Raw genomic sequence first — 115,021 nt, forward strand, 5'->3', positions numbered from 1 at the left:
GTATCAGCAGTGCACGCAGCGCGGCCAGCGCGGCGGTCAGCGGGGCACCCTGGATCCGGGCACGCAGGGTGCGGTGGATGACGAAGTTGGCACCTTCGCCATGGCCGATCTCCTCGGTCAGCACCCGGGCAACGATCGCGGCGTACTCGTCGTCGCTGATGTCGAAGGCGACGTCGGCGGTGCGTACCGAGGTGGTTGGCAGGGCCTCCAGCGTATCGGCCAGCGGTAGCCGGTGGTGGCCGTCGATGCGGAGGCATTCCAGTGGTGTGCCGTCGTCGATGCAGGCGAAGCCGCGCTCGGTGACCTGCCGGTACGGCACCAGGGCCAGGGTCGCTGGACCGGTGGGTGCGGCGGGCAGGGGGACGTCGGCGAGCCGGTCCGCTGTCGTGACGGTGCCGGTGAACAGGTCGACATGTTCGGCGCCGTCCTGGCGTAACAGGACGAACGGCCCGGGGTCGAGGCCGGCGGTGAGCGTGTCGAGCAGGTCGGTGAGCTGGTGCATCGGTCTCCTCGGGCCGGGTGACCGCCGTCGGGGGCGGCCCGGGCACCGGGTGACCGTCGGCCGCCTGTACGGGCGGCCGCGTGGGATGAAGCTACGCGCGGAGGTGGGCCGCCGGGTCGGCGGGCCACCAGCAGGTCAGACGCGCGAGCATGCGAACACTCTACGCGTCGGTCGGTCGGTTCGGAAGCTGATCGGCGTAGCGGGTGCGCGCGAGTCGAACGGCGTACCCGGTGCGCGGCAGCGTGGTGGCGGGGCGATCACCGGGTACGTTGACCCGCGATGAAGACTCTCGCTCTGGATCTGGGCACCTCGTCGGTGCGTGGGCTCGTACTGGACGACGCCCTGGCGTTGCCGGTGGCTCTGGCCCGCCGCCGTATCGAGGTCACCGCCGACGACGAGGGAGCCGGCACCCTCGATGCCCGCCACTACCTGGCCTGCCTGATCGAGTGCCTGGACGAGTTGCACGGGCAGGGTCGACTGGACGGTGTCGAACTGGTGGCAGTCAGCGGCCAGTGGCACTCGGTGGTGGCACTGGGTGCCGACGACGAGCCGCTCGGACCGGTGCTCACCTGGCTGGACACCCGGCCCGAGCCTTCGGCCGCAACGGTCGGACCGGCGGACCCGGCGGCCTTCCACCAGCGCACCGGCACCTGGTGGCACCGCTGCTACTGGTCGGTGCGACTGCCCTGGCTGCGGGCCCGTGCCGGCGGCCGGGTGTCCCGGTTCACCGGACTTGTCGAGTATGTGCTCGGTCAACTGCTCGCCGAAGTGCCGATGTCGATGTCGCAGGCGTCCGGTACGGGCCTGCTGGACCTGCACACCCTGCACTGGGATCCGGAAGCCATCGCCCTGGCCGGCAGCGACGGCACCGACCTGCCCGAACTCGCCCCGCGCGACTGGCACGGCGGACTACGCGTCGAGTACGGCAGGCGGTGGCCTGCCCTGGCCGGGGCCCGGTGGGCGCCACCGCTGGGCGACGGTGCCGCCTCCAACGTCGGCTCCGGCTGTGTCGATCCGACCCGGGCGGCGGTGACCGTGGGTACGTCCTCGGCGGTGCGGCTGATGCAGCGGATGTCGACGCCCGCCGAGTCGACGGTCCTGCCGCACCGGCTGTGGCGCTACCGCGTCGACCACGACCACGTGGTGACCGGGGTCGCGTACTCCTCCGGGGGAAACCTCTTCGCCTGGGCCAACCGGGAGTTGCGGTTGCCGACCGGCCGGGCGTTGGAGGAGGCGCTGGCGCTGCTGCCGCCCGACGGCGGCCGGCCCGCCGGAGTGCGTTTCGGCGGTGACCGGCCACCGGGAGTTCGCCCAGCTGGCCTTGGTGAGCTGCGAGGACTGGGCTTCGGCACCACCGCGGTGGAGATGCTCGCCGGACTCATGTACGGAGTGTGCGAGCAGATCGTCGACGACCTGGTGGTGCTGGAGTCCACCGTGGGCAGGCCGGTGGAGGTGGTCCTCGGTGGCGGTGCGACAGCGGCCTCGACCTGGTGGCGGCAGGCGTTCGCGGCGGTGCTGGCCCCCCGACCGGTCCGCTTCGCGCGACACCCGGAGATCGGTGCCACGGGCGCGGCGCTGGTGGCCACCGGTCGGATCGCCGATGCCGCGGCGGTGGCCGACATCGGCCGGACGGATGATCAAGACCAGGCGACTTCGGCATAGGCTGGCGGCCAGCGGTACCCTTCCTGAACCCTTCATCAGGGCAGGGCGTTGACACTGCTCTCGGGCCTGGTTGGATGGACGGCGCTCCCCGGGACCACGGCGGACGCGTGGGGGAGGAGGAGCGGTGGGTGTAGGACCGGAGCAGGCGCACGGGGTGTCGCAGCACCGCCGGCGTCGGTTCGACGTCCGGGTGGTACCCCACCGGCGACGCTCTGCCCTGCGCCTGCAGGACTGGCGGATGCGGACCAAACTGGCCACGGTTCTCGTCATCCCGTCGGTCGCGTTCCTGGTGCTGGCGGGGGTGCAGACGCAGAGTCTGGTGAGCCGGGCAAGCGTCCTGGGTGACTTCGCCGCCCAGGTCGGCATCGGACGCGAGATCACCGCGCTGACCCACCGGCTGCAGGTGGAGCGCGACCGTACGGCCGGTGAACTGCCCGCGCTGCGGGACGCCGCCGACGAGGAGGCCAGTGAGAAGCAGCTGGCCGTGTTGCAGCCCTACCGTGACGCCGCCGACCAGGCGGCGGCGCAGCTACGCGTGGCGGCCGAGCCGTTGGCTGAGGCGGACGCCTCGTGGCGTGACGTCTACGTGGTGGCCTCCCAGGCATACCAGCAGGTCGGCTACATTCGGGACACGATGACCACGGTGCTGCTCAGCGACGACACCATCATCGGCAATTACCACCGGGCGATCGACGCGTTGCTGAATCTGCTCGCCCAACCGACGCCGGGCGCCGACCGGCCGGAGCTGGCCGACGCAGTGCTGCGGTACGTGCAGTTCGCCAGGGCCAAGGAACTCTCGTCGCGGGTCCGGGCGGAGCTGTACGCGGCGGCCCGGGCCGGCAGCTACGACTCTGAGGACTCTGCCCAGGTGCCCGACCTGCGGGCGCGGCAGTTGACCGCCCTCGGTGCGTTCCGGATCGCGGCGACGAACGTCCAGGTGAGCCGCTACGACGAGATGAGCCTGGACCCGGCCTTCGTCACCGCTTCCCGCCTGGAGGAGCAGGCCCTGTCGCAGGGCACGTCCGGTTCGGCGGTGCTTGACGCGGAGCAGTGGTGGGCGGCCAGTGAGGCCCGCCACGAGCTGTTGCAGCGCTTCGAGGCGGAGGTGCTGTCGGCGTCGGCACAGCAGGCCGACGACGCGAGCGGCACGCAGTTGCGACAGACGCTGCTCGTCGTCGGTGTGATCATCACGGTCCTGTTGGTGGCTGTGCTGATCTCGGTGCTGATCGGCCGGTCGTTGGCCCGGTCGATCCGGCTGCTGCGTTCCCAGGCGTTGCGGATCGCCCAGATCGAGTTGCCCGAGGCCCTTGCCCGGTTGCGGTCGGTTTCCGGTGGCGTGCCGCCGATCGATGTCTCGCCGGCGGTCGTACGGTCGCTCGACGAGATCGGCGAGCTGGCCGAGGCGTTCGTCGCGGTGCACCGCAGCGCGGTCGGGGTGGCGGTCGAGCAGGCGAACATGCGCCGCAACGTCAACGCGATGTTCGTCAACCTTGCCCGACGCAGCCAGGTACTCGTGGAGCGGCAGCTGGAGCTGCTCGACGACCTGGAACGCGAGGAGGGCGACCCCGAGCAGTTGGAGAATCTGTTCAAGCTCGATCACCTCGCCGCCCGGATGCGTCGTAACGACGAGAGCCTGCTCGTGTTGGCCGGTACCGAGTCGACCCGCCGGTGGAACCGGCCGATCAGGCTCAGTGCGGTGCTGCTGGCGGCCAGCGCCGAGATCGAGCAGTACCAGCGGGTGCGGCACGAGGCGGTGGCCGACCTGCACGTGGTCGGGCACGCGGTGGGTGAGCTGGTGCACCTGCTGGCCGAGTTGCTGGAGAACGCGACCGCCTTCTCCCGTCCGGACACCATCGTGCAGGTGATGGCCCGGATGGAGGGGCCCGGGGCGGTCGTCGAGATCGCCGACCAGGGTCTCGGGATGAGTGCGACGGCGCTGTCCGAAGCCAACGCGGTACTGGCCACGCCACCGGCGGCGGACGTGGCGACGGTCGAGCGGATGGGTCTCTTCGTGGTCGGCCACCTCGCCGCCCGGCACGGCATCGAGGTGCGGCTCCACGGCGGTGCCGGTGGACTGGTGGCCCGGGTACGGCTGCCGCGTCCGCTGCTCGCCGCGGCACCGCCACCGAGCCTGGACCCGGTGCCATCGCCGCGCGGGCTGCCCGTCGCGACGCCTGGCCCCGTCGACCCGGGGCCGGCGGAACTGCCGGTGGCCGGCCGGCGTCCGACCACCGTGCCCCGCCAGGCACACACGGTGCCGGTACGGGCCGAGGACGTACTCGCCTCCGCGGTGCCGAAGGCGAGTGGCGGTGGTGGTTGGTGGTCGAGGGAGGGCCCCTCGTCGGTGGTGTCTGCCGCCGGTGCCGGCGCACCGGCACCGCCGGCCGTCCCGGTGACCGCCGGTACGAACGAACGGGGCCTGCCGATGCGGGTGCCGATGGCGCAGCTCAACGCGGTGCGTCAGCCGGCCCGTCCGGAGCAGCAGCCGGCGACCCGCGACGATCCGGACCCGGACGCCGTCGGCGGGATGTTGTCCAAGTTGTACAGCGGTGTACGGCGGGCGGAGGCTGAGGAGACCACCGAGTTTCCCGTGCCACCGCTCGGGGCGTGGAGCGAAGGAGGACGGAAGTGACGACGTTGTCGCAGGAGGCTCGCGACCTGAGCTGGCTGGTCAGCGGGTTCGCGGAGCGGGTGCCCGGGGTGGCGCACGCGGTGGTGGTCTCCTCCGACGGGCTGTTGGTCGCGATATCCGACCATCTGCCGAGGGACCACGCCGACAAGCTCGCCGCGGTGACGTCGGGGCTGATGAGCATCACCGCCGGTGCCGCCCAGATGTTCGACGGGGACGTCGTCAAGCAGACCGTGGTGGAGATGGGCCGGGGCTACTTCCTGGTGATGCAGGTACGCGACGGCTCGATCCTGGCCACTCTGGCGGCGGCCGACGCCGACATCGGCGTGGTGGGCTACGAGATGGCCCGGCTGGCCAAACAGGCCGGCGAGATGCTGACCCCGGCCCTGCGCGCCGAACTTCAGCAGGCGCTGCCCCGCTGAGGTGCCTTGCCGGCCGAACCGCCGGTCCTCACCGTGGGGTGCGCGACGCGTTCACTCGGGCGTAGGGCGTCACCGGATACCAGCCGGCGCGGACCGGCGTCCTGGTGATGCCGCCCTGCGTGAAGGCGGCCCGGGAACGCAGCGCGATGAGCGCCCGGTCGAGCGGGGCAAACCGGAAGTCGTAGAGCATGAGCTGGCCGCCGGGACGGAGCACCCGGGCCAGCTCGGTGGCGGCTGCGTCAAGGTCGGGCCAGTGATGCAGGCTCAGCGTCGAGACGACCACGTCGACGCTGCCGTCGGGATGGGGCAGGTCTGCCACGTCGGCGATCTGGAACCGTACGCGGTGGCCCAGCGAGCGGCACGATGCCGCCTGCTCGGCTACCTCGATCATGTACGGGGACGGATCGACGCCGGTCAGGGCGAGGTCGGGGCGGCGGTCGGCGAGTTCGTGCAGCAGCCGCCCCGGGCCGGTGCCGACGTCCAGGACCGTCGCCGACTCCGGTGCGATCGCCGCGACATCGGCGGCGACCTTCCGGTAGAGGCTGCGTAGCACCCGGCGTGACATCCGGTCGTAGGAGACGCTGCGGCGCCGGTCGAAGCCGGCGTGGTGGGAGGGGTGAACGACGGCGTGCAGCCGTTTGGCGATCGACATGATTTTCTCCTGCGGCACGTTCGACCCGGACACTTGACAACACGGGCAACGGTGCACGTTCATGTCGACATGAAGTCAAGCCGGGGAATGGTCATCGGTGAGGTGGCGGCGATGTACGGACTGGCCCCGCACGTGTTGCGGCACTGGGAGCAGATGGGGCTGCTGACGCCGGCCAGGGCCGCTGGTGGCCGGCGGGTGTACGGTCCGGCCGACGTGACCCGGATCGCACTGGTCCTGCTCGCCAAGGATGCGGGGCTGACCCTGGACCAGGCCCGCCACCTGTTTGCCGAGGTGGCCGACAAGCGGGCGAGGTCGGCCCTGTACCGGCGACACGGTCACCTGCTGCGCAGCCGGATCGCCGCAGCACAGGAGTCGTTGGCCATCGTCGAGCACGCGGCAGCGTGCGACGCCGAGGACATCACTGTCTGTCCCCGGTTGCGGGAGAAGGTGGCCGCCCGCCTGCCGGCTGGGCTGCGACACGACGCTGCGGCGTGGCCGACGCTCTAGCGTAGGCCGAGCGCGGTCCCGGGGCCGGTGGGGCGGGAGGCGACCCACCAGGCGATGGTGGCGGCCACGGCGACGACGCCGCTGAACAGGAACGGCGCCTCGATGCCGGCTCCGGCGGCCAGGGCCCCGCCGGCCAGCGCGCCGAGTGCGGTGCAGCTGTAGGTGACCACGCGGGAGGCGGCGATGACCCGACCGAGTAGCCCGCCCGGCACCAACCGTTGGCGTACCGACAGCGCGGCGACGTTGAGCACGGCGAACGCGGCGCTGGTGGTGACCACCACGACCACCGCGACGGCGCGGTGCCCGACGACGGCCAGCAGGACCGGCACGCCGGCGGTGACGGCCATGGACCAGGTCAACACGGACCGGTGCTGGAAGCGGTCGACGAGACGGTCGGCGGCGAACGAGCCGATCAGTCCACCGGCGGCGCCGGTGGCCAGCAGCAGACCGAAGCCGAACGCGCCGAGGCCGAGGGCATCGCGGGCGTAGAGCACGAAGATCGCGAACCAGGCGGTGTCCGCGGCGGCCACGGCAGCGGTGACGAGCACCAGGGTGCGCAGCATCGGCTGGCGGACGAGCCAGCGCAGACCGGCCAGGGCCCCGTCGCCGTCGGCGCTCGGCGGGGCATCGCCGGCAGCTGCGGTGGCCCGTTGCGCCAGGGGCAGCGGCAGCGAGAGCACGAGCATCACCGCCAGAGCCAGGGTGGCCCCGTTGACGGCGAACGGGATGGCGGCACCCAGCACGAACAGCAGGGCGCCCACCGGTGGGCCGACGAACTCGTTGCCGACGATCTCCCCGGCGACCAGCCGCCCGTTGGCCTTCTCCAGCTGCGCGTCGGAGACGAGCCTGGGTACGGCGGTCTGTGCGGCGGTGTCCCGGATGGTCTCGCCGACGCCGAGCAGGAACGCGGCGGCGACGACGAGCGAGATGGTGGCCCAGCCCAGGGCGACCGTGGTGGCCAGCGCGGCCAGCACCACGACGCGGCCGGTGTCGGCGGCGGCGAGCAGCGTACGGGTGGCTCGGCGGTCGGCGAGGGCTCCGGCGAGCATTCCGGAGACGAGCCACGGCAGGAACTGCGCGGCGGCAACCGCACCGACGGCCAGCGGGTCGTCGGTGAGTGCGGCGGCCAGCAGCGGGAAGGCGGCCACCCGGATGCCGTCGCCGAGATTGGCCAGCGCGGCGGCGCTCCAGAAGGTCCAGAACGGCCGGCCCAGACGGTTGTGCTCAGGCATGTCGGGATCGTACGTGCCGCGGCGGCGGCCCCGGGCCGGGCCGCCGCCGCGCTGACGTGTCAGACCGCGTTGTCCGCGATGACCTGGCGGTACCAGTGGGCGCTGCGCTTGAACACCCGACGTTGGGTGGGATAGTCGACGTAGATCAATCCCCAGCGTTGCTCGTAGCCTTCGGCCCATTCGAAGTTGTCGAGCAGCGACCAGACGTGGAAGCTTTCCAGCGGCACGCCTTCGGCGATGGCCCGGTGCGCGGCCCTCAGGTGATCACGCAGGTAGGTGACGCGGCCGTCGTCCGCGACGGTGCCGTCGGCGCCGAGCACGTCGGGCGTGGGCAGGCCGTTTTCGGTGACGGTGAGGGGGATGGGCCCGTAGTCGCGGGTGACGCGGGTCAGGGTGTCGTACATCCCGTCGGGGTAGATCTGCTGCCAATCCGCCTCGGAGGTGGGCCAACGGTGTGCCGTGCCGCCGGACGCGGTGACGTAGATCGGGGTGTAGTACTGCACGGCGAGCAGGTCGATCGGGCTGGATATGATGTCGAGGTCGTCGTCGCGGATGCCCCTGACCATCCGGCTGTCGGATCCGAGGTCGGCCAGCACGTCGGCCGGATAGTTGCCGGTCAACGCGGAGTCGAGGTAGAGGCGGTTTTCGTACCCGTCATACAGACGGGCGGCCGCGGCGGCGGCGGCGGTGTCGTCGCCGGGATAGCACGGATGCAGGTTGAAGGCGGGTCCGATCCGGCTGGTCCCGCCGGTGGCGCGCAGTGCGCGGACGGCGAGGCCGTGGGCGAGCTGTAGGTGGTGGGCGACCAGGTACGCCGCGTCGGGGTCCTGCCGGCCAGGTGCGTGGTGGCCGGACAGGTAGCCGTTCTGCACCACCGTCTTCGGTTCGTTGATGGTCAACCAGACCGGTACCCGGTCGCCGAGGGCGTCGAAGACGATGGTGGCGTAGTCGGCGAAGCGTTGGGCGACGTCGCGGTTCTCCCAGCCGCCGGTGTCCTGCAGGCTCTGCGGCAGGTCCCAGTGGAACAGCGTGGCCATCGGGGCGATCCCGCGTTCGTGTAGGCCGTCGACGAGGCGTCGGTAGAAGTCGAGGCCGCGTCGGTTGGCGGCGCCGGTTCCGTCGGGCTGGATGCGCGGCCAGGAGATGGAGAACCGGTAGCTGCGCAGCCCCAGGTCACGCATCAGATCGAGGTCTTCGGCATAACGTTGGTAGTGGTCGGCCGCGACGTCGCCGGTGTCGCCGTTGCGGATACGTCCGGGGGTGTGGCTGAACGTGTCCCAGATCGACTCGCCGCGGCCGTCCTCTTTGGCGGCGCCCTCGATCTGGTAGGCGGAGGTTGCGGCACCCCAGCCGAAGTCGGGTGGGAAGGAGCGTCGGGTGGCCGGATCAGATGCCGTCGCCGTGTCGTCGGCCTGATCAGTGGGTTGGCAGCCGCCGAGCCCGGTGGCGGTGGTGGCTAGGGCGGTGGTGCCGAGCACCGCACCGACCGGGGTGGCGGCGGCTGAGAGCGCCGCGCGGCGCAGCAGGTGCCGCCTGGTGAGTATCGACATGGGTTCTCCTCGTGGATGGTGACGACCGCCTGAGCCTCGGGAGCGCTCCCAAAGGGGAAGGGGTTAGGCGGTTGCGAGTCGTCGCGGAGGGTGTGTCGGCGGACTGCCTCGGTGACGGTTTCCTGGGGTGGGAAGGGCGCTGTGCCGGTCGGGCGGTCGGTGCGGCGGGACCGGGTGCGCCGATTACCGCAGCGGACCGGCGGTGCGCGCCCGGGCGGTCGGCGGGGCGTCGCGGGTGGCGGTCGGCGGACGGGTCGACTGCGGTGCGGGGCGCGCTGGTGGTGCGCGTCTGACCCGTCGGCCTCTTTTCCCATCGTGTACGGGGGTTTAGTGTGGGGACGGGGGAGGGCAACCCCCGTCCCCACCGTGTTGCGGTACACGCACGTTCCGGATTGGCGTCCCAGTTGTGCGTGTCGCGCGGGAGCCGGGCCACGCGAGTGGCTGAGGATCCACCTCCCTCCACTGTGGTGGGGTGACGGCTGACGGCGGTGTCCGGGCTGGTCCGCCGTCGGCCCGTGGTCTGTTCCCCGGAACCGTGGGCGCGGTGCCGGGCGTTAATCCGGGTGTAACCCTGTCGATGGAAGCGCTCCCATCGACGTTGCTGCGACTGTAACGCTCGTCACGGCTTTGTGAAACCCCCAAAACGAGATCGAAACAACTCAGCGTTTTCCGGAAGCCCTGGCCTTGGTTTTGGGAGCGCTTCCATGGCACACTGTCGATCGACCGCGCGGAGCCAAGGTACGCGTGAGCGCGGGTCGCCGAGGGCTTCCGGCTCGTCCGGTACGGCGTCCTGCCAGCAGCGGGAGCGGCTGCCGTTCACACGGCGCCCCGCCGCGCCGGCCCAACCGGGCCGCAGCGACCACCATCCACGGCACCTCGGCGGACCCGTCCTTGCCGGGGTGTCACCGCCGGGGCGTCACCGCTTCCGGCCTGGTCCGAGGAGACACCGCGTAGATGAAAACTCAGACTAGACGTCGGCGCCTGGCGTGGCTCGCAGCCGCGGCGCTGGCAATCAGTGGGGCCACCGTCCCCGCCGCCGCCGCGCAGGCCGCGCCGGCCTGCGACGTGGTCTACACGACGAACGACTGGAGCACCGGCTTCACCGCCAACGTGACCATCAAGAACACCGGCGACGCGATCAACGGATGGACGCTGCGGTTCGCCTTCCCCGGCAACCAGCGCGTCACCCAGGGCTGGTCGGCCCGGTGGAGTCAGAGCGGTAACCAGGTCACCGCCGTCAACGAGTCCTACAACGGCAACATCGCCGCCGGCGGCAGCACCAGCATCGGCTTCAACGGCTCGTACTCCGGCACCAACGCGAAACCGACCTCCTTCTCGGTGAACGGAGTCACCTGCGGTGGTGCGGCACAGCAGCCACCGACGGTCAGCCTGTCGGTGCCCGCCGGACCGTTCACGGCACCGGCGACCGTGCCGCTGACCGCCACCGCCAGCGACCCCGACGGCACCATCGCCCGGGTGGAGTTCTACCGCAACGGACTACTCGTCAACACCGACACCACGGCACCGTACGCGTACACCCTGGAGGGCCTGCCGGCCGGTGACTACACCGTGCAGGCCCGGGCGTTCGACAACAGTGGCCTGTCGGCGGTCGCCGAGCGGTCGTTCACCGTCGCCGGCTCCACCTCGCCGGCGCTCGTCGCCACGCCGACCGCACTGACCGTGCCCGAGGGTGGCAGCTCGACGTTCAACCTCAAGCTGAACCGGGCACCCACCTCGAACGTGGCGGTGGGCCTGGCCCGCACCGGCGACCCGGACGTCACCGTCACCCCGACCTCGGCGACGCTGACCACGTCGAACTGGAACACCGGTGTCAACGTGACCGTCCGGGCGGCTGAGGACTCCGACACCGTCGGTGGCACCGCCACCGTCACCGCCTCGGCCACCGGCCACACCCCGGCGACGGTCACCGTCACCGAGATCGACAACGATGTGCCCGGTGGCGACGGCGAGTACGTGCAGCGCTTCCTCACCCAGTACAACAAGATCAAGAACTCGGGCTACTTCAGCCCGGAGGGCGTGCCGTACCACTCGATCGAGACGCTCATCGTCGAGGCACCCGACCACGGCCACGAAACCACCTCCGAGGCGTTCAGCTTCTGGCTGTGGCTGGAGGCCTACTACGGCCGGGTGACCCAGAACTGGGCACCGTTCAACAGCGCCTGGACGGTGATGGAGAAGTACATCATCCCCTCCTCGGCCGACCAGCCGACCGCCGGCGCCGCAGGCGACGCCCAGTACGCCGCCGAGCACGACCTGCCCAACCAGTACCCGTCGCAGCTGCAACCATCGGTACCGGTGGGCGCCGACCCGCTGCGCTCCGAACTGCGCTCCACCTACGGCACCGGTGACATCTACGGCATGCACTGGCTGCTCGACGTCGACAACGTCTACGGCTACGGCCGCTGCGGCGACGGCACCACCCGCCCGGCGTACATCAACACCTTCCAGCGGGGCACCCAGGAGTCGGTGTGGGAGACCGTGCCGCAGCCGTCCTGCGACACCTTCGCCCACGGTGGCCAGTACGGCTACCTCGACCTGTTCATCAAGGAGTCGGGTACCCCGGCCAAGCAGTGGAAGTACACCAACGCCCCGGACGCCGACGCCCGCGCCGTGCAGGCCGCGTACTGGGCACTGACCTGGGCCAAGGAGCAGAACAAGGCGGCCGACGTGTCGGCCACCGTGGCCAAGGCCGCCAAGATGGGTGACTACCTGCGGTACGCCCTGTTCGACAAGTACTTCAAGCGGGTCGGCAACTGTGTCGGGGCCAGCACCTGCCCGGCCGGCACCGGCCGCGAGGCCGCCCACTACCTGCTGTCCTGGTACTACGCCTGGGGCGGGGCGTACGAGACCAGCCAGAACTGGTCCTGGCGGATCGGCTCCAGCCACAGCCACTTCGGCTACCAGAACCCGTTCGCGGCCTGGGCGTTGACGAACGTCAACGAGCTCAAGCCGCGCTCGGCAACCGCTGCGGCCGACTGGACCAACAGCCTCAACCGGCAGCTGGAATTCTACACCTGGCTCCAGTCGGCCGAGGGCGGCATAGCCGGTGGCGCGACCAACAGCTGGGGCGGGCACTACGGCACGCCACCGGCCGGCACGGCGACCTTCTACGGCATGTTCTACGACGAGGACCCGGTCTACAACGACCCGCCGTCGAACCAGTGGTTCGGGATGCAGGCGTGGTCCATGCAGCGCATCGCCGAGCTGTACCTGGTCAGCGGAAACGCAAAGGCCAAGGCGCTGCTCGACAAGTGGGTGCCGTGGGCGATCGCCAACACCACGCTGGGCGCCGACTGGTCCATCCCGTCGGACATGAAGTGGACCGGCCAGCCCAACAACTGGAACCCGAGCAACCCGCAGCCGAACACCAACCTGCACGTCGAGGTGACGGTCAAGGGCCAGGACGTCGGCGTCGCCGCCGCCTACGCTCGCACCCTCATCGCGTACGCGGCCAAGTCGGGCAACACGGCGGCGAAGACCACCGCCAAGGGCCTGCTCGACGCCCTGCACGCCGCCAGCGACGCCCAGGGTGTCTCGACGGTGGAGAAGCGTGGCGACTACCGGCGCTTCGACGACGTCTACAACGCCTCCACCGGGCAGGGCCTCTACATCCCGCCAGGCTGGACCGGTCGGATGCCCAACGGCGACCAGATCGCCCCGGGCAAGAGCTTCGTCGACATCCGGTCGTTCTACAAGAACGACCCGGCGTGGCCGAAGGTGCAGGCGTACCTCGACGGTGGGCCAGAGCCCGAGTTCCGCTACCACCGTTTCTGGGCCCAGGCGGACGTCGCCATGGCCTACGCCGACTACGGAAAGTTGTTCCCCAACGGCTGAACGAACTCCTCCGGACGGGCGGTCACCCGCCCGGAGGCACCGGCCGAGCCTCGGGGTAGAGGTCAGGTCCGGTTGACGGCCTGACACCCACGGTCAGGCCGGGGTGGGTCGACCCTCTGGCCGACGCAGCGGAGTGGCCGACCCACCCCACCCGACCCCGACCACCGGGCACGACGCGCACATGGCGCAAAAAAGTGACTGCCCCCGGATCACAAGCCGGCTCGGGACGGAGTAACGTACATCACCGGAGAGGCCGCTCCCCCCGTGGCGGCCTCTCCCTTATCGTGTCGGCCCCGACGCCTCGGACCCGCCGTCGTCGCATGCTCTCTCGGCCGGATCGGCCTGCGCTGGCACCGGGTGTCGCAGCCCTGGGTGACCGGCCGGCAACGACTTCCGCAGCACAGCCCAACTGACCGCCAACGCGGCCGCCACCAGCGGCCAGGTGAGCCCCACCCGGGCCGCCGTCAGGGCGAGCACGTGACCGCCGAGATACAGCGGCACGAACACCGCCAACCGCAACAGGTAGGTCGCCGTCCACACCCAGCTCGCCCGGCCGTACCCGCGCAGCAGCGCCGGGTCACGACGCCACCTCCCACGCTGCCCCAACACCGTGCCGACGACCACACCGAGCAGCGGCCAACCCACCACGATGCTGACCGCCCACACCAGCGCGCTGGCGGCGTTGGCCAGCACCTGCAGGAGAAAGAAATCCTCGGCCCGCCCGGTCCGTACCGCCACCAACGCGGCCACGCAGACCGCCAGCAGCCCGACAAGCACCGACCGGGGCCGGTCACCCCGACGCAACCGCCAACCGGCCACCACCGTCCCAGCGACCAGAGCCGCCGCCACCCCGACCCCCACCGACCGGCCGGCCACCAGCCAACCCAGAGTGAACGCGACAGGCGGTACGGTGGCGTCCACGGCTCCCCGACGCCCACCGAGCAGATCGGCCAGCGACTCCGGCCGCCCGACCGTGGTGGCGTCCCGCTCCGACGAACCGGTCACGTCCCCTCCTTCACCTGCGGCCCAACCTATCGCCACCCGGTGGGCGGGCCACCGGCCGGACGCCTGTGATGTGCCGCTAAGTTGTGCGGGTGCCTGTGACGCCCCGGGGTGGTACCGCGGTCTGGTTGGTTGTGCTGGCCCTGGCCCAGACAGCGGCCTTCGTCGCTGTCTGGCAGTTCGCCCTGCACACGGAGGTCGGTCAATGGATCGACACCGTGGCCCTCACCGGCAACCAGATCGGCCGTGACCACATCGAAGGACCGGTCGACCGGATCCTCAACGCGATGTCCGTGGTGTCGTTGCTGGCGGCGACCCTGACGATCGGGTTCATCGCCCTGATCCGGGGACGGGTCGCGCTCGCCGTCGCGGCCACCCTGCTGATCGCCGGCGCCAACGTCACCACCCAACTGCTCAAGTACGGGCTCAACCGCCCCGACTACGGCATCGACCTGGAACGGGTGTACGTCGGTAACAGCCTGCCCAGCGGGCACACCACGGTCGCCGGATCGGTGGCAGTGGCCCTGGTGCTCGTACTGCCGCCGAAGGTCCGGGCGATCGCCGCCGTCATCGGAGCCGGCTACGCCGCGACCGCCGGAGTGGCGACCCTGTCGGCGGGTTGGCACCGCCCCAGCGACGCGGTCGCCGCGTTCCTGGTGGTCGGGGTCTGGGCGGCGCTGGCCGGCCTACTGCTGCTGATCACCCAACGGGAACGGGCGGAAGTTGCATCCGGCGACGCGCACCGGCTCACCGTCCTGCTGCTGGGGGTGGGCGGGGCGCTGGTGCTCGCCTGCTGCGCGCTGGCACTGTGGTGGCTGGTGGGCCTGCGGTTCACCCCCGTGGCGGATCTGTCCCGCCGTCCGCTGTTCCTCGGCTACGCCGGTAGCGCCGCCGGCATCGCCGGTTCCATGGCGGTGGTGATGGCCCTGGCACTCACCGCCGTGCACCGGCTCGTCCCGCGCCACCAGGGCTGACCGGATGGGCGCCGCACGATCAGCGTTCCACGACGAGTGCGAACAGCTCGGCACCGTGTTACGCACGCTGCACCGGTCGGACCTGGACCGCCCCACCCGATGCCCACCGTGGACGGTGGCCGACCTGCTGGCCCACGTACGCATCGGAGCCGGCCGACTGGCCGACATGCTCACCGCCGTGGTCCCCGGTCCCGCCCAGGTAGACGCCGCTGGCTATTTCGGGGCGGCGAAGTTCGTGCCGGAGGTGGATGCCGCCCGTATCGAGTACGCCCGCTCGGCGGCGCACCGACACCACGCCGACACGCCGACGGACCAGACCGCAATAGCGGTCGCTATGGCTTTCGACCGGACGTGGCGAGCTACCCTCGCTGCGGTAGACGCCCACCCAGCCGACCAGGTGGTGCGTACCCGACACGGCGACGCGATGACGGTGACGGATTTCCTGCGCACCCGAGTGGTGGAGGTCGGCGTGCATGGACTCGATCTTGCCGAGGCGCTGGACCGGTCACCGTGGCTGACCCCGACCGCAGCACAGGTGATTGCCGACCTGCTCACCGACGGACAGTTGCTCCCCGCGGACCTTCACTGGGACCGGCTGACGTTGATCCGCAAGGCCACCGGGCGCAGCCCGCGTACCCGGGCCGAACAGGAAGCCCTCGACGCCGCTGACATCCGACTGCTCGCCTTCGGTAGCTGACCCGCTGATCAGGCGGCGGTGCGGGGCGCCGGGACATGTGGGACCGCCGTGCGCAGGTGGGCCAGAACGACCGGATCGATCCGGCCGGGCGCCAGCCGCTCCTCCAGATTCTCCAGCCCGGCCCAGGCCACCAGCGCATCCTCCGGCCCGGCCGGGTCGGCCGGATAGCCGAGGGCGGTCAACAGGCCGGCGACCTCGGCGGCCAGCCCGCCGGAGAGGTCCAGCAGGGTGGCCGGATCAGGTCGGCTGAACAGCATCGTGTGCACGGACAACAGCCTGCCGAGCTCGCTGACCGGATCGGGATGGTCGTCAACCCGCAGGTCGATCATGACGTCGCCGGTGCCGCCGTACCCACCGCCGCGACGCACCACCAGGAGGCCGGCGCTCTGCCGGCCACGCCGGTCACCGCCCGCGGCCTCGCCGGCCCGCAGCGCCGCGAGTAACCGCTGCCCGAACGGCAGATCGGTGCCGGCCAGCCAGGCGTCGCGTAGGTCGTCGACGACCTGCGGGCCGGTGAGGATGTTGCCCTGCGCAGCCCAACCGTCGCCGGCCTGACCGCCGGCCCAGCCCCGGCAGCGCGCCCCGGTCCACGTCGCACCGGGACCGGTGGCCGCGACCACGGCGAGCTGCCGATGATCACGTTCCGGGTCGGCGGCGACCAGACCGGCCACGACCCCGGCGGCGGACACGCCGGTCCGCAGCAGCGCCAGCCCCTGCGGCCGGTAGGCCAGGTTGACGTGCGCCTGTGTGGCGATCGCGCCGACGTCGGCTGCGGCACCCGGCACGAGGGCCCCAGCGGCCAGGAAACGGCTGGCCACGACGACGCCGTGCAGCCGGCCGTCGTCGGAGCGGGCCACGAGCGAGAAGGTCACGCAGGGAAGATTAGCGCTGGTGACGGTCCTGGTCCGCCGAGGTCAACGGGGCCGACGCGTTCACCCCACTGGCGCTGGCTGCCGCCTGGCAGCCCAGGCTGCGGCTGGGCACCGCGATCACACCGGTGCTCACCCGGGGACCGGCCTGCTGGCGATGAGCGCCGCCGCGCTCGCCGACACCGCCCCTGGCCGGTTCGCCCTCGGCATCGACGCCTTCGCCGTCCGCCGGTTCGCCCTGGACGGCCACCAGCCGCCGAGTACGCCCGGAACCTCGGCCGGCGGATGATCGCCAGCTACCTCAACGTGCCCCGTACGCGGAGTTCCACCGCCGGCTCGGCCGGCAGGAGGTGCTTGCCGACATGTGGGCGGGTACTGGCGTTGCTGCCCACCCCGGAAGTCACCGCCACCGACCCGGTGGCCGTCGCCAGACTCGGCCACGACGCGAAGGAGGCGGCGTGAACCTCACCGACCGGGTGGCGGTGATCACCGGCGGCGCCGCTGGGATCGGCGCGGCGTCGGCCCGGCGGTTCGCCGCCGAAGGAGCCGCCGCGCTGGTCCTGGCCGACCTGGAGGACGCCGCCACCGAGGCGGTCGCCGCCGCCGTCGGCCCGTCGGCCCGAGGTGTGACGGTCGACGTCAGCGCGCCGTGCCCGCAGGGAGCCGACACCCCGATGCTCGCCGACGGACTGCCCGCCGGGCACCTCGGTGCCCGGGTCATCGCGGCCTACGGCGCGATAATCAGCCCGGACGAGGTAGCCGCGGCTGCGGTGGCCGGGATGGCTAACCCCTGACAGCCCCCGCAGCCCATCGCGGCGGAGGGCGGACGAGTCAGCGGGGCCAGCGGAGGGGGCCGGGGTGCACCGACCAGAGTAGGCGACGCCAGTAGGGGCGGGCGGCGCGCAGCGTCGCGCTGTAGGTCGTGGCGGCCCTGGCGGCGTACTCGGCCTGTTCGACGGTGGCCGTGCCCGGTGCGAAGCCGACCTGGTTGATCAGGGCGGCCAGGTGATCGACAGCGAGGTGTGTCTCCGTCGGCCCCCGACGGTCGTCGAAGGCGGCGCCGACGGCAACACCTCCGGCGGCAGAGGTGACCTCGGTGGCGGAGACGTCGCCACGGACCGTCCCGGTCAGCGCATCCCGGGCCACCGCAGCCACCTCGGTGGCGGACAGATCAGCGGCGACCGGCCGGCCAGCCAGCCGCAACGTGTCGGTCAGCTCCCGCCAGGCGCCGGCGATGCGGTGACCGGGGTCACCCCGGTGCAACCGAGCCCGGCTCTGGGCCCGACGAAGGCCGGCTAGGGTGACAAGCAACGCCACGACGACGAACAGCAGACCAGAACCGGTGCCACCGACGAGCACCGGTGTGGGGATGCCGCCGGTGTCGGTGGGGCCGCCGGGACCGGCCTGTGCCGGTGGTGAGGCGGTCGGTTCCAGGGCGGACTCCGGTTGCTCCGACGGTGGCGGATCCTCCGACCGGGGACGGAAATCCTCCTCCACCGGACGAGGTTCCTCCTCCGGTCGGGGCAGCGGGTCGAACGCCACCCAGCCGAGGCCGTCGAAGAGCACCTCCGGCCAGGCGTACGCGTCGGCGGCCCGCACCGGACCCGACCGCGGAGCGGCGAACCCGACCACCACCCGGGTCGGTAGCCCGGCGAGCCGACCCAGCACCGCGAACGCCGCCGAGAACTGCTCGGACGTGCCGCGTTGCCCACCGCCGTTACGCGGCCCGAACAGGAAGAACGCCAGATTCGGGTAGGCGTGACCACTCGGCGCGTCGGCGACCAGCCGGTAGTGATCGGCCAGCCACTGCTCGATCGCCGCCGCCCGCGCGTATGATGCGCCGTTCTCCTCGGCCAGCTGAGCGGCCAGCCGCCGCAACTGCTCGGGCACCCCGTCCGGGACGTGCAACACCCGGGCCACCTCGTCGCCGGCCGGCGTCTCAGCGATGGCCAGCAGATTCAGGTCGGGACGTTCCCGGGCCGAGGTCACCGTGTAGCGCACCCCGGGGGTGAGTCCGTCGGGATGGATCAGCGTGCCGGTGCCCGGGTCGTAGGCGACCCGGGCACCGCTGACCTCACGAGGAGCCGGCACCGCCGGCATGAGCCGCCCACTCAGGCCGACCACCGTGATCTCCTGGCGCACGATGTCGACGGTGGCGTGCGGGGCAGGTTCCGTGGCCGGCAGGACCCGGCCGGCGTTGCGGTAGGTCGCCCCCACCTGCCAGGTGACGCCGTCGTAGTCGTTGAGCACGGCCAGCCGGATGCGCGTCCCAGCACCGTCGGCCGCCGGAACCTGCGGTGCACCGGCCGGGTCCGTCGATGCGGGTCCGGCACCGCTGTCGGTCACCACCTGAAAAAGTTCCTGCTCCGGATGCAATGCCCAACCCGAAATCCGGATCAGCGGGTTCTCGTCGAGCGTCTCCACCTGCGGCGGCTGCACATACCGCCGCGGATCCACCGGTCGGGTGTCGACCAGAGCGGCCACCGCCGGGCCGAGCAGCGCCGCCAACGCCACCACCACCGCCGTGCCGGCGACCGAAGCCACCACCGCCGTCCCGGCGGGCGAAGCCACCAGCCCGGATCGCACCGTCGGGGAGAGCCCGTCAACCATGCCACCGTGCGACGATCGTGACGACACCGCCAACCCGAGGGCGACGGTCACCACCGACGCCACTGTCGCACCGATCGCCGGCTCCGCGTTCGGTCCGACCACGTAAACGGCACCGGCCTGCAGCAGCACCGGCGGCAGACAGCCCAGCAGCACCCGCCCGGCCCGCAACGCCACCTCCGCACCAGCCAACCCGGCCAGCCAGGCGGCCACCACCGGCAGCAGGATCGTGTCCGGCGCGGCCTCCACCGGAATCATCGCCGTCAGCAACCGGGGAACGGCGTTGCCGGCGGCGTCGCTGGCCACCTCGGCGAACCCGCCCGGCACCTGCGCCTCGACCGCGGCCACCCGAAGGCAGACCACCGTCCACCCGAACATGGCCAGCACCGACAACGGCGCCACCAGCCACGACCGAAGCCGCCGGGTCAGCACGCTGACAAGTACCGACCCGACCGCCGACCCGGCTACCAGCAGCGTCAGCAAGGACCCCGCGTACACCCGGTCGAGCACCACACCGGCCAACGAGACAAGCACGACAAGCGCCACCGGCACCACCGCCGCCCGTAGCAGCCTCACCACCGGCGTACCCCGTCCCACTCGGCGGCGAAGGCCGCCCCGTCCACCACGTCGACGACGACCAGTCCCGCCGTGCCCGGCGGCGTCGGCTCCGTCGCCCCGAAAACTGCCACGAGCACCGCCGGGTACGCACCGCGCAGCGCGCCGATGTGCCCGATATCGCCGGTCGCACCCGGCCCGGTGAGGACGATCAGGGTGTCGCCGAGCCGGTCGCGGCGCAGTCGCTCCGCCACAGCATCGAGCGAGCCCTCGCCGGCCAACGCCACCGCCGCCAGCCGGTCCAACGGCCCCATTCGACCGGTACCCGACTCGCTGCCGACCCCAGCCGCCCGACCGCCACCCGTCACCGCCCCGCCCGGCCCGCCACCATCCGGCATCACGCCGCCCGGCCAGCTGCCACCAGGCATCTCGCTGCCCTCGCCGCTACCAGCCGGCGCACCGGCTGCCGGACCGGCAGTCGACGAGCCTGTCAACGTGTCCTCGGCGACGACGAACAGCAGCACCACCGGCAGGTCCTCGCGCAACGCCGCAGTGACCACCGACGCCGCCGCCTCGCAAGCAGACTCGAACGACTCCACCACCCCGCCGGCCTTGTCCGGATGCGCCGCGACCCGGTTGTCTAACAGCACCACGATCCGGGGCAGGGCGGTGTCCATGTTCTCTCGCACCATCAGCTCACCCACGCGGGCGCTGGTGCGCCAGTGCACCCGACGCAACTCGTCGCCGACGACATACTCCCGCAGCGAATCGAAGGTGATCGAACCGTGTGGCACCGCGTCGACCCGCCCGTCGAGACTTCGCCCCGCACCGGTAGGCACCGCCCGCAGCGGATGGACGCGCGGGTGCACCCACACCGGTACGACACCACCGTAGAAGCGGGCCAGCACCACCAGACCGAGCGGGTCGCGGCGGGTCACCCGCAGCGGCCCGACCGGCACCACCCCGCGCCGGCCCGTCGGCACCGGGTAACTGACCGTCGTGTCCGCGCCGCGACGCAGCCGAAGGACCGGCACCGGCACCACCCGGTCACCGCAGCGGTCGGTGGCCAGCATGATCGCCGCCCGCAACCTTCCCACGTTGCGTATGGTCAACGTCATCGCCGCGGACTCACCCCGGGCCACCCGATCCGGGTCCGCCAGCCGGGACACCAGCAGCCGGGGCCGCCAGGCCGCAGAAACCAAGGCGACCACCAGGGCGGTGGCAGCCGCCGCGCCGAGCAGCGTCAACTCCGGGTAGCCGAAAAGGAACCCGGCAGCCAGCAGCAGCACAGCCGCGACGAGCAGACCGGTGCCCCGGGCGGTGATCCCCACGCCACACCTCGCCGGTCAGTGGTGCGTCGGGGCCGGCTGGCCCGACGGCAACGGCACCGGCACCGAGGCGACCGCCTGCCGCAGTACGTCCGCGGCGGTCACCCCGCGCACCTGAGCATCGGGAGTGAGCAGCAGCCGATGCGCAAAAACCGGTTCGGTGAGTGTCTTCAGATCCTCCGGCATGATCCAACCCCGGCCGTCGATCAACGCGTACGCGCATGCCGCCCGGGTCAACGCGATCACCCCGCGCGGACTCACCCCGACCCGGACCTGCGGATGAGTCCGGGTGGCCGCCGCCAGCCGCACCGCGTACGCGTACAGCGGCTCGGCGATGTGCACCCGCCGAGCCATCCGGACCATCTCGCCGACGGTGGCGGTGTCAGTCACCGCCGCGAGTGCCTCGGGGGAACGGATCGTCGCCCCGCGCAGCACCTCCACCTCCACCGACTCGTCCGGATAACCCACCGACAACTTCACCAGGAACCGGTCCAGCTGCGCCTCGGGCAGCCGGTACGTGCCATCCATCTCCACCGGATTCTGCGTGGCCACCACCAGGAACGGCTGCGGCACCGGATGCCGCACCCCGTCCACGGTGACCGTCCGCTCCTCCATCACCTCCAGCAGCGCCGACTGCGTCTTCGGCGACGCCCGGTTGATCTCATCGGCGATGACGATGTTGGCGAAGACCGGTCCGGGGTGGAACTCGAAGCCCCGGGTGGCCTGGTTGAAAATCGTCACCCCGGAAACGTCCGACGGCAGCAGGTCCGGCGTGAACTGGATCCGCCGCCACTGCCCCTGCACCGTGGCGGCCACCGCCCGCGCCAGTGTCGTCTTACCCACCCCGGGTACGTCCTCCAGCAGCACGTGCCCCTGGGCGAACAACGCGGTCAACGCCAGCCGCACCACCTGCGGTTTGCCGAGCACCACCGTGTTGACGTTCTCCGCCAGCCGGGCAGCCAGGGCGGCGAAGCCCTGCACCTCCTGCTGGGTGAGCGGTTCCTGGCTGTTCACGGTGGTGCTCCTCGCCTGGGTGGATCAGCAGGTAGGCAGGACGTCGATGTCGTCCCCGCCCTCCAGGTTGAGCCAGGCCCAGGGGATGTAGTTGCGCCCGCTGTACTTGACCTGCACCCACCAGGTGCTCTGCTTGTTGTCGTTGTAGATCCAGGAGTCGATGTTCGTGCCCCGCACCCTGCAGTACGCCTCCAACCGGGTGCCCGGCTTCGCCCAGCCGACCTGCCGGTCGTCGTCCTGCCGGGGCACCGAGAAGATCTCGTTGCCGTTGCGGCCGCCACGGTCCTGGTCGCAGTAGGTACGCTGATCGCCGTCCGGACCGTTCTCGCAGGTGGCAACGCCAAACAGGGCGTCAGTCCGCTGAGCTCTGGTGCCGGTGCCGCTTCCGGCGGCGTTGGTCGCCGTCACCGTGAACGAGTAACTCGTGTCAGGAGCCAACCCGCCCATCGTGATAATCGAACACGGGCCACTCTTCGCCGCTTGACCCGACCGGGACAGCGTACAGCTGGCCTGACCGCCACCAGCGTCCACGGTGAACCTCACCGTCACCGCCGTCGCCGTCGCCGACGACCCGGTCACCGTCACCCGGGGAGCAGCCACCGTACGCGCCGTCGTCGAAGCCGGCACGCCCTCACCGGCCTCGTTCACCGCCCGGACCCGCACCGTCACGTGTTGCCCGTCACCGAGCCCGTCAACGGTCGCCCGAGTGTCGGTGACCTCACTGCGTCTGTCACCCACCTCGACCACATAGCCGGTCACCGGCCGGCCGTTGGCCACCGCGGGTGCCCACAGCACCGCCACCGTCCCCGGTGCGTCGGCCACCGTGCTCGCCCGCAACTCGACCGGCTCACCGGGAACCGCGAACGGCACCACCGTGTTGCTCACCGGCGAGGCATCCGATGCCGCACCCTTGTCGTCGACCGAGACGACCGTGAACGCGTACTGCGTGCCGTACTCCAGTTCACCGGCCTTCACCACCAACTCGGTACCGGTCGCTTCACCGACCGGGGCGTTCGCCCCCGCCGAGGTCGCCGACACCGCGTACCGGGCGATCGTATTGCCCTGACCGTTAGCCGCCGGCCAACTCACCACCACCGTCCCGTCCGGCCGCGCCGCGGCGGTCACCTCGTCCGGCGCGTCCGGCACCTCCGCAGTCGGCGTCACCGGGTTGCTGGTCCGTGCTGGACCCGCGCCCTTCGCGTTCACCGCGTGCACCGAAAACCGGTACGTCTCACCATTGGTCAGCGCCTCGACCTCCACTGACCGCTGGTTCGCGCCGACCTCCAACCGCTGCCCGGCGCCCTCCACCACGTACCTGACGATGTCGGCACCATTGGCTGCCGCCGGACGCCAACTCACCCTCGCCTGTGCGTCACCGGCCGCCGCGTTGACGTTGCGCGGAGCACCCGGCTCACCCACCTGAGGTTTCTTCGGCGGCGGAGGCGGCGGCGGAGGCTCCGACGGCGGATCACCACCAAGTACGTCGTTGGCGTACTTGTCGACCTCCCGCACCCGGTGCGAATCGTCGACCACCCGCGCGGCAGCCGCCTGCGGCGCATTGATGAACAGATGACTCTCCCGAACCTCCAACTCCAGCGGGCCACCCCACCTTCCCCGGATCGTGTCGGTCAGCTGCCCGGCCGCGTCGAACGCGAACACCGCCCCCGCCGCCTCGTCCGCGCAGTAGAACCGCCCGGCCCAGGCCACCGCCGGACCGAGCCGGTCACCGTCACCCGGCACCGCGAACGACCGCACCTCACCGCTGCCGCCGACGGCGTGCACCCGCCGCTGCCCGGGCACCGTCACCGGCACCACCGAGCCACTGGTACGCACCGGCAGGATGCCCGGACCGGTCAACGTCGACGTCAACGCCGTGCGTCGGGTCGTACCATCCACGACAGTCACCAAGACCCCGGCGGTACGGTCGAGGACCGCCACCCCGTCATCCAACGTGGAAACCACCAACTCGTGGCTCGCCTCCGCCACCTCGTACGTCCGCACCCGCGGCGACCCCACCGGCGTGTGCGCCGACCCCGACGGCAGCATCGCCGGAATGATCGCCGAAACCGTGCCCTCGGCCGGCACCGCCACCCACAGCCGGCCCTGGCCGTCGAACGCGCCCCCGGTGATACCCGGCGGAAAACGCACCGGCTCGCCCACCGGAGCCAACGACCGCGGATCCAACTGCCGCACCACACCCTGGACCGTGTCCACCACGAACGCCGTCTCATCGTGCAACGCCACACTCACCCCGAGCCCGGGAGCGGTCGGCAAGGTAGCGGTGATCTGCAACGTCGCCAGGTCCAGTGCGCTGATCTGACCCGTACTCAGGTCCCGCAGCACCAGCAGCCGGTCCGTCTGCGTAACCTGCATCGGATGCCGCTGCGCTGCCGGCACCTCCACCCGGGTGTCCACCCGGGCGGTGATCCCGTTGACGCGCGCCAGCTCGCTACGCGCGGCGCTCCACAACCACGAACTCGCGTCGAAGTTGGCCACCGCGTTGTCCGCCGAACCCAGCCCGAGCACGGTGAGCCCCATGGCCGCCAGCAGCGCCACCACCGTACCCACGGTGACCAGTCCGCCGCGGACCCGGGACCGGGAACGTGGGGTGCGTGTCGGACCAGCCTCGTCGATGCTCGCCACAGCAGGCCTCCCGTGTCGTCTCCGCAGGCGACGCCCCCCACGGCGACCCTCCCCTGAGCCGGGAGCCATCATATGGTCACGCTGGGCACCCCGGGAACCCGCACCGTCGGCCGGTGGACACCCAGCGTGGCGTGTCGTCGGCGTGTCCCGCCAGGACTGTTCGGCAGGGACCGGCCGCAGCACCGGTTGGACGCTCCGTGCCGCCTACCGTGACGTGCACACCTGGTCGGAGGCCGCGAACTGGTCGGTGTCGTGGACGGCGAGCACCGCGAAACAATAGTTCACCCGGGGGCTCAGTCCGTTGACCGTGTAGCTGGTCTGGCCTGCGTCCACCGTGGCCATCACGCCCAGCGTCTGGCCGGTGCGTCCACCGGCCACCAGGAACGGCACCAGCCCGTCCGACGGATCCGCCCAGGTCAACGTGATCGTTGTTGTGTCATCGCGCATCGTCAGATCACCAGGTGGCCGGACGTCGCGACCCTGCGTCGGCGGTGACGGCTGCGCCGGAGGTGCAGCCTGTCGGTCCAAGAGCAACAGACCGACGCCAGCCATCGAGGCCAACGCCACCAGGACCGCCACCACCGCCACCACGAGCGCCACCCGGTGACGATTCGGCGCCGGGTCAGCCGTCGGTGACCTTGACGGTCCCTGATCCGGAGGGGCGTCTGACGACAGCGGAAGACCGGGCCGCCCCCGGTGAGGCGCCGCAGCCGGCAGCCCGGGTACGGCAGCAGCCGCAACCGGCGGGATCCCCGACGCCGTCGGTGCCGCAGCCGAACGGGCCCGGTCGACCGGTGGCACTTCCGGGCGATCCAAATGATCATGAGAGGCGGCCCGTGCCGGTGACGACAACGGTAGTGCAGGCTCCGACCCGGCCGACCCCGCAGATGAGTCACGCGTCCCAAAAACGGTAGCCGCTCCAGGACCGCCGGATACCAGCTCACCAGCGTTCCGCGTGGAGGGCGAACCTGACGCCTCCGTAGACGCGTCGGCAAGCGTGGACGGTGTCACCAGGGAACCCGTCGGATCGTCCAAGGCGCCCCGGTTCCGCTGGCCCGCCAAGCCTGAACGGAGCGTGTCAAGGACGGGAAGCTGACGTGCGTGCGCGGCGTCGCCGAGATACTGGCGTGCGGTTCGTACCGCCGGATGGTCGGCGCCGAGCACGGCGGGGCCGACAGCGGCCACCCGCGCGAAATTACGGCGTGCCTCATGGCGATTGCCCAGTTCGTCCGCGACAGACCCCAATTCGAAGGCCAACGCCAGCATCAGCGGATCGCCAGACGGCCGACTGCGTTCCCCGGCGGTGATCGCCCCCTCCAACACCCGCCTCGCCGCGCTCGGATCATCCGCCTCCCGGTGCAGCCTGGCCAGCAAATGAGCAGCACCGAGCGCATCCGGATGATCTGCACTCAACGGAGGTCGAGCGAACTCGACCGCATTCATCAGCAACTCTCGGGCGGCGACGAGATCACCCGCACCATGCAACGCGAGCGCCCGTTGCTGCGCGACGGCCAGGGAAGAAGCATGGAGCACGAAACCCATGCTGCCGGGTACCGGCACCACCACGCCACCCGGCGCACACACGCCGAGAGCCATGAGCACGGCCGGACGAGGCCCTGGTACCGATGTGCATGATCCAACTTCGGCGTGTACAGTAACTCCCCGTGCAGCCCACCGGGCGGCCCACGGGTTTGTAAGTCACCGAGGCTGACACGGTAGGCTGGCGAAGTAGGTCCGGGTGGCGGAATGGCAGACGCGCTAGCTTGAGGTGCTAGTGCCCGTATAGGGCGTGGGGGTTCAAGTCCCCCCTCGGACACAATCTTGGAACCCACGGTAGAAGGCCGTTGACCTGGCAGAACACAGGTCAGCGGCCTTGATCGTTTCTCGGGCTGTTGCCGCCGTGGGATCACCGTGGGATCACCGGCTACGAGTCGAGCCGTCCGCAGCAGCGGGCGGCGCGATCTTGCCTCAGCGCACCAACGCGGTTACGGTCCCATTGCTGCGCATACAAGCGCGGTCGGCGGCAGAGCCCGCGACACCGGGTCGAGGCCGCCCGCTCACGTGGAGGAACGGTGGCGACGATCGAGAAGAGGACAACGAAAGACGGCAAGAACGCCCGGTGGCGGGTGAAGTGGCGCAACGGCGGCCGCCGCGACGGCGAGTGGGACGGCGAGACGTTCGACTACCAGGCCGACGCGAAGCGCTTCAAGGCGCTCGTCGACGCCAACGGCAACCACCGGCCGTCGCCGGAGCAGCTGGTCGAGCACGGCTTCGGGCACCTGGCGCCCGCCCCGCCTGCGGCGCCCGTCGACGAGCCGACAGCGATGACGTTCCGGCAGTACGCCCTGACGTGGCTGGACACCCTGACGAAGCCGAGCGCCGAGACGAAGCGGAAGTACCTGGAGCGACTGGAGAAGCACGTCTTCCCTACGCTGGGCGACGTGCCGATCGCCAGCATCACCCGGCGGATGATGCGCGAGTGGCAGACCCAGATGATGGCCTCGGGCCTGTCCCGCAAGACGATCGCCAACATTCGAGGCGAGTCGCTGTTCCCGATTTTCCGCGCCTCGTGCCTGCCCGGCGAGGACGAGGAGCCGCCGCTGCGGACGTACAACCCGCTGGAAGGGCTGGCCCTGCCCGAAGGCCCCCGCTTCGAGCGGGACTTCCTGGAGACGCCCGAGCAGGCGTCGATCCTGCTCACCGCGGCGTACGAGGTGGACCCGGAGGCCGCCGACCTGCTCCTGACGAAGCTGGCCGGCGGACTGCGCTGGGGTGAGGTGGCCGCCCTCCCGCCCGAAGCCGTCCGCAAGCACCTCGGCACCATCGAGATCCGGCAGGTCCTCCGCAAGGTCGAACGGCGCTGGGTGGTCGAGCCGAAACCGAAGACGAAGAACGGCTACCGGCAGGTGCCCCTGCATCCGCTGGTGATGCACGTCGTCAACCAGCGCGTCGAGAAAGCCGGCAAGTTCCTGTTCTGGGCGCCCCGGGGGAACCACTGGCGGTACGAGGACTTCTACGACTGGCGGTGGGTGAAGATCCGGCACTTGGCCGAGTCGCGCGGGCTGCGCGGGCACATGACGATGCACGGGCTGCGGCACTCGCTGCTGACGCTCCTCGCGACCGAGGGCCTGGACCTGCCGGGCCTCAAGGGCGTCGCCGGGCACGCCCAGGTGTCCACCACGATGGACGTGTATGTGCACCACACGACGGCGCACCACGAGCCGGTCCGGCGGATCGTCGGAGGCTTCCTGGAGGCCGGCATCCAGGCCGGCGAGCAGCAGCGCGCCGCCGGAGTTATGCGCGCCGCCGAGATCCGGGGCCGGGTTCACCGAGCGACCCGCCAGGTGCGACCCACGGGTGCACGCCCGTAGGTGGGGGAACAAGTCGGAGGTCACTTGGCTCGGAGCGGGCGGCGAGCGACCGTTCGTCACCCGCTCCGCTACTCGCCGGCCTTTACGCTGACTGGATGACCGGCTCCCCGAAGCACCCCATGGCCGACTTCATTGCCGCGTTCGGTGCTGCACGTCACCTGCTTCAGCAAGCGCACGAGAACGGAAGCCTTATCGAGGGGATGGTCCTGTATGTCTCGCTGATCGACGGGTTTCTGCGTACGGCGATCATCCTCGACAAGCAACTTGCGGGGCAGAGCGACGACCTCGACAAGTACGTGCAGCAGGTGCCGGGGGGAGCCCGTTTCACCGAGAAGGCGATCTACGACGAGGCTTTGCGGCGAGGGCTGATCGACGCCAAGTTGAAGGCGGAGGTTGTTGAGCTGTACGAGCACCGAAACGCGATCGTGCACCGATTCTTCCTCACCGGCCTGCGGTACACGGACCTAGAGCCCTATCTGGGCCGGTACGAGTTCGTGTATGCCCAGGTTTACAGAGTGGTCCGAGAGCTGGAAGACCGGCAGATCCGCGAGGGTAAGGGCATGACGGTTCGAGGCGACGATGATGACTCCGAGGAGGTTGCCTCGTCGCTGGCCGACGTCGCGCGAAAGCTCGGATTTCCGGTTGGCCCTTCGTAGGAGTCACGACACCGAGAGCAGTCAGATAGCAACGCGTGTCTCGACTGATCCCGCCGCCAAGACGCCCGGGACTACAGGACGAGGGTCTTTAGGCATACCGTATGCAGCATGTCCGACGCGGAGCCCGACGAGATTCCCGGCGGCTGGGACGGCCTTCCGTCCACAGTCCGGATTGCGCTGTTGAAGGCGTGGGAGCGAGATGTTCCCGGCCTGGCTAGTGCCGTCCACGGCCGGTGGTGGCAACTGGAAACCTGGCTACGATCTCTCTGCTACGTCGAGCTACGCGCAGCCTATGGGGCGGAGTGGACAGACGTCATCGGTAGGGCCGCGAGCAGGGCCGACGCTGAGCTGCGGTACGCGCACATGCCAAGCACCGACACAAACCTGGTGCTCGCACACCTCGACGTAACGCCGTTGCTGCAGATGCTCGACGATGATTGGCAACTCTTCGGCCCTTCCCTCATTGACCGGGAAATCTGGAAGGGGCGCGTTCGCGAGCTCAAGCAGGTTCGACACCGGATGGCACACTGCCGGCGGCCGCATGCCGACGACCTATCGCGGATCGAACAGATGCTGCGTGACCTGGAGAGGGGTGCGTTCCAGGCCGTTGCCAGCTACAACAAGCTCCATGATCCCGCAGTAACCTGGATGGATCCAGTTGTCGATGGCTGGCTTCGCGGCAAACACCCAAAGAGCTACATCATGGAGCACGCCGAGCGGAAGTACGACGTCCAGACGCGCATCTCATACAGTCGACGGCCTTGGGCGGACGACTTACCTACTGGCGATTTGGTGACGGGCACTCCCGGTTACTTGTGGCACGTCGACCTTTACATGAACGAAAGGGGAGTCCTTCCAGACCAAGTGTGGAACGACTCATATGTTCGTGGCGAGAGGTTGCCCGATCGCGTCGTATATGTCTCCCAGAACAGTCCGGCGCACGTCAGCTTCTCATTTCCTGCCGTCAACGACCCGGCCAGAATCTGTGACGACATCAATCTGTGTATTCACGCCGTGCTTTCCGCCAGCCGCCCGTTTCGTGACACAACTGAGTATGACCGGATGGTTGCTCGAATGCGGCGGGACGTGGATCCGCGTGTTCAAGTATGCACGATTTGGTCTCTCCTGGATGACTCGACGGTGCCCGTCAGCATCTTCGGTGGCTAGCGGTAGGGGTAAGTGGTGACCCGAAGCGGCAGTGAGCACAAGTACCTTCGACCGGTGGTCTCGTTGTCGGAGCACGACGCGCTGGCTCAACTTCAGGCCCTATTCGAGCGCAGAGGTCGGGCTGTATGGCCTAATCAGAAGCTGAGTCAGATTATCGGTAAGCGTCCCAGCGGCATCTCTGATCAGGAGTGGAGCTACGCGACTCGGGCTCAACTCGACTTCATCGTGTGTGACCTCGCAACGCGCATGCCCGACTTTGCGGTGGAGCTTGACGATCCCACCCACCGTACGCCCGATGCACGTAGGCGTGACGGCATGAAGGACGCCATCTGCAGGGCTGCTGGCCTTGAGCTGCTGCGCATAGAGTCCACAGCTCTACGTCAGGGCGCCCATGGCCGCAAGATCATCGAATACCTGATTGATGCCCGAGATTTCATGAACGAAGTCTCGGCGCAACAAGAAGTAGGGGCTCTACCACTCGACGAGCCGTTCGATTACCGAAGTATTTTCGGCAGGTTGCCGAACGGTCGAGGCGGCTTCGTGAACGACCTCGGCGCGACGGCCCGGGTGGAGGCCGAAGAGATGTGGAAAGGGGGTTTGATTCACTCGCCTGTGATTAAAGGAATTTGCTTCCAGCGGCAGGACGGATGGGTTGAGGGGTGGGCCTGGATACGGGTTCGGGGCGACTTTTTCTGTTTCGAGCAGGTGCAACTCCGACAATACCAGTTCTACTGTGGAATAGGGTCTCGTGAACTGGCCGAAGACCTGGCGGCTGCTGCTATCGGCAAGCATCTGCATGAGTTGAAGGTGGATGCCCCTGTTCTTGTCAGGTGGCGCCAAATCTGTGAGGCGTTCGACGCGGCGAAGACAGATCCTGGCCGATTGTCTGAGGCCGAGGCTGCCTTATTCTCCCACATCTCGTTCAGATGACCCTCGGCATCGGCCGTAGGTCTGCGACGTTAGATCCCCTGCGGCCCCGTCATATCTAAGGGACATTCCGTAGCTAAATGATGCCGTTTTCTCTCCGCCGCGGAACGGCCGGTGCACCGTCGAGGATGCAATGGGCTCGATCTGCTCTTCGGCGCGCTAGTGACGGCCGATCCTGATGGGCAAAGTGCCGTACGGCTACGACTCGTCTGTGGCCATCAGCCACCAGCCAGCGCCGGCCATGACGAAAACGCCTGCCGTACCCACCAAGCCCCACGGATGTTCGGCGTAGGCCAAGACGAACGCGCCCACGAACAGGCCACCTCGCAGCAGTAGCCGGAGTGCTGGGTGCATCCGTGGCTCGATAAGCAGCGGCCGTCCTGTCGCCCACCACCAGGCCCCAGCGAAGAGCCCAACGACGACCATGAAGGCGATGGCGATGAAGTTGGCCCCACTTTTCGACGCCTCGACGACATCACCGCGGGTCACCCAGTTGACCATCCGTACTCCCAACACCAGGCCCAAATGGCGAGTGTGGAGCAGGCGTGGCTTGAATGGACAGGCTTCATCCATGTCGCTTAGCCGACAGTTTGGGCGTGGTAGCAGATCTGCCTAGGATGCCTTAGGAGCTGTGCGGCAGAGCGCTTTGTCCAGGTGTCGGTGTCCGACCGGCAGTAGCGGTGCGCGACGTGCCTGGGACCCTCACGTCAGCGGCGCCCCGCTAGCGCCGGGCAGCTCTTGTACGCGGCGGCCAGGTCCTCGTCGGTGAAGCGCACCAGGCGGCCGAGGCGCTGGCACGGCACGCGGCCCTTCGACACCCAGCGCCGCAGAGTCGTCTCCGCGATGCGGAGCTTCGCCGCGGCTTCCGCGTAGGTGTAGTCCTGGCTCACCTGCCTGCCCTCCCGATCTCGTCGCCCTTCGCGGGGTCACAATATGCCATTGCGGCCGGTTGGGTCTACCGTGGACTACGCCGAGCCACGAAGCGAGCGGTACTGTGTCGCCCGCTCGCCTACCGGCCGGGTGCACGGCTACTATCGAGCATTGCGCGTGCATGGCATGCGCAGCGCGCTGGAAGTGCTGTTGGTGGCACGCCGCCCTACCGGGGCGGAGGCCCAGGTTCGAGTCCTGGCCGGCGCTCTCGACGCCCGGCCACAGGGGAAGGTGGTGAGAGGCGCGTGTTCCACGGCAGCATCCCGGCCGACCTGCGTTCGATCATCTACGAGCACGCCGAGTCGTGGCCCGACACCGACCTGTACGTCGGGTGTAGCGGCAACTTTACGATCGAGCGGACGCTCCACAGCAGACCCGGCGAGCGGCGGGCCATCCACGGCAACGACGTCCAGTCGTACTCGAGCGCCCTCGGCTGGTGGCTCGCCGGCCGGCCCCTGGACTACCGGCTCAAGGACGAGCACCGCGACGTGCTCGGCTGGCTGGAGCCGTACCTGACGACCCCGACGGACACGCTGGCGTCGCTGATGCTCGGCACCCGGTTCCTCCAGTACGTCGGCCGACGCGGCGTCTACTACGAGCGGATGGTCCGCGCCACGGTCGGCCAGTTCCCGACGATGCACGCCAAGACGGTGGCGAAGCTGAACGCGCTGACGCTGCGCCTCGCCTCCTACTACTGCGGCGACGTGCGCGAGTACCTGGAGACGGTGGTGCCGGCCGGCGCGCCGGTGGCGATGTTCCCGCCGTTCTACGCGGGCGACTACGAGGCGCAGTTCGCCGGCATCGACGAGTTCTTCGACTGGCCGGCGCCGGACTACCCGATGCTCGACGAGGATGGCAAGGAGCAGATCATCGGCGCGGTCCTCGACCGCCCCCACTGGATCCTCGGCCTGCACATCCCGCGAGACGAGCTGCGGCCGTGGCTGCGCGGCGTCGTGCAGACCTCCAACCGCGGCATGCCGATCTACGTGTACGCCTCGTCGGGAGCCCGGCGGGTCGTCGCCCCCGCCCAGGACGTCGCGCCGATCCTCGCGCCGAAGATCGGCCCCGCCGAGCAGCTCGGCGACCGCATGGCCATCCACGTTCTGACCGGCGGCCAGTTCGCCGCCATCCGGTCGCAGTTCATGAGTAAGACGATCCTGCCCGGGTCGCCGCTGCTCGCCTGTGGCGTCAGCGTCGACGGCAAGCTGATCGGTGCGTTCGCGTACCTGCCGCCGAAGTTCGACCCGGCATGCGCCTACCTGATGTCGGACTTCCCGGTGTCATGGAGCCGGTACCGGCGGCTGGCGAAGCTGATCGTGATGGCGGCCGCCAGCCGCGAAGCGCAGCTGCTGTTGCAGCGGTCGCTGTCGAAGCGGCTCACCTCGTGGTCGACCACGGCGTTCACGGACCGGCCGAACTCGGCGAAGTACGGCCGGGGCATCCCCGGCGTGAAGTTGCAGAAACGCAGCGAGCCGGCCGCCGACGGCATCCACCGGTACCAGCTCCAGTACGGCGGCCCGCTGGGTGTCTGGACGCTGCGAGAGGCGCTGGCGGAGTGGAAGCGCCGCCACGGGAAGGACATGCGATGAGGAGCCCTATGTCAAGCCGCCCGGTTTTGGGTGAGGACGCGTTGGAGTGCGCGGTGGGCTTCGGGGTCGTAGGCAGTGCCGTCTTGCCAGCAGTGCCAGATGATGTGGAGCCAGGCTCGGGCGAGGATGCGGACGGCGTGGGCGTGGTCGTGTCCGCGGGCTTTGGCGCGGTTGTAGAGGTCGGCGGCCCAGGGGTTGGCTCGGCGGGAGTCGCCGGCGAAGTCGACCACGGCGTCGCGCAGTTGTTTGTCGCAGGCCCAACGGAATCCGACGGTGCGCAGGCGGCCGGACTGACGGGTCGATGGGGCGGCGCCGGCCAGGCAGGTCAGCGATTCTGGTGTGGGGAACTTCGCTCGGCAGTCGCCGATTTCGGCGAGCAGGCGTGCGGCTCGGACTCGGCCGGATCTGGGCAGGCTGGTGAAGATGTGCGCGTCGACGTGGGCGTCCAGTTGGGTGTTGATTTGGGTGCTGAGTTCTTTGATCTGGGCCAGCAGGGTGCGCAGCAGTGCGACGTAGCCGGCGGTGATCGGGGTCTGGCTGGTGCCATGGGCGCCGGTGGCGCCGCGTGGCGCGTCGAGGATGCGCTGGTGCAGGATCGCGGGGTCGACCTTGCCGGAGTAGCCCTGTTTGGCCAGCCAGTCGGCCAGGCGTTTGACGGTGAGCCGGTCGATTTTGTCCTGGGTGTCGAACCTGGTCAGGAAGGTCAGGGCGATCGGGGAGTCGATCGCGGCGAACAGGCCGACCACGCACGGCAGGACGTTGCGCAGGTGCGCCCGAAGTTGGTTCGCGACCGCGACACGGTGGGCCACGAGGTCTTTGCGGGCGCGGCAGGTCCGGCGCAACGCGACGGTCGCCTCGGTGTCGGGGACCAGGGGCCGCAAGCGGGCTCGGTCGGTGCGCAGGGTGTCGGCCAGAACGTAGGCGTCGAACCTGTCGTCCTTGTTGCCGGCCGAGCCGTAGCGGCTGCGCAGGTTCTTGACCTGGTTCGGGGAGATCACCACGACGGTGATCCCCGCTGCGAGCAGGGTCTCGACGACGGGGCCGTCGGGGCGTTCGATAGCGACCTCACAGACTCCGTGACGGCCCAGGACCGCCACCAGGTCGCGCAAGCCGCTGCTGGTGTGTTCGACCATCGTGGTTGCGACCTTGCGGCCACGGCCGTCGACGATGCACGCGGCGTGGTCATCACGAGCCCAGTCGATCCCGGCGGTGACATCGTTAGGGGCGTACTCGGGCAGCAGTGTGCTGTTCGCGGTGTTGCTGGCAGACTTCATGTCAGCCTCCTCGCTGCTAGTCCCAGTGGGGAGGCACCCTCATCTTCAGTTGATGGTTCGGGTGACCTTGGTGCCGGGACGTGTCTGCCGGTTCGCTCACTGATCGGCGCTCGCGGCCAGTCACGGCGTTGGCGCTCAGCCCTATCGACGGTCCACACGTCCCGGGCAACCACCAGACCCTGCGGATCTCATCGTGGACGTCGTTCACGTCAAGCGAGCAGGGCAGTGGCCTGGCGGCACCCGGGGTGCATCAGCGCCCTATCGGAGAACGCCGACCTGAGGATGGTGGACCAGTGAGCAACGACCACCGCAGCGGCCAGGTGGCCGCCGCCGACGTCGACCTGGCGGTGCGGGCAGCCGCCCGGGCGGCCTACCTGCGGTCGTATCCGGCCGACACCACCCGCGCCGATGAGTACGCCGAGCGGATGGTCAGCGACGGGCCCTACCGGGCCGACATGACCGCCGTCCTGGCGGCCCTCGCCGCCGTCGGCCGGCTGATGCCCGTTGACGAGGAGACAACCCACCTGGTCCAGCTGCGGGAGGACGGCTGGACCCTCCAGCACCCGCTGTCGTGCCGGCCGACGCTGTTCACCTGCGAGGTGAACCAGGCGGCCACCCTCGCCCTCACCGAGCCACCCGCCACGTTGGGGGTCTTCGAGTGCGGCACCGACGGCGGCCGGTTCGTGATCGGAGCGGCCCGGTGAGCGGCGTCGACGAGCAGCCGGAGGCGGCCGACGACGGCCCGCTGAACCTGCGGCCCGCCCGCGTCGACCCGGCCGCCCTCACCCTGCTGGAGGTCAACGCCCGGTACATGCGGAAGGAGACGTACGACCGCCTGGTCGCCAACGTCCGCCGCGACGGCGCGCTGACCAGCACGCCGCTGGTGTGGAACGACCAGGCCGGCGGGCGGATGGTGGTGCTGTCCGGCAACCACCGGATCATGGCGGCCCGCGACGTCGGCCTGGAGCTGGTCGACGTCATCGTGGTCGACCAGCCGCTGACCCGCGCCCGGCAGGTCGCGTTGCAGCTGTCCCACAACGCCATCGAGGGCGAAGACGACCCGGCCACGTTGAAACAGCTGTACGAGGAGTTGGACGACGTGGACTGGCGGGCCTACTCGGGCCTGGACGACAAGCAGCTCGACCTGCTCGCCCAGGTCAACCTCGAAGGACTCAGCGAGGCGGCGCTGGACTTCGCCACCGTCCAGCTGGTGTTCCTGCCGCACGAGCTGGAAGCCGCCCGCACCTCCCTCGACGAGGCCCGCAAGCTCGTCCAAGCCGATGCCCGCTGGCTCGCCGGGTACGGCGACTACGAAACCACCCTGGACGCCCTCGCGACGGCCCACGGCGCCCACAACGTCGGCAACGTGGCCACCGCCCTCGGCCTGATCCTGGAGGTGTTCGAGCGGCACCTCGGCGAGCTGCGCGACGGCGTGTGGTTCGACCCCGACACCGAGGAAACCATCGGACCGGCAAGCCGGCTCGTCCCCATCGAGACGGTGCTGGAGACACGCTCCATGCCCGCCGACGCCGCCGCCGTGCTGACCCGCGCCGTCAACAAGCTCGTCGCGGCCGGCGAGATCCCCGCCGACCAGCGGTGGCGCGCCCTGGAACTGCTGGCCGCCGACTACCTCGCCGGCTGACCGCAGGAAGCCCTCGGGCCGGCCGGCCCGCAGCCATCCGGCCACAATCGAGCACTGTGGCCGCCCACCCGAGAGGACACACATGGCACCCGACACGACCAGCCACGACGACGACCCGTACGCCGGCCTAGACGAGCGGCAGCGGTACGAACTGGACCGGCGCTGCGACCACCACCCGCCGAAGGACCTCGCCACCGCCGAAGCGCACGGCCGCTGGCGTGCCGCCATCAAGGTGACCATGGCCGAGGCGATGCGCAGCCTCCCGTCCTGCCGCGAAACGTCGATGGTCCTCACCGCCCTGGACGACGCCCTCCTGTACGGCAACGCGGCGATCGCCCGCCCGCCGATGGTCAACGGCCGCCGGCCAGGCCACTGATCGGGTGGCCCGGCCGGCACTTCCCCGCCGGCCGGGCCACCCCCCGAGCACCACAAGGAGGTGACCTTGAGCGAGCCGGAGAACCTGCCCTGGGACCGGCAGCAACGCGAGCCCGAGAAGGCGTACGGCTACTTCGTGCTGTACCGGGACCTCGGCCGCACCCGCACCGTCGCGAAGGTCGCCACCGAGGTCAACAAGAGCCGGGATTACCTCCACAAGCTGGCCACCGCGTGGAAGTGGGTGCAGCGGGCGCAGGCGTGGGACCGCGAAGAGGACCGGCTGTACGTCGAGGGCCTGGCCGAGCAGCGCCGCGACATGGCGAAGCGGCACGCCCGGATCTCCAGCGCGCTGCAAGCCAAGATCGTGGCCCGGTTGCAGTCCCTCGATGCGTCGAAGTTGAGCCCCGGCGACATCGCCCGGTGGCTGGAGGTGGCGACCCGCGTCGAGCGGCTGGCCCTCGGCCTGCCGGACTCGACGACGGCGCACACCGGCCCGGACGGCGGCCCGATCCGCGCCGAGGTCGAGCAGATGAGCGAAGAGCAGCGTGCCGACTTCTTCCGGGCGCTGATGGCCGAGGCGGCGGCCCGCGCCGGCCAGGCCAACCCGACCGCCGGCCCCGACGACCCGGCCGGCGACCACGACGAGCACGAGGAGGGTGCGGGTGGAGCGTCGACGGAGGAGTAGCGAGGACGCGCGGATCGTGGTCGACGTGCGGGTGCCCCGGTGGGCGGCCTGGTCGGCGGCGTTCGGAGTGCTGACGCTCGGCGCGGCGAACGTGGCCGCCGTGGTGGTGCTGACGGTGGCGCGGTGAGCCGTGGCCCCCGCTCGGTGCGGCTGCTGACCGGCCACCGCCGGCCGGCAGCCACCCGGCCCGCGTACCGGCCCGGTGGCCCGGTCGACGGGGTCGGCCCGCAGACGTGGGCGGCGTGGAACGTCCAGGGCCGGGCGGTCGGCCGCGCCCGGGTGGTGACGCTGCCGCCGGCCCCGCGACGCGCGTTCCGGCGGCGGGTGTGGGCGTGGCGGCTGCTCCTCGCCGGCTGGACCGGGCTCACCGGCCTCGCCAGCTGGGCGGCGCTGCGGTGGATCGGCCCGGCCGGGCTCGTCTGCCCGGCGCCGATGCTGGCGGCGCTGGTGCTGCTGGGCTGGTGCTCGTCGTCGGACCTGCGACAGCAGGAAGCCGCCCTGTGGCAGGGGCGCTGAGGATGCTGCTGTCGTACCCGGACCCGGCGATGATGACCGACGCCGAGCTGGCCGCGTACCTGCGCGAGGTGTCCGAGGTACAGGGCATGGCCCGCTACGACTGGCGGCGGCACGCCCGGCCCGAGCAGGTGGAGCCGGCGTACTACCGGATCTGGATACTGCTGGCTGGTCGTGGTTTCGGTAAGACCAGGACGGGCGCGGAGACGGTCCGCGGCTGGGCCGGCGCACGGCCGGGCGGGCACTACGCGGTGATCGCGAAGACGCACCGCGAGGTGTACAACGTGTGCTTCACCGCCCGGCGGGCCGGGCTGCTGGCGGTGATCCCGCCGAAGCAGGTGCGGACGTTCAACAAGAGCGAGCCGTACCTGGAGCTCACGAACGGTGCGATCATCCGTGGGTTCGGCGCGCAGGACCCGGACACGCTGCGCGGCTACGACTTCGACGGCTGCTGGCTCGACGAGTACGCGGCCTGGCCGGTGCAGACGGCGCAGGGCGTGTTCGACATGCTGTGGTTCTGCATGCGTGAGGCGCCCGACCCGCGCATGGTGATCTCGACGACGCCGAAGCCGCTGCCGCACGTCAAGAAGCTGCTGACTCGGGCGAAGAAGCAGCTGCTGCGCAGCCGCCGCCCCCGGGTGGTCATCACGCGCGGCAAGACGCTTGACAACGCCGCGAACCTGTCGCCGGAGGCGCTGGAGGAGCTGCTGGAGCAGTACGGCGGCACGCGGCTGGGCCGGCAGGAGTTGGACGCCGAACTGCTGTCCGACGTCGACGGCGCACTGTGGAAGTCGGCGTGGATCGAGGCCGGCCGTGTCGACAAGGACGACGTGCCGCCGCTGGTCCGTACGGTCGTCAGCGTCGACCCGGCGGACACGGTGTCGGAGACGAGCGACGAGACGGGCATCGTCGCGGTCGGCCGGGGCGAGGACGGCGACCACTACGTGTTGGCCGACCGGAGCATGAAGATCGCCGGCATGGCGGCGGCGCGCCGGATCTGGCAGTGCTACCTGGACGTCGACGCGGACGTGGTGGTGTACGAGGGCTCGTCGGCGTGGCTGCGGGACATCCTCGTTGACGCCTGGGTGGCGATGCAGAACGAGGGCCTGATCGCTGGGGGTGACCCGCCGCTGGACGTGGTGCAGGCCCGAGCCAGCAAGCGGGTGCGCGCCGAGCCGGTCGCGGCCCGGTACGAGGTGGACCCGCCTCGGGTGCATCACGCCGGCACGTTCCCGGCGCTGGAGGACCAGCTGACGACGTGGACGCCGGAGTCGGGGGACTCTCCGGACCGGCTGGACGCTCTGGTGCACGGGGTGACGTACCTGCGGTCGAAGGAGTCCCGCAGGGCGGTGGTGGCGTCGCCGTTGCGGCGCAAAGTGCCTGGTCAGGGAGGTTCCTGATTGGACGGTGCAAGATCATAAATGATACAATGATTATGTACGGCACGGGCCGTACGTAGCTCACGTGGAGTAGGAAGGACTACCAGTGACAGCAGCCACCAAGCGGCGCACCAAGACGAAAGCGCCGTACCTCGCGGACCTCGACCCGCGCGACCTGCTGGCCAACCCGCGCAACGTCCGCACCCAGGACAGCGGCCTGACCGAACTGCGCGCCTCCATCGCCGCCAGCGGCGTCCTCCAGGCCCTCCTCGTCGTCCCCGACGGCGACGGTCACCTGATCGTCGCCGGTCACCGACGCGCCAAGGCCGCCGCCGAGGCGCTCGCCGCCGGGGAATGGCCCGACGGCCTGCCGCCGACCGTGCCGTGCCTCGTGCGCCCCGACCTGGCCGGCGTGCCCGCCGACCAGGTCGTGTCCATGCTGATCGAGAACGACCAGCGCGCCGACCTCACGCCCACCGAACGGGCCGTCGCGTACGCGCAGCTGGAGCTGTTCGGCCTCGACCCGAGCCAGATCGCCAAGCGCACCGGACGCAGCTACAAGCACGTCCACGACTCGCTGCGGCTCGTCGGCCTCGGCGAGAAAGTCACCGCGGCCGCCGACGCCGGCCGTCTGACCCTCGACGACGTGGCCGAGCTGCAGGAGTTCGAGGACGACCCGCAGACGCTGGAGAAGATCCTCAAGGACGTCGACAGCAGCTGGGGCATCAAGCACAAGGTCGGCGAGGAACGCCGCAAGCGGACGGTCAAGGAAGCCGTCGCGGCGCTCAGAGCCGAACTCGAAGCAGCCGGCGTCGCCATCGTGAAGAAGCCCAAGGACGGGTGGCCGTACAACTGCCAGATGGCGCGGCTCGACCAACTCGCCACCGCAGACGGCGAGAGCATCGACCCGGAGACCGTGAAGGCACTCGACGGCTACGGCGCACTGGTCGAGAAACGGTGGGACACCGCCGAGGCGGTCATCGTCTGCCTCGACCCGGAGGCCCACGGCTACAAGCGGACCGGGCACAGCTACTGGAAGAGCCCCGCCGAGATCGCCGCAAAGGAGGCCGCCGAGCAGGCGAGGGAGGAGCGCCGCGAGCGGCTGAAGGAAGCCGCCACGGTGCGCCGCAAGTTCCTGGTCGAGAAGTACGGCAGCGCGAAGGGCGCCAAGACGCTGCTCGTCGACGCGATGCGGCTCGCCGTGGTGTCGCCTGGCTTCCTCGCGCACCACGTCGCCGAGGACCTGATCCGCGACGTGGCCGGCGGCGAGCTGGACGACGGCCTGACCGCCGGACAGGACCGCCTCAACCGGCTGCTCGTGGCCCGCATGATCGGCGCTCAGGAGTACAACGCCGGTGAGGCTGCCCTCGGCCGCTGGGTGAAACGGCAAGACCTGATCGCCCCCTGGCTGACCCGCCTGGAGGCGGACGGCTACGAGCTGTCCGACGCCGAAGCCACGTGGCGGACCGAGCTCATCGCCGAAGAGGAGGAACGGCAGCGCGAGGAAGCCGAGGAGGAAGCCGAACGCCTGCGGCGCGAGGCCGGGGAAGAGGACGACGAGGACGGCGCGGCGGATGTTGTCGACGTGCACCTGCCGGAGCGCGACATCGAGCCGGACGACGACGAGGCCGACCCGTGCGCGGATGCCGACCTGAACGCGGGTGAGTCCGAGGCCAGCGAGTGAGTGTGACCCCTTCGGGTCAGCCGGCGGCGCGCACCAGCTCGGTGCGCGCCGTCGGCGCCGGCCCGACCGACAGCAAGGAGAAGCCGGTGGGTGAGGAGTTGCTGCGCGGCACCTGCCCGGCCTGCCTCGCGGTGATCGGTGAGACGCACGCCGGCGACTGCGACGTAACCGAGTGTCTGGCCACCGGCCGCAAGCGCATGTGGTGCCGGGCCCACGCCGACAGCGCGGGCCATGACTGCGGGCAGGCTGACTGGACCGGCCGGTGGCCGGGCCACCGGGAGTGCCGCGAGTTCGACTGGCACGTCGAGTGGGACCGGGAGGCCCGCACCTGGTCGCGGTGCTCCCCGGATGTGCCCGGGTCGGGGCCGGACCTGACCCGGCTGTACGCGCAGGCCCGCTGGAACGCCGACCAGCGGCAGTGGGAACGGCGGCGGGCGGTGGTGTTCACCGGGATGCTGCGCGGCGGCCGGGCCGCTGCCGAGGTGCTGGCGAAGGTGGCGCTGCGCTGGTCGGTGCGGGAGGGCCTGGACGTGGTGTGCGAGCACGTCGGCTCCCGTGCCTGGCGGTCCGTGGTCGCGGACGTGGCCGACGGACGCGCCGAGGTGGTGGTGGTGCCGTCGGCGGCGGCGCTGGGCCACGGCCGGCAGCTGTTCGACCGGATCGCGGCGGTGCGCGGCGCGGGCGGGGCCGTCACCGGCCCGGGCCTGGTGATCGACGAGGACGGGCGGGTCGTCGAGACGATGCTGCCCGGAAGGGACGTTCACGATGGAGGACGGTAAGCGCGGCGCGTTCGAGGTTGCGCGGGAAGCCCTGCTGGGGCGCTACGGCACGCTCGACCCGACGCGGATGCGGGCACTCGGCGCGGATGACGTCGAGGTTGGCGCGGCGCTGAACATCGCCCGGCGCGACGAGGGCGGCTTGGCGCGGGACAAGCGGATGATCCTGGCGTGCCCGCCGACGAACATGAACGAGCTGCTGGAGGGCGTTCCTGGCGTGCCTCGGTACGTGCCGACGGTCGACCACTCGCTGACGCGGTGCGCCGACTGCGGTACGGACATGTGGATCGGGCCGAGGCAGCAGCAGACGGCGGTGCGGGCACCGGGCGCGTTCCTGCTGTTGTGCATGGTGTGCGCGGTCCAGGAGACGGAGAGACGCGGGGCGGTGCCGGTGATCGGGGACCTCGGTGGCAACGACGGGAGGCCACGACACGCGGGCTAGTCCGATTGGCGGACCAGCGATCTGAGCTAGTCCGCTGTGCGGACCAACCGGGGCGGGCCACGGCGAGGCCATGGCCCGCCCCATCGCGTTCTGTCGGCCGGGCGGCTCTAGATCACCGCTGACGGGTCCCATCGGCCGCGACCTCTGCTCGCCTGGCTTGCGCGGGTTGACCACATAGGAATCCTGCTTTTGTCGGCGGCCCTTGGCCATCTGGCCACCATGCCCGCGGCTCATCGCGGTTGACATCCAACATGGACGTAGACCACGGTGGGCGGTGCGGATTTCGGCGGAAACGGGAGTATCTGCCAGTCGGCGAGCGCACGCTGACGGCCGCCATTCAGGTGCTGCGGGCGTAGCCGGCCAGACCGCGCCGCACGTGATGACGGGAGGCCAGTGGCGGGGTGTGCACGTGAGCGCTATACCTGAACCTGGCACCCAGTTGACCGTCGATGGCCAGCTTGTCACGTTGCTGGCGGCGACGCCGAACCTGTCCGGGGCCGATCTCGTCTTCCGTCGCGGTGATGGCAGCCTAGCTGAGGCGTCGTTCGATGCCGACGACCTGCGTCGAGCTCTTGTGCCGGTCAATGATGCTGGTGGAGACGCGGAGCGTGCGTTGACCGGCCTGTGGGGCCGCTGGATGCAGTATGCGGTGCCGCGTATCCGTTCCGCAGTGCTGGCTACCAGGCCGCTGCGACCGTATGCGCATCAGGATGAGGCTGTCTTCACCCACATGCTCGCCCAGCCGCGCCTGCGCTTCCTGCTGGCTGATGAGCCGGGAACTGGCAAGACCATCATGGCCGGCATGTATATCGCCGAGGGGACGCGGCGCGGGTTGATTCCCGGCCGCACGGTCATCGTCGTCCCGGCTCACCTGGTGGAGAAGTGGCGGCGGGACCTGCGTCGGTACTTCGCTATCGAGGCCGATCGGCTGACCCCGGAGCTTGCCCGCGACCCCAAGGATCTCGACCCGCGCGTTAGCGTATGGGTTGTATCGATCGATCTCTATACCTACAACCGTGACGTGCGGCGCAAGGTTGCGGGCTTTCGTGCCTCCTGGTCGCTCGCGGTCTTCGACGAGGCACACAGGCTGACTCCTACGTCGCAGTACCTGACGGCGGCCCGGGAACTGGCGGCACGCACCCACCACCTGTTGCTGCTTACCGCCACGCCGCATCGGGGCAAGGAGCACTTCTTTCGTGGACTGCTCAACCTCCTCGACCCCACCCTCTACCCATGGGATCCCCGGCAGACCGAGTACGAAACGGCGCTGCGACCGAGCACGCTGTCATTCCTACGCCGGATGAAGGAGGAGCTGAAGGACCTGGAGGGGCGCCCGCTGTTTCCGCCGCGGTACGCCGAGACCGTCCCGATCGACCTAACCGGCGCGGAGGAGACGGCCTACACCGCTGTCATGGACTACGTCGACAACTTCTACGGCGAGAACGCCACCCTGGCGCGGTCGATCTACGGGAAGCGGGCCGCGTCATCTGTGGTGGCGGCCGCAGCGACCATCCGCCGCCGCGAGGAAGCCCTGCGCGGTCCGGCGAGCGCCCGTTCCGACGCGCCGGTACCGGAGGAATTCGTCGGCGACGGGCTCGATCTGCAGCTTGAGGTCGCCGACGACGAGGCGTGGCAGCGCGCCGAGGACGCGGTGGTCACCGCCCGCAGCAAGGCGAAGGGCAAGGAACTCGAACGGATCGAAGCTGTCCTGGTGGCGCTGCGGCTGGCGACCGTCACCGGCATGCCGACCAAGTGGCTACGGGCGCGCGAGTTGATGGAGCGCCACGGGATCCGGCCGGGCGACGGCCAGGTGCTCGTGTTTACCGAGTTCGCCGACACCGCGCGCTGGCTGGTGGGCATGTTCACCGACGTCGGCTTCACCGTCGAAACGCTCGAAGGTGCCGTGGGCCATCGAGAGCGAGACAAGCTGCAGCAGCGCTTTCTCGACGGTGACTTTCAGGTGTTGGTCAGCACCGACGCCGGTGGCGAAGGCATCGACTTGCAGAGCGCGAATGTCATGATCGACTGGGATATTCCCTGGTCGCTGGTCCGCCTCGAACAGCGCATGGGCCGGCTGCACCGAATCGGTCAGACCCGGTCGGTGCACATCTATCACCTGGTGTCACCAGCCACCCGCGAAGGCCGGGTCCAAGAGGTCATGCTGCAGAACCTCGCCAGTGCCGGCGACGCGCTCGGCGGCCGGATTTTCGACCTGCTGGACGCGACGGCCGCGCGCGCCGGGTTCGACTACGGCCGTGCTCTCGTTGAGGCGCAGAAGTCCGGTGTCGCCGCGCACATTCCGATGCCCGGTGCCCAAGAGCTGCTCGCCGCAGCTCGTGAACTTGTAACCGACGAGGACCGACTGCACACGCCGGCGAACACAGCGGCCGCGGTGGCCCGGTTCCGCGCCGACCGGCTGGAGGCCATCAACCCGGTCATCGTGGATGCCTTCCTCGACCAGCTTGCCTGCTCCCATGGCTGGCAACTCGGACCGGGGCCGGCGAAGGGAATCCGCGAGGTCACGTCGCGAGCCCTACTACCGGCTGCCCTCGGCGGTGCCACCAGCCGGCTCGTCGCCGCCGACGGCGCATCAGTGAGGCAGGCGATTAACGACGGTGCACAGGGTCTGGAAGACGTCGTCGTTCTTGGCCCGACCGAGGAACCGTTCGCCGAACTTGTCGACCTTGCGCTGCGCGATGGTGAAGCCGAGTTGGTCCGTGGCACCCACCTGGTCGACACTGCCGCCCTGACCAGCTACACGTTGCTCTTGTACGACTCTGAGGTCGAAATCCACGACGGTCTCCGGCGGCTACGCCGCAAGGCACCGCTGCTCATCCGGTTCTCCGGTGCCGGAGCCTTCGAGGTCGCCTGGGAGTCGCTGATGACTCTGCGGGCCTCTAGGCCGGCCGCCACCGGCGGCACGCTAACGCCAGCCATGCGTACCGATGGGTTGGCACAAGCGCAGGCAGCGCTGGTGCGGGAGGCTGACCGGCAACGTGCCGAGCGGACGGCGTGGGTGGAAAAGGCGCGTGAACAGCTCGACCAAGTCGAGTACCGGTACCTTGACGAGCTCGATGAACTCCCTGCCGAAGTGCGGCGTGAGCGGCGGGAGCAGTTCGCTGCCCTGAAGGCCGAGCGCGTCCGACAGCTTGAGGACATCGGCAAGGTCACCGGCACCGCTCCCCGCCTCGTCGGCTGGGCGCACGTCGTCGCGGGCGCCCGCACGGCCGAGCTGGGCTACGACCCCGACAGCGAGCGCGTCGCTGTGGCGAGCGTTCTTGACGAGCTCGAGCGCCTCGACTACATCGTCGACGACCGGCAGACCGCTGGCGTCGGCTACGACTTGTTCGCCCGCCATCGGCACACAGGCGAGCAGCGCCTGGTCGAGGTCAAGGGCTTGGAGGGTGCGCTCAAGTCGATATGGCTCGAGCAGCACGAGTGGGCGCAAGCCCAGCAACGCGGCCAGGACTACTGGCTGTACGTCGTCATCAACTGCGCGTCCTTCCCCAAGGTCGTCATTCGAGCGCAGGATCCCGCCGGGCAGCTGTCGAGCGGGCCACGACGCATCGAACGATTCCAGATCAAGATCACCGACCTGAAGCGGCTAATGAAGGGCGAACAGTGAGCATCGACGAGGCCAACCGGGTGACTTGCATGCCGGCCGACCCCAATAAGTCCGGCGACATGCGCGAACGCCTGATCGACCACTGGTTCCCCTGCACCACCGTTGATGCGGCCGTCGGTACACCTGTTGGCTCGGGTCGCAGCGAAAAGGCGATTTTCCCGTGGTTCGCGTCCCGTCCCATCGCTCAGGCACGCGCCGCCGTCCTCACGACTCTGCTGCCCAACGACGATGGACTCCGGGAGTTCGTCGAGGCCGCCGTACGCACCGGATCCTCGGAGGCGTTCGATCGGCTGGCGGATCGAATTGCCGACAACTACCCAGGCCGTACCCCCGTAGTCATCGACATCTTTTCCGGCCGAGGCATCATCCCGCTCGAGGCGGCGCGTGTCGGTGTGACCGCTGTCGGCACTGATCTGAGTCCGGTGGCCACCCTCGCTGGACGTCTCCTCGCAGACTGGGCGATTCGTGACTGGTCTACCGAGCCCGCCCTGCCGTTCACAAGTAGCCAGCCCGCGACGTTCGATCTCTCCAGCGTCGACCGACTTGTAGCCGACGCGCGGCTGTTGCACGAGGAGATTGGCCGGCGGACCCGGGCCATCCTGAGCGCCCAGTACCCGGCCGATGCGAGCGGGCGGCAGCCCTGGGGCTACCTGTGGACCGTCTCCATGCCCTGCGACCAATGCCGTCGGCGGTTCCCGCTCATTGGCAGCTTTGTGCTCCGGCGCCCCTACCGTCGCACGCAGGACGAGGGTCAATCGATGAGGCTCGTTCTCGACGGTGACACGTGGCGAGTCGAGGTGATCGCCGGTCCCACCGACGCCCAGCCCACGTACTCCTCGGCGGGCAAGAAAGGCAAGAGCGCCCGCTGCCCGTTCTGCAACCACGTGCACACACTGGAAACCGTGAAGGCGAAGGGCTTCGCCGAGCAGTACCTCGACGAGCCGCTGGTCGCCGCCGACTTCGCCACCGATGACGGCGACACGAAGAAGATCTTTCGGGTACTGCGGCAGGACGAGCGTGACGCCGCTGTATCGGCCCGACCGGAGCTACTGCCGAAGGCCGGGCAGTTGTCCGCTGTACCCGACGAGGCCATCCCGCCTGGCAACGTTCACACAGTCCAAGCCAGCGGCTATGGGTACACCAACTACGGCGACCTCATGTGCTCGCGGCAGACCCTGCTGTTCGGCACCCTGGCCCAGCAGATCCGTACCTGCCACCAGGAGTTGCTAGATTCGAGCGTCTCAACGGACTACGCCCACGCTTTGGCTGCATTTGCGGCTGCAACGCTAATGCGGATGCTTAAGCACGCCACTCGCGGCGCAAAGTTACGGGCGCACGGGAAGCCCGACGGGTCCGGGCAGAACCGGGTCCAAGTCGACCACATCTTCTCGAACGAGGCCAGCCTAGCTTTTCAGTTCGACTTCTTCGAGGCTGGCATTGGCGAGGGTCCGGGTACATGGGCCGGACTGACCGAGACAGGAATGACTCCGTTGGCCGCCCACGTCCGAGGCAAGAGGGGCAGGCCAGCCCGGCTGAGGCGTGCCAACGCCATGGCGCTGCCGTTCAGAGACGGAACAGTCGACGCGATCGTCACGGATCCGCCCTACTACGACATGATCGAGTACTCCGACGCTTCGGACTTCTTCTACGTCTGGCTGCGCCGAGCGCTTGTTGATGCCCAGCCTGACCTGTTTGCGGAAACCATCGGCACCGAGATCGCCCCTGACCTTCAGAATAAGGACGACGAGATCATCGTCCGCCGGGTGTTCAACGGCGGTGTTCGGCACGACCGCGAGTTCTACGAGCGGTCCCTCTCCCGTGCATTCCACGAAGCGCGACGGGTGCTTCGTTCTGACGGGCACCTGGTCGTCGTCTTCGGTCACTCCGACCCGGACGCTTGGCTCCGCTTGCTTGGCGCACTGCATGACGCGGGGTTCGTCGTGACCAGCGCTTGGCCGTCCCGAACAGAGACATCGAATACTGGCGTTGCAAGCATCAAGGTGACGGTCACGATCGGATGCCGCGTTGCGACCTCGCAGCGGCCCGTCGCTACGGCTGCGCAGGTTGATCGTGAGGTCGCGACGGCGGTCAAGGCTGCAGTCAAGCAGTGGGATGCCGACGGGCTGGCGCTCACCGATCAGCTCATGGCCGCATACGGGCCGGCGATGGAGGTGTATGGCCGATATAGCTCCGTACTGCTTCCGAATGGGGAACAGGCCAGTCTCGACCGCTACCTCACGCTGGCGCGGAGCTCCGTGCGGGACGCGACCGCGCTCAAGCTCGACCAGTTGCCGCTGGAAACGTTCGACGCTCCGACTCGGTTCGCCGTCTTCTGGCAGCGGCTTTACGGCCGCACCGATGTTCCGAAGGGAGAAGCCCGGTTCCTCGCACAGGCCGACAACCTGCGGCTGGAGGACATGCGAGGCGCACTGCTAACCGAAAGCAGGAGCGGTTTCAAGCTGCGCTTGGACCCACCAGGCTCCTTCAGCGACCGTTCATCGACCTTCGAGATTGCCCGGGTCGTGGCGAAGGCGTGGGAAGAGGGCGGCACCGAGGCGGTGGCCGCAGTGCTGGCGAAGGCAGACAGGCAGGCCAACGACGCACACCTGTGGGCAGTCGTCGCCGAGATCGTGCGGCAGTTGCCAGCGAGTGACCCGGTCGCAAAGGCACTAACGGCGGTGCAACGCAATGCCGGAACCATCGGCACGATGATCCAGTACGCCGCGGTGGCCGCTGAGAAGGAGGCCGACGCGCAAGCCCAGATGGTGCTGCCCTTCGAGGAGGAATTGTCGTGACCGTAACCGCCGCGCATACTCCCCATTGGGCAGACTTCCTCAAGCTGCGCCCGGAGGTACGCACTTCCGACGGGTCTATTGGCGAGCTGCAGATGAGCCTGCACAAGGCCGTCTACCAGACCGTCGATGTGCCCTACCGCAAGGTCGAATACTACGGTGACATTACCGAGCCCACGCCGAACCTCGTCGGATTCTTCTCCCGCGTCGCTCGCCGACTCGGCACCGAAGCCGACGCTCCAGCCTTGTTCCACCTAGACCAGGGGATGGGAGGCGGCAAGAGCCACGCGCTGGTCGGTTTGTACCACATGGCCAACAGCCCAGCGGACTTCTTCGCCACCGAACTCGGTCAGCGGGTGTACCAGGAGACTGGACACGGGGCGGCAGCCGTGGACCTTGAGGGCGCGACCGTGGTCACGCTGACTGCTGACTACTTCAGCCCAGGAAGCACGAGCGAGGTGTTCGGTCCGGCGACCAACCTGTTCGAACGGTTTGTCTGGGCACTCGTTGGCAGCGACATGGATCGCTATAAGCGCCATGTGGCCGCCGGTCCGAACAAGGGCACGCTCCAGCAGGCGTTGACCGAGAGCGGTCGGCCGGTGCTCATCCTGCTCGATGAGCTCATGGACTATGTCCTGGCGCTCTCCGATGTGGCGCACATCGACACGATGCCAGGCGAGAAGGCGTTCCTGAACGCGTTGATGGACGCCTGCGATGATGTGCCCCGGGTGGCGTTCGTCGTTGTCATGATCCGTTCCGAACTCGATGAGCGGGGCTACCCGCCGCAGGCGCTCGACTTCCGCGACTACGTGGCTGCCCGGCTGGTCCGTAACGGCCAGACTGTCCCTGTCACCGAAGCGCAGGACTTCTCCGCCATCATTCGCCGACGGCTGTTCGAGCTTCCGGACGGCGAACTGCCCATCCGCGACCTGGCTCGTCGGTATGTGGCTGCGGCCGAGCAGGCCTGGCGCGACAAGGTGTTCGAAAAGCTCGGACCCAACCGTGGCCTGTCCGGCTTCGAGGACAGAACGTCGGCCAGTTACCCGTTCCATCCCGAGCTGATGCGACTGGTCCGCGAGGAGTGGGCGCAGGTCTCCGGATTCCAGCGAGTCCGTTCCACCGTCGCGATCTTCGCCCGCACCGCGATGCATTGGGTCACCGAGCACAAGGCCGGGCGGTGGGCGCCGCTACTTATCGGCGTTGGTGACATTCCACTTACCGTTGCCCTTGAGCAGTTGCTGTCGTCCGGACTGCTACTCGGCAATGACCGGGCCATCCAGGGCTACCGGGCGGTCGCCAGTACCGACATCACCAGCACGGACGGCGGCACGGGCCGCGCGGTCGTCGTCGACGCAGCCCTCCGTAATGACGGCGTGACCGTCGCGCAGCCCGCGCCAGCCGTCCGGATGGCCACCGCCCTGCTGTGTTACTCGATCGTCGGCAGACCGCAAGGCCGGCGCGGTGCGACGAAGGCCGAACTGTTGGCCGCCATCTACGGGCCGGCTGGTGTTGGGGTGCCCTTCCCTGCTGCCGACGAAGTGTTCAACAAGCTCACTGGCGACGAGGGGCTCGGCGCGCTGGAGGTCACTACGCCGACGAATGCACCAGCACGCTGGCACCTGTCAATCAAGCAGACGCTGCGGATGTACTTCACCGCTGCGATGGCGTTGGTGCCACTCGATGCCCGGGGTGAGCTGGTGTGGCGGGAGGCGCGACGGCTCGCGTCGAAGGGCACCTTCGACGAACTCGTGCTTGTCGACAGGCCAGCTGACGATCGGGCTCCGCTGGACAAGGTGTTCGAGGGGGTGGACAGTGCCGAGAACCGCCTCGTGCTGCTGGACCCGCGTCGATGGACACTGCTCAACGGCAAGGACTCGGTCAGCCGTGACGACATAACTGCACTGCTCGGGCTCGGGGACCAACCGCTGCGCGTCGACAACGCCGCCAGCTGCGTGGTCGCCTGTGTGAACACCCAGCGGCGTGATATCGCGTTGAAACGGGCCGCGGAGGTTCTCGCCTGGCGTGAGGTGATCAAGCAGCTCACCGACGATACCGAGGATGAGCTGCGGGACGCCCGCAGTAAGCACGACGATGCGGTGGGGAAGTTGCGCCGCGACATCGAACGCGCCTACCAGCACTACGCCTACCTGGTCCGTGCCGGGGATCTATACGTCGAGTTCAAGCGGTTCGACGAGGACAGCCGGACCGCGCTCAATGGCGGGCACCTATGGACCGCGCTCGTAGAGGCGGGGCGCGCGACGCTGCCTGCGGCGCTGTCCGCCGGCTACCTGGCCGCGCTCCTGGAGGGCTTCGATCGTGCGCTGACGCCACGCGAGGTCGTGCAGGCGTTCTACAAGAACCCCTCGTTCCCCTTGGTCACCTCCACGGACGAGATCCGTCGCGTCCTGTTCGAGCTGCTGACCACCGGCTGGGAACTCGTCGACGCGGATGGAAACTCGCTGTCGATCACCGGCCCCGGACAAATCTCAATCAACTCGATCAGTCAGTCCCTGCGTCGTCGGATCGAGAAGCCAAGCCCCACCCCAAAGCCGGGCGCACAACCTGCTCGCCCGATGGCGTCCGGCCCGGATGGGCTCGGGGGAGATGGGGATGGTGCCACGCTCTTCGGAGGCGACGAGTACCGTGCCGATCCTGCACCGCCCGACCCCACGCCGCCGCAGCCCTCTCGGCCGAAGGTGTACAAGCGTTACAGGGTCGAGTTGGCCAATCGCAGCATCACAGGTGCGGACACGCGCGACCAGGCATGGCAGCTACTCAAGGAACTAGCAAAGGTCATCGACAGCGCCAATCCCGCTGACCATCAACTGCTCAGCCTTAACCTGACCCTGGTGACCGCCGAAGGGGAGCAGGGGCAGATTGAGGGCAAGGCTCAGGCGCTCGGCGCGCAGGTGCGCGTTGAAGATGACGACTTCTAAAGGCTGATGTCCACCAGTTCTGACGTGTGAAAGGCGGGTTGCTCGCCTGCATCAACCAGGGGCCGTGACCGTCAAGCGAGTCACGGTTTCGAAGGGTAAGGCATGGTAGGGGCCCTCCCTTCGATCGGATCTATGCGGTCGCAATGCTGATGCGTATGCTCACATCCGTGACGGAGCTGATCGAGGCCGCGGTGGTACTGCTCTTCGTTGCCCGGGTGACCCGGTTGGTTGTTGCCGACGAGATCACCCGCTCGTCACGGGAAGCGATCGTCCGCCGGCTCCCTGAGGACAGCCCTCTGGTGTACCTGTTGTTCTGCCGGTGGTGCCTGTCGGTGTGGACCGCCCTGGCGGGTGCCGCAGTCTGGTGGCTGCTGTCCGATGTCCCTCGGTGGTCCGGTCTGTGGTGGGCCGACGTGCCGACGGTCGCGCTGGCCCTGTCCCACACAACCGGCTTGCTAGTTCGCGCCGAGCCTGAGGAGTAACCGCATGGCCTGGTGGGGCACGAAGCCCAACACCGACAGCGAGGTTGGCAGGGCAACTGCGGTCGTCGCCTCGGCGGCGAAGATGCGCTACGACTCCGGTGGCAGCCTGCGCAGGGTCAGTAAGCAGCAGTGGCAGGAGGAGGCATGGCGGCACTACGAGGAATGCGGCGAGCTGGCCTACCTGGTGAACACGATCGCGAAGGCGATGGGCCGGGCCCGGCTGTACATCACACAGGTCAATGATGAGGGGCGGCCCGTCGAAACGCCGGACCAGGCGCCGGCCGGCGTCAACGAGACGTTTCTCGGCGGCCCAGGCAAACAGGCTGAGCTGCTGTCCGATGCCGGAGTCCAACTCGGTGTGCCCGGCGAGTGCTACCTAATTGGTGAGCCAGAACGCGATGAGGACGGCAACGCCACCGACCGGGAGACGTGGATCATCGCGTCGACGGATGAGCTGTCTGAGCGGGCCGGGAAGTACATCCTCGACCAGGGCGCGGGCGCCAGGGAACTGGAGCCCGACGAGACGGTCATCGTGCGGATCTGGTCGCCGAGCCCCCGCAAGCACGCCCTGCCGTCATCGCAGGTGCAGTCCAACCGGCGGGTGCTGCGGCTGATCGAGCGGCTGACGCAGTACGTGCAATCGCAGATCGACTCTCGATTGGCGGGTGCGGGTGTGCTGCTGCTGCCGAACGAGCTGAGCTTCGTCGCTCCCGAGCAGGAGGAGAACCCGGAGGACGGGGTGTCGTCGTTCTTGGCGACGCTGACCGAGGCGATGACCACCGCGGTGAAGGACCGTGACTCGGTTGCCGCGTTGGTGCCGATCGTTGTGCAGGGGCCGGCGGAGCACTTGGAGAAGGCCCGGCTGCTCAGCTTCGCCACGGAGCTGTCGTCGGCGGTGCCGTCGATGCTGGACGGCGCGATCCGGCGGCTGGCACTCGGCCTGGACGCCCCTCCCGAGATGCTGCTGGGGATGACCCAGGCGAACCATTGGGGCGCCTGGATGACCGACGAGGCGACGATTAAGTACCACGTCGAGAGCAAGCTGGAGTTGGTGTGCGCTGCGCTGACCCAGCAGATGCTGTGGCCGGCGCTCGAAGGTGCGGCCGGCGTCGCCGATGCGAAGCGGTGGATCGTCTGGTACGACACCAGCGAGCTGACGCAGAGCCCGGACAAGGGCGCCGATGCGAAAGACCTCTACGGACTCGGTGAGCTGTCCGGTGACGCGCTGCGTCGGGAGACGGGCTTCGGTGAGGAGGACAAGCCCACGGATGATGAGCGGGAGCTGCGCAGGCTGCTGGAGATCATTCGGACGGTGCCGGCGGCCGGGCCGCTGCTCGTGCGGCGGCTGCTGGAGGTCGCCCAGGTGGGCGTGCAGGTCGACCCGGCGGAGTTGAAGTCGCCCGCGCCGGCTGAACTTCCCGCCGGCGAACCGCCGGCCGCCGACGCCCCCGCGCCGGCCACGGCGCCGCCGCCCGACGGAGATACCGAACGCCGTGGTCCGCCCGAGAAAGCGGCGCTCGCCGCCGCAGCGGAACCGTTGACCGGACCGTTTGTTGGCGCGTGCGAGGCCCTGGCGTTGCGGGCGCTGGAAGTCGCCGGGAAACGGGTCATCGGCCGTGAGCGGTACCGGCACACTGACCTGTCCGTTTGGGAGTACCACACGGTGCGGCAGGCCACCCCGACGTCGGTGCCCCGCCTGCTCCAGGGCGCGTTCACCGCGGTCCCGGCCGTGGCGGGCCGGCTTGGCGTCGACGCGGAGAAGCTGACGGCGGCCCTCAGCGGCTACGTCAGTGGGCTGCTGGTCGCCGGGCGGCGGCACGACGTCGACGAGTTGCGCGAGCACCTGGCGCGCACCGTCGCCGGGGAGTTGGTGCCGGCTTGACCGCCCTTGTTTCTGATCTGGTGTTGGCGCACGGGCACGCCTGCCAGCGGTCCGGACGCGGCAAGGGCTGCCAGGTCATCCGCTGGTCGCAGTGCCGGACCTGTGGCTGGTGGGGAGAGCTGTGGGACGGTGACCAGCCGCCCCTGAGCGACGCGGAGCACGCTTGTGACCCGGAGGATGCGGCCCGCTACCAGCAGACCTGGAGGAGCGGTGGCTGATCCGCAGAGCGTGACCCTGAGCGACCTGCGCGCTGCTCTCGCGCAGGTCGGCATCGTCGTCGACGAGGACTTCGTGAGCCTTGAGCTGCGGGAGAACGGGCTCACGGTGCACCGGCTGGTGCGTACCGAGTCGAGGATGCCGGCCTGCCTGCCCAACGGCGGTGTGCAGTGCGTCGGGCACACGATCACGGTGCTCGCCGAGACACCGCCCAACCAGGAGGAGTGAGCGTGGCCGACCGGGACCGTTGGCTGCCGCTGCGGCTCACGCACGAGGCGCGGGTGATCGCTGCCGAGAAGCGCGTGTCGCAGGCGGCCCGTGCCGCCTTGCGGGCCTGGCTACGGTCGGCCCGGACGGTGACCCTGCCAACGGTCACCGCGGCGGCGCTGCCGCCCGACCCGAACGCGCTCGCCGGGGCAGGGCAGGCGTGGTTCGAGGCAATGACCGTCCACTTGGTGCCCGCCGTCGACGAGACGTTCCTCGAGGGCGTCGCGGACGCGAGCGGCGATGTAGACGTGCTGCGGGTCGAGCAGCTGAAGGACGAGTACCTGACGCAGTTGCCGAACCGGCTCAAGGGTGTGCCGGACAGCGCGTGGACCCAAGTCACCGCAGCGGTCACCGAGCTGACCAGCGAGGGCGCGAGCATCCCGCGAATCCGGGACGCCATCGAGCTGATCCTCGGGGACCTGGCGTGGGAGGACCGGGCCGTGACGATCGCCCGGACGGAGACGATCGGCGCATACAACGCGGGCACCCTGACCGCCTGGTTGACGTCCGCGCAGGCGTTGGACGAGAAGGTGGACAAGGTGTGGGTGGCCACCCACGACTACCGCACAAGGCACGACCACCGGGACGCAGACGGGCAGCGCGTCGCCCTGGACGGCGTGTTCATGGTCGGCGGGGTGCCGCTGCGTTTCCCGGGCGACCCGGCAGCGTCGCCCGGCCAGGTCGTGAACTGCCGCTGCACGATGATCGAGGTGCCGGCCGACGAGCCGCTGCCTGCGATCCCGAAGCACCCGTGGCCCCGGCGGGCTACCGGGTTGGACATTACGGTGACGGCGGCGGCAGCCGCGAAGGGTGGCGAAGCAATGGCGAGGTGGAAGGGAACGCTGGCGCCGCTGGGCGTCGTGTCGGGCGACCGGCGGATCTTCGCGAAGGGCGGCGAGTGGTCGTTCCGCGACCTGCCGCTGCCGCTGAGGTGGGCGCGGGAAGACGCGCCCGGGCACGAGGGCGCGGTGACGATCGGCCGGATCACGGCCGGCGAGGTGCAGGCGACGCAGCTGGCCGGCGAGGGCGACTTCATCGACGCCGTGCCGGAACTGGCCGAGGCCCTGGAGCTGTGGCGGGCCGGCGTGCTGTTCCCGAGCGTGGACCTGGACGACTTCGAGTTTGTGTACACCGACGGCGACGGCATGCCCATCGCGGACATGAGCGACGAGGAGTGGGAAGCGTTCATCGAGTCCGGCGAGGAGCCGTACATCACGGTGACGAAGGGCCGGGTCATGGCGGTGACCATGCTTGGCACGCAGGCGTTTATGGAGGCACGCCTGGACCTGGTCGACGACGAGCCTGCCGGCGACGTCGACGAGGAGACGCCCTCGGACGAAGCTGAGGACGAGGAAGCCGCCGTCACCGCGGGCGGCACGCCGGAGCAGGTCGCGCCGCTGTACCCGCCTCGGGCATGGTTCGACGACCCGGGCCTGTCCGAGCTGACGCCCATCCAGGTGACCGCAGACGGGCGGGTGTTCGGGCACCTCGCGGACAACGACTGCCACCTGTCGTTCCTGACCGGCGGGCAGTGCGTCCTGCCGCCAGCGGAGGGCGGGTTCGACTGGTTCCACCGACCGGAGATCCAGACCGCCGAAGGAGAACTGGTCGCGGTCGGGCACATCACGGCGGCGACCGGGCATGCCGACCTGGCCGCCAGCGCGGCCAGCGCGGTGGCGCACTACGACGACACCGGCACGCAGGTAGCGGTGATCCGGGCCGGCCGCGACGCGCACGGCACCTGGGTCGCCGGATCGCTGGTGCCGGAAGCTACCGAGGAGCAGGTGCAGATGCTGCGCCGCTCGCCGCTGTCCGGGGACTGGCGGTGGATCGGCGGCGCCCGGCAGCTAGTCGCCGCGCTGTGTGTCAACGTCGGCGGGTTCCCCGTCGTGCGGGGGCGGTCCTCGGGCGGGCGGGCGTACGCGATGGTCGCCTCCGGCTGGGCCGGCTGGAAGGCGACTGGCCCGATCGCCGGCCGGCGCGAAGGGGCCGCGCTGTCCCCGGCCGTCCTGGACGCGGCGGTGCGGCGGGCGGTCGCGGCCGGGTTCGCCGCCGAGCGGCAGCGGCTCGCGAACGCGGCGGTCGCCGACCGGATCGCCGCGACGATCGGCCGGGATCGCCGGACGCTCGTGGCGGCGCTGGCCGCCGAAGTGCACGGCAAGTAGGGGAGGAAGCTGGTGGGCTGCAATTGTGGCAGTAAGGCACGACGCGCCGTGTGGGTGCTGTCCTACGAGGACGGCCGTGCCGGTGGCGAGTACGACTCGAAGACAGCGGCGGAGGTCGCCGACGTCCAGAAGGGCGGCGGGGGCGCGATCCGTCAGGTGCGGAGGTAGCCAGAGAGCCTGCGAACCTTGTTCCGCAACCGTTCCTGCCACGCGGATGGCTTCGTGGGTATGTCCGTGCTCGTGTCGGAGGTGATCCAGGAAGCGCCGTTGCCGTCTGCGGGCAGTGATTGTCCCGGGCCTTCGTGTGTCGGTCACCCTGTCGGATCCCTTGTGTTCCTGCGGTTCGCGCTGTTCGTTATGGCTCTGCGGGGTCGCCTGGGGTGGTGGTCAGCTTGCGGGGGTTGAGGTCGACGGTCACGGGTAGGTGGTCGCTGGTGGCGCGGGTGACGGGGGTGTCGATGACCGTGAGGGATCTGACTGCGGGAAGGACGGGTCTGGTGGCGTGGATGGTGTCGATGCGGCGGGCGATGCCTCGGGTGCTGTAGGGGCAGGTGGGCCAGTGCCCGGTGGTGGCTTTCCACGGGCTGCGGGAGGCGGCGGCGACGTCGTGGAGTCCGCCGGCTTCCCAGACCTGTGCGGGTCGGCGGTCGGCGCGGTGGCGTTGGCTGGGGTGCGTGGGTTCGTGGCATTGGTGGACGAGGTCGGGCCACCAGGGCCGGCCGGTGTAGGGGTCGGGGTCGTAGTCGGCGCCGTTGGTGCGGGCGGCGCCGATGGAGTTGAAGTCGGAACCGATCAGGGCCAGGTCGTGGGGGCGGGTGACGGCGGCGAGGACAGCTTCGGCCTGGTCGATGCGGCGGTGCCGGCCGTACGCGGGGGCGTGGTAGGAGGCGAACGTGATCGGGCGGCCGTCGATGTGGAAGGCGAGTCGGACCATGGAGCCGTAGCCGATGCCGCGCCATCCGCCGTCGTGGTGGACGGCCGGGCTGTAGGTGCGGAACGTGTGCGGTAGTGGGGTGAGGCTGGGCCGCCAGAGCAGCGCGGTGTGCACGGTGTTGTCGCCCACGGCCACGGCGTGGACCGTGCGGGCGCTTCCGTTGGTGGGGACGGTGCAGGTGAGGCCGGCGCGCTCGGCCAACTCGGCGGCGAGGCGGGCGGCGCTGGCGGGTGGGCTTTTGAGTTCCTGGACGGCGATGACGTCTGGTTCGAGGCTGCGGATGATGTCGATGACCCGTCGTTGCCGGTTGGCTTCGTGGATGCTGTTGGGGCTGAGGGTCAGGTCGAGCATGTTGTAGGTGACGAAACGCATTCGGGCGACCTCGTGGGTGTCAGTGATCGGTGTACCGATGGCTCGCGGCAGTCGTCAGCACGTCGTCGACGGTGGCGGGCCAGGGAGTCGTGGCGACGGCATCCACCGGAGGGGGGTCGGGGCGGGCTCGGGCGGTACGCCATCGGCGTCGGTGTGATCCCGCTGAAGGATGAGGACGGACGAGAACAGGCCCGGACGAGGTCCGGCGACGCGTTCCTGCGCGGCAAGCAGCTCGCCCGTGGCCGGGTCGATGACCAGCGTGGTGATCGAACCGTCGGCGACCACCCGGAAGCCGAGTCCAATCCGCCCGGCGAGGTCGGGGGTCTGCCCGCCATATTCGATGCCGGGCACTGCCGCCAGGACGTGCAGGGCCGTCGACCGCTCGTTATGGTCGAGGTATTGGCTGGTGGTCAGATTGACGACGCCCCAGGTGAGCAGCCGAGGGTAGGCGGATTCGGCGGCCAACTCGGGCGGTCCCAGAAGGTCCGCCAGGGCGGCCGGGTCGGCGGGCAACGGTTTGGGTAGGTACGGGTGCAGGTCGCCCTGGTAGCGGGTCGTGGTGGGCGCGGCCTGCGCGAACAGGGTCCGGTCTTTGGGGCTGGGTTGGTGGTCGATGCTCCGCACGTCGGGTGCGCGGCGAAAGACTTCGCGGCCGGAGCCGTCCGGATGCCGCCAGCGTCGCAGATCCTCGCGGCGGATCGCGCCGCTGGTGCGGGTCCACCTTTGAAGGTGCAGGTATTCATAGGAAAGGTCGGTGGTGCCATCGGCAGGGACCATGCCGATGGCGGTGGCGATGGTGGTGAGGCGTTGCTGTGGGGTGGGGCCGGGCGCGGTCGCCGCCGTGGTGGTCGTGGCGGCGGGCGGTTTCCCGCCGGGCGCCGATGAGTGCGGTGCGTTCGCGGGAATGGCGGGCACGGCTTGGCAACCGGTAAGTAGAACGCTGCCGAGAGCGGCGGTCACGCGGCGAGCCGGTGCGGTCAAGCGGAGCATGGGTGTGGGGCTTCCTAGCTGTGGTTGGTGTGGCCCGAGGGCTGCCGCGCCGTTGAGGCAGCCCGCCGGGACCGGGTGTCGAGGTAGCGGCTGAGTCAGCCGACGTCGTGAACGGAACTGATCGGCCGGCGAACGTAGGGGCAAAGAGGTGAGCCGTGACGAGGCGCAGCGGTGTGCCTGCGTGGTAGCCGTGCCTGGTCAGGTAGTTCCGGACCGTTGTGGTGGCGACGGCATCGGTGAACAGCGCGGCAATGGTGGCCAAGTCGCAGCCTGCGCGGGCCGGATGGGTGGCCTGGTCACGGCGGGGGCGGTCACAGTTGCCCCGGCGTGGCACGGTGTGTCCGCTAGGTGGAAGCTGGTCACCGACTCCGCACCGGGAACAGGGTCCGGCCGCTGCTGGTGGGGGCGCCGCGCCACATCCGCCAGATGATCGGCCCGCCGGTGGGTAGCACGATGGTCGGGCCGGCGGTGTAGCCGAGGCGGAGGTAAAGCCGGCGGTTGCGCATGTTGGTGGCTTCCAGGTACGCCGGCAGGCCGAGATCGTCGAGACGGCGGTGATAGTCGGCGAGTAACGCGGCACCGATGCCGCGGTTCTGCTGTGCCGGCTCGACGGCGAGGTAGGCGAGGTAGTGGTGCGGGTCGTCGGGGTGGAAGGCGTCGAGCATCTCCTCCAGCAGCACGAACTTCGGCGCATACGCCCCCGCGATGCGTTCCAGTGCCTCCAGCCGCGCCCGGGTGTCAGTGGGAGTGGGTTCGAGACGGGGGTACCAGATGGCCACGGCCGTCAGGTCGGAGGTGGTGTAGACCTGCCCGTGCTCCAGCCCCTGGTGCAAGGCGTCGGTGAAGTAGCGGTAGTAGACGGTGCGGCGTTCGGTCGGGTCGGGGATGAGCCAGTCGGCGACGGATCCTTCGTGGAACGCCTCGGCGAGGATGGCGATCAGTGGTCCGGCGTCAGCTTCGGTGGCTTGGCGGATGAGCAGGTTCTTGTTGGTGACGGCCACGGCTTCTCCTTGGTCAGGCGGGTTGGCGGGCCAGGTCGGGGGCGCGCAGGGGTCCGGTGTCGCTGTCCGCGCCCAAGCCGATCGCCGCGTACACGTCGGGATTGGTGGTGCGCAGGATCAGCGCCCACGCGATGCCGAGCAGTGCGGCGGCGGCGTAGGCGGCGGGGAACGCCCAGCGCAGCGGCGAGTCCGGGGCCACGCCGAGCAGCGTGTCGAACTCCCGCAGGGTGACAGTGAGGATCCCGCCGAGGGCGAGCGTGGCGATTCCCGGTGCCATCACCGACCGCCACGGTCCTTCGCCGTGGGTGGTGCGGGTGAAGAAGCCGATGACGGCGGCGGACGTGGCGGTCATCAGGGTCAGCACGCCGAGGCCGCCGGTGACGGTGATCCAGAAGAACAGGTGCACGATCGGGTCCGCCCCCGCGAGGGCGTAGCCGACCAGCACGGCCAAGGCGAGCCCACTCTGCACGAGCGAGCCGACCTTGGGTGCGCCGGTGCGGCGGCTGGTGCGACCGAACACGCCCGGGAGAACTCGTTCGCGGCCGAGGGCGAACAGGTACCGGGCCACGGTGTGATGGAAGGACAGCAGGGCGGCGAACAGCGACGTGATGAACAGGACCCGGGCGACGGTGATGACGCTTTCGGCCAGGTAGGGCGACACCAGGTTGAAGATCAGGTCGGTGCCGTCAGTGCGAGCCGCCTCCACGATGCGGTCGGGGCCGGTGGCCACGGACATCGCCCACGCGGACAGCCCGTACAGCAGGCCGGTCACGGCCACGGCGATGTAGGTCGCGCGGGCGATCGTACGGCGCGGATCCTTCGTCTCCTCCGAAAACACCACCGTGCCCTCGAAGCCCACGAAACCGGTGATCGCGGTAACCAGGGCGGCACCGATGCCGGCGGCGACCACGTGGTAGGGGGCGAGGGTGCCGAAGCTGACGGTCCCGTCGGCGGGATGGGTGACCATGATGGCGTCGAAGGTCAACGCGACGACGATTTCGGCGACGAGGACGACGGCGAGGACACGGCCGTTGAGGTCGATCCGCGCGACGCCGAGCACCGCGACGACCGCCCACACCACGAGGGCGCAGCTCCACCAGGTCAGGTTGACGCCGTACCGATCGTTGAGGAACTGCGCGGTGACCGCGCCAGCTCCGCCGTACAACCCGATCTGCATCGCGTTGTAAGCGAGCAGCGCGACCATCGCCGCGCCGACACCCGCTGGGCGGCCGAGACCGCGGGTGACGTAGGTGTAGAAGGCGCCCGCGTTGACGATCCGACGGGACATGGCCACATAGCCGACCGCGAACAACGCCAACACGGCCGCCACTAGAAGGTAGGCCACGGGGATGCCGGTGACGCCGGTGACCGCGTACCCGGTGGTCGCACCGCCCGCGATCACGGTGAGGGGTGCGGCGGCGGCGATGACGAAGAACACCACCGACGGGATACCGAGCCGCCCCCGCGCGAGGACGGCGGACACGGTGTCGGGTTTCGAGTGCAACATCAGTTCTCTCTCAGGCAAGAGGGATGGGATAGGGATGGCCGCACTCAGGAGGTGCGGTGGCTCAGCACGGCGTTGCCGACGACGGCACCGAGATCGGCGAGGAGATTGCGTAGCGGGGGCGGGGCCTGGTCGACCTGGTGGCGTAGGAACGCGCGGACCGCGAGGGGTGTGCCGTCGAGCAGGATCGGGTCGAGCTGGGTGTGCAGCGCCAGGCCCGCGAGGGCTACGTCGAAGGCGTTGAGCGGCTGGTAGTTGCGCAGTTGGTAGGACAGCCGTGCCCACGACCAGGCGGCGGTGTTCACGTCGGTGGGGACGTAGATGCGCTTGCGCCGCAGCCGACCGACCTGCTGCTGTTGGAGGAGTCCGAGTTGCCACATGCGGGTGGCTACTTGGTCGTAGGCGGTGGTGGCGAGGAACGCCAACCACGTCCGGGTTGCCGCGTGACGTGGCTCGGCCACCAAGCGGTCGAGGACGAGATGTTGCAGCCAGTCCTTCGGCGGGACCGTGTTGATAACCCGCACATGGCGGCCCTCAAAGGTGACCCGACCCTCCCGGTACAGCTCGCCCAACAGCGCAGCGGCCAGGCCATGCGCCGTCGCCGAGTCGAAGAGACGTGAACGGCCGGTCTGGTCGTCGTGGGCCAGGTAAAAAAACTCGTCGGCAAGACGAACGCTGGTCTGCGCGGCGGCGCTGCCGACAGCCCGTACCGGCCGGGCCGGCTCCACTGGTGTCGGATGCTCGTACAGGTGGGGTGGTGCGTGGTCGTTGGATGCGCCGGAGGGTGGGGTGTTCACCGCGGCTGACCTTCCTCGGTCGATTCGTCAGAGGGGATGGGAAGCCCGAGCTGCCGGAGGAGCTTCCGGCCGCCGGGGTGGCGGGCCAGTTCCTCGATCGCCCAGGCGTGTTGCCGGCATCCACCCGTCTGGCAGTGGAAGCAGGTGCCGCCGTCGCGGTGCTGGAGCGTGGTGTTGCGCGCCGCCTCGAAGCGGTCGACGGGGTGGTCGCCGTCGTCGGTGCTGGTCATGAAGCGGGTAGCCGGCGGTGGAGCGCGGCCACGCAGACCCGTACCTCCATGCACGGCGGGTGCCGATCCACATGCGGGTAGTCGCACTCAGGCCGGTGACCGAGGACCCAAACCCACTCGTCGCTGCGGTTCGGGAGATCGCGAACGCCAGCGACGGTGACAGCTACCGCGGTACCGGGGGTGAGGTCACGGCCGTAGGACCAATCGTTGGCATCGAGCCGCAGCAGCGTGCCGGCGGCGACCTCGGGGAGGGGCTGAGGACTCCGGATCATGGCCGCGTCCTTCCCCGCCCAGAGCGCTGCCCCGGGCCGCTGCTCAGCGTCGGCTGTCCTGCGCTCGTCCGACGGGCTTGGCAATGCCTGGCCGGATCAGTTGCCACGGCGGTGCCGTCGCCGCGGCCGTTGAGCGTCGGTTCGCCACAGCCGCCATACCGCGCCGCTCTTCCGCAGCCGAGGCCGAAAGCATTGAACGACTCCTCACCACGGGGGACGAACCACTTGACGCGCACTGCCTTCACCTTCCTGAGTGGTTTGAGGTGCGCGGCCGGGCCCTCCCCGGCACCGCCCGCGCACCTGACCGATGGGACGCAGTCGCCGTCGCCGAATGGGTCGGCGGGCACTGCACCCGGCTCGCTCGTGGCCTCCGACCAGTCCCTGGCCTATCGAGGGGGTCGGGGCCAATGCGGAAGCGGTTTGACCATGGCAAACGGTGCCGGTGGCATGGAACCCGCGCGGCAGGTCAGGCCGCCCGGATTAGCTTGGGCTACGGCGGACGACTAGCGCGACTAGTCGCCTTGACTGGTGCATCGGCGACTGGGGTGGCGGGACGATGACTGCCGGTTATGCTGCTCTCACTTCCCTCCGTCGATGGGGCTGTCGTGAACGTGGACCGCTTTTCGCAGATGACGCACCCTGATCAGTCGTGGTGGGACGAGCCGGCGATGCGAAGTGCCTTGGCACGGCGCGACGTAGGCCAAATCTTCATGCTGTTGAACCGGCGTCACGGCATGACGCAACGCCGTATCGCCGAGCTTGCCGGGTTCGCTGCGTCCGAGGTCTACGAAATCACCCGTGGCCGGCAGGTCATGGCTTACGACGTCCTTGTGCGAATCGCAGAAGGACTGGGTATACCGCGCGCCTTGATGGGCCTCGGATACGGGACAGAACCGGCTCAAGACCATCATCCCGAGCCGCTGCCCTTGGGTGAACCTGAGCAGCGGAAGCAGTTCATTGCCGCCCTGGCCGGCTTCGCCGTTGGCGGCTCACCAGACATCGAGGTGTGGCTCCCTCGGCCCGGTGAGCGGCCCCTCTCAGTGCCGGCGGTCGTGAACCCGGAGGCCATCGCCACCGTACGGGAAATCACTCAACGACATCGAGAGTTGGATGCCGCATACGGCGGTGGCTCATGTCGCGACTCGGCGCGGGGCTACCTGGCATGGGCGAGCTGTCTCACCCGTAGTCGCTGCCAAACTCCCCAACTGTCTGGGAAGCTACATGCCGAGCTGGCGGACTTGCACAATCTTGTCGGGTGGATGTCCCATGACCTGGGTGAACACATGGAGGCGCGTCGCCACCTCGCGCAAGGTCTCGTCTACGCCCAAAAGGCGGGTGATTCGACGCTGATGGCGGACGCCTATTACCGTCTCGGCCGAGTCAGCATCCACCAGGGCAACCCCGCAGAGGCGCTGCACCTATTCCAACTCGGCCAGATCGTTGCCACGAACTCGAACTGCCTGACGTCGGTAGCGATCCTGCACGCAAACATCGCCTGGGCCCACGCCAGAATGGGAAACGCGCCTGCGATGCGTGACTCACTGGCGCGCGCTCGTGACGAAATCGGCAGAGCCGACACCGCGGAAGCACCCCAATGGACACGGTTCTTCTGCGAACCAGGCGACCTGGAAGGAATGTCAGGAGTCGTCCACTCGGCGCTGGCTCGCTATCCGCAGTACCGCGAGCAACACGCCGCCCTCGCGCTGACCCACGCCGGCCGGGCTTTGGAACGGCGAACCGAGACGTCACGCAGTGGCGCATTCGACCACGTGACCATGGCCCTGGGATACGCGCTCCTCGGCGAACAAGACAAAGTCGGACCCCACGCCCATGCAGTCCTGGATGCCGCGCGACATGTGCGATCCCGCCGGCTGCTCGACCGGCTCAGCGACGTCGCAGACGTCATTGAACCACGCCAAGACAAGCAGCTGTCGGAGGTGGTGAAGGCCATCCGGGCACGCGTAGCCGCGTGACCTAATCTGGCGGGTATGTCGACCACCCTGACCGCTGAGGCCGCCGACGAGATCCAGCGGGGACTCGACGCCGTCCGCCAGCAGGCCGGACTCGTCTCCGGCGAGGCGCACCTCATGCGATACACGATCAACGCGGTCTACCGGATCGGCGACAGGGTGCTGCGGCTCTCGCACGGCGAGGTGGCACGAGAGCGGGCACAACGGGTCGTCCGCGCAATGACGCTACTCACGAAGCATGAGGTGCCAACTGTCGAGCTGGACACCAGCGTCGAACAGCCCGTGGTGGTGGACGAGTGGGTCGCCACGATTTGGCACTATATACCTCATCCGACGCGCCGCCCCGATCCGGTCGAACTGGCTGAGCCGCTGGCGAGGCTGCACGCTATCACCGAGACACCGTCATTCCTGCCTCGCTGGTCGCCCGTCGCCACGGCCCGACGCCGGCTGGCCGGGCTTACCCGTCTACCCACCGACGAACTCCTGTTCACGCAGCAGTGGGCGTCCCGAGAAGTCGAGCTATCTCTCGAGGACCTCGTGGCACGACTCCAGGCGCGCTGCGATGACCTGGAGCTCCGCGTGGCGGCTGCCACGTGGGAACTGTCGACCGGCGTCGTGCATGGTGACGCCCACGCGGGCAACGTTCTCGCGGGCCGGTTGTGTGACTTCGACTCACTGGCCATCGGGCCGCGCGAGTGGGACCTTGTGCCATTGGTGCACAGCGCCATCCGCTTTGGTGACCCAACTGAGCCGTACGAAAGGTTCGCCGCATCCTACGGCTTCGACCTTGCAACGTCACCGTCCTGGCCGCTCCTACGGGAGGTACGCGAACTCCAACTCGTGACCAGCGTGATGGACAAGCTCCCCGGCAGGCCAGAGGTGGCGCAGACGCTGGGCCATCGGCTACGTACCTACCTGACTGGTGACCGATCAGCGGTGTGGCAGCGCTACCGATAGCGGGCTCCGCGACGACCAAGCACACGGCGGTTGGTGCCGTCGCCGATGCTGAAGATCCTCAAGGAGAAGGGCGGCGACCACCAGCAACGAAGGCGAAAGTGGTCCCCGATCGGTCGGGACGCAGCCAACTCCGAGTAAGTGGCCTGATGACGCCATCTGTCGGCAACCTAAGCGAGCCTGAGACGGCCGACGTCGACAAGACGTCGGCCGTCTCAGGTGGGCATTGTCCGCTCCCAATTCGCCGAGGCGAATCGCGTCTGCCCACGACGGCTGTCCGTCCTACATCTCCGGCTCCAGTACCTTCTTGCCGCCCATGTACGGGACTAGGGCGGACGGCAGTTCGACCGTCCCGTCCTGCCGCTGCCCGTGCTCAATGACGGCCGCCCACATCCTCGGGGTGGCGAGGGCTGAGCCGTTGAGGTAGTAGGGGGCTCTGGTCTGACCGGACCCTACTCGATACCGGATGTTGCTCCGCCTGGGCTGGAAGTCGGTGAAGTTCCCCACCGACGAGACCTCAAGCCAGCGATCGACGCCGGGCGAGTAGACCTCTAGGTCAAAGATCCGAGACGAGGAGAACGTCAGGTCTCCGGCCGCGAGGTCAACGACGCGGTAGGGCAACTCCAGGAGCTGAAGTGGCTTCTCAGCATCCGCGAGCAGGCCGTCGAACTCGTCCTGGACGGTTTCTGGCGTACAGATGCGGACGAGTTCGACCTTGTGGAACTCGTGGAGCCGCTGGAGGCCCCGGGTGTCCTTGCCTGCGGATCCGGCCTCTCGGCGGAAACAGACCGAGTACGCCATGTAGCGCTTCGGTAGTTCATCCGCCTCGAACAGCTCTCCGCGGTGCATGCCGGTCAGCGGGACCTCACCAGTGGGGACGAGCCACAGGTCGTCGAGGGTCGTGTTGTAGGCATCCTCGGCGAACTTGGGGAGGTGACCCGTACCTTCGAAGACCTCGCTGCGCACCATGTGCGGGACAAGGACCTCCCGATAGGTGTCACGGTTGAGGTCAAGGCCGAACTGGATGAGCGCGCGGATTAGCCGGGCGCCGTCGCCGTAGAGTAGCGAGAAACCGGAGCCGCTCAGCTTTGCGGCGCGCTCGGGGTCGTAGATCCCGAGCGCAGCTGCGATTTCCCAGTGCGGCCGGTAGTCCGCTGGGTTGAATCGGTCCGCCGGGGGGCCTTCGACTCGAAGGATCACATTGCACGACTCATCGAGGCCCTCGGGCGCTTCTGGAGACGGGAGGTTGGGCAGCATCAGCAGGTGCGACCGCGAGTTCTTCTCGGCTTCCCGCAGTTCCGCCTCTTTCTCGGCGATGCGGGACTTAAGGTCCGCGAGCGCCAGCCGCTCCTGTTCCGCGCTGGGATCACCACTTGAGATCAATTTCCCGACCTGCTTGGACCGGCGGTTCATTTCGGCCCGGAGCCCTTCAACCTCGGAGAGGATGCTGCGCCGTTGGATCAGGGCTTGCCGCGCGGAGAGGACGGTCTCCGAGGAGACGCCCTTCCGTGCCAGCGCCGCAACGACAGCATCGGGTTGATCGAGCAGCAGATTCGAGTCGATCACTTCTACCTCCTGTGCCAGCCAGCTTCCAGGCTTGTGCCTTGGACGGCCGGCAACGTCCAGTGTCCGGGTTCAGAGGATACGCCCGGCCGTTGATGATCCCCTGACCGATCCCCTGCCAGGCTCTCGCCCACGGTGAAGGTGCCAGCTACGCGGTCGCCATCGCGAGCTCTTGAAAGACGTCGGTGGCGGTAAGGAGGACGGCTTCGTCGAGATCGAATTGGGGGGTGTGGAGATCCGGATGTTGATCTGACCTACCGCATCCGAGCAGGAACATCGCGCCGTCCGCATGGTCGAGGTACCAGCCGAAGTCCTCGCTGACCCCGACTGGACGATCGGGGTATGCCCTGCACTCCACCCTGAGCGTTCGGCAGGCGGCCTCGAGCCGAGCTACCGATCGGGCTGAATTTTGAACGGGTGGCCGGATGCCGGAGGTCACTGCCACTTCGATCTTCGCTCCGGTCTCGTCCGCCACTGCCAGCGCCGTCGCCTCTATGGCGGCCACAGCGGCATCCTGGTCGGCCCAGGAGAGAGCGCGGAGAGTGCCTTCGAGCTGGCATCTCGTGGCGACTCGGTTAGGCCCATCGCCACCGCGGATAAGGCCGATGCTCAGGGCGGTAGGCGAGGCGTCATGCAGCTGCCTGCCCGTGTCGGGCCGGAGGCGTCCGTACAGCCTGACTGCCGCTGAAACCGCATCCACGCCGCCTGAGTCGGCGGCGGTTCCGCTCGCCCGCCCCTCGTGTCCGTACACGTTGAACGTGAGTCCGGCGACGGACGCCATCATGGTCCCGGCACGGACCCCTACGACCCCCTCCGCCAGCTCGGGCCAGACATGGCAGGCGAAGATCTCAGGTGGGACCAAGCCTTTCGGAAGGCCCTCGATGACCAACGGCGCGCCCGAAGGGTAGGTCTCCTCCGCCTGCTGGAAGATTAGTAAGACGGCGACCGGGGCTGGCTTGATCCTCAGTCGGCGCGCGAGCGCCAGCAAGGCGGCGGTGTGCGCGTCGTGGCCACATGCATGCATGACGCCGGGACGGACAGATGCGTACCCACGCCCGATGGACTCCTGGACGCGGATGGCATCCATGTCCGCGCGAAAGCCGATCGCGGGCCGGGCGGCCTCCGGTCCCACGACTGCCGCGACGCTTGTAGCCGCCGGGCGAAACGGCGCGAGGCCCATGCGGCGAAGCAGCCGCTCGACGTAGTTGGCCGTTCGCCACTCGTGGTGCCCCACCTCGGGATGCCTGTGGATGGCCCGACGCACCCGCCGCACGAACTCCAGCTCCCCGATACGGCTGCTATCCGTATATGGGTCGACCATACTTAACCTCGCACAATTGGTGTGTCATTAGATAAAGAAGCTGTGAGTTGGCGTTGGCAGGACGGCGCGGAGGTCATCGATCCATATCCGCACCTCGTCCATGCGCCCGTCGGCGCGGAGTCGTTCAATTTCTCTGAATAGCCGGTTGAAGAAGAAGCCCCTGCCATTGCTTGGGCAATAAGTCTGATAGCACGCTGTTTCCCGAGCCAGCTGAAGAACTGACTGCCGGCGCTCCCCAGCCCACAAGTCGTCAATGCTCGCCTCAGCTACATTGCCGATGAAATAGTCGGGGTTGCCGTAGCGGTCGGAACAAGCCACCATGTCGCCGTTCGGCGTAACCTCTCCGAACAGGCCGGCCGCAATGCATCCCCGGTCGTCTCGTTCAGCGGGTGGTGCCGGATTAGCCGACTGATCGGGAACAACGACATCGATGCCGGAGTCGACGAGTGCCTGACGTAACGGGGCACCAGGGCCTACGACCGAAAGGAACTTGTCAAGCGTGTCGTTCCGAATGTCGATCTGCGCCGTATAGAACGGAAAGGCTGGGCGGAAGATGGCGTAGTCGATGCCTCCACTGCCCTGCGACTCGCAGAGCTGCGCCAAGTATCGGGCGGTGGGCTCCAAGTCGCCGATGTTACCCTCGTCCACTACGACCGATACGCCGACGAGCGTGCCGGACCGCCGTTCGCTTCGCATCCGGGCTAGTTCCGCCAAGTTCTGGAGAACCCGGCTGCCGAAATTGCGACGAGGATCGTAATCGTGGTATTTGGCGTGCACATCGCCCGTGACGGCGTTGAGGCTTACGCGGATGAATACGAGGTTGGCGTCGAAAAGGGCCGCTGCCCGCTCAGCATTGAGCAGGCTTCCATTGGTGAACAAACACTGGGACAGGCCGAGCCGGTCGGCCTTGACGGCCGCCGGGTAGAGAAGCGGATTCATTGTCGGCTCGCCGCCGACCCACATGATGCCGACCTTGTGCTCCGCCAGGTTCGTCAGCACCCGATCGAGTTTGGTGTCACGTATGACAGTCAGCGGCGTGGCTCTCGGGTGGCTGAAGACGTCGGCGTCAGACCATTCTTCGCGAGCGCTACGGCAGCTACACCAACGACAGGCGAAGTTGCACAGGTACGTCGGTGACAGCTCGACATGAAGGGGCTTCACTTCGTCATACCGTCCGGCGAGCACCAGCTGCACCCGGTCGTGCCAGAAGACCCACTGGCCCGCTTCCTTGCGCGCCCGGTCGAACTCGTCCCGCCTACCATAGCCAGCAACCTTGTCAGGTAGTGGCCAGCGTTCGCGCTCGGTCACCTTCGCTCCTGCCAGGGTTAGACGAAAAAGGAATGGCCCAGCGGATAGGTGACCTCCCGAAGGTCGTCGACCCACTGCCGGACGACATCCATTTGGCCGGCCTTGCGATATGCCTCGATCTGGTGGAATACCCGGTTGTGGTGATGGCCACGGGAGTTGTGCGGGCAGGTGGTCTTGAAGCACTCCCGCGCGTTTACCTGGTCCAGCACCGCGCGACGGCGGTCTGAGCGCCAAATCTCTTCGAGGCTGGTCTCAAAGATGTTGCCGATCGTGTATTCGGGGTTGCCGTATGAGTCCGAGCACAGCTGGATGTCTCCATTGTGCCGGATCTCGCCGTACAGGCCGTAGGAGAGACAGGATCCGTCGGAGTAAGTGTCCGGCTCCGGCGGCGGGTCGAATGAATCCTTGATCAGGACGAGCGGAATACCCAGGTCGTCGATGATTCTCCATGCCTCGCCACCCTCAGTAACGAGATCCAGCGCGCGGCGTGTGGTGTCCTCCTTGAGGCGTGCCCACTGCTGGTCGAAGTGCTGGTAGTTCATTACGGGGCGCGCGATCACATAGTCGATGCCGGGGCCTGCGGCGTCGACAACGTCGCGGATGAGTTCGGCCGCCGCCACAACGTCGTCAAGATTCCGTTCGTCGACGATGAGGGAGATGCCAACGAGCGTCCGGGCGCCCCTTTGGAGTTTCCGGCGCGCAAGGTCTTTCATGTTCTGCTTGGCCCGCTCGAAGTAGTCCCAGCCCTTTGGATATCCGTGGAACTTCCTGTATGCCTCTTCCGTTCCGCAGTTGAGACTGACGCGGACGAGAATGGGGTCCGTGTCCAGGCATTCGTCGGAGTCGAGAAAGACTCCGTTCGTAAGGAAGCTCGACGTGATGCCCTTGCTGCGTGCGTAGCGCATCCCGTCGTACGTGTACGGATTCGCGGTCGGGTCTCCACCGCCCCACACGATGCCCATCTGATCGTCGGCGCGGTGCTCCCCGAGTTGATCGATCACACGGCGTAGGCCATGCGCGTCCATCGTGTTCTTCTTCTCGACCTCGGTGTTGTGTTCCCAGGTGCCGCCTTCGACCCATTTCGTCCGAGTGACCCGCCTGCTGCAGTGTGGGCACATGAAGTTGCAGACGAGCGTGAAGATGCCCTCGAAGTGCGCCGGTGGGACGTCATGGTAACGGCCCTCCAGAATGAGGTCGGTCCGCGTCTTCCAATGCACCCACTGGGCCATGTACTTGGGTGCCTTGACGAATTCCGAGTAGGTGCCGTATCGGCCAACCTGATCGGGCATTGGGTACTGGGTACGTCCCGCGATTCGAGGAAGCCAAGCCCCCGGGGTCGGTTGGAGCAATTCCTCGTTGGAGAACAGCGCCTCATGGTCGCTGACTTGTAGAACCTGCCGACCGGCGATGCTCCCAACGGGTCGGAGCGGTGACGGATCATTGGCTGCGATGATCGGTAGGCGGCGGGTGGGTACACGTTCGGCGCTCTCTGTCATGTCCTCGCTCCAGAAGATTGAAGGGCTAACGCGAAACCCATCCGTGCTTGTCCAGCACCTCGCACACGTCACAGGTGCCTCGCCATAAATCCTGGCTGTCCGGCTGGTCGCGAACGCTGGCACCGCAGTTTTCGCACTTGAGGAAGCGCGGGGGCTGCTGCGCGACGCGCCTCGCGTGTGCGGTAAACATCCAGGTCTCAATGCCCGGCCAATGCCACTGGAGCTGGTCGGCCAGGTAGTAGAGGTAGTTCCGATCGCTTGGGTTGAACTCCCACTGGTTCGGTTCTGTCTGTTTCGGCGCGTGGCCAGTCTTATGGAGGTAGTACAGGTGCAGCTCGCGCTTCGGCACGAATGCCAGAGGAAAAACGTAGTCATATGGCCCAACCGGGCGAGCCGGAATTCCGCTCATATCGAACCCGACAGTATAAGAGTTTAAGAGGCCCGCGAGCAGATCCGTCGTGTGTAAGCCAAGGGCCACTGTGGATGAATTTACTTCGTCGGCATGGACCTCAAGGACGCGGCGGGTTGTGTGGTGGTCGACATACATTGCGGCGTGGGCGTCGTCGGTTTCCATCAGATGCATGAGGATCTGAGCGATTGGACGATTCAAGTTGAAAACGTCTTCGGCATAGCCGGGCTCAAGGACTTTATGCGAGACCTCGTGCCGTTCGGCAAGGCCCCTTGCGAAGTCAAACGTCTCCGACCATTTGCTGTCGAAGTCCTGGAAGGTTGCCGCATGTATTTCCAGCCCGGGGCACGCGGCGTCGCGGTATGCGGCCAACAGCATCAGGAGGGACCCGCTATCGACACCTCCTGAAAGGCCGAGCACAACAGAAGAAGTTGGACGCAGGAGGGAAAATTGATCGATCGTCTCGCGCACTACCGTTGCCACGCGATCGGCGACGCCGGGGACATCCAGCGCGGTGCGCTCCATGCTGAGGCTTCCGTTCGCAGCCAAGGCCAGCCGTCTATGGACGTAGGGTCTGCTGCTGTCGCGGCTTTCGAACAGCTTCCGGATCCCCGCGATGTCGTAACCCTCGATCAGCTTGGCGAGGTAGGAGCGGTTGGGATCCAAGACATGATCGTCCGCGACGATGGACGACTCGTCGCAGAAGGTCAGCACCGAGTTCGGCGGGATGGCGTTGCGCAGAAGAGTGGCTGCCACAGTGTCGCCCGGTCGCTGCACGAGCGTATGCAGACCGCCGCGCCGGTCAAGTAAGGAAAACATGGCAACCCTTCCGTATGGGAGTGAGAACTGGCCTGAGCGTCGGTGGGGCGCCGTGACAACGGCACCCCACCGCCTACTCGTTGCGATAGGGATCAGCTGTCACTTGCTCGCGCGTGGATCCGCGCAGCAGGTGCGGAAGCGGATCAGATCCGCGTCTCGCTTGACGGCCACCTCACGTAGAGCGGCGACCAGGCTGGTCGGCGTGCCTCCCGAGGTCTGCGTTGGTACACGAGTTTCGACGATCACCGACACGTGTTCTCCTTCCATTCGCAGGGAGACGGCCGTTATCGGCCGCCGTCACGGTGCCATCGTCAGGTGGCGCTGCTCACGCGCGATCCGGCCGCTCGTCGGCCGCCCCGACGTTGCGCAACCAGCGGCGGGGGCCGAGCCCGCAGCCACCGACAGGCAGGTCTTCCCGCCAGTTCACAATCGTCGTGTCAGCCAGCCCCTGGTTGGGCCGGCCCAGAAAGCTCCGCATCTCAGTGGGGAGACGGTTCAGCTGATCGGCTTCCGGCTCCGGTACTGGGCTCGTCGGTCGCGCCCAGGCTGGCCGATAGGAGACCGCCATCAACGCTCGACTGGTGTCCGAGATGTTCGGGCCGACGCCATGAAAGATCCGTTGGTTGATGATCACGGCGTCTCCGGCCTCACAGGTGATGACCTGCTCGTCGGCGTCTGATCGGATCCGGCCGTAGGGCATCGCGTCCATGTGCAGGCTCAGGTGAGAGAACGGGACCACCCGCAGAGGCGCTCGCTCTGGTGTCAGGTCATTCAGGTAGTAAAGGAGCCGAACGAGTACGGGCGGTGTTCCGGCGGCACCGAGGATGTTCGAACCGTACGGGTGGCTGTCGGTGTGCAGGGGCATTCCGGCGTAGCCGGGATCGGAACGGGAGTAGCTCACGCCGACGCAGATCAGCTCATCGCCGAACAAGTCAGCGAGGAAAGCCGTCGCGGCGGGGTGGCGAATCAGCTGCCAGACGGCGGAGAGCTCCGACCACTGAACTCCGTGCGCATACCACTGCTTGTCGGTGTAGCTGGACTGCTTCAGCTCGATGTCTTCCACCGCGTCGCGCAGCTCGGTCAGATGGTCGGAATCGAGGAGACCGGGCAGGACCGTGTAACCCTGAAGCTCCAGCTCTTTGACGCGGGTCGGAGCGTGGATCGTCGACACGGCACCCGTCATTGCGTCTCCACCTTCCTCATGACCTTCGTGCGTCGCAGTTCCCTGGTGGACGCCGCGGGATTCCGGATCGGTGTTCGAGCATGCAGGCACCGGCCGTTGTCGATCAGCATCAGATCACCGGCCTGGAGATGGATGCGGACGACGCCCTTGCAGTTTTCGACCAGCTGCTCGAACGCCACCATGTCGTCGAGGCAGCTGGCCGGCAAGGGGGCGAGACCCTCCGCGTGCGAGAGCGCCGCCGTGTACCGAAGCCAACGAATATGAAGCGTCGCCAAGTTGATCGCGGGTTCCCAGTGGATCCCACCGCCCAACTCGTCCGCGATCCGCCAGGGCAGAGCTTGTGCGGCGAGGCGTTTTACCACGCGTCCGTTCGGGCCCGCCGTCGCTTCCTCCAGCAACGTCGCGACGTCCAGCAGCCGGGATTCTCCGTCCTGGCTTTGATCCGGTCGCACGCAGAAGAGGCAGGTGTAGTCGTTGGGCTGGGGCCAGTCGGTGCCATCGGTATGCAGAAACTCGTTGAGGACCTGCCCGGCGACCGCGCGGTCCCTGGAAGGAACAATGTGGCGTACGACCCGGCTCCAGGGCTGTCGGTAGGGCTCGACGAGTAGACCCAGGGTTGCGCTGACCGCGACCAGGAGCGGCGTCGCTCGACTTGCGGGAAGGCCACGGACGATCGTGAACCAGGGCGGGTCGGCAAGCCGCTTGGCTACCTCTTCGACTAGGTCGTCGAACGCGTTGCCTGCCGCTTCTCGAACGGATGCGACGATCGCGTCCTGGTAGGCGGGCTCGGCGAGGGCTTTGTCATCGATCTCAATCGAGGCGAGGGCGCGGCCGAGGTGGGCTGACTGAGCTGATCGGGTGGTGAGAAGAGGTACGCCGCCGACTACGGTCACGCTCGTCCGCCCCTCGCTCAGACCGCTACGTGTCCGAGACCGTACCAAGCGTGACGGTGTCGACACAATCGACGTCTATCGAGTGATCAGCTTCTGAGATCCTGCCGATGAGGAACGACAAGGGTTTCTCTTCAGTTGCGGAGAGGATGGCTCATGTGGACTGTTGCAGGGCTCCCGAAGCCGACGCCCCAGAAGCTCGCTGAGCACCCGCGGCGGCGGAACCCATGAACTCACGGACGCCCCGAAGGCGGGTACGCAGCACGGACCTCGCCCGGTCGATCCGCAGGCGGACGTCCGTGGGCCTCGGTGAGCAAAGGTCTTTGACGGTTCCAGCAGACAGGCGGGCGGAGTCGAGACCGGCGTGGCGCGCGATGAGCACGCCGAGTTCATAGCGGCTGACTGCGTCCGCACCAGCCACGTTGAGGATGCCGGAATACGGTTCTGCGGCGAGTTCAAGCAGCGCGTCCGCCAGGTCGTCAACGTGGATCGGCGCACGCACCTCGTCTGTGAACAAGACGGCATCAGCATCACCGGAGACGAGCCTGTGGACAAGTGCCTCGTGCGCGCTCTGACCGTCCCCCACGATGAGCGAGGTCCGCACGATGGCCGCAGCCGGTGCGACTGCCCGGACTGCGGTCTCCGCTGCAGCCTTGGCAGAACCGTAGTAGTAGACCGGATCGGGGGCTGCGCCTTCGTCGTAGTACACGTCCTTTCCAGAGAACAAGGCGTCGCTGGAGACGTGCACGAGTCGCGCCCCGACGTCAGCAGCGGCCCTCGCAACGTGCGCCGCTCCGTCCGCGACGGCATGCCAGTCCTCCCGCCCGGCCGCGGTATGAACAACGACGTCAGGACAGACGCACCGCACCGTGTCGCGGACCGCCGACAAGTCCCGAATGTCGAGCCGGTGATCAGCTGGACCGGAAGCCGTTGTGTGGTAGGTGCCGATCACCTGCCATCCCGCTGCCGCTGCGCGTACCGCTACTCGCCTGCCAAGGTGCCCGCTCGTGCCCGTGATCAAGATGCGGCTTGTCATGATCGTAGCCCTCCCTGTCGCCGTTGAAACGAGCCCTGTTCCGCGCTGCGTTAGTCTGGGCGCTGTACCGCCGATGCTGGCTGCGGGCCGGTCGGGATGAGATCCCTACCGTGCTGAGGAGCCGACGGTGGAGTTTGAGATCCCTTCGAGCCTGGACGGGCTCGACCTCGATGCGCTGGACCGCTTGGAGACTAATGCGGTCGCGGCGTTCGACGCCCTCCGCGACGCCCCAGACCTGGACGCCTCCGGTCTGGCGCAGCTGCGGGAGCTGGCCACGTTCGTTACGTCGGTACGGGCCCAGCAGGAGCAGATCGAGCAGGACGCGGCGGCCGTCGCGTCGGAACTGGACGACCTGGACGCCGCCGTGCACGGCAACGCAAATGAACCCGAGGGCGACGACGGCGATGGGGATTCGGGTGAAGGCGAGGACGAGCCCGAGGGCAACCCGGTCGAGGAGACGCCTGTCGAGGAGCAACCGGCACCGCAGCCGACGCCGGTCGTAGCGTCGCTGGCGCGGCGGGCGGCCCGCCGGCAGCCGAAGCCGAAGGTGACGCAGGGCGGCCGGTCAGCGATCATCAAGGCGGCGGCGGATGTGCCGAACGTGCCGCACGGGCACGTGTTCTCGTCGGTGAGCGAGGTCGCGGCGGCGTTCGATGACAAGTTCGCGGGGTTCCCACGTGGCGTGGGGTCGCAGGTGCAGACGCGCATCAAGCAAAACGTGGCTCGGGTGGAGCTGCCCGTCGACCAGGCCCTCGTTGCCGGGGGCAGCGGCCTGGTCGACCTGGGACTGATCGACCTGGCCGGCAGCGAGTCGCGCCTGACCGGCGGGAACCTCGTTGCGGCCGGCGGCTGGGGTGCGCCGTCGGAGACGTTGTGGGAGCTGTGCGAGGGGCTGGAGACGACCGAGGGCATCCTCGACCTGCCGGGCATCTCGATTCCACGCGGCGGCGGCATCAAGGTGCCGGCCAACTTGGACTTCGCCACGCTGTACTCGGCGACTGGGTTCGTGCAGACGGAGGCCGACTCGATCGCCGGCACCGACAAGCCGAGCTACCGAGTGCCCACGGTCGACTTCGTGGAGACCCGCTTGGAGATCGACGGGGTGCAGATTGAGCAGGACATCGTGCAGAACGCGGTGTGGCCCGAGTTGACTCGTGACGTGGTGCGACGGGCCATGACTGCCCACGAGCACAAGATCAACGCGCGGATGGTGCAGCGGATGGCCACCGCTCCGTCGCAGTCGACGCAGTTTGCGCTCACCCTCGGCGGCGACATCGGCGGCGATGATACGACCACCGCGGTGCTCGGTGCGCTGTCGCTCGCGGCGACCGACTACCGGTACCGGTACCGGATGAGCCGCCGGGCCTTGCTGGAGTGCGTCGCACCGCTGTGGCTGCTCGACTGGATCCGGGCCGACATGGCGCGCCGAGCGGGGGTGAACTTCTTCGACGTGACGGACGAGCAGATCACCGCATGGTTCACGCGGAGGCACCTGCGTCCGCAGTTCATCTACGACTGGCAGGACGGGTACGTCAACGCGGGCGGTGCCGGATTCGGCGGGGCCACCGCGCCGGGCCAGTGGCCGGCCGCGGTCGACTTCCTGATCTACGCGCCCGGTACCTGGGTGAAGGGCACGAAGCCGATCATCGACCTGTCGGCGGTCTACGACAGCATGAAGCTGAAGGACAACGAGTACATCGCGCTGTTCACGGAGCAGGCGACCTTGTTGGTGAAGCGGTGCTACGTGTCGTACAAGCTGACCGTGCCGCTGTGCCCGGCCGGTGTCACCGGGCAGACCGTCGCGTTCACGTGCGCGGCGTCCGAGGACTGAGCAACCCGCTGACGGGGCCGCGCCCTATCGGGTGCGGCCCCCAGCTTCACAGGGAGGTGGCGGGTGACTCAGCCCTTCGTGTACGTCGACGCCCCTGCGGCGACGCCGTACCGGTACGGCCTATTCTCGGCGGCGGCCGTGGTCGACCCGGCGGACCAGCGCGAGTTCCAGGCCGGTGTGGAGTGGGAGCCGCAGTGCGTCGACGCGCCTGCGCCGACGAACACGGCGGCGGCGTCCGACCTCGACCGCGAGGCGATGGAACTGCCCGACGGGGTTCCGCTGGTGCAGTCCCACGTGATCCGGCTGTACACGGGTCTGACGGGCCGGTCGGCTGCCCGACCGGACCTGCTGGAGCGAGCGCGGCGGGCGATCGGCTTGGTCGAGCAGCAGTCGCTGGAGCACTACGTGTGGACCGGCGAGGCTGATACGACGCCGCACCTGGCAGCGGCCAGCACGCTGGTGCTCGGTGACTCCGATGCCGCGCCTGTCGCTCTGGAATCGGGCGTTGGGCTGCTGGAGTCGCACATCGCTAAGCAGGCGGGGGTGCTGGGTGTGCTGTGGGCTCCGCGGTGGACGGCCGGCTGGCTCGTGTCGAAGTCGCTGACCCGGCTGGAGGGGCCGCGGCTCGTCGCGCCGTTGGGCAACCCGTTCGCGTTCGCGCAGACGACCGGCGTCGGGCCGGGGAACGCGGCGCCGGACGAGGACGAGGCGTGGCTGTACGGGACCGGGCCGGTGATGGTGCGCAGGTCGGCGGTGTTCCTGCCGAGGCTGCCGGAGGCCCTGAACCGCACGAGCAACGAGGTGTTCGCGGTCGCCGAGCGGTTCTACACGGTGGGTTGGAGCTGCACGGTGGCGGCGGTGAAGGTCAAGTTGCCGGGCGTGCCGGCGTAGGAGGAGAGATGGCGCTGATCTACCCGACGGACCGGGATGACGCCGAGCGGCTTGCACGGCAGCTGCTCGACGCGGCTAGTGCGGAGCGGCACGACGAGGTGCGGACAACCACGGACGGAGCGCTCGGCTTGGCGTTCGAGGTGCCGGACGACCTTGCGGACTTGGTGCTCGGCACCGGCGACAGCCGGGTGGTGCAGCCGAGCCTGAGCGCGCCGGTTGAGGTCGGCGGGGAGAGCCTGTCTGCTGTCGCCGGGGTCGACGTGCCCGACATTGCCGGCGGAGAAAGCGTGTCGGCCGACGCCCGGGTCGACGTGCCCGACGTGCCCGACGAGGCCGGCGGGAAGAGCGGGTCGGCTGTAGTTGGAGCCGACGTGCCCGGCGGAGAGAGCGTGTCGGCCGTCGCCGGGGCCGACGTGTCCGAGGTGGACGCCGAGCCGGTGGACCGTTCCTCCCAGCCGCCGGTGAAGGCTGCCCGGTCGCGGTCCTCGCGAAGCCGCTGACCGGCTGACCCCAACGCCTCGGGCTCGCCGCCCCGTCTAGTCCCTTTTCCGTGGGCCGGGCGGGGCGGCGTCTTTCGTGTGACCCGCTCCACAGCCCATCCGTACGAAAAATATGTACGGGCGGAGTGCCTGGCGCATACAATGAGTATGTACACAACGCGCCACCCCATTAGGAGGGACTGAGATGGAGAACCGGATCAACGAGCTGCTCGCGGAGTTCGGCGTCGAGGCTGAGGGTGCCGAGCGGGGCGGCCTGGTCTTCCAGCTGACCGTGCGGCTGGTCGAGGCCGAGCGGGAGCTGGAGCGGCAGGCCGCCGAGCTCACCGAGGCGACCGCGAGCGCCGTGGCGGTCGCGAAGGCGGGCGACCTGCGGACGTCGGTGCGCGGCGACCTGCTGGCCGGCGTGAGCGACAAGGCGGCGGCGGTCGACGCGGCGCTTATGAAGGTGGCCGAGCGGCGGACGGCCCTGGCGTTCGTCGTCGAGAGCGTGAAGGCCAACCGGGCGGCCTGAGTAATCCGACGCGCGCCGGCCGGGGGGAAGCCCCGGCTGGCGCGCGTTCTTTGTGGGCGCCACGCCCCTCGTGCCACGCGGCGCGGGGGCGTCGGTGTTTGTGTGACCCGTTCCACGGCCCCAACGTACAGAAAATATGTACGCCGGCCTGGTGTCCGGATACAATGAATATGTACAGCAAGCCGCCCAACTGCGTGAGGAGTGCCCGATGGCCAAGGAGCTGAGCTACGAGATGCAGCGGACGATCGCCGCCCTGGACACCCTGACGGCGGGCTTCCGGGAGCGCTTGGTGGCCGGCGAGGGTCTGTTCCCGCGCGAGACGGAGGAGCAGGAGCGTGCCCGCCTGGCCTACAACCGGGCGGCGCGCGAGCACAACGCGCGGGTGCTGGCCGAGCGCGAGCGGGCCGAGCGCGAGAAGCAGGCGGCGGCGAACCGGCGCGAGATCGCGGCCGTGCGCAAGCGGCTGTGCGACTCGTGCTTCTGCGAGCTGCCGGCGTCGGGCGTGTGCGGCAACTGCTGACCAGACCGAGAGACGAGAGATAGGAGCCGAAGGTGACCGTGGCCATGCGAGACGAGATGTTCGAGCAGATCCCGACCGCCGACCAGTGGCAGCCGGCGGCGCTGTCCGAGGTGGAGGACGGCGACGTGGTGTCGTTCGACCTGGCGGCGCTGACCGAGCGCCGGCACGAGCGCGCCCCGCGCGTCGACTGGACCGAGGTGTACGCCGAGGCGCACGCCGTGGCGGTGAAGGAGGACCTGGGCGAGAGCGTGCGGTTGTTCTTCTACGACTGGTCGCACCCCACGGTGGTCGGCGTGCCCGACATGCAGGTGCTGCGGCTGCGCTGAGCCGCACCGAGCGCCCCCGTAGCCGCCCTGGCTGCGGGGGCGCTGCCGTTCCCGCCGGCCGGGGAGCCGGCGGGCTGTTCACGTGGAGGAGAGATGACGTCAACAACGGTGGCGCGGCGCGCGAACGCCGTGCCGTCAGACCCGCGAGAGCATGCGCGGGGTATCGCGGAGGCGGTCGACCAGGCATGGCACAGCCGGTATGGCGGCTCCCGGGTCGAGGTGCCGATGTCGGTGGCGGCTGTTCTGGCGATCCTGGCGCGGGAGGCGGAGGACCCCGACCAGCTCGCCCGAGTGGGCGAGATGGCGGAGCGCCTGGACCACGAGGGCTTCTGGCTGCTGACGCAGCGGCTGTGGTGCGAGTTCGCGGCGCTGAGGCCCGACCTGAACCCGCGGACCATGCACCTGTGGAAGTGGACCGAGGACGAGCCGGATGAGACGACGAAGCGGGCCGTGCACGCGGTCGGCCAGGCGGCGCTGCGGCGCGGAGTGCTCGGCCGGTTCGGGCCGGACGGGTGGGGTGACTACGACCTGCTGGGGACCCTGCTCCAGCAGATGAAGAGCCACGGCGGGCGGAAGGGCATCGGTCAGTTCCTGACGCCGGTCGACGTGACGGAGCTGATCGGCCGGATGGCGGGGCCGGAGGAGGGCCAGAGGGTCCTGGAGCCGTGTGCCGGCACGGGCACGATGTTCCTCGGCGCGGCCCGGGCCATGCGGGAGAAGGGTCTCGACCCGGCGACGTGCGAGTGGTGGGCGAACGACCTGGACCCCCTCGCGGCGGCGCTGTGCGCGGTGAACATGCACCTGTGGGGGTTGGGCTGGCGGGTGGTCGTCGGTTGCGGTGACGGGCTGCTGGACGCCTGGATGCACGAGGCCCTGCGGACCCGGCAGATCGCCATCGATGAGATGCGGCGGGCCTGGCGGCTGGCCCAGCAGATCCGCGCGGTGCGGGACGTGCTGGGGTTGCCGACGCCGGAGAGCGCGCTGGAGCGGCACATGCGGAAGGCTGCGCCGAAGTCGCCGCCCCCGCCGCCCCCGCCGCCGCCTGCGCCGCCGGCCTCGTCCACGTTCGACGCGGAGGCGGCGTATCGGCAGGGTCGCCTGTTCTGACCTGCGCATGTGTGACCTGCTACACAGCCCGAGCGTACATATTTTGTGTACGCACGGGGCGCGGTGGCATACAATGTATCTGTACGTCCTGAACGCCCCAACGTGGAGGTTGAGATGAGCGACGCAGCGCCCAGCGAGGCGTTCGAGGTGCACGTCGAGGTGCGCGCGGTCGACGGCATGGCCACCGCCAGCCAGATCCTCGCGGTCCTGGAGCAGGCCGGATTCCAGCTGCACCGAGACGTGGCCGGCGTGTGGCGGAAGAAGGAGCACGGCCCGGCCGAGTTCGAGGGTGTGGCCAGGGCGGCGTAGCGGCCACCTGGTGGCTGTGTGGGCGGGGCCGGCCGGATGTCCGGCCCCGGTGCGGAGCCCCTAGCGCGGCTTCAATACCTACGGCCGCAATCCGCGAAGGCGGCCGTACGTATCCAGAGCAGAGCCCAGTTCACGTGGAGGTCAACATGGGCAAGCACACGATCAAGCGCGGCCTGCGGGCCGTGGAGTGCAGGCCGGGCGGCGCCTGCTACGACGGCGAGGACCGCTGCCTGCACTGCCGGGCGCACATCGCCGACCCGCACGGCGGTCGCTGCCTGCACGCCGACGAGCCGGCCGACGAGTGCGACGCGCGGCCGGTGGTGGTGTCGCAGGCGGTGATCGAGCTGCGCAGCGAGGACAACAGCGTCGAGGAGATGCGCCGGGCGGTCGAGGTACTGCTGCGCGAGGGCTTCGACGTGCGCGGCCCGGCCGTGGCGGTGTTCCGAAAGGCGGAGACGGGCCCGCTGGACGGGTGGGGCGAGTGGATCGGTGTGGTGACGGTCCCGAAGCGCGCCTAGTGACTGCGTAGACGGGGCCGGGCGGTCGCCCGGCCCCGGTGCGGAGTCCCTAGCCGGGCTCTCGCTGTCCGGCCTCTATTGACGACTGCGGCCGTACAACGGCAAGGTAACTGTCCTAGCAAGACCCAGTTCACGTGGAGGTTGACATGGGTCTACGCGCGCTGGTCGGCACCGAAGGTGCCGGCGGCTTCTACCAGGCGCGGCACGTCCAGCACGACGCCTGCCCGACGATGGTCGTGCCCGCCCTGTCCGCCCTGGTGCACGAGCTGTCGGGGCACAACGTGCAGGCGGCCGTCGACGAGCTGCTGCGCTCCGACTGGTCGCGGCTGTACGCCCTGCCGGGAACCGGCATCGCCGGGCACCTCGTCGGCGTGCCCAGCCCCGCCGACGGTGAGCCGCTGCGCGGCCACATCACCACCGAGAACGCGGGCGACCGGGAGTGGGCGTACCTGTTCGGCGGCCACCGGCTGCACGTCTACCTCGGGGTGTTCCCCGAGGTCGGACCGAAGCGGTGGCGGCCGTGGGCGTGCTGGTCGGTGCATGAGCTGCCCAGCCTGCGCCTCGACGAGGTGCTGACGGTGCAGAAGGCCGGCTACTCGACGCAGTGGCGGGCGGCCGACTACCGGCAGCACATGGCCGCAGTGCGGGAACACATCAAGGAGGTGGCGGCGCGATGAACGCGCTGGTCGGAAGGTTTGAGCCCGGAGCCCGACGGTTCCGGGCCCGGCCGGTCGCCCTGGAGGGCCAGCCCAGCGGGACTCTCGCCCAGCTGCGGGTGATCTGGGCGGCGAAGTTCCGGCGGGACACGGCGGCGATGGTCGAGGCGCTGCTGCGCCGCGACTGGTCGACGGTGGCGTACATGCCGTGGCCGGAGGCGGCCGTCGCCGAGCGCCGGCCGGAGTGGGCGTACGTGCGCGGCCTGGGCCTCGCGGCGCACGCCGGTGAGCCCGGACCGGCCGTGGCCGGTGACCTGGGCGGTACGCCCACCTGCGACGGGTGGGCGTACCTGTGGGAGCACGAGATGGGGGCGCTGCACGTCTACGCGGCCCGGGGCGGCCGGTGGCACCACCTGGCGACGCTGCCGGCCGACGTGTGGGCCGAGATGACGGAGCAGTTGGTGGTCGACGTGGAGGCCCGCTGGTGCTGGCTGGCCCGAGGAGAGGAAACGGCAGCATGAGTGAGTCGAGCCAGAGGCCGACGCCGGAGCCGAGGCAGGGCCACCCGATCCGGACCGAGGAGCTGGTCCGCCGCGACCAGGTGCTGCTGTTCGGGACGGTCGTCGAGATCGCCGACGTGCAGAACGTGCGGGACTTCCCGACGACCGTCAACCTGGTGATCCGGCCGGTCGGCGGTGGGCAGCCGAGGGAAACCCTCGTGCCCCGCGGCATGCTGCTGATGGGCCTGCGTATCACCCGGACGCTCCAGCTGCGCTGCGCCGGCTGCCCGTCGACGACGCCGGTCCGTGTCGACGTGGCGGTGGGCGTGAACGAGCAGCCGCTGTGCGTGGGCTGCCGGGCGCGTGCCGTCAAGCCGGTCGGCCCGTGGCTGACGCCGACGGGGAGGCGCTGATGGACAACGTGCTCAAGGCGTTGATGGCCGACAGCGAGGAAGAGCGGGAGAAGTACCTCGACCGGGAGACGCTGCTGTACGCGGTGCAGCGGCAGATCACGTGCGAGCGGACCGGCCAGGTCCTCGACGTCGACTCGGCGGTGATGGTCACCTGGGTCAAGGGTGAGCAGCGCGTCGCCACGGTGTTGACAGGCGGCGCCTGGGACGAGGTGGCCGAGCAGGTGCGCGCCAAGGTGGCCGAGTTGGGCGCGACGCTGGAGGTGATCGACGGCCGCCAGCTGACCTGACGGCCCGGCTGGCACTGTGCCAGCAGGTCTAGGATCGGGGCCGCGCCCAGCCAGGGTGCGGCCCCGTTCACTGTGGAGGGACCAACATGGAGGCGTTGGCACGATTCGAGAGCCATGTCGCGGGACGTAACGCGCGGGTCGCGATCTGGCCCGACCGGATCGAGTGGAGCCAGCCCGGACGCACGATGGTGGCTGACGTGCTGCTGGTGATCCTCGCCATCTACACGGTGGCGCTGTCGCTGCTGGTGCCGGCGGCGCGGCCCCGGTTCAAGGAACGCGGCCGGCAGATGCTCGCCATGCGGGCCGTGCAGTCGGTGGCGGCGCAGCGCGATGGCCTGCACACGGCGGTGGCGGTGGTGGCCGGCGCGACGACCATCGCGTTCCGGGTGCCGCACGACGACGCCCCGCGGATTGAGGCACTGCTCCGCGACCTGGTGCTCGGCACCCACCCGGCCGTGCGGCAGTAACCGCCGCAGGCGACGCCGAGAGAGGGCGCTGTGTCCCACCCGGGGCCAGCGCCCTCTCGGCTACGCTGGCGGGGTATTCGCCGCTGGCTGCGGGCCGGGCATGGGACTCTCCTGGTGAGGATGTGCCGATGTCCGCGGTGTGCGACACCCCCGTGAAGGGGAAGATGCTCCGGGCCACGAAGCTCGGGGCGTGCGGTGACCCGATCTTGGGTGCCGGAGGCTGGCCGGTTCACGTCACGTCGAAGGGCTTCATCTCGGTGGAGTACGCCGCTGAGGTCGACGACGGCGAGGAGATCGACCAGAAGGACGCCAACGGCGACCGGCTGGTGTACGAGCCGGCGCGGCGGCGGATCAAGCTGTACAACGTGACCGTCACCTGCGGGCGGGTCGACCCGGAGCTGTACACGCTGTTCACCGGGCAACCGGTGGTGCTCGACGAGGACGGCAACGCCACCGGCATGCGGATCACCAGCCGGCTGACCCTCGACGCGGCGGTGGCGCTGGAGGTGTGGTCGGGCACCCAGCTCAAGCGGTGCGGCACGATGGCCCGGCCCCGGTTCGGGTACTTCCTGCTGCCGCAGATCATCGACGGGATGATCGGGGATTTCACGATCGAAAACGGGGCGGCCAGCTTCACGCTGACCGGTAAGGCGATCGAGAACCCGGAGTGGGCTGTCGGTCCGTACGACGTGTACCTGCGGACGACCGGCGTGGCGCCGCTGGCCGACCCGATGGGCGACGACGACCTGCTGCACCTCGACTGGACGCTGCTGCCGCCGCCGGCACCGACGTGCGGGCTGACCCCGCGGCCGCCGGACGGCACCGTGGCCGCCGGCGACGGCGACGAGACGAACATGACCGCCGAGTTCACCGCGACGTACGTGCCGGCGGCACCCGGCGACGAGTACGCGGTGGACTGGGGTGACGGCACCTCGTCGGCGGGGCCGGCCGAGGCGGCCTCGGTGAGCCACCAGTACGCGAACCCGGGCACGTACCTGGTGACGGTGACGCAGACGAGGTCGGGAGCGCAGCGGTTCCTGTCGTTCGTCGCCCCGGCCTCCTGAGGCTGCGGTGACGCAGCCGGCGCGGTCCGCCCCGTGCGACTGGCCCCTGAACATGGCCTACTGCAAGGGCTGGGACACTACGGACCAAGCGGTCCGCGAGGCGGCCACGGACCTGGCGACGGAGGTCCTGTGGGCGCTGTCGGGCCGCCGGTACGGGCTGTGCCCGTCGACGGTGCGGCCGTGCCGGCGCGGCACCTACGATGCGTGGCTGCGGCGGGAGCCGTGGCTGACCCTGCCGTACGGCAGCCTCGCGGTGGCGTGGTGCGGCTGCGTCGGGTTCGACACCTGCGATTGTGTGCCGAAGGCGGCCGAGGTGTCGCTGGTCGGCCCGGTCCACGACGTCACCGAGGTGGTCGTGGACGGTGAGGTGGTGCCCGCCGAGGCGTACGTGGTGCAGGACCGGCGGTGGCTGGTGCGGGTCGACGGTGAGGGCTGGCCGTGGACGCAGGACCTGACCGTCGGCGACGACCAGCCGGGCGCGTGGGCGGTCACGTACCGGCGTGGTGTGCCGGTGCCGCCCGGTGGGCGGATCGCGGCCGGGCAGTACGCCTGCGAGGTGGCGAAAGCGTTGACGAACGACAGCACCTGCCGGCTGCCGAGGCGGGTGCAGTCGGTGGTGCGGCAAGGCGTGCAGGCCACGTTCGCGGACCCGTCGCAGCTGGTGAAGGACGGCATGACCGGGCTGCCGGAGGTCGACCAGTGGCTGCGGATCGTGAACCCGCACCGGCTGCCCCGCGATTCGGTGGTGTGGTCACCGGACCTGGACCGGGGCAGGAGGCGAACGTCGTGACGCAGCCAGCGCTGACCGTCGCCGACGAGGTGGCGTGGCCTGTCGCGGTGAAGCTGCGCGAGCTGGTCGGCGACGCGCTTGTCGACGCGCTCGGCGGCGCACCGGCGGTGTGCGCGGTGGTGCCGGGCCGGGACGTGGCCATCGACTCGTGCTGCGACGGCCAGGCGTGGGTGCGGATCGTGCGCACCTACCCGGTGCTGCCCGGCGAGTTCCCCGGCGGACGGGGCACGCCCCTCGACGACGGCGCGGACCCGGGCGCGTTCTGGGCGGTGGAGCTGGGCGCGGGCACCGCCCGGTGCGCGCCGACCATCGACGACGCCGGGAACCCGCCGACCGCTGTCGAGCTGGAACGGTCGGCGGCGGAGCTGGCCGACGACGCGGGCCGAATCCGCCGGGCGGTGCTGTGCGAGCTCCAGAACGTTGAGCGGGTCGAGTCGGTGTGGATCGGTGAGCAGTCCAGCGTCGGCCCGTCCGGCGGCTGCGTCGGCCAGGAGGTGCTGGTCGCGGTGATGACGAACATCTGCGTGTGCGTCGACGAGGAGGCGTAGCGATGCGGGACGGGCAGCGGGTGACGGTGCGGGCGTTGACGGCGATGCCTGGCGTCGCCGACGGGCAGGTGCGCCACGGAGTGCACTGGACGCCGAAGCTGGCGAAGCTGGTCCACGCCGGCCGCTACGAGGTCGTCGACGACGGTGAGCCACCGGCGGCGGCACCGCCCGCCGTGGTGGAGGAGGTGCCGCCGGGCCTGCCGGCCGGTGACGTCGACGCGGCGCCGGCCGGCGACGAGCCGCCGCCGGCGAGACGGTCACGGCGGCGCTGATGGCGGTGCGGACTGACGTGCGGATCGACCTGAACGCGGGCGAGATCCGGCGGCTGCTGTACGGGCCGGTCGGTCCGGTGGTGCGGTTCATCCGCAGCGTGGCGAGGCGGGTGCGGACCCGGGCGGTGCTGACCTGCCCGGTGGACACCGGCCGGTTGCGGACGGCGCACCGCGAGGAGGTCGGGGTGCGGGCCGGCCGGGTCTACGGGTTCGTCGAGAACACGGCCGAGTACGCGGCGGCCGTGCACGACGGCACCGCGGCGCATGTGATCCGGCCCCGGCGGCCGGGTGGGGTGCTGCGGTTTGAGGCGGGCGGCCAGGTGGTGTTCACCAGCCTGGTGAACCACCCGGGCACCAAGGCGCAGCCGTGGCTGCGGGAGGCGATGGAAGACGTGGCGCGCCAGGAGGGGTTCCGGCTCGTCCGCAGATAGGGAGGACACGATGAGGGAGTTCACGACCAGCGCCAAGACGGCGCAGGCCACCAGCGACGGCAAGAAGCTACCGGACGTCCCATTCAAGCTGGACGACGTGGAGATGACCTGCCGGGCGCCGAAGGACGCCCAGCTGGCGTACCTGATGGCGGCGGCGTCGTCAAGCCGCACCGAGGCCGATCAAGTGGCGGCGGTACTCGACTTCTTCGAGCAGACCCTCGACCCGGCCAGCCTGGCGGTGTTCCGGCGGCGACTGCTGAACACGACGGACACCTTCGACTTCGCCGACGCCATGGCGATTTTCGAGTACATGTGTGAGGAGTGGTCCGGCCGCCCTACTGGGTCGGGCAGCGACTCCTGACCCTGGCGGTCAAACGCTGGCCCGAGTTCCACGGCACAATGCTGCTGCGCACCGGCCGGGAGCCTCTGGACCTGCCGCTGCCGTCGCTGCTGGACGTCATCTACGCCTGGTGGGTCGACGGCGGCACCGAGAAGGACATCGCGAAGTTCCGGCAGGCGATGGAGACGCCGCCGGCCGGTGAGGAGCTGGACGACCGGCCGGAGTGGTCGGACGAGGAGACCGACGAGTCGTTCGCGCGGGCGTTGGGCGGGATGCGGCGGTCGGTAGGCGGATAGCGGCGAGGGCGACCCCGGTGGGGTCGCCCTCGCTGTGTCGGCGCGGTCAGTGGACGTCGTCGTTCCGGAACGTGGTGCGCGGCGGAAGGGCCTGCCGGTCGGCTTCTTCGGGCAGCTCCTTGCCGGCCGGGGCGCTGGCCAGCCACGGCAGGAACCGTTGGAGGAACGCTTCGACGCCGGGCAGCGCGAGCACGCGGGTCACCGCGGCGGCGACGCCGAGGACCTGCGCGACGGCCGGCACGTCGTCGACGCCTCCGGCGACGGCGATGGTCGGCAGCAGCGACAGCAGCGCGACGGTGACGGCGAAGATGGTGCGGACGGTGGCCCGCCACGGGTGACGGGTTTGGGTGGGAGCGGTCATGGTTGCCCTCCAAGAGATATGACCTTGGCTTTGAGCTGGGCGTTCTCGACCAGAAGGCGGTCACGCTCAGCGGAGACGTCTTTGCGGGTGCGCAGCTCGGCGCGCAGGTGGGCGACCTCGCTCTTCGTGCGGGCCAGCTCCTCGCGGAGCTGGGCGATGGTCAGGTTCAGGGTCGCCATCTGCGTCTCGGCGAGCTGGAGCTTCGTTTCGGCTCCGGCCAGCTGTGCGTCCATGCGGACCAGCAGACGCTCCGCCATCTGGGTCGACTGGTCGGCCAGCGAGATGCGCTCCTTGCGCCGGCCGACCAGCCACGTCACCAGACGGTCGATGACGACTCCCGCGATCGACCCGCCGCCGAGCAGCGCGAGGATCACCTCGGGTGCCATGGGCGGCCGATCAGGTGACCGGGTTGTTGAAGGCGGCCGTCCACGTGTTGACGCCGATCAGCGCGTCCTGGCGGAGACGCTGGTCAGCCTGGAACGCCAACGCCAACGCCCGGTACTCGGGGCCGTAGATGCCGTCGTTGCCGTGCTGGCTGAGCCAGCGGCGGCCCTTGCCGACGTTCCAGCCGCGCCGGCCGAGCTGGGTGGCCCATTCTTTGAGCCAGGCCCGGTCGGTGCGGCCGCGGAAGTAGCGTTCGTACAGGCCGGACACCGAGTAGTCGGGGCCGGAGGCGGGCCCGAAGTACCAGCCGGCGGGCAGCGGGAACGGGAGCGGCGTGCCGGGGGCGGGCTTGCTGCCGGCGGGCGGCTTGGGGGCCGGTGCCGGCTCCCCGATGATGGGCAGGCCGGCCTTGAGCCACGAGTAGATCTCGTTGCCGGGGCAGGCGGTCGCACCGCGGTCCCGGTGGCCGAGGAGCGTCAGCTTGCTGCCCTTGCGCCGGTTGGCTTCCTCGTAGAGCCACTTGAAGGAGCGGCGGGCGGCGTCGGAGACGTCCTGCACATCGGGCTTGTCGGCGCCGATGATGCAGACACCGATCGCCGGGGTGTTGTGGCCGGCGCAGTGTGCGCCGATGGTCAACCAGCCTCTGCCCTCGAAGATGGCGCCGCTGGTCGACGAGATGAGGAAGTTGTAGCCGATGTCCGCCCAACCCCGTTCCCGCATGTGGAAGTCCTGGATCTGACGGGGGGTTTGGCTGGCGCTGGCCGCCGAGTAGTGGCCCATGAAGACGGTCCGCTTCGACCAGGTGGTGACGTCGCGCCCTTCGGGCGGTCGGGCGCCCCATTCGGCGCGGCTGATGATGTCCACTGTTTACCCTCCCGGCAGCGTCGATTGGCCGTCGGGGGACGGTAGGTCCGACTATACGGCCGCAATGCCTCATCGCGGCCGTATAGCCTGGGAGTGTGGCTCTGGGGCGGGCGTACATCGAGATCGTCGGCGACGTGTCGCGCTTCGCGCCGCACCTACGAGCGGGGCTGACGAAGGCGCTGAAGGTCAGCGGCATCGCGGCGGTCGGCGCGACCGCCGCCGCCGCGTCGGGTCAGATCGTCGGCCTGATCGGGTCGCTGGCGTCGGTCGGTGGCGCCTTGTACGCCCTCCCGGCGGCGGCCGGTGTCGGCGGTGCCGCCCTCGGCGCGCTGATGGTCGCCACCCGCGGCCTAGGCGAGGCGTTCGCCGCCGCCGCTGAGGACGACATGGCGAAGTTCGAAAAGGCGATCGAGGACCTGTCGCCGCAGGCGCAGCGCCTCGTGCGGGAGTTCCGGGCCATCTACCCGGTGCTGTCCGAGGTGCGGGTCGCCGCGCAGGACGCGTTCAGCGCGCAGCTAGTGGGGCAGCTGTCCGCGACCGCGTCGGTGCTTGCTGGTCCGCTGCGCACCGGCCTGGCCGGGGTGGCCGCCGAATGGGGGCGGGCGGCGCGGGCGGTGCTGGAGTTCTCCCGCGAGACGCGCACCGTGCAGGTGCTGTCCGGGTTGCTCGACACGGCCCGCCTGTCGGTGGGGAACCTGGCCACATCGATCAAGCCGCTGCTGGCCGGGTTCCGGGACATCACCGCGGTGGCGTTGCCGTCGATCGGCCGGGTGTCCGAACTCGCCGGTGAGGCCGCGGTTCGGTTCGGCACGTGGCTGTCGGCCATGGCCGACAGCGGGGCCGCTGTAGCGGCGATCGACCGCGCCGGTGTGGTGATGGGTCAGCTGGGCAAGCTGACGGCGAACGTCGGCTCGATTCTCACCAGCGTTCTGAAGGCGGCCGCGGAGGCGTCCACCGGAGGACTGCTCGCCGGCCTGGTCGAGGTGACGGGCAGGGTGCGGGAGTTCTTCGCCACCGCGGAGGGTGGCAGCGCACTGCTCGGCGTGTTCAACACGCTGGGCACCCTGGCGGCCGGGCTGGGGCCGGTGTTCACGACGCTCCTGTCGATCGTCGGTGAGTCGGTCGTGCCGGCCCTCGGGTCGATCGCGCAGGCCATCGTGCCCGCGATGCAGGCCGTGGTGACGGCCCTCGGGCCTGCGCTCGCGGCGATCGCCGGTGCGGTCGGCCCAGTGATGGAGGCACTGTCCGTCGGCATTCAGGCGCTCGCGCCGGCGCTGGGCTTGATCGGTGAGGTCATCGCGTCGATCGCTCTCGCCGTGGCGCCGCTGCTGCCGGTGATCGGTGAGCTGATCACGATGCTGGTCGGGCCGCTGGCGACGGTCCTGAACGCGCTCGGGCCGCTCCTCGCGCCGATCGTCAGCGCGCTGGCCCCGGTGCTGCTCCAGATCGGACAGACCCTCACCGCGGTCCTCGCGCCGGTCGCCGGGCTGCTGGCCGAGCTGTTCACCCGGCTAGGCCCGCCGCTCGGCAAGGTCGTCGCCGCCCTGGGCTCGGCCTTCGCGCCGATCTTGACCGCGCTCGGTCCGCTGATCGTCCAGGTCGTGCAGGCGCTGATGCCGCTCATCCCGACGGTCGTGGGGTTGCTGCCGCCGCTGGTGGACATCCTGGTGGCGATCACGCCGCTGATCGAGCTGGTGGCGCAGCTCGCCGCCGTCGCGGTCGCCCTGGTCGCCCCGCTGATCCGCGTCGCGGCGGTGCTCGTGGGGTTCCTCGCGGCGAAAGCCGTCGCGCCGCTGGTGTCGGCGATCGCCTCGGCGCTGGTGTGGCTGCTGTCCCCGCTGTCCGGGGTCGCCGAGTGGCTGGGCAAGGTCGCCGCCTGGCTGACCGCGATTGATTGGGCGGGCGTCGGGTCCGCGATCGGCGGAGCGTTCTCGAAGGCATCGCAGGCGGTGCAGGGGTTCTTCGAGTCGATCGCGACGTGGTTCGCGGCTCTGCCCGGCAAGATCGGCGCGTTCCTGTCGATGCTGCCGGGACTGCTGTGGGATCTGTTCACGGACGCGGCTGGGCGGGCGTTGGAGGCCCTGGGCATCGGGATCGGACTGATTCTCTACGCGGTGACGGTGCTGCCGGGGCAGATCGCCGGGTTCCTGGCGTCGCTGCCGGGCCGGCTGCGCGACCTGTTCCGCGAGACGGCGACCGTGGCGGCGGCGGCGTTCCTGAGGGGCGTGGACGCGGTGGTGTCGTACGCGATGGCGCTGCCCGGCCGGGCGGTGTCGGCGCTGTCCAGCCTGCGACAACGGATCGAGTCGACGTTCAGCAACGCGGTCGCGGCCGGCCGCACTGCGGCGGTGAACAGCTTCAACTCGATCGTGTCGTACATCCAGGGCATCCCGGGCCGGATCTCCGCCTACGCCGGCCGGTTCCTGTCCGCCGGTTCTGGGCTGGTGAAGAAGCTCGTCGACGGGCTGCGGAAGGTGCCGTCGCTGGGCAGCATCGCGTCGGCGATCTCGGACACGATCAGGCACCAGCTCAACCGGATCATCGGGGCGATCAACTCAGGTATCGCGCGGGTCGACGCGGTGCTGCCTGGCTCGCTGCCGCGAATCCCGATGCTGGCGAACGGGGCGATCCTGCGCCGGCCGACGCTGTTTGTCGGCGGTGAGGCCGGCGACGAGGTGGTCATTCCACTGACCCGGCCCCGGCGGGCCCGACAGCTCGCCGAGGAGTCTGGGCTGCTGTCGCTGCTCGCCGGCGAGGCGGGCCGGGGCGGGACACCGATCACGTTCGACCGAGGCGCGATCTCTGTGGTGTTCGAGGGTGTCGTACCGACCCGGCAGGAGGCCCTGGACACCGGGCGGGCCGTCGGCGACGGGGTGTTGGAGACGTTGGCCAGGCGGTCCGTGGCCACGACGGTGAGGACGATCTGATGGGCGAGTACAACCCGGACCGGCCGTACGTGCTGGGCATGCAGTGGGCGCCGATGGTGAAGGCCCCGATCGTGCTGGACACTGCCAGCGAAGTTGGATACACGTTCCGAGCCGCCACCGAGCAGGTGGACCGGGTGTGGCTGCGGTCGACGGCGACGCCGCCGGGCAGGCCGGTCCGCACCGAGCTGCTGGTGAACCTGTACCGGTCGGACCTGGTCGCCGGCACCGGGCCGGTGCGGCGGCTGGTGATCCCCTGCGCCTCTGCGGGACTGCTGACCGGTGCGGCCCTGGCCGGCTCCGCAACATCGGCGTCGGACGCGGTAGCGAACGCGTCCGACGCGCGGCACATCACCCTGACGGGACCGGACTCTGCTGCCCGGTTCTGGTTCGCGACGACCAGCGCGGCGGCGCAGGCGGCCCTGTGGCGGCGGCGGATCCTCGACGTGTCGGTGCTGTACGTGATGTCGGGCCCGTTCGCCGACCTCGCCGAGGGTGTGACGCTGGGCCTGGAGCGGCCGTCCGCCGGTGTGGTGTGGCCGATGGACGTGACGCTGACGGGGCCGGCGCTGCACGACGGGGTGACCGAGGTGCGACGGTCGCGGCTGGGCGAGCTCAACCCGTGGTGGAGCACTGCGGCGACGCCGCTGACCACAAAGTGGCGGATGCCGTACACGTTCGCGGGCAGCTCGTCGCCGACGTCCGGGCTGACGGCGTGGGCGGCCTCTGGCGGCACGAACATCAACGTGCGGCTCCAGGCCGCCGGGTCGGTGCCGGCGGATGCCGAGTTTCAGGTGCACTACCTCGCGTTGGAGGTGACGTACGGGGAGGAGAACCGGGCTGGCGGCGGCGGTGTGGACATCTCCGACGGCGCCGGCCAGCAGGGCGGGGCGTACTACGAGATCCCGATGTTCCAGATGTACAACTACGGCTCCAACGTGTCCATGTGGGAGGGCGACCGGTACGCGGTGACGGTCGGCCGGGCGCACTCTGGGCAACTGTCCGTGGCGTCGACGGTGCCGGTGCCGGTCGACCGGCTGGGCACGGTCGACGCGCTGCCCAGCCTGCGGGGAGTGCAGCTCCGCAAGACGCTCCGCGAGGGAGCCGTCCCGAGCGTGGAGACGGTCAACGACCTGCCGGCGATCGTCATGTACGCGGGTTCGCCGTTACCCGGCGACGCCGACACCCGCTCGCATGTCTATCTGGCGCAGGCGATCGGCACGGTGTCCCAGCGGTTCTTCCCCGGCGATCTCGTGCAGCGGATCGTCGACGAAACCGCCGGCACGTACGTGTGGGTGCGGTTCTACGCGAGGCACCTCCCTGGTACCCGGGAGCCGCTGCACGTGTCCCAAGCTGACCCCGCGGACCCGTGGCTGAGCCTCGGCCCCTCGGCGGCGATCAGTGTCGACGAGTTCGAGGCGCTGCCGGAGGTCGCCGACGGGTGGCGGGAGGTCACCCTGCGGCTGGATCCGCCGGTGGAGACAGCCGGCGAAGGTGAGGTGACGTGGTGGGGTATCTCCAGCTCCGCTGACGACGAGGCTCCCTGGCAGGTCCTCGGTGCGGACGCCGAGCCGGGTAGCGGAGAGCCGACCACGATCAGCGACGCGACGTACGGCGGGGCGGAGGCGTACGCCACCATCGACGACGCCGACGACTCGTCGACGGACCTGGCGCTGATGCTGGTCCGGGAGATGGACGAGGTGACCGGCCTGGTCGTGCAGCTGGCCGTGCAGCCGCTCATGGTCGTCGACGACCAGTGCGGCCGGCAGTCTGATGGAATCCCGACTGGCATCCGCTATCACCAGCTGACGTGGGATGCGATCAACAGTGAGGTCGTGGCCGGGTGGGGCGCCTACGAGGTGCAGCGGCAGGACGACACGGTGGACGACGACGAGTGGGAGACGATCGCGCGGGTCGCCGCGCCGAACGTCACCGCCGTTGACGACTACGAGGCGCGGGTGGGTGTCGAGTCGCGGTACCGGATCCGGATGGTGCACCGCATCGGGGTGCCCGGGCCCTGGTCGATGCCGGTCGTGGCGACGATCCCCGCGCCCGGGGTGACCGGGCCGCGCGCCGATGTTGGTGTGCTGATCCTGACGAGCAACCACAACCCGGGCAGCAACCTGGCGTACGTCACGAACCAGGACCGCAGTCCGGGGGAGGAGTTCACGTTCCCGGAGGCCCGGGACGTCGAGCTGCAGGCCATGTACGGCCGGGACTTCCGGGCGGCGTTCCGCCCGCTGGAACGCGGCGGTGTGGAGTTCACTCGGACGGTGCTGGTGAACGCGGTCGCGGTGCCGGCGCAAACCCTCGACCGGGGATTCCGCAGCCTGCGGGACCTGGCCTGGGACCAGGTGCCATACGTGTGCGTGCGGGACGAGCTGGACAACCGGTGGCTGGCGACGCTGCTGGTGCCGTCCGGGTCGGTGCGACGTAAACCGCAGCGCGGGCAGATGCAGCTGGCGCAGGTGACGATCGTGGAGGTGGCGGACACGCCGGCGCCGGTCGACGGTGGGCCACCGCCGTGCGAGGGGCTGCGACCGGAGGGCCGCACACGGCAGGTGTACGCGACGGCGGACACCCCGGTCGACGTCGGCTGGCACCCGTTGGCCGTCGACGACCAGTTCGACCGGGAGGTGCCGCCGGGCGGGTTCGGGTCGACGGACCTGCCCGGCGACCCATGGACGGTGGCGTCCGGGCCGCCGGAGGACCTATCGGTGACCGGCGGCGTCGGGGCGATCCAACTCGCCACAGTGGTGAACGCGAACCCGTACTTCGAGGCCAATGTAGACGGTTGGACGCCTACCGACGCGGAGTTCGTCCGATCGACTGAGCAGGCCCACGAGGGTGTGGCGTCGGGCCTGCTGATACCTGACGGCATCCAAACCCACATCTTCGTGGAGTGCGATCCGGGTCCCGGAGGGGTGCCGGGCGCGACGTGGCGGATAGCGGCGTGGGTTCGGTGCGAGGCGTCCCGCGACGTTGTGCTGTCGCTCTACTGGTACGACGCCGAGGGCGACCTGCTGGACTTGGACGAGAGCGACCCGACGGCGGTGCCGGCGAACACATGGGTGCAGCTGGTGTACTCCTCGACGGCCGTCGAGGACACGGCGCTGGTGGGCGGGGATGTGTACCTGCCGGACGAGGTTCCCGAGTCGCATCGCCTGTTCATCGACGAGGCGGGGGTGGGGCCGGAGCCGGTGGACAAGCACGTCGTCACCGGGCCCGCCATGCGGGACGTCGACGTGACGGCGCGGCTGCGGATCACCCAGGCCCCTGGAGGGGAGCCGATCCTCGCGTACCTGCACGGCCGACACACCGACGACGAGAACGGGTACACGGCTCGGCTCGCGTTCGCTCCGGACGGCACAGTGGAGGTCGGCCTGGAGATGCTGCACGAGGGCGACCCGGTTGTCCTGGCGGAGCTGGTGACGGCGTACGACTGGCGAGGCGACGAGGTGCCGGTCGCCGCCGGTGACTGGTACTGGTTCCGAATGCAGGTCCGGGGTGAAGTGTTGCGGGCGGCGGTGTGGAAGGACGCCCCGGATAGCTACTGGCCGGGGTGGACGGTGCAGGCCGTCGACGGGACGCTGTCGGCGGCCGGGCTGACCGGCGTCGGGGCCGGCCTGGCTCCGGGGAACGGCAACATCGACGGCCGGGTGGAGGTCGACAGCTTCCAGGTGCGGGAGCCGATGGCCGACGTCGACATGCGGGTGGAGGTGCGCCCGACCGGCGACCTGTGGGAGGTGCGGGTCGAGCACCTGTCGGCGACGAACCCGGAGTACATCTCGTCGGGTTGGAACGTGCGCTGGTCGGACGTGCAAGCCTGCTTCGAGGTGTTCGACTACGACCTGTTCTTTGCGTGCGTTCCGGCGGAACAGCTGGGGGTGGTGCGGAACCAGCGGCGTTGGCTGCGGGCGGTGTACGAGCAGGACGCCGGTGACGGCCAGGCCCAGGTGACGTTCTACACGTCGTTGGACGGGGTGACGTGGGGGGCGGGGGTCTCGGTGGAGGGGTTCCCGGAGCCATTGGACCTGGACGCGGGGTTCTTCGAGGTCAGCGCCCGTGGCGACGTCACGGTGTCGCAGGTGGAGGTCCGCAACGGGGTCGACGGGCCGCTGATCGTCGGTCCGGACTTCGAGGCGCAGCCGAAAGGCACCACGGTGTTCGACGACGTGACGGGCGCGACGTGGGAGGTGGACGGTGTCGGGATCTGCGGTGCCTGACGCGCTCGACCTGCCGCCCGGGGTCGGGCAGCGGTCGGTGTCGTACCGGTTCGACCTGGTGGACGGGCGGACCGGGGTGCGGCGCGGGCCGGTGACGCCACTGCGGGACAGCGTCCCGAGCCTGATCCACGACGTGACCGGCATCATCGTGCGGCGGGTGGAGTCGTTGACGCTGGGCGTGGCCGACGCGCGCCGGCTGCGGCCATTGACCGACCGGGTGGCGATCTCGATGGTCGTCGGCGGGCGGGCGTACCCGCTGGGCCGATACATGGTGGGCGACGCCACCCAGTTGCAGACGTCGACGGGGTCAACGGCACCGCTGGTCCTGTTCGACGAGATGTTCGTCGTGGACCAGGAGCTGGAGACGGGCTTCGAGGGGGCCGGGCAGCGCGTCGACCAGGCGGTGCTGCGGCTGCTGGCTGGGCTGCCGATCGGCGAGGTGCGGGTGGACTGGACGGAGCTGACGTCCGTGTCGTCGTGGTCGCCGGGCAACACGCGGGGGATGGCGTTGCGGGACCTGTCCCGGCAGGGTGGCTTCTTCCTGCCGTGGTTCAACCACGCGGGCCGGCTGCGGCTGATGCGGGCGTTCGAGCCGGCGAGCCAGCCGCCGACGATCGACCTGGACGCCTCGCGTCGGGTGATCCGCGCTTCGGTGGCGCGCGGGTCGGAGCTGCTGACCGCTCCGAACCGGTTCGTGGTGGTCAGCAACGACCCGGGGGCGGACGTCGCGCCGGTGGTGGGGGTGTACGACGTGCCGGCGTCGGCGCCGCACTCGATCGCGCAGCGGGGGTTCGTGCTGCCGAAGGTGGTGGAGGCGCAGCTGCCGTCGCAGGCGGCGGTGACGGCGTACGCGCGGACGCTGGGGATCCAGCAGACGGTGTACGAGTCGGTGGAGTTGAGCACCCCGGCGGACCCGCGGCACGACGGGTATGACGTGGTGCGGTGGGACGGGTCGCTGTGGCTGGAGACGGGGTGGTCGATGCCGCTGATGCCGGGCGGGGCGATGCGGCACACGCTGCGCCGGGCGTATCCGGAGACGGATGGTGGTGAGCTGTGAGGCCAGTGCAGCATCTGCCGGTGAAGGCGCTCGCCGAGGCGGTAGTCGAGCGGGCGGTCCGCGTGGGGTTGACGTGGCGGCTGCGGCCGGCGACGGTCGTCGGCCCGGCGGAGGCCGGCGGGGTGCGTGGGTTGTACGACGGGGACGTCGCGCCGATCCGGATGGTGTCGATGGTGGGGCGGCTGCCGAGGGGCGCGCGGGTGTGGGTGTTGTGCACGCCGCCGGCCGGCAACCATGTGGTCGGGTTCATCGACGCGGGGTTGCAGGTCGGCGAGTTTCCGTGGTCGGTGTCCGCCGGTTGGGGGTCGGCGGGTTCGTCGCATCAGCTGGTGGGTGCGAGCTGTCATGTGACGTTGACGGCGGTCCGGACCGGTGCGGCGATCACAGCGAACGCGCAGGGGAACATCACGGACTCGACGGTGGGGACGATCGTGGAGGAGTCGTTGCGGCCCGCGATGACGGTCGTGCAGACGTTCCGGGGTGTGACGACGAGCGGGGCGGTGCAGGCGAACGCGGCCGGGTCGGTGGTGCTGCTGGACATGCATCCGGGGTCGACGATCGGCACGGGTGACACGGTGACTGCGACGTTGGTGTATCCGATAGCGGGCGTGTGACCTGCCGCCGGAGACAGTGCAGCCCCGGACCGCGAAATCCGGGGCTGCGCTGCGTTCACGTGGAGACACCAGCATAGCGGGCGGGTCGCAGATGGGGCAAAGCGGCCCGCCGTCCGTACATACATTATTGACGCTAGACCCTCCGTGGCATACAATGTTTCTGTACGCATTGCCCTGCTTGTGGAGGAGGAACGGATGGGTCAGCCGCTGCTCGTGGCCTGGGGCCACGAGTTCGTGGACGAGGTGCTGGACGCCCTCGGCCCGGACCTGGAGATGGAGGTCGTGGTCGGCAAGCCGACCGTCGACCAGTGGCGAAACGCGCCGCTCGTGCTGATCGACGCGCACTGCCGGACGCTGGCGAACGGGATGCCGGCGCACCCGTGGATGGAGGTCGTCGCGCCGGAGGCGCTGTACGGCGACCGGCTGGCCGAGGTGATCCGTGCCTGGCAGGCCGACTATCCGGACGCGGCTGTGTGCTCGCTGCCGCGCGGCGCGCAGACCCTCCGCGACATCGTCGCTGCGGCGGCCGTCGGCGGGCGGGCCCGTGAGGTGCGTGTCGGTGTGGTCGGCGGGCATGGCGGCGCCGGAGCGACCACCCTCGCGGTGGCGATCGCGCTGGCGGCGGCCGACGAGGGTCGGCGCACTCTGCTCGTCGACGCGGCCGGTCGCGGCGGCGTCGACGACCGGCTCGGCACGCCGGTGATGGCGTTGCAGGTGGTCGACGCGCCGGACGTGCCGGCGCGGGAGATCGAGCGGACGTCGGCCGAGGTGAAGGTGGTGGACCTGGACCGGGCGCTGGACGGCGGCCAGGTCGACGCGGCCCGGCTGTGCGACGTGGTGCTACTGGTCGCGAACGTGCAGCGCAACGCGATGGCCAGCCGGCGCGTCGCCCAGCGGCTCGCCGGTGCCGGGGTCCGGTTCGCGGTGATGCCGACGTGGACGGACGACACGGCGGCGCAGGCGCTCGCCGAGGAGTGCGCGGTGCGGCTGCTGCACGAGGTGCCGCTGGACCCGCCGTCGGTGTTCTCGGACGGCCGCGTGTACCTGGTCGGGCGCTGCGACCTGCTGACCCTGGCGCGGGAACTGGTGCACCACGCGCCGCACTTCGCTGCCCGGACGGCAGCCTGACCGTCCCCGGCCCGTGCCGTACATTGACCCTGTACGGCGTCCGGCTGTGGGAGGAGAGGAACGATGAAGGTGAGCCAGGCCAAGCTCAAGGTGGTCGCTCGGCAGGTGTCGGCGCAGCTGACGTCGCCCGGCCCGCTGATCCTGCCGCCGGTGGTGGGGCTCAAGGAGATCGTCAAAATGTTCGGCGTGAAGGACAACACGCCGTACCAGTGGCGGTCCAAGGGAGTCCTGCCGAAGGAGGACGGCGAGGTCAGCAACAACCCGGTGTGGAAGGTGACCACGATCTACGCGTTCGCCGAGGAGACAAAGCGAACGATCGTGTGGGACCCGTGGGACGTGCTGGTCGAGGACGAGGCCGCATAGCTATGAGCACATCCGGAGGCATTGCGGCCGTACAGACCGGGTGTAGGGTGCCGGAAAACGCATCGACCCCGCCAGGCGGTCATCTGGCGGGGCCGAGAAGAAACCCGGAACAGAGAACGGGTCGCACGCGCATCGTACGCCAGTTCGGGCGGCGGTGCGCTGGCGGCGCTGCACAGAGAGGCCGCCTGCATGGTGGACCGGTGGACGGTCGAGCGCGCGGTGAGGCACGAGCTATGCACGCTCGACCCTCCAGGCCGGCAGCTCGTCCTGACGCTGCTCACGTGGTCCGACGCGGCCACGGCAGTGATCCCCGAGCAGTTCACGCCGAGCCTGACCGACTTGCAGAAGGCGACCGGACTCGCCCGGTCGTCGGTCGCGAAGTGGCTCAACCTGCTGGAAGGCAAGGACGGCGAGGGTGGCGAGGAGCGCCCGGAGAGCAAGTGGGTGTGGCGCGAGCGGCCGACGGTCGCGGACGCCAGGCGCAAGAAGGCGAGGACGGTGTACCGCTTGGGAGTGCCGCCCGAGCTGTTGCGGCGACTGACCGAGATGGGCGTCGTTGGTCCGCGTGCCGGACCAGCCGTGTCCGGATCGCCCGGGTCTGGTAGTCCGGTGAGCGGACCAGTGAAGGGCATGTCTGGTTCGGCACGCGGACTAGAGCTAGTCCGCCACCCGGACAAAGTTGGTCCGTCACGCGGACGCAAGACATACAGGGAACAAGAAACGGTTGGTCGCGGCGCGAACGGTGACCACCGGTACGTCGAGGGGCCCAACGGCCGGTGCGCCCACCCCGGGTGCAACCGCTCGGCCCCGCTGCACGGCCCGAACCTGCGGGCCGTGTCTGAACAGGACAGGAGAGTGATCGGGGAGTGAGGGTGCACCTCGTGCCGGTCGACGTCGCGCAGTGCGCGACGTGCGGCGGCGAGCTGGTCCCCGCCGGGGACGACTGGCGCCACCCGGTGCAGGGCGTCTGCACCGAGCTGGGTACTCCGGTGATCTGCCGGACCGGCGACTGTGGCCTGCCGGCCGCCGTGGGCAGCGAGGTCTGCCTGGGCTGCTCCGGCGCTTTTTCGTCGCCGGAGGGTGTACGGCTACGGTCACACAATGCGGCCGTATAAAATCTATGTAGGTTCGTTCACGTGGAAAGGAACGAGATGAGTTCACGGTTCATGCCGGCGACCCGGAAGAAGGCGAAGGCGCGGATCGCGCTCGCCGGGCCGAGCGGGGCGGGGAAGACCCTGACCGGCCTCAAGCTGCTCTACACGCTGACCGGCTCGGCCACCGTCGCTGACGGCCTGGAGCGGATCGCGTTCGTCGACACCGAGCGGGACTCGGCCGACAAGTACGCGGTCAACCCGGAGCTGCCCGGCGTCGGCGACATGACGCCCGAGGAGGCCGGCGGGTACGGCTTCCAGAAGTTCTCCCCGGTGCGGTACGACCCCCGGCAGCTCGTCGAGCTGATCGACGAGGCGGCGCTGGCGGGCTTCACGGGCTTCATGCTCGACTCGGCGTCGCACTACTGGTTCGGGCCGGGCGGCATCCTGGAGCTGGTCGACCTGTTCGCCCGCAACCACGGCGGCCGGTCGATGGACGGGTGGAAGGACGTGCGCCCGATCGAGCGGGCGTACATCGAGGCCCTGATGAGCTTCCCCGGGCACGTCGTGGTGTGCCTGCGGTCGAAGCAGCGATACGAGATCACCGAGAGCGCGGACGGCAAGAAGCAGGTGTCCAAGCTGGGCATGCAGCCCGACCAGCGCGACGGGCTGGAGTTCGAGTTCGACCTGGTGGGCGACATCGACCAGGCGCACTACCTGCGGGTGACCAAGAGCCGCTGCGACGCCCTGGCCGACGAGGTGATCCACAAGCCGGGCGCGGAGCTGGGTCACCAGCTGCTCGACTGGCTCGACAACGGCGAGCCGCCGAGGGACCCCGACTGGCCGCAGGCTCTCGCGGCGTGCGCGTCGCGGGAGGACCTGGCGGTGCTGTGGCAGCGGGCGCAGCGGCTCGGCAAGACGCAGAAGCTGCGGGACGCCTTCAACGCGCGGGGCGCGGAGATCGCCGCCGCACGGCGTGCCGCCGAGGCCCCGGGCACGCAGCTCGCCAGCGCGGTGACCGAGGCGGCCGACCCGGACGCCTCCGAGGCGGCCGGCAGCCGGCAGCCGGAGACGACGGGAGCGAGCCGGTGATGGGGCCACAGGAGCGGGCCACGCGGGCGGCGGTGCTCAAGGCGCTGCTCGACGAGGTGAAGAAGGCGTACGACGCGGCGCGGACCGAGGCCGACAGCGGCATGGTCGGCCTGAACCACTCGTTCGGTGTGACGACGATCGAGGTGCGGCTGCCGGGCTACGACGGCGCGGTGGCGCAGGTGACGCTCTCCGAGCCGAAGACGGGCTTCGTGGTCGAGGAGGCCGGGTTCCTGGCGTACTGCAAGGCGGAGCACCCGACCGAGGTGCAGGCGACTCTGCCGGAGCCGGCGGAGTCGGTGCGGCCGGCGTTCCGGAAGGCGCTGCTCGGCCGGTTGCGAGTCGAGCGGGACGGCACGGTCGTCGACGGTGAGACGGGCCGGGTCCTCGACTTCGTGGAGGTCGCGGAGCCGCCGCCGCCCTCGACGACGCTGACCTTCAAGAAGGGCGGCCGTGAGGAGGTGGCGGCGGCCTACCGGGACGGTCGGCTGTCGCTGCCCGAGCTGCTGGCGTTGCCGGCGGCACCGCAGGAGTGAGCGGTGCGGGGCCGGGCGGTGTGTGAGCGCCACCCGGCCCCGCTCCACGTCGGAGGCCGGGAGGTGGGCGGTGGCGATCGACGGAAGCCTGGTGCGTGACGGCTTGGTCGACGTCGACGCCTTCACCGCGGCTGCCGAGGGTGGGCCGGTGGGTGTGTGCGACGGCTGCGGCGGGCTGCTCGACGGGTCGACGCAGGACGGCGGCGGGCTGGTGTGGCTGACGATCCGCTGCCGGTCGTGCGGCGCGGAGCGGACGTCGCCGGGCGGCCGATGCCGGCCTCGTCCGGCGGGGTGGCGGCCGACGCCCCGGGCGTGGGTATTGGAGGCGGCGGCCGAGCTGGAGGCGCGGCGGCTAGGTGAGCGGCCCGCGCGGGACTAGCCCGTTCCGCCGGTCCACAGCTCGTCTCAGTGGGCTTCGGTCATCTCCTCACCCCACTACCCGATAGGCGGCGTTCGGCGATCTCCGTGGAGGGGTGGCGCCCCGTTCGTGTGACCTGTTCCACGGCCAGCGCCGTACATAAAACCTGTACGTCAGGATGTGTGCCCGCATACAATGAATATGTACACAAGGCCCCCGCTGACAAGGAGAAGCGGATGCTGACCTACGAGGAGATCCTGGAGCGCGCCCTGCTCATCGCCGCCGAGAACCTGGCCCTGGAGGAGGCCGCCGAGACGGCCGGCGACCAGCCGCTGACCGACGATGACAACGAGCCGGTCGAGGTCCGCGAGGTTCAGACGCTGGCCGACGCGGGCTTCATGACGCGGAACAACGGCATCGTGATCCGGCTGACCGACGGCCGCGAGTACACCCTGACCCTCAACCAGTACCGCTGACCGAGCCGGCGGGCGCGCACCGAGCGCGCCCGCCGCTTCCGTTCCCGGCCCGACCTGACCTGAGCGAAGGAGCCAAGAGAGATGACCACCCTGACCTGCACGCGCCGAGTGACCGTCCCGACCTTCAACGCCGAGTTCGTGCCCCAGCAGGACGGTGGGCCGCACCGACCCGGAGTCGCCGCCGCCCCGCACGAGCGTGGAGATCACGGTGTGCCTGCCGGCGTTCGTGGTCGGCGGTGTGGCCGGCGACGAGTGGACGCCGTGGTGCCTCGGCTGCGGCCGAGACATCGCCGACGGCCAGGTGACGGTGAAGCTGGGCGGGCTGCGAATGCATGAGGGCTGCGCGCGGCAGCGCCTCGACCCGACGTTCCCGCGTGCCGCGTGGATTGCCGTTGCCGAACACATCGCGGCAGCGCCGAGCCGGCACCGCGCGGCATCGGTCCGGGCGGCACTGTGGACGCTGGCGGCGATGCTGCGCGAGGCCGGCACCGACGGGGCCGGCGGCACTGCCGCCGGAACTGCCGGATAGGGCCGGCGATGGTTCACGTGGAGAACGTCGACGCGGCACTGCCGGAACGTCCGAGCAAGGGCGCGTGGGTGGTCGCCTGGTCGGCATTCGCTGCCGGCATCGGAGCCAGCCTCGCCGCGAACATCGCGCATGCCGGGGACGGCGTCGGGGCGAAGTTCGTTGCCGGCTGGCCGCCGCTGGCGCTGCTGCTGTGCTCCGAGGTGATGATGCGGGTGCCGGCACCGCGGCACCCGCTGGTGAGGGCCATGCAGATTGTCGGCACGGTGATCGTTGCCGGGGTCGCTGCCGTGGCCAGCTACCGGCACATGAAGGCGCTGGCCCTGGAGTACGGCGAGGACAGCCTGACGGCGAGCACCCTGCCGCTGTCCGTTGACGGACTGGCGCTGGTCGCGTCGATCGGGCTGGTGGTGCTCGCGCACCAGCGGCGCACGGCGATCGTCGCCGAGCGTGCCGCCGCCTGGGCTGCCGCACTGCCGCCGCCGGCCCCGGTGCCGGTGCCGATGCCGGCGGATGCGGTGCCGCCTGCCGGTGCCGACGCCTCGCCCGAACCGGTGCCGCTGCCGGACCCCGAGCCGCTGCCGGACCCGGACCCGGTGCCGCTGCCGGTGCCGGACCCCGAGCCGGTGCCGGACGCGGTGCCGCTGCCGACGAGGACGCCGGAACCCCGGCTGCCGTTGCCGCGCCTGGAACCGGTCGTGCCGCCGCACCCGTGGCCACGGCAGCAGCCGCTTCCGCTGCCGCCCGACCCGTCACCCGACCCGGCGCCGGTACCGCCGGATGCCGCGACGGAGGAACTGTGGGCTGCCGCCCGGCAGGTGTGGAAGGACTCGGCGGCAGCCGGGGCACCGCTGACCGGCCAGGCTCTCGGCAGCCGGTTCGGCAGGAGCGAGCGGTGGGGCCGGAACCGCATCAAGGAAGCGCGGGCCGAACTCGAAGCTACCGGCGACGTCGCCGGAGAACCCGACCAGCAGGACGCCCCGGTGCCGGCCGGTACCGGGGTCGTGTAGAGGAGGACAGTCAGATGGTGTCCATGGCGATGATCGCGGCCCTCCGGGCGGCGGAGTTCCCCGAGAACCCGTACGCCTGGGTGCTCACCCGGGACCGGGCGCACGAGCTGCGCGGCGGCGAGTCGGAAGTCGGGACGAGTGGGCCGGCGCAGGCAACCGACGAGATGCTGGAGCGGGCCCGCACCGAGGGCCGGTGCTTCCGGATGCTCGACGAGGGCGACATCGACGCCTGCTTGGTCGACGACGGCACAATGGTCGACCCGGACGAGCGGGGCGTCGTCTACGAAGGGCTGATCTGGACGGTGGGCGCACCGGGCGGCGGTGAGGACTTCGGGCCGCTGTACGACTTCGGGCAGCCGAACCACGGATGCCTCGACATCCAGTACCTCGACGGCGATCGGTGGGTTTCGCTGTAGTAGCGCACTGTACGGCCGCAGTGTTTGAATGTGACCGGCCTGGAGGAGTGTGGCCAGGCCGGTCACGGACCCGGTCAGGAGCACAGTCGGGGGACGGTACAGCCTGACCGGGTCCGTACTCACCGCACACAAGCAGCCCGGGGGTCTTACGAGGCCCCCGGGCTGCTGGCGTGCCGACTACAGCCCGTCAGGATCAGCCTGTACAGTGTCGCCGATGCGACAGCGATGTTCCGGAAACTCATAGGTACCTGTAGGTAGCACGGTGCTATGAGGCACTGCTAGCTTATAGGCGGGCCTCATTCGGGCCCGGCAACTGATGCGATGTTTCGGCTGGTCGGCTTGCTCCGGCCAGATCGGCACGAAAGTGCCGCGAAGCATCGACGGGGGGCAGGGGCGAAGCGGCGGAGGCGCGGGGGTCAACAGAGTGCGGTGCTACGGGTACGACGAGACAGGGCGCGAGGTCATCGAGGCTGAGGCCGTGGTGATCCGTGACGTGGTGCGGCGCACCCTAGCCGAGGAGAGTCTCCGCTCGATCGTCGCCGACCTTCGCAGACGCGAGATCGTGACGTCGGCCGGCCGCCCCTGGACCCAGCAGTCGCTGTCCCGGCTGCTGCGCAACCCGCGGCTGGCCGGGCTGCGCACCTACCACGGTGAGGTCGTCGGCAAGGGCCAGTGGGACGCCATCATCGACAAGGCCACCCACAAGAAGCTGCTGGCCCTCCTGGACGCCCCGGAGCGGAAGCAGCCGTTCGCGACGAACGTGCGGAAGTACCTGCTGAGCGGCGGGTTCCTGATGTGCGGCTATCCGCTGGAGGGCGAGGGCGACGAGGCGCATCTCTGCGGGAAGTGGCTATACACGCAGCCGAGCAACAGCGGCAAACGCGGCTACGTGTGCCGGTCCGGCAGCCCCAGCTACGGGTGCGGTCGCATCCGCATCGCGGCCGCCAGCCTCGAAGAGGAGGTCGCCGCCCGGGCGTTGGCTCGGTTGGCGTCGCCGAAGGTGCGCGCCCGGCTGACGGCGGCGTTGGCCAAGGCGCCCCTGGCCGGCGAGGACGTCGAGCAGGCGCTGGCCGCGATCGACGAGCGGTTGGTGGAAGCCGGCCAGGAGTACGCGCGACGCCAGATCAGCCTGGTGACACTCAAGGCGATCGAGGACGAGGCCAAGCAGGAACGCAGGAGCTTGCAGGAGGCGCAGGCTCAGGCGACGCGGCTGCGGTCGCTGCCGGCGACCACCCCCGAGGGACTGGCCGAGTGGTGGGTGGATGCCCCGCTGGAGCGGCGGCGGGAGCTGTTGGCGCTGGTGCTGGACCGGATTGTGGTGCGGCCGGCGACCCGGCCCGGGGTGACGCATCTCGACGCGGACCGGCTGGAATTCGTCTGGAAGTAGGTGTCCGGCCCGGTGTGATTGTTGCACCGAGACGGCGGAAACTTCCGTTCGTTCGGTTTGAAGCCCTCGACCTGATCGGCTGTTAAGGCTGTTGCGGATTGTTGTCGAAGGTTTACGATCTCTGTCACTCGCTTTCTTAACAGCGGCTTAAGCCCTCCGCGAGGGTGTGGGGTCGCAGTGCCATCGTTGGCACATCGAGGTAAGACGGGGGGCATCATTTTGCCGCGCAGGCGGAAGATCGAGATTCTGACGTTAGCGCAACGGATCGAGGCCGAGGTTGCGTCCGGGCGCGTCGACGATGTCGAGATGAGCGACGAGCAGGTGTGGCGAGTGGCGGGGTTGTTGCTGCCGCCGGCCCCGAAGCCGCCGGCGCTGCCTGCCCGTTCGCGTCAGAGCGTCAACCGGCGAGTCGGTCAGCTGGTGTCGCGGGGCGCTGCGGTGGTCGCCCAAGTGCCGCTCACGGTCTCGGCGGCGGCGTGGGTGCCTTTCATCTGATCCCACGGCATACACAAAATATTGACGGCAAGATCGTCTTCGCATACAATGAATATGTACGATAAGCGTACACCGTTCACTGTGGAGGAAGTCGATGGTTGCGACCGCGCCGGCCAAGAAGCCGACCCTGCGGACGATTCCCGTCAGCAAGATCGAGGCGGACCCGGACCAGCCCCGCAAGCAGTTCACCGAGGAGGAGCTGACCGAGCTGGCGGCGTCGATGACCAAGCTCGGCCAGCTCCAGCCGGTCGCCGTCCGCAAGACGGGCAAGCAGGGCCACTACCGCCTGGTCGTCGGCGAGAGGCGCTGGCGGGCCGCCCTCCAGGGCGGCATCGAGAGCCTGGCCGCGATGGTCTGGGAGATGGACGACGAGGCGGCGTTCATCGCGCAGGTCGCCGAGAACGTCAACCGGCAGGACATGACGCCGATGGAGGAAGCCGCCGCCTACGCGCGCCTCGCCGACGCCGGCTGGGAGACGCGGGCGATCGCCGAACTGTTCGGCAAGAGCGAGCCGTACATCGGATGGCGGATCGACCTGCTCGGGCTCATCGACGACGCGAAGCAGCTCGTCGCCAAGGGGCAGCTGCAGGTGGGCGTCGCCTGGTACGTGTGCCGCCTGTCGCCCGACCAGCAGCGGCGGTTCCTGGTCAAGTGGGCGCGCGGCGAGTTCTCCTCGGCGCGGGACGCCGAGGCGTTCGCCAAGGCGTGCAAGGCGGCCGAGGAGCAGGCCGAGTTCTTCCAGCTCGACAAGGAAGAGCACAGCGAGGAGGCGCAGGCGAAGGTCGCCGAGGAGCGCAAGAAGGTGGTGAGCAAGATCGAGCGGTTGGACGCGGCCGGGAAGATCCTGCACGAGCTGGCGCAGATGGACGCCGAGGAGCTGGCGCGGCTGCTCGCCGGCGCGGAGGGCGGCGTGGCCGGGCACCGGCAGCGCGTCGACGACCTCCGCTCGCTCGCGGGCAAGGTGTCGTCGAAGCTGCGCAAGGCGCAGGCTCTGGCCGCCGCGGTCACCGTCGAACTGGCACCCGAGGCCGTCGTGGCAGTCCCGGCGGAGGTCGTCGACGTGACGTCGGTCGGCCCGGCGAAGGTGGACCCGAACTGCACCTGGGAGGGCCACGCCGACGCGGTGCAGGAGGCCGGGATGTGCCCGGTGTGCCAGCACTGAGCGTGCCACGATGCGGCGCCCCGCGCGGATGCGCGGGGCGTTCGTGCCGTCCGGGCCAACCCTGTCCGGGCGCCCGCGGGAGTGCGTATGCTCCGGGCGTGGAGGCCCGGGGAGCCGTGAGCTGTACGGCCGCAGTTTGACCGTAGTATCCGACTAGAATACAATGTTTATGTATCACTCTCGGCTGTTGGAGGCGATCGGCGCGTGCAGCGTGGTCACGGTCCTGTGGGCCTGGCCCCTGCCGCACGAGCCGGCCGCCCTCCAGCAGGCGATGCGACAAGCGCAGGCCGAGCTCTACCAGCAAGCGCGGATGCTGGACGCGGTCCCGCTCGGGCCGGCGACCTACCGGGTCGCCCTCTGGGCGGTGTTCGACACCCACGTCGGCCCGGCGCTCGTCGCGGAAGTGAAGGCAGCTCGACTGCCGGAGGAACCGAACAGAGAGGGGACAGCTGTGCCCGCAAGGTATACGGCCGCAATGAGCCACTGCGGCCACCGATTGCCGCGAGGAGGGCTCGCGTGAGGTCGATCGAGGAGATCGAGGAGGACGCCCGCCAGGTCAAGGCGGCCCTGCCCGGCTACGCCGCGATCCGCGACGTGGCCACCGCAGCGCTGACCGGGATGGCGGAAGACCTCGGCCTGGACCTGGAGGATCGGGACGTCCGCGACCTGGCCACCGCCGTGGTCGACGCGATCCACAAGCCGGCCGAGCTGCAAGGCATCTCGTTCGCCTGCACCGTCGCCGACATGGAGGTGGCCGCCAACGACCGGTGGCTGCTCAAGCCGGCGAGAGAGAAAGCCGCGAGCGACCCCGACGCTCGCAAGACGCTGCCCTACCTGGAGCAGTACGCCGAAGGCGTCATGAAGGTCCGCAACGAGCTGGTCGAGCGGCTGGCCCGGGTCGGCCGCCAGTGGATGGCGGAGCGGCGGCCGGCGGCGGTCGCGGCGCTACCCGCGCCGGCCGAGGCCCGAGCCGAGACGATGGCGGCGGCATGATCGGGCCCGTCGTCGCCGTACCGCAGCTCGACCCGGAGCAGGCCGCCCGCGTCCGGGCGGCGTGGGAGCAGCTGCGCCGGCAGATCGCCGAAGCCGTCGAGGCGCTGCGGGAGCTGTTCCGCCAGTTCGGTGCCGCCCTCCGTCGCGCCCTCGCCCCGCTGGTCCGCTTGACGGACCAGCGGCGGGTGCGGCTGCGGGTGATGCACCTCGCGTACCGGAGGCGGCTGCGGAACCGGCGGCGGGGCCGGTAGTGGCCGGCACGGAAGCGGAAACGGCGCGGGACCGGGCGTTGGCCCGGGCCCGCGCCACCCGGCGTGAGACGGGAGCCGAGCTGCCCCCGCGACACCGCCGGCCGCCCGCACCGCCGCCGCCGGCCGCCGCGCCGGTCACCGACAGCGTGGCGGCCCTGGCCACCCGGTACCTCGTCGACGGCTACACGCCCGAGGACGTGGCCGAGCGGTTCGGGGTCGACCGCGGCTGGTGCCGGGCGATCGCCGCCCGAATGCGAGGGAGGAGGTAGCCGATGCCTGACCAGGTGCCGGCCAGCCCCGACGAGGAACCCGTCGAGTGCGAGGACTGCGGACGCCCGGTGTGGACGAAGCGCGCCCGCATAGAGCGGGTGGGACCGAAGTGCCGCCGCAAGCGGCTGGAGTTGATGGGAGGAGCAGCATGGCGACGATCGTCAGGCTCGGGAACCAGCTGATCACGCCGATGGTGGAGGCGAAGGCGGTCCTACCGCTCCCGCTGCCACCGGACGCCGCACCGGCCGGCGACGGCGAGGTCATCGAGCTGGAGCTGCTGACCATCCAGGGCCCCCCGTCGGTGGTCGCGTCCGCTCTGGACGCCCTGGCCTCGCACCTGGACGACCTGGTCCCGACGATCGGGACGCTCTACGACGACCACCGTGCAGAGCCCAATGGGGGATGAGTTGCAGCTGTTCACGAACCGCTACCAGCGGTTCCAACCCGACCAGGGGGCGCCGGTCCGCACGACCGTCGGCGCTCCCCGGTTCCCGTTGCCGTACGACCTGGCCGGGTACGCCCGGCTCCTCGCGCCGACCTACGGAATGCTCAAGATGGCCGAGGGCCCGTACCGGCACATCTATCTGGAGCGGCTGGAAGCCGCCGGCGTTGACCTGATCTCCGAGCAGCTTGCCGAGATCGCCGACTACGCCGGCACCGATCGGCTCGTCCTGCTCTGCTTCTGCGACCTGTCTGTGCCCGCGCCGGACAACTGGTGCCACCGGCGCATGTTCGCCGCCTGGTGGGAAGAGCAGACGGGCCGCGAAGTCCACGAACTGGCCGAGCGGCGCGAACCGCCGGCCCCGACCTTGTTCGACTGACCGAAGGAGTTCACGTGGAAATGACTCTTGACCGGCCGCCCTCCGAGACGGGCGCACCCCTCGACCTCGACATCGACCTGCAACCCGGCGAGTCCGGGTACTTCTCCGGGGAATGGCTGGAGTACCCATACGACGGCGGCCGCCGTTTCGAGTCGGCGTACGCCGGCACGCTGATCCGCCGCTGGGAAGGCTGGGCGGTGTGGGAGTGCACCCGCGAGGTTGCTGAGGGGATCGTCGCCGACCAGGAGGCCGCCCGCCGGCACCTGCGCGCGACCCTCCAGGCGGAGGGCACCGTCGAGCCGAGACTGACCAGAATGGTCGACGCCGACGTGCCGGAGATGCGGTGGGATGGCGACGTGATCATGGTAGACCGGCGTCCGTACGGTGAGGACGAGCCGGAGCTGCGGATCGCGCCCGACGAGCGCGGCATGTACGTGGTGATGGGCGGCAACTGGATGTGGGAGGAAGTCCCGGTCGACGCCGCTGACACCGTGTACGGGTCCGTGGCACTGTAGCCGTACAGGTGGGGCCGGTCCGCTGGGCCGGCCCCTTCCGCTTGGGCAAGATCAACGGTGATCCCGGCGGGATCACCGGCGGGAACAGCGGGCTACAAGCGGCTACAAGCGGGCACGAGTAGACACAAGCTGAGCAGGGCCGATAGGATCGCCGCAGGTCAGCGACCCGAGCCGTGGGGGTTCAATCCCCCCTCGGACACCAGTTTTGGTGGAGCTTCACCAGGCGTGAGCCAGATTCGATTCCGCACTGGTATCTGACTCGGCCCTCCTCGGCGAGCTGCTCGGTCGGGTCGACCTGCGCGAGCTGCTCGACGCGGAGGTGCTCGCCGAGACTGCCCCGCATACCTGCGATACCGCATGATCGTGGGCGTCGGCGGGCCGTACATGGCCGTCGGCGCGTTGCGGCGCTTTTGCGGTTGGGTCGGTCATGACACCAACCCGCTGCCGCGACCGCGAGCGACTCATCGGCGTGCTCATTCCGGTCCCGCTTCCCGATAGACCGCGCCCCGGTTCGGCGCCGATGCCGGCGCTGCCCACACCCCGTTCACCAGCGGCCGCCTCACGGGACGAGGTCTTGATCGGTATGGCGCGTCCGGACCGATCCGGGCGGGTGACCGAACGCGGCCTGATGGGGGCGTTGCGCTGGTCGTCGGGCCACCGTATCGACATCTACCCACAGCGGGGAATGCTGGTGATCGCGTCAGCGCCAGCCGGACAACACGCGGTGGGTAGCCGAGGGGAGTTGCCGTTACCGGCCAGCGTGCGGCAGATGTGCGCGATCCTGCCGGGGCAACCGCTGCTGCTCGCCGCCCTGGTCGCCCATGATCTGCTGGTGATCCATCCGGCCAGTAGCGTCGCACGGCTGCTGGCCGACCTTCACACCCAGGTGATCGGTGGTCGTCGTGTCGGCTGATCCCGCCCGTGTCGCTACTGCCCGGCAGATGCTGGCCCATCTGGGTGTCACCCTCGCCGATCTGCAGGCCGAGCCCGGTCCGGGCCTGCCGACGCTGGCCGAGTACCTGCCCCAGGTTGTCGCCGCGGCCGGACCGGGCACCCGCCGCACATATGGCACCTACTGGCAGCGGATGGCCGCCGTGTGGGGCGACCGCCCGTTGGACGCGGTCGCGGCCAGCGACATCGAGGCCCTGCAGCGACAGGCCGCAGCGACCGCCCGGTCACGGCGTAACAGCCGCAGCGGTCGTCACGCCGGCGAGCTCGTGATCGCCGCTGCCCGCGCCATCTACAACCGGGCTATCGCCGACGGGCTCATCGACGCCGCTGCCAGCCCCGCCCACCGGGTGGTCAAGCCCCGCCGACTACCGAGCACCCGCCGCGCCCTGACCCCCGACGAACTGGAGGAAATCAACCTCGCTGCTCGTACCAGCGGCAACGACGTCATCCTCGACGCCCTGCTGCTGCGTCTGCACACCGAGACCGCCTGCCGCCGTGGCGGCGCCCTCGCGCTGCGACTGGCCGACCTGAACACAGACCGCGGGCTGGTGCGACTGACCGAGAAGGGCGCCACCCTGCGCTGGCAACCCATCACGCTCGACCTGGCCGCTCACCTCGACGATCACGCCCGCATCCGTGGCGCGGTCTTGCCCACCGACCGGCTGTTGCGTTACCGCAATGGTCGGCCGATCACCAGCCGCCGCTACGACCACCTGTGGAAACGCATCGGCGAACAGCTTCCGTGGGTGGCCGCCCAGGGCATCTCCACCCACTGGCTACGCCACACCACCCTGACCTGGGTCGAACGCCACTACGGCTACGGCATCGCCCGCGCCTACGCCGGACACACCGACTCCACCGGCCCAGCCACCACCACGTACATCAAAGCCGACCTGCAAGCAGTCGCCACCGCACTGGCCGCCATGACCGGCCAACCACACCCGCTCGCCCACACTCGGAGGTGATGCCAATCGCCGACGTGGAAGCCCACGTTTGCGGGATACCTGCCGGCCAACAGCCTCACCAACCTCGGCCACGTTCACCAAAGCCCTCTTCCGAGGGCGATTCACGTACTTTGTGTGTTGGGCAGTGAGGGCTTCCACTCGGCCGGGCGGGCGACGTCGTCGTGCTGGCCGGGCACGTCGCGGTGCGCCATCAATCAGCGAGCGGATTCCGCCCAGACGTGGGCGCCCGTCACCTCGACGCCCGGCACCTTTGCCAGTAGTCGATCGGGATCGGCCAGGCTGGTGATGCTGCGGAGTAGGTCGTCCCCGAGTTCTGCGGCAGCACTCTCGAGATCGTCCTCTTCGTCGTCCCAGTCGATGTTCGCGGCGCGCAGGTGCTGGACGGCGAGTTCGGTGATCGCGGCGGGGTCGTCGACACGGACGGTGAGGCGGCAGTGAACCTGCACCGTCGCGGATTGCGGCGTCGTCATGTGTTGATGCTCCCATGATCGGTGCCGGGATGGCGTGCCGCCTCACTCGGAGGATGAAAGAGCTGGTCAATGCATCGGGCAACTGAGATATATAAGATACTTAACAGATCGAAGCGATGTCGCGCAACCCTCGACCCTCCGTGTTGACGCATAGGTGCAGGTCAGCCACGGGTGACGGCTTAGTCACCCAGACTTCACTTGATCGATACGGAGCGTGCTGTTTCACTTACCGGGTCGGAGCGAGTCATCGCTACCAGATCGACGGGGGTTGGCGCCCGGACGTCGTGCTGGATCGCTTCAACACATCCATCCTGTCCGTCCACATTGGAGGCGATGTTGCTCCGCTCCCGTTCCCTGGTCGTGCCGGCCGCAGCGACGCTGCTGCTGGCTGGCCTCGCCGCGCCGGCCGCTCCGCCGGCACAGGCGGCCCCTCCACCCAGCGCCGTACCAAAACCGCAGCAGTACGCGACCGAGGCCGCCGACGTCATGTCCGCACGTGTGCTGGCCAGGCTCTCCGGCAAGCGCGTCGAAGCCCTCTCCGAACGCGACGAGTCCGCCACCACGTGGGTCAACCCTGACGGATCACTGACCTCCGAACTGTCCTCCGGGCCGATCCGCTTTCAGCGCGACGGCAAGTGGGTCGACGTCGACCTCACCCTCGAACCTGCCGCTGACGGCAGCATCATCCCCAGGGCCCACCCAGAGGGACTGCGGCTCGGCGGGGCCGGCGGCACGCGGGCGCGGTCGATGGCCGAAACCCGCACCGCCAAGGCCCGCACCCTGGCCACCATCGGCGAAGGCGACCAACAAATCACACTGCAGTGGAAGGGTGGACTGCCGAAGCCAGACGTGGACGGCACCACCGTCACCTACCCCAACGCCGTGCCGGGCGCGGACGTGGTGGTGGAGGCGACCCGTACGGGCTTCGAGCAGTACACGGTAATCAAAGAGCGTCCGGCGACCAGCGCCTACTCGTACACGTTGCCGTTGCGTGCCCGCGGCCTGACGGTGACCGAGCAGGCCGACGGGAGCCTGGTCTTCACCGACGCTCGCAAGCGCAAGCGTGCCGTCATGCCGGCCCCGATGATGTGGGACGCCCGCACAGACCCGCTTTCCGGTGAGCACACCAACCGCGCGCCGGTCGGCCTCGACGTGGTGAAGCGCGGCGACACCGTAGACTTGGTCCTCACCCCAGATCCGGCCTTTCTCGCCGACCC

114 protein-coding genes, 2 tRNA genes and 1 pseudogene (2 of these 117 cut by a window edge) are annotated in these 115,021 nt (G+C 69.6%); 84 read left to right on the top strand and 33 right to left on the bottom strand.

Going from position 1 to position 115,021, the window contains the following annotated elements:
- Positions 1-502 carry the start of an anthranilate synthase family protein gene (locus HCA58_RS04715; RefSeq protein ID WP_169596501.1) on the bottom strand. Its footprint begins 1,409 nt before the window's first position, so 502 of the gene's 1,911 nt are visible here — the first part of the coding sequence; its start codon is at positions 500-502; the stop codon falls past the left edge of the window.
- Between the two features lie 279 nt (positions 503-781).
- Between HCA58_RS04715 and HCA58_RS04720 the strand changes: the two genes are divergently transcribed.
- The 3 genes from HCA58_RS04720 to HCA58_RS04730 all read left to right on the top strand — a co-directional run bounded on the left by HCA58_RS04720 (position 782) and on the right by HCA58_RS04730 (position 5,215).
- Positions 782-2,164, top strand: coding sequence for an FGGY family carbohydrate kinase (locus tag HCA58_RS04720; RefSeq protein WP_169596502.1), 1,383 nt, complete (start codon positions 782-784; stop codon positions 2,162-2,164).
- Positions 2,165-2,288: 124 nt separating this feature from the next.
- Positions 2,289-4,796, top strand: a complete 2,508-nt coding sequence (locus HCA58_RS04725; protein WP_346775863.1) for a nitrate- and nitrite sensing domain-containing protein — start codon at positions 2,289-2,291, stop codon at positions 4,794-4,796.
- Between the two features lie 5 nt (positions 4,797-4,801).
- Positions 4,802-5,215 carry a roadblock/LC7 domain-containing protein gene (locus HCA58_RS04730; protein WP_205807695.1) on the top strand — a complete coding sequence of 138 codons (414 nt, stop codon included), beginning with the start codon at positions 4,802-4,804 and terminating at the stop codon, positions 5,213-5,215.
- Positions 5,216-5,243: 28 nt separating this feature from the next.
- On the opposite strand, the gene HCA58_RS04735 is transcribed toward HCA58_RS04730, so the two are convergent.
- Positions 5,244-5,867: a class I SAM-dependent methyltransferase gene (locus HCA58_RS04735; RefSeq protein WP_169596504.1), complete on the bottom strand. Its 624-nt coding sequence runs from the start codon at positions 5,865-5,867 to the stop codon at positions 5,244-5,246.
- Between the two features lie 69 nt (positions 5,868-5,936).
- On the opposite strand from HCA58_RS04735, the gene HCA58_RS04740 reads away from it, so the two are divergent.
- The gene (locus HCA58_RS04740; RefSeq protein WP_205807526.1) at positions 5,937-6,374 is read left to right on the top strand and encodes a MerR family transcriptional regulator; all 438 of its coding nucleotides are present in this window, start codon (positions 5,937-5,939) and stop codon (positions 6,372-6,374) included.
- On the opposite strand, the gene HCA58_RS04745 is transcribed toward HCA58_RS04740, so the two are convergent.
- Positions 6,371-7,606: an MFS transporter gene (locus HCA58_RS04745; protein ID WP_169596505.1), complete on the bottom strand. Its 1,236-nt coding sequence runs from the start codon at positions 7,604-7,606 to the stop codon at positions 6,371-6,373. The genes HCA58_RS04740 and HCA58_RS04745 overlap by 4 nt on opposite strands.
- 59 nt (positions 7,607-7,665) lie before the next feature.
- Complete coding sequence (locus HCA58_RS04750) at positions 7,666-9,156, bottom strand: GH1 family beta-glucosidase (RefSeq protein WP_169596506.1); 1,491 nt, start codon at positions 9,154-9,156, stop codon at positions 7,666-7,668.
- Between the two features lie 954 nt (positions 9,157-10,110).
- On the opposite strand from HCA58_RS04750, the gene HCA58_RS04755 reads away from it, so the two are divergent.
- Positions 10,111-13,011, top strand: a complete 2,901-nt coding sequence (locus tag HCA58_RS04755) for a glycoside hydrolase family 48 protein (RefSeq protein WP_169596507.1) — start codon at positions 10,111-10,113, stop codon at positions 13,009-13,011.
- A gap of 279 nt (positions 13,012-13,290) precedes the next feature.
- Here HCA58_RS04755 and HCA58_RS04760 read toward each other — a convergent pair whose 3' ends face one another.
- A complete protein-coding gene (locus HCA58_RS04760; protein WP_169596508.1) occupies positions 13,291-14,016 on the bottom strand; it encodes a DUF3159 domain-containing protein in 726 nt (241 codons plus the stop codon).
- An 83-nt stretch (positions 14,017-14,099) separates the two neighbouring features.
- On the opposite strand from HCA58_RS04760, the gene HCA58_RS04765 reads away from it, so the two are divergent.
- Both HCA58_RS04765 and HCA58_RS04770 read left to right on the top strand, forming a co-directional pair.
- Positions 14,100-14,987, top strand: coding sequence for a phosphatase PAP2 family protein (locus HCA58_RS04765; protein ID WP_169596509.1), 888 nt, complete (start codon positions 14,100-14,102; stop codon positions 14,985-14,987).
- A gap of 4 nt (positions 14,988-14,991) precedes the next feature.
- Positions 14,992-15,684, top strand: coding sequence for a maleylpyruvate isomerase N-terminal domain-containing protein (locus HCA58_RS04770; RefSeq protein WP_169596510.1), 693 nt, complete (start codon positions 14,992-14,994; stop codon positions 15,682-15,684).
- 8 nt (positions 15,685-15,692) lie between these two features.
- Here the strand turns inward: HCA58_RS04770 and HCA58_RS04775 are convergent, their stop codons facing one another.
- The gene (locus HCA58_RS04775; protein ID WP_169596511.1) at positions 15,693-16,556 is read right to left on the bottom strand and encodes a DUF1028 domain-containing protein; all 864 of its coding nucleotides are present in this window, start codon (positions 16,554-16,556) and stop codon (positions 15,693-15,695) included.
- Between the two features lie 26 nt (positions 16,557-16,582).
- Between HCA58_RS04775 and HCA58_RS23105 the strand changes: the two are divergent.
- A pseudogene (locus HCA58_RS23105) lies at positions 16,583-17,146 on the top strand (LLM class flavin-dependent oxidoreductase); the annotation flags it as partial.
- Positions 17,147-17,384: 238 nt separating this feature from the next.
- On the opposite strand, the gene HCA58_RS04790 reads toward HCA58_RS23105, so the two are convergent.
- The 5 genes from HCA58_RS04790 to HCA58_RS04810 form a co-directional block, all read right to left on the bottom strand.
- The gene (locus HCA58_RS04790) at positions 17,385-19,739 is read right to left on the bottom strand and encodes a transglutaminaseTgpA domain-containing protein (RefSeq protein WP_346775864.1); all 2,355 of its coding nucleotides are present in this window, start codon (positions 19,737-19,739) and stop codon (positions 17,385-17,387) included.
- Positions 19,733-21,046, bottom strand: a complete 1,314-nt coding sequence (locus HCA58_RS04795) for a DUF58 domain-containing protein (RefSeq protein ID WP_169596513.1) — start codon at positions 21,044-21,046, stop codon at positions 19,733-19,735. The genes HCA58_RS04790 and HCA58_RS04795 overlap by 7 nt, the downstream gene beginning before the upstream one ends.
- A gap of 15 nt (positions 21,047-21,061) precedes the next feature.
- Complete coding sequence (locus tag HCA58_RS04800; RefSeq protein ID WP_169596514.1) at positions 21,062-22,057, bottom strand: MoxR family ATPase; 996 nt, start codon at positions 22,055-22,057, stop codon at positions 21,062-21,064.
- A 24-nt stretch (positions 22,058-22,081) separates the two neighbouring features.
- Entirely contained in the window at positions 22,082-24,700 is a 2,619-nt protein-coding gene (locus tag HCA58_RS04805) for a fibronectin type III domain-containing protein (RefSeq protein WP_169596515.1), read from the bottom strand.
- A 204-nt stretch (positions 24,701-24,904) separates the two neighbouring features.
- A complete protein-coding gene (locus HCA58_RS04810) occupies positions 24,905-26,233 on the bottom strand; it encodes a tetratricopeptide repeat protein (protein ID WP_346775865.1) in 1,329 nt (442 codons plus the stop codon).
- A gap of 199 nt (positions 26,234-26,432) precedes the next feature.
- Here HCA58_RS04810 and HCA58_RS04815 point away from each other — a divergent pair.
- The 5 genes from HCA58_RS04815 to HCA58_RS04835 all read left to right on the top strand — a co-directional run bounded on the left by HCA58_RS04815 (position 26,433) and on the right by HCA58_RS04835 (position 30,824).
- Positions 26,433-26,516: transfer RNA gene (locus tag HCA58_RS04815), tRNA-Leu, on the top strand.
- 256 nt (positions 26,517-26,772) lie between these two features.
- Entirely contained in the window at positions 26,773-28,071 is a 1,299-nt protein-coding gene (locus tag HCA58_RS04820; protein WP_169596516.1) for a site-specific integrase, read from the top strand.
- A 95-nt stretch (positions 28,072-28,166) separates the two neighbouring features.
- A complete protein-coding gene (locus tag HCA58_RS04825) occupies positions 28,167-28,727 on the top strand; it encodes a hypothetical protein (RefSeq protein ID WP_169596517.1) in 561 nt (186 codons plus the stop codon).
- A 108-nt stretch (positions 28,728-28,835) separates the two neighbouring features.
- On the top strand, positions 28,836-29,894 hold the full coding sequence (locus HCA58_RS04830) for a Swt1 family HEPN domain-containing protein (protein WP_169596518.1): 1,059 nt from the start codon (positions 28,836-28,838) through the stop codon (positions 29,892-29,894).
- A 54-nt stretch (positions 29,895-29,948) separates the two neighbouring features.
- Entirely contained in the window at positions 29,949-30,824 is an 876-nt protein-coding gene (locus HCA58_RS04835; protein ID WP_169596519.1) for a DUF2726 domain-containing protein, read from the top strand.
- 195 nt (positions 30,825-31,019) lie between these two features.
- Here the strand turns inward: HCA58_RS04835 and HCA58_RS04840 are convergent, their stop codons facing one another.
- Together HCA58_RS04840 and HCA58_RS04845 are read right to left on the bottom strand one after the other, a co-directional pair.
- Positions 31,020-31,322, bottom strand: coding sequence for a hypothetical protein (locus HCA58_RS04840; RefSeq protein WP_169596520.1), 303 nt, complete (start codon positions 31,320-31,322; stop codon positions 31,020-31,022).
- A gap of 206 nt (positions 31,323-31,528) precedes the next feature.
- Positions 31,529-31,711, bottom strand: coding sequence for a helix-turn-helix domain-containing protein (locus HCA58_RS04845; protein ID WP_169596521.1), 183 nt, complete (start codon positions 31,709-31,711; stop codon positions 31,529-31,531).
- A 175-nt stretch (positions 31,712-31,886) separates the two neighbouring features.
- Between HCA58_RS04845 and HCA58_RS04850 the strand changes: the two genes are divergently transcribed.
- Together HCA58_RS04850 and HCA58_RS04855 are read left to right on the top strand one after the other, a co-directional pair.
- Positions 31,887-31,958 (top strand) — tRNA-Gly (locus HCA58_RS04850).
- 38 nt (positions 31,959-31,996) lie between these two features.
- A complete protein-coding gene (locus HCA58_RS04855) occupies positions 31,997-33,340 on the top strand; it encodes a hypothetical protein (RefSeq protein WP_169596522.1) in 1,344 nt (447 codons plus the stop codon).
- An 11-nt stretch (positions 33,341-33,351) separates the two neighbouring features.
- Here the strand turns inward: HCA58_RS04855 and HCA58_RS04860 are convergent, their stop codons facing one another.
- Positions 33,352-34,614 carry an IS110 family transposase gene (locus HCA58_RS04860; RefSeq protein ID WP_169596523.1) on the bottom strand — a complete coding sequence of 421 codons (1,263 nt, stop codon included), beginning with the start codon at positions 34,612-34,614 and terminating at the stop codon, positions 33,352-33,354.
- 293 nt (positions 34,615-34,907) lie between these two features.
- Here HCA58_RS04860 and HCA58_RS23970 point away from each other — a divergent pair, with 293 nt between their 5' ends.
- The 19 genes from HCA58_RS23970 to HCA58_RS04955 all read left to right on the top strand — a co-directional run bounded on the left by HCA58_RS23970 (position 34,908) and on the right by HCA58_RS04955 (position 56,643).
- The gene (locus tag HCA58_RS23970) at positions 34,908-35,318 is read left to right on the top strand and encodes a DUF6085 family protein (RefSeq protein WP_169596524.1); all 411 of its coding nucleotides are present in this window, start codon (positions 34,908-34,910) and stop codon (positions 35,316-35,318) included.
- On the top strand, positions 35,315-36,256 hold the full coding sequence (locus HCA58_RS04870) for a ParB N-terminal domain-containing protein (RefSeq protein WP_205807530.1): 942 nt from the start codon (positions 35,315-35,317) through the stop codon (positions 36,254-36,256). Before HCA58_RS23970 ends, HCA58_RS04870 begins: the two co-directional genes overlap by 4 nt.
- A gap of 82 nt (positions 36,257-36,338) precedes the next feature.
- The gene (locus HCA58_RS04875; RefSeq protein WP_169596525.1) at positions 36,339-36,632 is read left to right on the top strand and encodes a hypothetical protein; all 294 of its coding nucleotides are present in this window, start codon (positions 36,339-36,341) and stop codon (positions 36,630-36,632) included.
- 66 nt (positions 36,633-36,698) lie between these two features.
- Positions 36,699-37,316 (top strand): hypothetical protein, encoded by a 618-nt coding sequence (locus tag HCA58_RS04880; protein ID WP_169596526.1) that lies wholly within the window; start codon positions 36,699-36,701, stop codon positions 37,314-37,316.
- The gene (locus tag HCA58_RS04885; RefSeq protein WP_169596527.1) at positions 37,294-37,443 is read left to right on the top strand and encodes a hypothetical protein; all 150 of its coding nucleotides are present in this window, start codon (positions 37,294-37,296) and stop codon (positions 37,441-37,443) included. The genes HCA58_RS04880 and HCA58_RS04885 overlap by 23 nt, the downstream gene beginning before the upstream one ends.
- Positions 37,440-37,832 (top strand): hypothetical protein, encoded by a 393-nt coding sequence (locus HCA58_RS04890; RefSeq protein ID WP_169596528.1) that lies wholly within the window; start codon positions 37,440-37,442, stop codon positions 37,830-37,832. Before HCA58_RS04885 ends, HCA58_RS04890 begins: the two co-directional genes overlap by 4 nt.
- The gene (locus HCA58_RS04895) at positions 37,817-39,229 is read left to right on the top strand and encodes a terminase family protein (protein ID WP_169596529.1); all 1,413 of its coding nucleotides are present in this window, start codon (positions 37,817-37,819) and stop codon (positions 39,227-39,229) included. Before HCA58_RS04890 ends, HCA58_RS04895 begins: the two co-directional genes overlap by 16 nt.
- An 85-nt stretch (positions 39,230-39,314) precedes the next feature.
- Positions 39,315-40,892: a ParB/RepB/Spo0J family partition protein gene (locus HCA58_RS04900; RefSeq protein WP_169596530.1), complete on the top strand. Its 1,578-nt coding sequence runs from the start codon at positions 39,315-39,317 to the stop codon at positions 40,890-40,892.
- Entirely contained in the window at positions 40,889-41,671 is a 783-nt protein-coding gene (locus tag HCA58_RS04905) for a hypothetical protein (RefSeq protein ID WP_169596531.1), read from the top strand. Before HCA58_RS04900 ends, HCA58_RS04905 begins: the two co-directional genes overlap by 4 nt.
- Positions 41,658-42,110: a hypothetical protein gene (locus HCA58_RS04910; RefSeq protein WP_169596532.1), complete on the top strand. Its 453-nt coding sequence runs from the start codon at positions 41,658-41,660 to the stop codon at positions 42,108-42,110. Before HCA58_RS04905 ends, HCA58_RS04910 begins: the two co-directional genes overlap by 14 nt.
- Positions 42,111-42,549: 439 nt before the next feature.
- A complete protein-coding gene (locus HCA58_RS04915; RefSeq protein WP_169596533.1) occupies positions 42,550-45,735 on the top strand; it encodes a helicase-related protein in 3,186 nt (1,061 codons plus the stop codon).
- Positions 45,732-48,530 carry a DUF1156 domain-containing protein gene (locus HCA58_RS04920; protein ID WP_169596534.1) on the top strand — a complete coding sequence of 933 codons (2,799 nt, stop codon included), beginning with the start codon at positions 45,732-45,734 and terminating at the stop codon, positions 48,528-48,530. The genes HCA58_RS04915 and HCA58_RS04920 overlap by 4 nt, the downstream gene beginning before the upstream one ends.
- Positions 48,527-51,463 carry a DUF499 domain-containing protein gene (locus HCA58_RS04925; RefSeq protein ID WP_169596535.1) on the top strand — a complete coding sequence of 979 codons (2,937 nt, stop codon included), beginning with the start codon at positions 48,527-48,529 and terminating at the stop codon, positions 51,461-51,463. Before HCA58_RS04920 ends, HCA58_RS04925 begins: the two co-directional genes overlap by 4 nt.
- Positions 51,464-51,630: 167 nt before the next feature.
- Positions 51,631-51,945 carry a hypothetical protein gene (locus tag HCA58_RS04930; RefSeq protein ID WP_169596536.1) on the top strand — a complete coding sequence of 105 codons (315 nt, stop codon included), beginning with the start codon at positions 51,631-51,633 and terminating at the stop codon, positions 51,943-51,945.
- A 4-nt stretch (positions 51,946-51,949) separates the two neighbouring features.
- On the top strand, positions 51,950-53,827 hold the full coding sequence (locus HCA58_RS04935) for a hypothetical protein (RefSeq protein ID WP_169596537.1): 1,878 nt from the start codon (positions 51,950-51,952) through the stop codon (positions 53,825-53,827).
- Entirely contained in the window at positions 53,824-54,045 is a 222-nt protein-coding gene (locus tag HCA58_RS04940) for a hypothetical protein (RefSeq protein ID WP_169596538.1), read from the top strand. Before HCA58_RS04935 ends, HCA58_RS04940 begins: the two co-directional genes overlap by 4 nt.
- Positions 54,038-54,271, top strand: a complete 234-nt coding sequence (locus tag HCA58_RS04945) for a hypothetical protein (RefSeq protein WP_169596539.1) — start codon at positions 54,038-54,040, stop codon at positions 54,269-54,271. The genes HCA58_RS04940 and HCA58_RS04945 overlap by 8 nt, the downstream gene beginning before the upstream one ends.
- Positions 54,272-54,273: 2 nt before the next feature.
- Positions 54,274-56,475 (top strand): phage minor head protein, encoded by a 2,202-nt coding sequence (locus HCA58_RS04950; protein WP_169596540.1) that lies wholly within the window; start codon positions 54,274-54,276, stop codon positions 56,473-56,475.
- Positions 56,476-56,487: 12 nt separating this feature from the next.
- Entirely contained in the window at positions 56,488-56,643 is a 156-nt protein-coding gene (locus HCA58_RS04955; protein ID WP_169596541.1) for a hypothetical protein, read from the top strand.
- Between the two features lie 187 nt (positions 56,644-56,830).
- Here HCA58_RS04955 and HCA58_RS04960 read toward each other — a convergent pair whose 3' ends face one another.
- From HCA58_RS04960 to HCA58_RS04985, 6 genes are all read right to left on the bottom strand, one after another.
- Complete coding sequence (locus HCA58_RS04960; RefSeq protein ID WP_169596542.1) at positions 56,831-57,781, bottom strand: endonuclease/exonuclease/phosphatase family protein; 951 nt, start codon at positions 57,779-57,781, stop codon at positions 56,831-56,833.
- Positions 57,782-57,835: 54 nt separating this feature from the next.
- Complete coding sequence (locus HCA58_RS04965; protein ID WP_205807532.1) at positions 57,836-58,696, bottom strand: hypothetical protein; 861 nt, start codon at positions 58,694-58,696, stop codon at positions 57,836-57,838.
- A gap of 434 nt (positions 58,697-59,130) precedes the next feature.
- Positions 59,131-59,772, bottom strand: a complete 642-nt coding sequence (locus HCA58_RS04970; RefSeq protein ID WP_169596543.1) for a GNAT family N-acetyltransferase — start codon at positions 59,770-59,772, stop codon at positions 59,131-59,133.
- Between the two features lie 13 nt (positions 59,773-59,785).
- Entirely contained in the window at positions 59,786-61,279 is a 1,494-nt protein-coding gene (locus HCA58_RS04975) for an APC family permease (protein ID WP_169596544.1), read from the bottom strand.
- Between the two features lie 44 nt (positions 61,280-61,323).
- Positions 61,324-62,073 (bottom strand): GPP34 family phosphoprotein, encoded by a 750-nt coding sequence (locus tag HCA58_RS04980; RefSeq protein WP_169596545.1) that lies wholly within the window; start codon positions 62,071-62,073, stop codon positions 61,324-61,326.
- Positions 62,070-62,303 (bottom strand): hypothetical protein, encoded by a 234-nt coding sequence (locus HCA58_RS04985; protein ID WP_169596546.1) that lies wholly within the window; start codon positions 62,301-62,303, stop codon positions 62,070-62,072. Before HCA58_RS04985 ends, HCA58_RS04980 begins: the two co-directional genes overlap by 4 nt.
- An 877-nt stretch (positions 62,304-63,180) precedes the next feature.
- Between HCA58_RS04985 and HCA58_RS04990 the strand changes: the two genes are divergently transcribed.
- Together HCA58_RS04990 and HCA58_RS04995 are read left to right on the top strand one after the other, a co-directional pair.
- Positions 63,181-64,548: a helix-turn-helix transcriptional regulator gene (locus tag HCA58_RS04990; RefSeq protein WP_169596547.1), complete on the top strand. Its 1,368-nt coding sequence runs from the start codon at positions 63,181-63,183 to the stop codon at positions 64,546-64,548.
- 15 nt (positions 64,549-64,563) lie between these two features.
- On the top strand, positions 64,564-65,502 hold the full coding sequence (locus HCA58_RS04995) for an aminoglycoside phosphotransferase family protein (protein WP_169596548.1): 939 nt from the start codon (positions 64,564-64,566) through the stop codon (positions 65,500-65,502).
- A 279-nt stretch (positions 65,503-65,781) separates the two neighbouring features.
- Here HCA58_RS04995 and serS read toward each other — a convergent pair whose 3' ends face one another.
- From serS to HCA58_RS05040, 9 genes are all read right to left on the bottom strand, one after another.
- Entirely contained in the window at positions 65,782-67,065 is a 1,284-nt protein-coding gene (serS, locus tag HCA58_RS05000; RefSeq protein WP_169596549.1) for a serine--tRNA ligase, read from the bottom strand.
- 145 nt (positions 67,066-67,210) lie between these two features.
- A complete protein-coding gene (locus tag HCA58_RS05005; protein ID WP_169596550.1) occupies positions 67,211-68,383 on the bottom strand; it encodes an amidohydrolase in 1,173 nt (390 codons plus the stop codon).
- 27 nt (positions 68,384-68,410) lie between these two features.
- Entirely contained in the window at positions 68,411-69,691 is a 1,281-nt protein-coding gene (locus tag HCA58_RS05010) for a radical SAM protein (protein ID WP_169596551.1), read from the bottom strand.
- Positions 69,692-69,708: 17 nt separating this feature from the next.
- Positions 69,709-71,187 carry a radical SAM protein gene (locus HCA58_RS05015; RefSeq protein ID WP_169596552.1) on the bottom strand — a complete coding sequence of 493 codons (1,479 nt, stop codon included), beginning with the start codon at positions 71,185-71,187 and terminating at the stop codon, positions 69,709-69,711.
- A gap of 25 nt (positions 71,188-71,212) precedes the next feature.
- Positions 71,213-72,415 carry an asparagine synthase-related protein gene (locus HCA58_RS05020; protein ID WP_169596553.1) on the bottom strand — a complete coding sequence of 401 codons (1,203 nt, stop codon included), beginning with the start codon at positions 72,413-72,415 and terminating at the stop codon, positions 71,213-71,215.
- Positions 72,416-72,514: 99 nt separating this feature from the next.
- Positions 72,515-72,667, bottom strand: a complete 153-nt coding sequence (locus HCA58_RS05025; protein WP_169596554.1) for a hypothetical protein — start codon at positions 72,665-72,667, stop codon at positions 72,515-72,517.
- Positions 72,668-72,740: 73 nt separating this feature from the next.
- Complete coding sequence (locus HCA58_RS05030) at positions 72,741-73,598, bottom strand: phytanoyl-CoA dioxygenase family protein (RefSeq protein ID WP_169596555.1); 858 nt, start codon at positions 73,596-73,598, stop codon at positions 72,741-72,743.
- Complete coding sequence (locus HCA58_RS05035) at positions 73,595-74,491, bottom strand: TauD/TfdA family dioxygenase (protein ID WP_169596556.1); 897 nt, start codon at positions 74,489-74,491, stop codon at positions 73,595-73,597. Before HCA58_RS05035 ends, HCA58_RS05030 begins: the two co-directional genes overlap by 4 nt.
- 151 nt (positions 74,492-74,642) lie before the next feature.
- The gene (locus HCA58_RS05040) at positions 74,643-75,524 is read right to left on the bottom strand and encodes a sugar nucleotide-binding protein (RefSeq protein ID WP_169596557.1); all 882 of its coding nucleotides are present in this window, start codon (positions 75,522-75,524) and stop codon (positions 74,643-74,645) included.
- A 127-nt stretch (positions 75,525-75,651) separates the two neighbouring features.
- Between HCA58_RS05040 and HCA58_RS05045 the strand changes: the two genes are divergently transcribed.
- The 21 genes from HCA58_RS05045 to HCA58_RS05145 all read left to right on the top strand — a co-directional run bounded on the left by HCA58_RS05045 (position 75,652) and on the right by HCA58_RS05145 (position 88,101).
- Entirely contained in the window at positions 75,652-77,355 is a 1,704-nt protein-coding gene (locus HCA58_RS05045; protein ID WP_346775867.1) for a major capsid protein, read from the top strand.
- Positions 77,356-77,418: 63 nt separating this feature from the next.
- Positions 77,419-78,246, top strand: a complete 828-nt coding sequence (locus HCA58_RS05050) for a hypothetical protein (protein WP_169596558.1) — start codon at positions 77,419-77,421, stop codon at positions 78,244-78,246.
- Positions 78,247-78,254: 8 nt separating this feature from the next.
- A complete protein-coding gene (locus HCA58_RS05055; protein WP_169596559.1) occupies positions 78,255-78,746 on the top strand; it encodes a hypothetical protein in 492 nt (163 codons plus the stop codon).
- A gap of 184 nt (positions 78,747-78,930) precedes the next feature.
- Positions 78,931-79,257, top strand: coding sequence for a hypothetical protein (locus HCA58_RS05060; protein WP_169596560.1), 327 nt, complete (start codon positions 78,931-78,933; stop codon positions 79,255-79,257).
- Positions 79,258-79,465: 208 nt separating this feature from the next.
- Positions 79,466-79,777, top strand: coding sequence for a hypothetical protein (locus HCA58_RS05065; protein WP_169596561.1), 312 nt, complete (start codon positions 79,466-79,468; stop codon positions 79,775-79,777).
- A 32-nt stretch (positions 79,778-79,809) separates the two neighbouring features.
- Complete coding sequence (locus HCA58_RS05070; protein WP_169596562.1) at positions 79,810-80,103, top strand: hypothetical protein; 294 nt, start codon at positions 79,810-79,812, stop codon at positions 80,101-80,103.
- A 93-nt stretch (positions 80,104-80,196) separates the two neighbouring features.
- Complete coding sequence (locus HCA58_RS05075; protein ID WP_169596563.1) at positions 80,197-81,210, top strand: N-6 DNA methylase; 1,014 nt, start codon at positions 80,197-80,199, stop codon at positions 81,208-81,210.
- Positions 81,211-81,324: 114 nt separating this feature from the next.
- Complete coding sequence (locus HCA58_RS05080; RefSeq protein ID WP_169596564.1) at positions 81,325-81,519, top strand: hypothetical protein; 195 nt, start codon at positions 81,325-81,327, stop codon at positions 81,517-81,519.
- Between the two features lie 146 nt (positions 81,520-81,665).
- Positions 81,666-82,037 (top strand): hypothetical protein, encoded by a 372-nt coding sequence (locus tag HCA58_RS05085; RefSeq protein ID WP_169596565.1) that lies wholly within the window; start codon positions 81,666-81,668, stop codon positions 82,035-82,037.
- Positions 82,038-82,183: 146 nt separating this feature from the next.
- The gene (locus HCA58_RS05090) at positions 82,184-82,714 is read left to right on the top strand and encodes a hypothetical protein (RefSeq protein ID WP_169596566.1); all 531 of its coding nucleotides are present in this window, start codon (positions 82,184-82,186) and stop codon (positions 82,712-82,714) included.
- Complete coding sequence (locus tag HCA58_RS05095; protein WP_169596567.1) at positions 82,711-83,214, top strand: hypothetical protein; 504 nt, start codon at positions 82,711-82,713, stop codon at positions 83,212-83,214. Before HCA58_RS05090 ends, HCA58_RS05095 begins: the two co-directional genes overlap by 4 nt.
- Complete coding sequence (locus HCA58_RS05100; RefSeq protein ID WP_169596568.1) at positions 83,211-83,606, top strand: hypothetical protein; 396 nt, start codon at positions 83,211-83,213, stop codon at positions 83,604-83,606. The genes HCA58_RS05095 and HCA58_RS05100 overlap by 4 nt, the downstream gene beginning before the upstream one ends.
- A complete protein-coding gene (locus tag HCA58_RS05105; RefSeq protein WP_169596569.1) occupies positions 83,606-83,893 on the top strand; it encodes a hypothetical protein in 288 nt (95 codons plus the stop codon). The genes HCA58_RS05100 and HCA58_RS05105 overlap by 1 nt, the downstream gene beginning before the upstream one ends.
- Before the next feature lie 95 nt (positions 83,894-83,988).
- Positions 83,989-84,360 carry a hypothetical protein gene (locus tag HCA58_RS05110; RefSeq protein ID WP_169596570.1) on the top strand — a complete coding sequence of 124 codons (372 nt, stop codon included), beginning with the start codon at positions 83,989-83,991 and terminating at the stop codon, positions 84,358-84,360.
- A 128-nt stretch (positions 84,361-84,488) separates the two neighbouring features.
- Positions 84,489-85,424, top strand: a complete 936-nt coding sequence (locus HCA58_RS05115) for a PKD domain-containing protein (protein WP_169596571.1) — start codon at positions 84,489-84,491, stop codon at positions 85,422-85,424.
- Between the two features lie 7 nt (positions 85,425-85,431).
- Positions 85,432-86,214: a hypothetical protein gene (locus tag HCA58_RS05120; protein WP_169596572.1), complete on the top strand. Its 783-nt coding sequence runs from the start codon at positions 85,432-85,434 to the stop codon at positions 86,212-86,214.
- Entirely contained in the window at positions 86,211-86,762 is a 552-nt protein-coding gene (locus tag HCA58_RS05125) for a hypothetical protein (RefSeq protein ID WP_169596573.1), read from the top strand. Before HCA58_RS05120 ends, HCA58_RS05125 begins: the two co-directional genes overlap by 4 nt.
- Positions 86,763-86,764: 2 nt before the next feature.
- Positions 86,765-87,034 (top strand): hypothetical protein, encoded by a 270-nt coding sequence (locus HCA58_RS05130; RefSeq protein ID WP_169596574.1) that lies wholly within the window; start codon positions 86,765-86,767, stop codon positions 87,032-87,034.
- On the top strand, positions 87,034-87,465 hold the full coding sequence (locus HCA58_RS05135) for an HK97 gp10 family phage protein (protein WP_205807534.1): 432 nt from the start codon (positions 87,034-87,036) through the stop codon (positions 87,463-87,465). The genes HCA58_RS05130 and HCA58_RS05135 overlap by 1 nt, the downstream gene beginning before the upstream one ends.
- Before the next feature lie 10 nt (positions 87,466-87,475).
- Positions 87,476-87,826 (top strand): hypothetical protein, encoded by a 351-nt coding sequence (locus HCA58_RS05140; RefSeq protein WP_169596575.1) that lies wholly within the window; start codon positions 87,476-87,478, stop codon positions 87,824-87,826.
- Positions 87,827-87,864: 38 nt separating this feature from the next.
- The gene (locus HCA58_RS05145; RefSeq protein ID WP_169596576.1) at positions 87,865-88,101 is read left to right on the top strand and encodes a hypothetical protein; all 237 of its coding nucleotides are present in this window, start codon (positions 87,865-87,867) and stop codon (positions 88,099-88,101) included.
- Positions 88,102-88,147: 46 nt separating this feature from the next.
- On the opposite strand, the gene HCA58_RS05150 is transcribed toward HCA58_RS05145, so the two are convergent.
- From HCA58_RS05150 to HCA58_RS05160, 3 genes are read right to left on the bottom strand one after another with little or no spacing between them, the layout of a single operon-like run.
- Positions 88,148-88,462: a hypothetical protein gene (locus HCA58_RS05150; protein WP_169596188.1), complete on the bottom strand. Its 315-nt coding sequence runs from the start codon at positions 88,460-88,462 to the stop codon at positions 88,148-88,150.
- On the bottom strand, positions 88,459-88,848 hold the full coding sequence (locus HCA58_RS05155; RefSeq protein WP_169596577.1) for a hypothetical protein: 390 nt from the start codon (positions 88,846-88,848) through the stop codon (positions 88,459-88,461). The genes HCA58_RS05150 and HCA58_RS05155 overlap by 4 nt, the downstream gene beginning before the upstream one ends.
- A 10-nt stretch (positions 88,849-88,858) precedes the next feature.
- A complete protein-coding gene (locus tag HCA58_RS05160) occupies positions 88,859-89,710 on the bottom strand; it encodes an N-acetylmuramoyl-L-alanine amidase (RefSeq protein ID WP_169596578.1) in 852 nt (283 codons plus the stop codon).
- A 95-nt stretch (positions 89,711-89,805) separates the two neighbouring features.
- Here HCA58_RS05160 and HCA58_RS05165 point away from each other — a divergent pair, with 95 nt between their 5' ends.
- From HCA58_RS05165 to HCA58_RS05290, 26 genes are all read left to right on the top strand, one after another.
- Complete coding sequence (locus HCA58_RS05165; RefSeq protein WP_169596579.1) at positions 89,806-92,637, top strand: hypothetical protein; 2,832 nt, start codon at positions 89,806-89,808, stop codon at positions 92,635-92,637.
- Positions 92,637-96,860, top strand: coding sequence for a hypothetical protein (locus tag HCA58_RS05170; protein ID WP_169596580.1), 4,224 nt, complete (start codon positions 92,637-92,639; stop codon positions 96,858-96,860). The genes HCA58_RS05165 and HCA58_RS05170 overlap by 1 nt, the downstream gene beginning before the upstream one ends.
- Positions 96,853-97,917 carry a hypothetical protein gene (locus HCA58_RS05175; RefSeq protein WP_169596581.1) on the top strand — a complete coding sequence of 355 codons (1,065 nt, stop codon included), beginning with the start codon at positions 96,853-96,855 and terminating at the stop codon, positions 97,915-97,917. The genes HCA58_RS05170 and HCA58_RS05175 overlap by 8 nt, the downstream gene beginning before the upstream one ends.
- Before the next feature lie 20 nt (positions 97,918-97,937).
- The gene (locus tag HCA58_RS05180; protein WP_169596582.1) at positions 97,938-98,531 is read left to right on the top strand and encodes a hypothetical protein; all 594 of its coding nucleotides are present in this window, start codon (positions 97,938-97,940) and stop codon (positions 98,529-98,531) included.
- Between the two features lie 195 nt (positions 98,532-98,726).
- Complete coding sequence (locus tag HCA58_RS05185) at positions 98,727-99,659, top strand: hypothetical protein (RefSeq protein ID WP_169596583.1); 933 nt, start codon at positions 98,727-98,729, stop codon at positions 99,657-99,659.
- 63 nt (positions 99,660-99,722) lie between these two features.
- Positions 99,723-100,022 (top strand): hypothetical protein, encoded by a 300-nt coding sequence (locus tag HCA58_RS05190; RefSeq protein ID WP_169596584.1) that lies wholly within the window; start codon positions 99,723-99,725, stop codon positions 100,020-100,022.
- Positions 100,023-100,894: 872 nt separating this feature from the next.
- Entirely contained in the window at positions 100,895-101,137 is a 243-nt protein-coding gene (locus HCA58_RS05195) for a hypothetical protein (RefSeq protein ID WP_169596585.1), read from the top strand.
- A gap of 36 nt (positions 101,138-101,173) precedes the next feature.
- Positions 101,174-102,205 (top strand): AAA family ATPase, encoded by a 1,032-nt coding sequence (locus HCA58_RS05200; protein ID WP_169596586.1) that lies wholly within the window; start codon positions 101,174-101,176, stop codon positions 102,203-102,205.
- On the top strand, positions 102,202-102,738 hold the full coding sequence (locus HCA58_RS05205; protein WP_169596587.1) for a hypothetical protein: 537 nt from the start codon (positions 102,202-102,204) through the stop codon (positions 102,736-102,738). Before HCA58_RS05200 ends, HCA58_RS05205 begins: the two co-directional genes overlap by 4 nt.
- A 70-nt stretch (positions 102,739-102,808) precedes the next feature.
- The gene (locus HCA58_RS05210) at positions 102,809-103,117 is read left to right on the top strand and encodes a hypothetical protein (RefSeq protein ID WP_169596588.1); all 309 of its coding nucleotides are present in this window, start codon (positions 102,809-102,811) and stop codon (positions 103,115-103,117) included.
- A gap of 215 nt (positions 103,118-103,332) precedes the next feature.
- Positions 103,333-103,572 carry a hypothetical protein gene (locus HCA58_RS05215; RefSeq protein ID WP_169596589.1) on the top strand — a complete coding sequence of 80 codons (240 nt, stop codon included), beginning with the start codon at positions 103,333-103,335 and terminating at the stop codon, positions 103,570-103,572.
- 154 nt (positions 103,573-103,726) lie between these two features.
- On the top strand, positions 103,727-104,101 hold the full coding sequence (locus HCA58_RS05220) for a hypothetical protein (RefSeq protein WP_169596590.1): 375 nt from the start codon (positions 103,727-103,729) through the stop codon (positions 104,099-104,101).
- Positions 104,102-104,109: 8 nt separating this feature from the next.
- Positions 104,110-105,108 carry a DUF2637 domain-containing protein gene (locus HCA58_RS05225; RefSeq protein ID WP_169596591.1) on the top strand — a complete coding sequence of 333 codons (999 nt, stop codon included), beginning with the start codon at positions 104,110-104,112 and terminating at the stop codon, positions 105,106-105,108.
- Between the two features lie 23 nt (positions 105,109-105,131).
- Positions 105,132-105,524, top strand: coding sequence for a hypothetical protein (locus HCA58_RS05230; RefSeq protein WP_169596592.1), 393 nt, complete (start codon positions 105,132-105,134; stop codon positions 105,522-105,524).
- 424 nt (positions 105,525-105,948) lie between these two features.
- Positions 105,949-106,911, top strand: a complete 963-nt coding sequence (locus HCA58_RS23810) for a recombinase family protein (protein WP_169596593.1) — start codon at positions 105,949-105,951, stop codon at positions 106,909-106,911.
- 306 nt (positions 106,912-107,217) lie between these two features.
- A complete protein-coding gene (locus HCA58_RS05240; RefSeq protein WP_169596594.1) occupies positions 107,218-107,406 on the top strand; it encodes a hypothetical protein in 189 nt (62 codons plus the stop codon).
- A 94-nt stretch (positions 107,407-107,500) separates the two neighbouring features.
- Positions 107,501-108,568 carry a ParB/RepB/Spo0J family partition protein gene (locus HCA58_RS05245; RefSeq protein WP_169596595.1) on the top strand — a complete coding sequence of 356 codons (1,068 nt, stop codon included), beginning with the start codon at positions 107,501-107,503 and terminating at the stop codon, positions 108,566-108,568.
- Between the two features lie 187 nt (positions 108,569-108,755).
- On the top strand, positions 108,756-109,088 hold the full coding sequence (locus HCA58_RS05250) for a hypothetical protein (protein WP_169596596.1): 333 nt from the start codon (positions 108,756-108,758) through the stop codon (positions 109,086-109,088).
- Positions 109,085-109,561: a hypothetical protein gene (locus HCA58_RS05255; protein ID WP_169596597.1), complete on the top strand. Its 477-nt coding sequence runs from the start codon at positions 109,085-109,087 to the stop codon at positions 109,559-109,561. Before HCA58_RS05250 ends, HCA58_RS05255 begins: the two co-directional genes overlap by 4 nt.
- Positions 109,558-109,812 carry a hypothetical protein gene (locus HCA58_RS05260; protein ID WP_169596598.1) on the top strand — a complete coding sequence of 85 codons (255 nt, stop codon included), beginning with the start codon at positions 109,558-109,560 and terminating at the stop codon, positions 109,810-109,812. Before HCA58_RS05255 ends, HCA58_RS05260 begins: the two co-directional genes overlap by 4 nt.
- Positions 109,812-110,081, top strand: coding sequence for a hypothetical protein (locus tag HCA58_RS05265; RefSeq protein ID WP_169596599.1), 270 nt, complete (start codon positions 109,812-109,814; stop codon positions 110,079-110,081). Before HCA58_RS05260 ends, HCA58_RS05265 begins: the two co-directional genes overlap by 1 nt.
- A 149-nt stretch (positions 110,082-110,230) precedes the next feature.
- Positions 110,231-110,488: a hypothetical protein gene (locus HCA58_RS05270; protein ID WP_169596600.1), complete on the top strand. Its 258-nt coding sequence runs from the start codon at positions 110,231-110,233 to the stop codon at positions 110,486-110,488.
- A complete protein-coding gene (locus tag HCA58_RS05275) occupies positions 110,478-110,903 on the top strand; it encodes a hypothetical protein (RefSeq protein WP_169596601.1) in 426 nt (141 codons plus the stop codon). The genes HCA58_RS05270 and HCA58_RS05275 overlap by 11 nt, the downstream gene beginning before the upstream one ends.
- Before the next feature lie 14 nt (positions 110,904-110,917).
- Positions 110,918-111,418 (top strand): hypothetical protein, encoded by a 501-nt coding sequence (locus HCA58_RS05280; RefSeq protein ID WP_169596602.1) that lies wholly within the window; start codon positions 110,918-110,920, stop codon positions 111,416-111,418.
- A gap of 583 nt (positions 111,419-112,001) precedes the next feature.
- Entirely contained in the window at positions 112,002-112,331 is a 330-nt protein-coding gene (locus tag HCA58_RS05285; RefSeq protein ID WP_169596603.1) for an AbrB/MazE/SpoVT family DNA-binding domain-containing protein, read from the top strand.
- On the top strand, positions 112,321-113,334 hold the full coding sequence (locus HCA58_RS05290; RefSeq protein WP_346775868.1) for a site-specific integrase: 1,014 nt from the start codon (positions 112,321-112,323) through the stop codon (positions 113,332-113,334). The genes HCA58_RS05285 and HCA58_RS05290 overlap by 11 nt, the downstream gene beginning before the upstream one ends.
- A 194-nt stretch (positions 113,335-113,528) precedes the next feature.
- On the opposite strand, the gene HCA58_RS05295 is transcribed toward HCA58_RS05290, so the two are convergent.
- A complete protein-coding gene (locus HCA58_RS05295) occupies positions 113,529-113,804 on the bottom strand; it encodes a hypothetical protein (RefSeq protein ID WP_169596604.1) in 276 nt (91 codons plus the stop codon).
- A gap of 360 nt (positions 113,805-114,164) precedes the next feature.
- Here HCA58_RS05295 and HCA58_RS23975 point away from each other — a divergent pair, with 360 nt between their 5' ends.
- A protein-coding gene (locus HCA58_RS23975; protein ID WP_205807536.1) for a DNRLRE domain-containing protein crosses the window boundary here: on the top strand, positions 114,165-115,021 show its 5' portion. It continues 739 nt past the right edge of the window; the window shows 857 of its 1,596 coding nt (coding positions 1-857); its start codon is at positions 114,165-114,167; the stop codon falls past the right edge of the window.

It is taken from the genome of Micromonospora sp. HNM0581 (assembly GCF_012726175.1).
Taxonomy (GTDB): Bacteria; Actinomycetota; Actinomycetes; order Mycobacteriales; family Micromonosporaceae; genus Micromonospora.

What these genes read in the sequence shown, in the direction of transcription:
- HCA58_RS04720 (WP_169596502.1), top strand. Translation starts at nt 782, where the DNA reads ATGAAGACTCTCGCTCTGGATCTGGGCACCTCGTCGGTGCGTGGGCTC.
- HCA58_RS04735 (WP_169596504.1), bottom strand. Translation starts at nt 5,867, where the DNA reads ATGTCGATCGCCAAACGGCTGCACGCCGTCGTTCACCCCTCCCACCAC.
- HCA58_RS04740 (WP_205807526.1), top strand. Translation starts at nt 5,937, where the DNA reads ATGAAGTCAAGCCGGGGAATGGTCATCGGTGAGGTGGCGGCGATGTAC.
- HCA58_RS04745 (WP_169596505.1), bottom strand. Translation starts at nt 7,606, where the DNA reads ATGCCTGAGCACAACCGTCTGGGCCGGCCGTTCTGGACCTTCTGGAGC.
- HCA58_RS04750 (WP_169596506.1), bottom strand. Translation starts at nt 9,156, where the DNA reads ATGTCGATACTCACCAGGCGGCACCTGCTGCGCCGCGCGGCGCTCTCA.
- HCA58_RS04755 (WP_169596507.1), top strand. Translation starts at nt 10,111, where the DNA reads ATGAAAACTCAGACTAGACGTCGGCGCCTGGCGTGGCTCGCAGCCGCG.
- HCA58_RS04770 (WP_169596510.1), top strand. Translation starts at nt 14,992, where the DNA reads ATGGGCGCCGCACGATCAGCGTTCCACGACGAGTGCGAACAGCTCGGC.
- HCA58_RS04825 (WP_169596517.1), top strand. Translation starts at nt 28,167, where the DNA reads ATGACCGGCTCCCCGAAGCACCCCATGGCCGACTTCATTGCCGCGTTC.
- HCA58_RS04830 (WP_169596518.1), top strand. Translation starts at nt 28,836, where the DNA reads ATGTCCGACGCGGAGCCCGACGAGATTCCCGGCGGCTGGGACGGCCTT.
- HCA58_RS04840 (WP_169596520.1), bottom strand. Translation starts at nt 31,322, where the DNA reads ATGGTCAACTGGGTGACCCGCGGTGATGTCGTCGAGGCGTCGAAAAGT.
- HCA58_RS04860 (WP_169596523.1), bottom strand. Translation starts at nt 34,614, where the DNA reads ATGAAGTCTGCCAGCAACACCGCGAACAGCACACTGCTGCCCGAGTAC.
- HCA58_RS04875 (WP_169596525.1), top strand. Translation starts at nt 36,339, where the DNA reads ATGGCACCCGACACGACCAGCCACGACGACGACCCGTACGCCGGCCTA.
- HCA58_RS04910 (WP_169596532.1), top strand. Translation starts at nt 41,658, where the DNA reads ATGGAGGACGGTAAGCGCGGCGCGTTCGAGGTTGCGCGGGAAGCCCTG.
- HCA58_RS04935 (WP_169596537.1), top strand. Translation starts at nt 51,950, where the DNA reads ATGGCCTGGTGGGGCACGAAGCCCAACACCGACAGCGAGGTTGGCAGG.
- HCA58_RS04960 (WP_169596542.1), bottom strand. Translation starts at nt 57,781, where the DNA reads ATGCGTTTCGTCACCTACAACATGCTCGACCTGACCCTCAGCCCCAAC.
- HCA58_RS04975 (WP_169596544.1), bottom strand. Translation starts at nt 61,279, where the DNA reads ATGTTGCACTCGAAACCCGACACCGTGTCCGCCGTCCTCGCGCGGGGG.
- HCA58_RS04985 (WP_169596546.1), bottom strand. Translation starts at nt 62,303, where the DNA reads ATGACCAGCACCGACGACGGCGACCACCCCGTCGACCGCTTCGAGGCG.
- HCA58_RS04995 (WP_169596548.1), top strand. Translation starts at nt 64,564, where the DNA reads ATGTCGACCACCCTGACCGCTGAGGCCGCCGACGAGATCCAGCGGGGA.
- HCA58_RS05005 (WP_169596550.1), bottom strand. Translation starts at nt 68,383, where the DNA reads ATGGTCGACCCATATACGGATAGCAGCCGTATCGGGGAGCTGGAGTTC.
- HCA58_RS05015 (WP_169596552.1), bottom strand. Translation starts at nt 71,187, where the DNA reads ATGACAGAGAGCGCCGAACGTGTACCCACCCGCCGCCTACCGATCATC.
- HCA58_RS05020 (WP_169596553.1), bottom strand. Translation starts at nt 72,415, where the DNA reads ATGTTTTCCTTACTTGACCGGCGCGGCGGTCTGCATACGCTCGTGCAG.
- HCA58_RS05030 (WP_169596555.1), bottom strand. Translation starts at nt 73,598, where the DNA reads ATGACGGGTGCCGTGTCGACGATCCACGCTCCGACCCGCGTCAAAGAG.
- HCA58_RS05040 (WP_169596557.1), bottom strand. Translation starts at nt 75,524, where the DNA reads ATGACAAGCCGCATCTTGATCACGGGCACGAGCGGGCACCTTGGCAGG.
- HCA58_RS05055 (WP_169596559.1), top strand. Translation starts at nt 78,255, where the DNA reads ATGGCGCTGATCTACCCGACGGACCGGGATGACGCCGAGCGGCTTGCA.
- HCA58_RS05060 (WP_169596560.1), top strand. Translation starts at nt 78,931, where the DNA reads ATGGAGAACCGGATCAACGAGCTGCTCGCGGAGTTCGGCGTCGAGGCT.
- HCA58_RS05065 (WP_169596561.1), top strand. Translation starts at nt 79,466, where the DNA reads ATGGCCAAGGAGCTGAGCTACGAGATGCAGCGGACGATCGCCGCCCTG.
- HCA58_RS05075 (WP_169596563.1), top strand. Translation starts at nt 80,197, where the DNA reads ATGACGTCAACAACGGTGGCGCGGCGCGCGAACGCCGTGCCGTCAGAC.
- HCA58_RS05080 (WP_169596564.1), top strand. Translation starts at nt 81,325, where the DNA reads ATGAGCGACGCAGCGCCCAGCGAGGCGTTCGAGGTGCACGTCGAGGTG.
- HCA58_RS05085 (WP_169596565.1), top strand. Translation starts at nt 81,666, where the DNA reads ATGGGCAAGCACACGATCAAGCGCGGCCTGCGGGCCGTGGAGTGCAGG.
- HCA58_RS05090 (WP_169596566.1), top strand. Translation starts at nt 82,184, where the DNA reads ATGGGTCTACGCGCGCTGGTCGGCACCGAAGGTGCCGGCGGCTTCTAC.
- HCA58_RS05095 (WP_169596567.1), top strand. Translation starts at nt 82,711, where the DNA reads ATGAACGCGCTGGTCGGAAGGTTTGAGCCCGGAGCCCGACGGTTCCGG.
- HCA58_RS05100 (WP_169596568.1), top strand. Translation starts at nt 83,211, where the DNA reads ATGAGTGAGTCGAGCCAGAGGCCGACGCCGGAGCCGAGGCAGGGCCAC.
- HCA58_RS05105 (WP_169596569.1), top strand. Translation starts at nt 83,606, where the DNA reads ATGGACAACGTGCTCAAGGCGTTGATGGCCGACAGCGAGGAAGAGCGG.
- HCA58_RS05115 (WP_169596571.1), top strand. Translation starts at nt 84,489, where the DNA reads ATGTCCGCGGTGTGCGACACCCCCGTGAAGGGGAAGATGCTCCGGGCC.
- HCA58_RS05130 (WP_169596574.1), top strand. Translation starts at nt 86,765, where the DNA reads ATGCGGGACGGGCAGCGGGTGACGGTGCGGGCGTTGACGGCGATGCCT.
- HCA58_RS05135 (WP_205807534.1), top strand. Translation starts at nt 87,034, where the DNA reads ATGGCGGTGCGGACTGACGTGCGGATCGACCTGAACGCGGGCGAGATC.
- HCA58_RS05140 (WP_169596575.1), top strand. Translation starts at nt 87,476, where the DNA reads ATGAGGGAGTTCACGACCAGCGCCAAGACGGCGCAGGCCACCAGCGAC.
- HCA58_RS05145 (WP_169596576.1), top strand. Translation starts at nt 87,865, where the DNA reads ATGCTGCTGCGCACCGGCCGGGAGCCTCTGGACCTGCCGCTGCCGTCG.
- HCA58_RS05150 (WP_169596188.1), bottom strand. Translation starts at nt 88,462, where the DNA reads ATGACCGCTCCCACCCAAACCCGTCACCCGTGGCGGGCCACCGTCCGC.
- HCA58_RS05155 (WP_169596577.1), bottom strand. Translation starts at nt 88,848, where the DNA reads ATGGCACCCGAGGTGATCCTCGCGCTGCTCGGCGGCGGGTCGATCGCG.
- HCA58_RS05170 (WP_169596580.1), top strand. Translation starts at nt 92,637, where the DNA reads ATGGGCGAGTACAACCCGGACCGGCCGTACGTGCTGGGCATGCAGTGG.
- HCA58_RS05185 (WP_169596583.1), top strand. Translation starts at nt 98,727, where the DNA reads ATGGGTCAGCCGCTGCTCGTGGCCTGGGGCCACGAGTTCGTGGACGAG.
- HCA58_RS05190 (WP_169596584.1), top strand. Translation starts at nt 99,723, where the DNA reads ATGAAGGTGAGCCAGGCCAAGCTCAAGGTGGTCGCTCGGCAGGTGTCG.
- HCA58_RS05200 (WP_169596586.1), top strand. Translation starts at nt 101,174, where the DNA reads ATGAGTTCACGGTTCATGCCGGCGACCCGGAAGAAGGCGAAGGCGCGG.
- HCA58_RS05215 (WP_169596589.1), top strand. Translation starts at nt 103,333, where the DNA reads ATGCTGACCTACGAGGAGATCCTGGAGCGCGCCCTGCTCATCGCCGCC.
- HCA58_RS05225 (WP_169596591.1), top strand. Translation starts at nt 104,110, where the DNA reads ATGGTTCACGTGGAGAACGTCGACGCGGCACTGCCGGAACGTCCGAGC.
- HCA58_RS05230 (WP_169596592.1), top strand. Translation starts at nt 105,132, where the DNA reads ATGGCGATGATCGCGGCCCTCCGGGCGGCGGAGTTCCCCGAGAACCCG.
- HCA58_RS05240 (WP_169596594.1), top strand. Translation starts at nt 107,218, where the DNA reads ATGAGCGACGAGCAGGTGTGGCGAGTGGCGGGGTTGTTGCTGCCGCCG.
- HCA58_RS05245 (WP_169596595.1), top strand. Translation starts at nt 107,501, where the DNA reads ATGGTTGCGACCGCGCCGGCCAAGAAGCCGACCCTGCGGACGATTCCC.
- HCA58_RS05260 (WP_169596598.1), top strand. Translation starts at nt 109,558, where the DNA reads ATGATCGGGCCCGTCGTCGCCGTACCGCAGCTCGACCCGGAGCAGGCC.
- HCA58_RS05270 (WP_169596600.1), top strand. Translation starts at nt 110,231, where the DNA reads ATGGCGACGATCGTCAGGCTCGGGAACCAGCTGATCACGCCGATGGTG.
- HCA58_RS05275 (WP_169596601.1), top strand. Translation starts at nt 110,478, where the DNA reads ATGGGGGATGAGTTGCAGCTGTTCACGAACCGCTACCAGCGGTTCCAA.
- HCA58_RS05285 (WP_169596603.1), top strand. Translation starts at nt 112,002, where the DNA reads ATGGCGCGTCCGGACCGATCCGGGCGGGTGACCGAACGCGGCCTGATG.
- HCA58_RS05295 (WP_169596604.1), bottom strand. Translation starts at nt 113,804, where the DNA reads ATGACGACGCCGCAATCCGCGACGGTGCAGGTTCACTGCCGCCTCACC.